105 protein-coding genes and 1 tRNA gene (2 of these 106 running past the window's edge) are annotated in these 112,477 nt (G+C 66.8%); 44 read left to right on the plus strand and 62 right to left on the minus strand.

Annotated features, from left to right (window positions below; all coding sequences use genetic code 11):
* The 3 genes from guaB to AC1RMY_RS16710 all read left to right on the plus strand — a co-directional run.
* Positions 1-228 carry the end of an IMP dehydrogenase gene (guaB, locus tag AC1RMY_RS16700; protein WP_492866357.1) on the plus strand. It extends 1,266 nt beyond the left edge of the window, so 228 of the gene's 1,494 nt are visible here — the last part of the coding sequence; its start codon lies off the left edge, out of view; it ends in the stop codon at positions 226-228.
* 197 nt (positions 229-425) lie between these two features.
* Positions 426-836: an MAPEG family protein gene (locus AC1RMY_RS16705; RefSeq protein ID WP_492866359.1), complete on the plus strand. Its 411-nt coding sequence runs from the start codon at positions 426-428 to the stop codon at positions 834-836.
* Between the two features lie 208 nt (positions 837-1,044).
* A complete protein-coding gene (locus AC1RMY_RS16710; protein ID WP_492866361.1) occupies positions 1,045-2,151 on the plus strand; it encodes a DUF2865 domain-containing protein in 1,107 nt (368 codons plus the stop codon).
* Between the two features lie 290 nt (positions 2,152-2,441).
* On the opposite strand, the gene AC1RMY_RS16715 is transcribed toward AC1RMY_RS16710, so the two are convergent.
* Positions 2,442-2,855, minus strand: coding sequence for a hypothetical protein (locus AC1RMY_RS16715; RefSeq protein ID WP_492866363.1), 414 nt, complete (start codon positions 2,853-2,855; stop codon positions 2,442-2,444).
* A 749-nt stretch (positions 2,856-3,604) separates the two neighbouring features.
* On the opposite strand from AC1RMY_RS16715, the gene AC1RMY_RS16720 reads away from it, so the two are divergent.
* The 4 genes from AC1RMY_RS16720 to AC1RMY_RS16735 all read left to right on the plus strand — a co-directional run bounded on the left by AC1RMY_RS16720 (position 3,605) and on the right by AC1RMY_RS16735 (position 9,601).
* On the plus strand, positions 3,605-4,618 hold the full coding sequence (locus AC1RMY_RS16720; RefSeq protein ID WP_492866364.1) for an extracellular solute-binding protein: 1,014 nt from the start codon (positions 3,605-3,607) through the stop codon (positions 4,616-4,618).
* Positions 4,615-6,294 (plus strand): ABC transporter permease, encoded by a 1,680-nt coding sequence (locus AC1RMY_RS16725; protein WP_492866366.1) that lies wholly within the window; start codon positions 4,615-4,617, stop codon positions 6,292-6,294. Before AC1RMY_RS16720 ends, AC1RMY_RS16725 begins: the two co-directional genes overlap by 4 nt.
* A gap of 237 nt (positions 6,295-6,531) precedes the next feature.
* Positions 6,532-8,286, plus strand: coding sequence for an AsmA family protein (locus AC1RMY_RS16730; RefSeq protein WP_492866368.1), 1,755 nt, complete (start codon positions 6,532-6,534; stop codon positions 8,284-8,286).
* 106 nt (positions 8,287-8,392) lie between these two features.
* Positions 8,393-9,601 (plus strand): E22 family MetX-like putative esterase, encoded by a 1,209-nt coding sequence (locus tag AC1RMY_RS16735; RefSeq protein WP_492866370.1) that lies wholly within the window; start codon positions 8,393-8,395, stop codon positions 9,599-9,601.
* Between the two features lie 13 nt (positions 9,602-9,614).
* Here AC1RMY_RS16735 and AC1RMY_RS16740 read toward each other — a convergent pair whose 3' ends face one another.
* Complete coding sequence (locus AC1RMY_RS16740) at positions 9,615-10,577, minus strand: GlxA family transcriptional regulator (RefSeq protein ID WP_492866371.1); 963 nt, start codon at positions 10,575-10,577, stop codon at positions 9,615-9,617.
* Positions 10,578-10,651: 74 nt separating this feature from the next.
* On the opposite strand from AC1RMY_RS16740, the gene AC1RMY_RS16745 reads away from it, so the two are divergent.
* The 3 genes from AC1RMY_RS16745 (at position 10,652) to AC1RMY_RS16755 (ending at position 13,380) form a co-directional block, all read left to right on the plus strand.
* Positions 10,652-11,317, plus strand: coding sequence for a DJ-1/PfpI family protein (locus AC1RMY_RS16745; protein WP_492866372.1), 666 nt, complete (start codon positions 10,652-10,654; stop codon positions 11,315-11,317).
* A 157-nt stretch (positions 11,318-11,474) separates the two neighbouring features.
* Positions 11,475-11,882, plus strand: a complete 408-nt coding sequence (locus AC1RMY_RS16750; protein ID WP_492866374.1) for a hypothetical protein — start codon at positions 11,475-11,477, stop codon at positions 11,880-11,882.
* A gap of 112 nt (positions 11,883-11,994) precedes the next feature.
* Entirely contained in the window at positions 11,995-13,380 is a 1,386-nt protein-coding gene (locus tag AC1RMY_RS16755; RefSeq protein ID WP_492866376.1) for a PepSY-associated TM helix domain-containing protein, read from the plus strand.
* A gap of 169 nt (positions 13,381-13,549) precedes the next feature.
* Here the strand turns inward: AC1RMY_RS16755 and AC1RMY_RS16760 are convergent, their stop codons facing one another.
* The gene (locus tag AC1RMY_RS16760; RefSeq protein ID WP_492866378.1) at positions 13,550-13,861 is read right to left on the minus strand and encodes a hypothetical protein; all 312 of its coding nucleotides are present in this window, start codon (positions 13,859-13,861) and stop codon (positions 13,550-13,552) included.
* 104 nt (positions 13,862-13,965) lie between these two features.
* Positions 13,966-14,598, minus strand: coding sequence for a MarC family protein (locus AC1RMY_RS16765; RefSeq protein ID WP_492866380.1), 633 nt, complete (start codon positions 14,596-14,598; stop codon positions 13,966-13,968).
* Positions 14,599-15,015: 417 nt separating this feature from the next.
* Between AC1RMY_RS16765 and gyrA the strand changes: the two genes are divergently transcribed.
* Positions 15,016-17,829 carry a DNA gyrase subunit A gene (gene gyrA, locus AC1RMY_RS16770; protein ID WP_492866382.1) on the plus strand — a complete coding sequence of 938 codons (2,814 nt, stop codon included), beginning with the start codon at positions 15,016-15,018 and terminating at the stop codon, positions 17,827-17,829.
* Positions 17,830-18,059: 230 nt separating this feature from the next.
* On the opposite strand, the gene AC1RMY_RS16775 is transcribed toward gyrA, so the two are convergent.
* The gene (locus tag AC1RMY_RS16775; protein WP_492866384.1) at positions 18,060-19,175 is read right to left on the minus strand and encodes a M20 family metallopeptidase; all 1,116 of its coding nucleotides are present in this window, start codon (positions 19,173-19,175) and stop codon (positions 18,060-18,062) included.
* Positions 19,176-19,365: 190 nt separating this feature from the next.
* Here AC1RMY_RS16775 and AC1RMY_RS16780 point away from each other — a divergent pair, with 190 nt between their 5' ends.
* Positions 19,366-19,851 (plus strand): VOC family protein, encoded by a 486-nt coding sequence (locus AC1RMY_RS16780; RefSeq protein ID WP_492866386.1) that lies wholly within the window; start codon positions 19,366-19,368, stop codon positions 19,849-19,851.
* Between the two features lie 157 nt (positions 19,852-20,008).
* Here AC1RMY_RS16780 and AC1RMY_RS16785 read toward each other — a convergent pair whose 3' ends face one another.
* The 4 genes from AC1RMY_RS16785 to AC1RMY_RS16800 form a co-directional block, all read right to left on the minus strand.
* Positions 20,009-21,595 carry an ABC transporter substrate-binding protein gene (locus AC1RMY_RS16785; RefSeq protein ID WP_492866388.1) on the minus strand — a complete coding sequence of 529 codons (1,587 nt, stop codon included), beginning with the start codon at positions 21,593-21,595 and terminating at the stop codon, positions 20,009-20,011.
* 365 nt (positions 21,596-21,960) lie between these two features.
* Positions 21,961-22,488 carry a single-stranded DNA-binding protein gene (gene ssb, locus AC1RMY_RS16790; RefSeq protein WP_492866390.1) on the minus strand — a complete coding sequence of 176 codons (528 nt, stop codon included), beginning with the start codon at positions 22,486-22,488 and terminating at the stop codon, positions 21,961-21,963.
* 172 nt (positions 22,489-22,660) lie between these two features.
* Positions 22,661-23,224: a DinB family protein gene (locus AC1RMY_RS16795; protein ID WP_492866392.1), complete on the minus strand. Its 564-nt coding sequence runs from the start codon at positions 23,222-23,224 to the stop codon at positions 22,661-22,663.
* Between the two features lie 83 nt (positions 23,225-23,307).
* Positions 23,308-24,537, minus strand: a complete 1,230-nt coding sequence (locus tag AC1RMY_RS16800) for an MFS transporter (RefSeq protein WP_492866393.1) — start codon at positions 24,535-24,537, stop codon at positions 23,308-23,310.
* Positions 24,538-24,773: 236 nt separating this feature from the next.
* On the opposite strand from AC1RMY_RS16800, the gene AC1RMY_RS16805 reads away from it, so the two are divergent.
* Together AC1RMY_RS16805 and AC1RMY_RS16810 are read left to right on the plus strand one after the other, a co-directional pair.
* On the plus strand, positions 24,774-25,952 hold the full coding sequence (locus AC1RMY_RS16805; protein WP_492866395.1) for a pyridoxal-phosphate-dependent aminotransferase family protein: 1,179 nt from the start codon (positions 24,774-24,776) through the stop codon (positions 25,950-25,952).
* A 1,510-nt stretch (positions 25,953-27,462) separates the two neighbouring features.
* The gene (locus tag AC1RMY_RS16810; protein ID WP_492866397.1) at positions 27,463-27,669 is read left to right on the plus strand and encodes a hypothetical protein; all 207 of its coding nucleotides are present in this window, start codon (positions 27,463-27,465) and stop codon (positions 27,667-27,669) included.
* A gap of 267 nt (positions 27,670-27,936) precedes the next feature.
* On the opposite strand, the gene AC1RMY_RS16815 is transcribed toward AC1RMY_RS16810, so the two are convergent.
* A complete protein-coding gene (locus AC1RMY_RS16815) occupies positions 27,937-30,639 on the minus strand; it encodes an autotransporter outer membrane beta-barrel domain-containing protein (RefSeq protein ID WP_492866399.1) in 2,703 nt (900 codons plus the stop codon).
* Between the two features lie 523 nt (positions 30,640-31,162).
* Between AC1RMY_RS16815 and uvrA the strand changes: the two genes are divergently transcribed.
* The 3 genes from uvrA (at position 31,163) to AC1RMY_RS16830 (ending at position 36,301) form a co-directional block, all read left to right on the plus strand.
* On the plus strand, positions 31,163-34,138 hold the full coding sequence (uvrA, locus tag AC1RMY_RS16820; protein WP_492866401.1) for an excinuclease ABC subunit UvrA: 2,976 nt from the start codon (positions 31,163-31,165) through the stop codon (positions 34,136-34,138).
* 151 nt (positions 34,139-34,289) lie between these two features.
* On the plus strand, positions 34,290-35,477 hold the full coding sequence (locus AC1RMY_RS16825; protein WP_492866403.1) for a DUF262 domain-containing protein: 1,188 nt from the start codon (positions 34,290-34,292) through the stop codon (positions 35,475-35,477).
* Between the two features lie 5 nt (positions 35,478-35,482).
* Positions 35,483-36,301: an MAE_28990/MAE_18760 family HEPN-like nuclease gene (locus tag AC1RMY_RS16830; RefSeq protein ID WP_492866405.1), complete on the plus strand. Its 819-nt coding sequence runs from the start codon at positions 35,483-35,485 to the stop codon at positions 36,299-36,301.
* Positions 36,302-36,614: 313 nt separating this feature from the next.
* Here AC1RMY_RS16830 and AC1RMY_RS16835 read toward each other — a convergent pair whose 3' ends face one another.
* Positions 36,615-36,950, minus strand: a complete 336-nt coding sequence (locus AC1RMY_RS16835) for an endonuclease domain-containing protein (protein ID WP_492866407.1) — start codon at positions 36,948-36,950, stop codon at positions 36,615-36,617.
* Between the two features lie 586 nt (positions 36,951-37,536).
* Here AC1RMY_RS16835 and AC1RMY_RS16840 point away from each other — a divergent pair.
* Together AC1RMY_RS16840 and AC1RMY_RS16845 are read left to right on the plus strand one after the other, a co-directional pair.
* Positions 37,537-37,863 (plus strand): hypothetical protein, encoded by a 327-nt coding sequence (locus tag AC1RMY_RS16840; RefSeq protein WP_492866409.1) that lies wholly within the window; start codon positions 37,537-37,539, stop codon positions 37,861-37,863.
* Between the two features lie 101 nt (positions 37,864-37,964).
* The gene (locus AC1RMY_RS16845; RefSeq protein ID WP_492866411.1) at positions 37,965-38,468 is read left to right on the plus strand and encodes an invasion associated locus B family protein; all 504 of its coding nucleotides are present in this window, start codon (positions 37,965-37,967) and stop codon (positions 38,466-38,468) included.
* A 67-nt stretch (positions 38,469-38,535) separates the two neighbouring features.
* On the opposite strand, the gene AC1RMY_RS16850 is transcribed toward AC1RMY_RS16845, so the two are convergent.
* Entirely contained in the window at positions 38,536-38,787 is a 252-nt protein-coding gene (locus tag AC1RMY_RS16850) for a GCG_CRPN prefix-to-repeats domain-containing protein (RefSeq protein WP_492866413.1), read from the minus strand.
* 449 nt (positions 38,788-39,236) lie between these two features.
* Between AC1RMY_RS16850 and AC1RMY_RS16855 the strand changes: the two genes are divergently transcribed.
* Together AC1RMY_RS16855 and trmFO are read left to right on the plus strand one after the other, a co-directional pair.
* A complete protein-coding gene (locus AC1RMY_RS16855) occupies positions 39,237-39,392 on the plus strand; it encodes a DUF1127 domain-containing protein (protein ID WP_082358930.1) in 156 nt (51 codons plus the stop codon).
* A gap of 164 nt (positions 39,393-39,556) precedes the next feature.
* Positions 39,557-40,972, plus strand: coding sequence for a methylenetetrahydrofolate--tRNA-(uracil(54)-C(5))-methyltransferase (FADH(2)-oxidizing) TrmFO (trmFO, locus tag AC1RMY_RS16860; protein ID WP_492866415.1), 1,416 nt, complete (start codon positions 39,557-39,559; stop codon positions 40,970-40,972).
* 89 nt (positions 40,973-41,061) lie between these two features.
* Here the strand turns inward: trmFO and AC1RMY_RS16865 are convergent, their stop codons facing one another.
* The 5 genes from AC1RMY_RS16865 to yajC all read right to left on the minus strand — a co-directional run bounded on the left by AC1RMY_RS16865 (position 41,062) and on the right by yajC (position 45,400).
* On the minus strand, positions 41,062-41,958 hold the full coding sequence (locus tag AC1RMY_RS16865; protein WP_492866417.1) for a phytoene/squalene synthase family protein: 897 nt from the start codon (positions 41,956-41,958) through the stop codon (positions 41,062-41,064).
* A gap of 114 nt (positions 41,959-42,072) precedes the next feature.
* A complete protein-coding gene (locus AC1RMY_RS16870; protein ID WP_492866419.1) occupies positions 42,073-42,450 on the minus strand; it encodes an Mth938-like domain-containing protein in 378 nt (125 codons plus the stop codon).
* A 25-nt stretch (positions 42,451-42,475) separates the two neighbouring features.
* Positions 42,476-43,429, minus strand: coding sequence for a protein translocase subunit SecF (gene secF, locus AC1RMY_RS16875; RefSeq protein WP_492866421.1), 954 nt, complete (start codon positions 43,427-43,429; stop codon positions 42,476-42,478).
* Between the two features lie 30 nt (positions 43,430-43,459).
* Positions 43,460-45,070 carry a protein translocase subunit SecD gene (secD, locus tag AC1RMY_RS16880; protein ID WP_492866423.1) on the minus strand — a complete coding sequence of 537 codons (1,611 nt, stop codon included), beginning with the start codon at positions 45,068-45,070 and terminating at the stop codon, positions 43,460-43,462.
* Between the two features lie 54 nt (positions 45,071-45,124).
* Complete coding sequence (gene yajC, locus AC1RMY_RS16885) at positions 45,125-45,400, minus strand: preprotein translocase subunit YajC (RefSeq protein WP_492866634.1); 276 nt, start codon at positions 45,398-45,400, stop codon at positions 45,125-45,127.
* A gap of 317 nt (positions 45,401-45,717) precedes the next feature.
* Here yajC and AC1RMY_RS16890 point away from each other — a divergent pair, with 317 nt between their 5' ends.
* On the plus strand, positions 45,718-46,605 hold the full coding sequence (locus AC1RMY_RS16890; RefSeq protein ID WP_492866425.1) for an ATP-binding protein: 888 nt from the start codon (positions 45,718-45,720) through the stop codon (positions 46,603-46,605).
* Positions 46,606-46,673: 68 nt separating this feature from the next.
* Here the strand turns inward: AC1RMY_RS16890 and AC1RMY_RS16895 are convergent, their stop codons facing one another.
* The 16 genes from AC1RMY_RS16895 to AC1RMY_RS16970 all read right to left on the minus strand — a co-directional run bounded on the left by AC1RMY_RS16895 (position 46,674) and on the right by AC1RMY_RS16970 (position 64,641).
* Positions 46,674-47,432, minus strand: coding sequence for a hypothetical protein (locus tag AC1RMY_RS16895; RefSeq protein ID WP_492866427.1), 759 nt, complete (start codon positions 47,430-47,432; stop codon positions 46,674-46,676).
* 236 nt (positions 47,433-47,668) lie between these two features.
* Positions 47,669-48,982 (minus strand): peptidoglycan DD-metalloendopeptidase family protein, encoded by a 1,314-nt coding sequence (locus AC1RMY_RS16900; RefSeq protein ID WP_492866429.1) that lies wholly within the window; start codon positions 48,980-48,982, stop codon positions 47,669-47,671.
* Positions 48,983-49,199: 217 nt separating this feature from the next.
* Positions 49,200-49,886 carry a protein-L-isoaspartate O-methyltransferase family protein gene (locus tag AC1RMY_RS16905; RefSeq protein ID WP_492866431.1) on the minus strand — a complete coding sequence of 229 codons (687 nt, stop codon included), beginning with the start codon at positions 49,884-49,886 and terminating at the stop codon, positions 49,200-49,202.
* Between the two features lie 143 nt (positions 49,887-50,029).
* The gene (gene surE, locus AC1RMY_RS16910) at positions 50,030-50,791 is read right to left on the minus strand and encodes a 5'/3'-nucleotidase SurE (RefSeq protein WP_492866433.1); all 762 of its coding nucleotides are present in this window, start codon (positions 50,789-50,791) and stop codon (positions 50,030-50,032) included.
* A gap of 219 nt (positions 50,792-51,010) precedes the next feature.
* Positions 51,011-52,420, minus strand: a complete 1,410-nt coding sequence (gene serS, locus AC1RMY_RS16915) for a serine--tRNA ligase (RefSeq protein WP_492866435.1) — start codon at positions 52,418-52,420, stop codon at positions 51,011-51,013.
* Positions 52,421-52,627: 207 nt separating this feature from the next.
* Positions 52,628-53,452: a twin-arginine translocase subunit TatC gene (gene tatC, locus AC1RMY_RS16920; protein WP_492866437.1), complete on the minus strand. Its 825-nt coding sequence runs from the start codon at positions 53,450-53,452 to the stop codon at positions 52,628-52,630.
* On the minus strand, positions 53,449-53,988 hold the full coding sequence (gene tatB / locus AC1RMY_RS16925) for a Sec-independent protein translocase protein TatB (RefSeq protein ID WP_492866439.1): 540 nt from the start codon (positions 53,986-53,988) through the stop codon (positions 53,449-53,451). Before tatB ends, tatC begins: the two co-directional genes overlap by 4 nt.
* A gap of 47 nt (positions 53,989-54,035) precedes the next feature.
* Positions 54,036-54,293 (minus strand): twin-arginine translocase TatA/TatE family subunit, encoded by a 258-nt coding sequence (locus AC1RMY_RS16930; RefSeq protein WP_492866441.1) that lies wholly within the window; start codon positions 54,291-54,293, stop codon positions 54,036-54,038.
* A 69-nt stretch (positions 54,294-54,362) separates the two neighbouring features.
* Entirely contained in the window at positions 54,363-55,409 is a 1,047-nt protein-coding gene (locus AC1RMY_RS16935) for an ABC transporter ATP-binding protein (RefSeq protein ID WP_492866636.1), read from the minus strand.
* Between the two features lie 247 nt (positions 55,410-55,656).
* Positions 55,657-56,358: an SMC-Scp complex subunit ScpB gene (gene scpB, locus AC1RMY_RS16940; RefSeq protein ID WP_492866638.1), complete on the minus strand. Its 702-nt coding sequence runs from the start codon at positions 56,356-56,358 to the stop codon at positions 55,657-55,659.
* A 2-nt stretch (positions 56,359-56,360) separates the two neighbouring features.
* A complete protein-coding gene (locus AC1RMY_RS16945) occupies positions 56,361-57,191 on the minus strand; it encodes a segregation and condensation protein A (RefSeq protein WP_492866443.1) in 831 nt (276 codons plus the stop codon).
* A 59-nt stretch (positions 57,192-57,250) separates the two neighbouring features.
* Positions 57,251-58,261 carry a beta-N-acetylhexosaminidase gene (gene nagZ / locus AC1RMY_RS16950; protein ID WP_492866445.1) on the minus strand — a complete coding sequence of 337 codons (1,011 nt, stop codon included), beginning with the start codon at positions 58,259-58,261 and terminating at the stop codon, positions 57,251-57,253.
* 197 nt (positions 58,262-58,458) lie between these two features.
* Positions 58,459-59,553 carry a TRAP transporter substrate-binding protein gene (locus tag AC1RMY_RS16955; protein WP_492866447.1) on the minus strand — a complete coding sequence of 365 codons (1,095 nt, stop codon included), beginning with the start codon at positions 59,551-59,553 and terminating at the stop codon, positions 58,459-58,461.
* A 242-nt stretch (positions 59,554-59,795) separates the two neighbouring features.
* Entirely contained in the window at positions 59,796-61,475 is a 1,680-nt protein-coding gene (locus AC1RMY_RS16960) for an SPOR domain-containing protein (RefSeq protein ID WP_492866449.1), read from the minus strand.
* A 98-nt stretch (positions 61,476-61,573) separates the two neighbouring features.
* Complete coding sequence (gene argS / locus AC1RMY_RS16965) at positions 61,574-63,337, minus strand: arginine--tRNA ligase (RefSeq protein ID WP_492866451.1); 1,764 nt, start codon at positions 63,335-63,337, stop codon at positions 61,574-61,576.
* Between the two features lie 56 nt (positions 63,338-63,393).
* Positions 63,394-64,641 carry a deoxyguanosinetriphosphate triphosphohydrolase gene (locus tag AC1RMY_RS16970; protein ID WP_492866453.1) on the minus strand — a complete coding sequence of 416 codons (1,248 nt, stop codon included), beginning with the start codon at positions 64,639-64,641 and terminating at the stop codon, positions 63,394-63,396.
* Between the two features lie 86 nt (positions 64,642-64,727).
* Here AC1RMY_RS16970 and AC1RMY_RS16975 point away from each other — a divergent pair, with 86 nt between their 5' ends.
* The gene (locus AC1RMY_RS16975) at positions 64,728-65,078 is read left to right on the plus strand and encodes a HesB/IscA family protein (RefSeq protein ID WP_492866455.1); all 351 of its coding nucleotides are present in this window, start codon (positions 64,728-64,730) and stop codon (positions 65,076-65,078) included.
* Between the two features lie 14 nt (positions 65,079-65,092).
* Here AC1RMY_RS16975 and AC1RMY_RS16980 read toward each other — a convergent pair whose 3' ends face one another.
* From AC1RMY_RS16980 to AC1RMY_RS16990, 3 genes are all read right to left on the minus strand, one after another.
* Complete coding sequence (locus AC1RMY_RS16980) at positions 65,093-65,572, minus strand: hypothetical protein (protein WP_492866457.1); 480 nt, start codon at positions 65,570-65,572, stop codon at positions 65,093-65,095.
* A 21-nt stretch (positions 65,573-65,593) separates the two neighbouring features.
* Complete coding sequence (locus AC1RMY_RS16985) at positions 65,594-66,205, minus strand: cold-shock protein (RefSeq protein WP_492866459.1); 612 nt, start codon at positions 66,203-66,205, stop codon at positions 65,594-65,596.
* Positions 66,206-66,451: 246 nt separating this feature from the next.
* Positions 66,452-66,928 carry a MarR family winged helix-turn-helix transcriptional regulator gene (locus tag AC1RMY_RS16990; protein ID WP_492866461.1) on the minus strand — a complete coding sequence of 159 codons (477 nt, stop codon included), beginning with the start codon at positions 66,926-66,928 and terminating at the stop codon, positions 66,452-66,454.
* A gap of 103 nt (positions 66,929-67,031) precedes the next feature.
* Here AC1RMY_RS16990 and AC1RMY_RS16995 point away from each other — a divergent pair, with 103 nt between their 5' ends.
* Positions 67,032-67,487: a hypothetical protein gene (locus tag AC1RMY_RS16995; RefSeq protein WP_492866463.1), complete on the plus strand. Its 456-nt coding sequence runs from the start codon at positions 67,032-67,034 to the stop codon at positions 67,485-67,487.
* Between the two features lie 39 nt (positions 67,488-67,526).
* Here AC1RMY_RS16995 and AC1RMY_RS17000 read toward each other — a convergent pair whose 3' ends face one another.
* Positions 67,527-68,282, minus strand: a complete 756-nt coding sequence (locus AC1RMY_RS17000) for an SIR2 family NAD-dependent protein deacylase (RefSeq protein WP_492866465.1) — start codon at positions 68,280-68,282, stop codon at positions 67,527-67,529.
* 300 nt (positions 68,283-68,582) lie between these two features.
* Here AC1RMY_RS17000 and AC1RMY_RS17005 point away from each other — a divergent pair, with 300 nt between their 5' ends.
* Positions 68,583-69,767, plus strand: coding sequence for an aminotransferase (locus AC1RMY_RS17005; protein WP_492866467.1), 1,185 nt, complete (start codon positions 68,583-68,585; stop codon positions 69,765-69,767).
* Between the two features lie 167 nt (positions 69,768-69,934).
* Here the strand turns inward: AC1RMY_RS17005 and AC1RMY_RS17010 are convergent, their stop codons facing one another.
* Entirely contained in the window at positions 69,935-70,327 is a 393-nt protein-coding gene (locus tag AC1RMY_RS17010; RefSeq protein ID WP_492866469.1) for a hypothetical protein, read from the minus strand.
* 182 nt (positions 70,328-70,509) lie between these two features.
* Here AC1RMY_RS17010 and AC1RMY_RS17015 point away from each other — a divergent pair, with 182 nt between their 5' ends.
* Positions 70,510-71,484, plus strand: coding sequence for a VOC family protein (locus AC1RMY_RS17015; RefSeq protein WP_492866471.1), 975 nt, complete (start codon positions 70,510-70,512; stop codon positions 71,482-71,484).
* A 211-nt stretch (positions 71,485-71,695) separates the two neighbouring features.
* Here AC1RMY_RS17015 and AC1RMY_RS17020 read toward each other — a convergent pair whose 3' ends face one another.
* The 3 genes from AC1RMY_RS17020 to AC1RMY_RS17030 form a co-directional block, all read right to left on the minus strand.
* The gene (locus tag AC1RMY_RS17020; protein ID WP_492866473.1) at positions 71,696-73,225 is read right to left on the minus strand and encodes a UxaA family hydrolase; all 1,530 of its coding nucleotides are present in this window, start codon (positions 73,223-73,225) and stop codon (positions 71,696-71,698) included.
* A gap of 166 nt (positions 73,226-73,391) precedes the next feature.
* The gene (locus AC1RMY_RS17025) at positions 73,392-73,802 is read right to left on the minus strand and encodes a hypothetical protein (RefSeq protein WP_492866475.1); all 411 of its coding nucleotides are present in this window, start codon (positions 73,800-73,802) and stop codon (positions 73,392-73,394) included.
* A gap of 105 nt (positions 73,803-73,907) precedes the next feature.
* Positions 73,908-74,822 (minus strand): LysR family transcriptional regulator, encoded by a 915-nt coding sequence (locus tag AC1RMY_RS17030; protein WP_492866477.1) that lies wholly within the window; start codon positions 74,820-74,822, stop codon positions 73,908-73,910.
* Between the two features lie 92 nt (positions 74,823-74,914).
* Here AC1RMY_RS17030 and AC1RMY_RS17035 point away from each other — a divergent pair, with 92 nt between their 5' ends.
* A complete protein-coding gene (locus tag AC1RMY_RS17035) occupies positions 74,915-75,796 on the plus strand; it encodes an aldo/keto reductase family oxidoreductase (RefSeq protein ID WP_492866479.1) in 882 nt (293 codons plus the stop codon).
* A 94-nt stretch (positions 75,797-75,890) separates the two neighbouring features.
* On the opposite strand, the gene AC1RMY_RS17040 is transcribed toward AC1RMY_RS17035, so the two are convergent.
* Positions 75,891-76,232, minus strand: coding sequence for a phasin family protein (locus AC1RMY_RS17040; protein WP_492866481.1), 342 nt, complete (start codon positions 76,230-76,232; stop codon positions 75,891-75,893).
* 337 nt (positions 76,233-76,569) lie between these two features.
* Between AC1RMY_RS17040 and AC1RMY_RS17045 the strand changes: the two genes are divergently transcribed.
* Complete coding sequence (locus tag AC1RMY_RS17045; protein WP_492866483.1) at positions 76,570-78,243, plus strand: SPOR domain-containing protein; 1,674 nt, start codon at positions 76,570-76,572, stop codon at positions 78,241-78,243.
* A 63-nt stretch (positions 78,244-78,306) separates the two neighbouring features.
* Here the strand turns inward: AC1RMY_RS17045 and AC1RMY_RS17050 are convergent, their stop codons facing one another.
* Positions 78,307-79,020: a DnaJ domain-containing protein gene (locus tag AC1RMY_RS17050; protein WP_492866485.1), complete on the minus strand. Its 714-nt coding sequence runs from the start codon at positions 79,018-79,020 to the stop codon at positions 78,307-78,309.
* The gene (locus AC1RMY_RS17055) at positions 79,017-79,766 is read right to left on the minus strand and encodes a VWA domain-containing protein (RefSeq protein WP_492866487.1); all 750 of its coding nucleotides are present in this window, start codon (positions 79,764-79,766) and stop codon (positions 79,017-79,019) included. Before AC1RMY_RS17055 ends, AC1RMY_RS17050 begins: the two co-directional genes overlap by 4 nt.
* 119 nt (positions 79,767-79,885) lie before the next feature.
* On the opposite strand from AC1RMY_RS17055, the gene panC reads away from it, so the two are divergent.
* Positions 79,886-80,734, plus strand: a complete 849-nt coding sequence (gene panC, locus AC1RMY_RS17060; RefSeq protein ID WP_492866489.1) for a pantoate--beta-alanine ligase — start codon at positions 79,886-79,888, stop codon at positions 80,732-80,734.
* A 149-nt stretch (positions 80,735-80,883) separates the two neighbouring features.
* Here panC and AC1RMY_RS17065 read toward each other — a convergent pair whose 3' ends face one another.
* On the minus strand, positions 80,884-81,321 hold the full coding sequence (locus tag AC1RMY_RS17065) for a DUF1489 family protein (RefSeq protein ID WP_492866491.1): 438 nt from the start codon (positions 81,319-81,321) through the stop codon (positions 80,884-80,886).
* A gap of 242 nt (positions 81,322-81,563) precedes the next feature.
* On the opposite strand from AC1RMY_RS17065, the gene AC1RMY_RS17070 reads away from it, so the two are divergent.
* The gene (locus AC1RMY_RS17070) at positions 81,564-82,331 is read left to right on the plus strand and encodes an SDR family NAD(P)-dependent oxidoreductase (RefSeq protein WP_492866493.1); all 768 of its coding nucleotides are present in this window, start codon (positions 81,564-81,566) and stop codon (positions 82,329-82,331) included.
* 208 nt (positions 82,332-82,539) lie between these two features.
* Here AC1RMY_RS17070 and AC1RMY_RS17075 read toward each other — a convergent pair whose 3' ends face one another.
* The 3 genes from AC1RMY_RS17075 to AC1RMY_RS17085 all read right to left on the minus strand — a co-directional run bounded on the left by AC1RMY_RS17075 (position 82,540) and on the right by AC1RMY_RS17085 (position 86,118).
* On the minus strand, positions 82,540-84,525 hold the full coding sequence (locus AC1RMY_RS17075; protein WP_492866495.1) for an acetyl/propionyl/methylcrotonyl-CoA carboxylase subunit alpha: 1,986 nt from the start codon (positions 84,523-84,525) through the stop codon (positions 82,540-82,542).
* Positions 84,526-84,555: 30 nt separating this feature from the next.
* The gene (locus AC1RMY_RS17080) at positions 84,556-85,215 is read right to left on the minus strand and encodes a cation efflux transmembrane domain-containing protein (protein ID WP_492866496.1); all 660 of its coding nucleotides are present in this window, start codon (positions 85,213-85,215) and stop codon (positions 84,556-84,558) included.
* A gap of 141 nt (positions 85,216-85,356) precedes the next feature.
* Positions 85,357-86,118: an SDR family oxidoreductase gene (locus AC1RMY_RS17085; RefSeq protein WP_492866498.1), complete on the minus strand. Its 762-nt coding sequence runs from the start codon at positions 86,116-86,118 to the stop codon at positions 85,357-85,359.
* A gap of 218 nt (positions 86,119-86,336) precedes the next feature.
* Here AC1RMY_RS17085 and AC1RMY_RS17090 point away from each other — a divergent pair, with 218 nt between their 5' ends.
* Both AC1RMY_RS17090 and AC1RMY_RS17095 read left to right on the plus strand, forming a co-directional pair.
* A complete protein-coding gene (locus AC1RMY_RS17090; protein ID WP_492866499.1) occupies positions 86,337-87,422 on the plus strand; it encodes a Kelch repeat-containing protein in 1,086 nt (361 codons plus the stop codon).
* Positions 87,423-87,644: 222 nt separating this feature from the next.
* Entirely contained in the window at positions 87,645-88,457 is an 813-nt protein-coding gene (locus AC1RMY_RS17095) for a nickel-binding protein (protein WP_492866501.1), read from the plus strand.
* 167 nt (positions 88,458-88,624) lie between these two features.
* On the opposite strand, the gene AC1RMY_RS17100 is transcribed toward AC1RMY_RS17095, so the two are convergent.
* Positions 88,625-90,232, minus strand: coding sequence for a carboxyl transferase domain-containing protein (locus tag AC1RMY_RS17100; protein WP_492866502.1), 1,608 nt, complete (start codon positions 90,230-90,232; stop codon positions 88,625-88,627).
* Between the two features lie 128 nt (positions 90,233-90,360).
* Positions 90,361-90,561 (minus strand): hypothetical protein, encoded by a 201-nt coding sequence (locus AC1RMY_RS17105; protein WP_492866504.1) that lies wholly within the window; start codon positions 90,559-90,561, stop codon positions 90,361-90,363.
* Positions 90,562-90,778: 217 nt separating this feature from the next.
* On the opposite strand from AC1RMY_RS17105, the gene AC1RMY_RS17110 reads away from it, so the two are divergent.
* Positions 90,779-91,360 carry a DUF2272 domain-containing protein gene (locus tag AC1RMY_RS17110; RefSeq protein ID WP_492866506.1) on the plus strand — a complete coding sequence of 194 codons (582 nt, stop codon included), beginning with the start codon at positions 90,779-90,781 and terminating at the stop codon, positions 91,358-91,360.
* Positions 91,361-91,385: 25 nt separating this feature from the next.
* Here AC1RMY_RS17110 and lipB read toward each other — a convergent pair whose 3' ends face one another.
* Positions 91,386-92,081 carry a lipoyl(octanoyl) transferase LipB gene (gene lipB / locus AC1RMY_RS17115; RefSeq protein ID WP_492866508.1) on the minus strand — a complete coding sequence of 232 codons (696 nt, stop codon included), beginning with the start codon at positions 92,079-92,081 and terminating at the stop codon, positions 91,386-91,388.
* 122 nt (positions 92,082-92,203) lie between these two features.
* Here lipB and AC1RMY_RS17120 point away from each other — a divergent pair, with 122 nt between their 5' ends.
* The 8 genes from AC1RMY_RS17120 to AC1RMY_RS17155 all read left to right on the plus strand — a co-directional run bounded on the left by AC1RMY_RS17120 (position 92,204) and on the right by AC1RMY_RS17155 (position 99,481).
* On the plus strand, positions 92,204-92,473 hold the full coding sequence (locus tag AC1RMY_RS17120; RefSeq protein ID WP_492866510.1) for a FliM/FliN family flagellar motor switch protein: 270 nt from the start codon (positions 92,204-92,206) through the stop codon (positions 92,471-92,473).
* A gap of 112 nt (positions 92,474-92,585) precedes the next feature.
* Positions 92,586-92,670 (plus strand) — tRNA-Leu (locus tag AC1RMY_RS17125).
* Positions 92,671-92,868: 198 nt separating this feature from the next.
* A complete protein-coding gene (gene mgtE / locus AC1RMY_RS17130) occupies positions 92,869-94,275 on the plus strand; it encodes a magnesium transporter (protein WP_492866512.1) in 1,407 nt (468 codons plus the stop codon).
* A gap of 96 nt (positions 94,276-94,371) precedes the next feature.
* Positions 94,372-95,298, plus strand: a complete 927-nt coding sequence (locus AC1RMY_RS17135) for a glycoside hydrolase family 25 protein (protein ID WP_492866514.1) — start codon at positions 94,372-94,374, stop codon at positions 95,296-95,298.
* Between the two features lie 145 nt (positions 95,299-95,443).
* Positions 95,444-96,367: a glycoside hydrolase family 25 protein gene (locus AC1RMY_RS17140; RefSeq protein WP_492866515.1), complete on the plus strand. Its 924-nt coding sequence runs from the start codon at positions 95,444-95,446 to the stop codon at positions 96,365-96,367.
* Positions 96,368-96,453: 86 nt separating this feature from the next.
* Positions 96,454-97,470 (plus strand): CorA family divalent cation transporter, encoded by a 1,017-nt coding sequence (locus tag AC1RMY_RS17145; RefSeq protein WP_492866517.1) that lies wholly within the window; start codon positions 96,454-96,456, stop codon positions 97,468-97,470.
* Between the two features lie 126 nt (positions 97,471-97,596).
* Positions 97,597-98,769: an isovaleryl-CoA dehydrogenase gene (locus tag AC1RMY_RS17150; RefSeq protein WP_492866519.1), complete on the plus strand. Its 1,173-nt coding sequence runs from the start codon at positions 97,597-97,599 to the stop codon at positions 98,767-98,769.
* A gap of 196 nt (positions 98,770-98,965) precedes the next feature.
* Entirely contained in the window at positions 98,966-99,481 is a 516-nt protein-coding gene (locus tag AC1RMY_RS17155; protein WP_492866521.1) for a gamma-glutamylcyclotransferase family protein, read from the plus strand.
* Between the two features lie 167 nt (positions 99,482-99,648).
* On the opposite strand, the gene AC1RMY_RS17160 is transcribed toward AC1RMY_RS17155, so the two are convergent.
* A complete protein-coding gene (locus AC1RMY_RS17160; protein ID WP_492866523.1) occupies positions 99,649-101,445 on the minus strand; it encodes an ABC transporter ATP-binding protein in 1,797 nt (598 codons plus the stop codon).
* 447 nt (positions 101,446-101,892) lie between these two features.
* Positions 101,893-102,066, minus strand: coding sequence for a hypothetical protein (locus AC1RMY_RS17165; RefSeq protein ID WP_492866525.1), 174 nt, complete (start codon positions 102,064-102,066; stop codon positions 101,893-101,895).
* A gap of 143 nt (positions 102,067-102,209) precedes the next feature.
* Here AC1RMY_RS17165 and AC1RMY_RS17170 point away from each other — a divergent pair, with 143 nt between their 5' ends.
* Both AC1RMY_RS17170 and AC1RMY_RS17175 read left to right on the plus strand, forming a co-directional pair.
* On the plus strand, positions 102,210-102,902 hold the full coding sequence (locus AC1RMY_RS17170) for a DUF599 domain-containing protein (RefSeq protein ID WP_492866527.1): 693 nt from the start codon (positions 102,210-102,212) through the stop codon (positions 102,900-102,902).
* Entirely contained in the window at positions 102,899-103,168 is a 270-nt protein-coding gene (locus tag AC1RMY_RS17175) for a DUF3253 domain-containing protein (RefSeq protein WP_492866529.1), read from the plus strand. Before AC1RMY_RS17170 ends, AC1RMY_RS17175 begins: the two co-directional genes overlap by 4 nt.
* Positions 103,169-103,178: 10 nt before the next feature.
* Here AC1RMY_RS17175 and AC1RMY_RS17180 read toward each other — a convergent pair whose 3' ends face one another.
* From AC1RMY_RS17180 to crcB, 9 genes are all read right to left on the minus strand, one after another.
* Positions 103,179-103,967, minus strand: coding sequence for a YdcF family protein (locus AC1RMY_RS17180; RefSeq protein ID WP_492866531.1), 789 nt, complete (start codon positions 103,965-103,967; stop codon positions 103,179-103,181).
* Between the two features lie 71 nt (positions 103,968-104,038).
* Positions 104,039-104,554 (minus strand): hypothetical protein, encoded by a 516-nt coding sequence (locus AC1RMY_RS17185; RefSeq protein ID WP_492866533.1) that lies wholly within the window; start codon positions 104,552-104,554, stop codon positions 104,039-104,041.
* Positions 104,555-104,598: 44 nt separating this feature from the next.
* Entirely contained in the window at positions 104,599-105,219 is a 621-nt protein-coding gene (locus AC1RMY_RS17190; RefSeq protein ID WP_492866535.1) for a glutathione S-transferase family protein, read from the minus strand.
* Positions 105,220-105,359: 140 nt separating this feature from the next.
* Entirely contained in the window at positions 105,360-107,360 is a 2,001-nt protein-coding gene (locus AC1RMY_RS17195; RefSeq protein ID WP_492866537.1) for an acetyl-CoA carboxylase biotin carboxylase subunit, read from the minus strand.
* A gap of 265 nt (positions 107,361-107,625) precedes the next feature.
* Positions 107,626-108,024, minus strand: a complete 399-nt coding sequence (locus tag AC1RMY_RS17200) for a hypothetical protein (RefSeq protein WP_492866539.1) — start codon at positions 108,022-108,024, stop codon at positions 107,626-107,628.
* 421 nt (positions 108,025-108,445) lie between these two features.
* The gene (locus AC1RMY_RS17205; RefSeq protein ID WP_492866541.1) at positions 108,446-109,135 is read right to left on the minus strand and encodes an HAD-IA family hydrolase; all 690 of its coding nucleotides are present in this window, start codon (positions 109,133-109,135) and stop codon (positions 108,446-108,448) included.
* Between the two features lie 79 nt (positions 109,136-109,214).
* Positions 109,215-109,709 (minus strand): hypothetical protein, encoded by a 495-nt coding sequence (locus tag AC1RMY_RS17210; RefSeq protein ID WP_492866543.1) that lies wholly within the window; start codon positions 109,707-109,709, stop codon positions 109,215-109,217.
* Between the two features lie 153 nt (positions 109,710-109,862).
* Positions 109,863-111,206 (minus strand): RluA family pseudouridine synthase, encoded by a 1,344-nt coding sequence (locus AC1RMY_RS17215; protein ID WP_492866545.1) that lies wholly within the window; start codon positions 111,204-111,206, stop codon positions 109,863-109,865.
* On the minus strand, positions 111,203-111,586 hold the full coding sequence (gene crcB, locus AC1RMY_RS17220; RefSeq protein WP_492866547.1) for a fluoride efflux transporter CrcB: 384 nt from the start codon (positions 111,584-111,586) through the stop codon (positions 111,203-111,205). Before crcB ends, AC1RMY_RS17215 begins: the two co-directional genes overlap by 4 nt.
* Positions 111,587-111,750: 164 nt before the next feature.
* Here crcB and AC1RMY_RS17225 point away from each other — a divergent pair, with 164 nt between their 5' ends.
* Positions 111,751-112,477 carry the 5' portion of a porin family protein gene (locus tag AC1RMY_RS17225; protein ID WP_492866549.1) on the plus strand. 557 nt of this gene lie beyond the right edge of the window, so only the first 727 of its 1,284 coding nucleotides appear in the window; the start codon lies at positions 111,751-111,753; its stop codon lies beyond the right edge, outside the window.

A 112,477-nucleotide genomic window follows, 5' to 3' on the forward strand; every position in this document is an offset into this window, starting at 1 on the left:
CCGGAAGGCATCGAGGGCCAGGTCGCCTATAAGGGCCCGGTTTCCGGCGTCCTGCACCAGCTCGCCGGCGGGCTTCGCGCCGCCATGGGCTATGTCGGCGGCAAGGATTTGAAGGACTACCAGGCCAAGGCGCGCTTCATCCGCATCACCAGCGCCGGCCTGCGCGAGAGCCATGTCCACGACGTGACCATCGTGCGCGAGAGCCCGAACTACCCGACCCGCTCCTGAAACGGGCTGTTCTGATCCTGCATCGACTTTTCCGAAAGCCGCAGTCCACTTTTCGGGTCGATGCCTTATCCACTGTCATCTTCGGCGGGGCGGGTCCATTCGGGCCCGCCCCGCTTGCATTTGACGGGCTTGTTGGCTTCGCTCCCGATCACGCAGCGCCGGCCTGACGCCACGCTGCGCGACGATCGGGGACGCTGATGTCGCTCAAGCTGGTTTATCCCTCGCTGGCCCTGGTCCTCTGGATCTTCATCGTCCTCGTCATCATGTTCCTGCGGCGCAAGACGGCCTTCGCTACCAAGCAGGTCAACATGGCCGATGTCGCGGTCTCGGCTGCAGCCTATCCCGAGCCCGCCAGGCTCGCGGCGGCGAATTTCTCGAACCAGTTCGAGACACCGCTGATCTTCTTCGCGCTGATCATGCTGGCGATGGAGGTCGGGGCGACCAATTACATCATGGCGGCCCTCGCCTGGGCCTATGTCGCGACCCGCGTCGTGCATACGCTGGTGCATGTCGGCTCCAACGACCTGCGGGTCCGCTCGACGGTCTTCGCCGTCGGCGTCGCCATCCTCTTCTGCATGTGGGCCGGCGTCGTTCTCGCCGTCATCTGAGCGGCAAGCCCCTGAGCGGCAAGCCCCGCGCAAGCTTTGCCATGCACCATGGCAGACTAGGACCGAAGCGGAACGGACGGCTTGGCGCGTTAAGCATTGCACCCTGTTTTGCCGGCTGCGGCCCGGGCCGGCGTTGAACCTTAACGGAAAGTAAACTACACCCTTCAAGCGGCGGACGGGTAAGCAGGCGTAGGGTGGAGTCGACGCGATGTTGCGTGTCCGTGAAGTTCCGGCGCGGGTTTCGGCCTGCGACGAAAAAGGTGTCGTCCCAAGCCTTTGCACCGAAATTCTGCCGCGTGCCGGCAAGCCGGCGCGCCTCGGCGCCATGGCGGCGCTGGGTCTGGCGCTCGGCGCCGGTGGCGCCGTCTTCACCGTCTCTCTGGTGCAGGCCGAGGACGATGCCGGCATCCGCGCCTTCCATCGCCAGGAATACGCCAACCGCCAGGCGCTCCAGCAGGGCAGCCAGCCCCGCGCCTCGGCCTATGCGCCCGCCCGTTCCGGCTGGCAGATCCCGCTGTTGCGGATGGAGCCCGATGGCCGGATCGCGCATCCGCCGGTCGAACTCAACCCCTTCCGGCAGCGCGCGGTGGCGGATGCTTCCAAGCGCCAGGCCAGGGATGCCGGCGCCAGGCGCACCACTCAGGCCCGGCTCGACACCGTCTCCGGCGCGGCCGATGTCCCGCGCACCATCTGCGTGCGCCTCTGCGACGGCTTCCACGCCCCGATCGGCCATCTCCGCGCCGCCTCCGACATGAAGGCGCATGAGGCGCTCTGCCAGGCGATGAACCCGGGCATCCCGGTGAAGGTGTTCCGCGTCGCTGCCGGCTCCGCCAATATCGGCGACGCCCAGGCCGCCGACGGCAAGCGCTACGATGCGCTGCCCATGGCCTGGAGCCATGAGACCACGAAGGACGCGGCGGCCTGCCGCCCCGCCATCGTGCAGGCGGGCGAGCGCCGGGTCTCGCTGCTGCGCGACTTCACGCTCCGTCCCGGCGACAGCGTCGTGCTCGACGGCAAGGTCAGGACCTTCGTCGGCGGCTCGAACTGGCCCTACAGCGCGCGCGACTTCCGCGATTTCCGCAGCGCCTCGGAACTGAGCAACGGCCAGCGCAAGCAGATCGACGAGCGTGTCGGCATCTCGCGAATGGAAGCGGAAGCTCGCGGCCTGCGCCGGCAGATGCGCCTGCGCGAGGCGAGCCTCCATGACGACGCCACCGCCAGCGATGCCGTCATCGGCCTGCGCGGCTCGCTCGATCCGGCGCGGCGCGGCTCGGTCCGGATGATTTCGCTCGTCACCGAAGAGACGCGGCGCTGATCGGAGGGGCGCGTTGCTCTCGGCAATATGCCTCTCCCCGGAAATCAAAGCCGGCTTCTCACCCTTCCCCACTCAGCCAAATCCCGGTCTCGATCGGCCGTGAGCGCGTCGTGGCACAGCTACGCGCCACCAATACTTGCGGCGGAAGACAGGCTTGATAATGGAGCCCGCACGGGCAGGGGCGTCGCCCCCAGATGCACTGCGCCCAATCGGACTGCTCGCCGAGTCTGGAAATCAGCCCGGCGACCAGTCCGAGAGCTGCACGGCTGAAGAGTGTCCAGAGCGCCGGCTTAGGCGGCAAGCTTGCCCGCTTTGCCCGCCTCGCCCACAACCTCCGTCGCGACGGCGGTTACGGTCTCCAGCTCCTTGCTCACGATCGTCGCTATTTGACCAAACTCGCTGGAATAGTCGCTCGTGACGCGCTCGCTGAACCTGCGGTGCGCCGCGACGGCCTCTGCGACTTCGCGGCATTGGCTGAGTTCGCTACACAATTCCGCCTGCGCCTTCATGCGCCGCCCGATGAAGCCGAACAGTTCGGAGCCCATAGTCAGGTTGGCTTCCAGCATGGCCTGGGGCACGGCGATGGCGGCCGCGAATTGCACCTGCATCGTCTTGGTGATGCCTTCCAACGAACCGAAGGCCATAGCGCTCTGGCCGTCCGCGCTGCCATTGCGATCCTGTTGCGGATTTCTCGATGTCGACATGTCTCGCCTCCTTTGACGGTGGCCCACCATACCCCCGAAGCAATCGGTATGACCGTGCGGTAACAACCAGATGACCGGCCCCTCGCGGCAAACTCCAACGCGATCGCAATCCCTGCGGTCTTTCTCATCCCACCCGCAGAAATCGGCGCCATCGCTGATACGCGTGTCCGGCGAAATCAACTCGACGAGCTTTTCGCTCTTGGAGCCTCGGTGCTTTTCCTGATCCCGATCAGACCGACATCTGCGCTTGACGTTCGTGACCTCCTCGCTTGCCCGCCATCCGGCCGCATCGACGCCTCATCGTTCGATCAGGCGGTCGCTGCTCCCGGATCCCGCTCGGCCTCTTGGTTCGTCAGCATAGCCCAGATGGCGAGGGCCATCTTGTTCGGCGATGTCATGCCAACCAGCATGAGGGGCTTTGGTTCGATCATGCGCTGTAGCCACGACTTCTTGCTCTTGTGGAGCGCAGTCGAGGGCGCCCCAGTGCTCTTGAAGTGATGGAGGTCGGCTCCTCGCCGGAGCGGCTTCCGGGCGAAGGCGCATGACGGCCCCGCCGACGGCGCCGTCATCGCATCCCCAGGAGCCATCATATAGACGGCACAATTAGAATTCTACCAACATAGGCCTACATTAGAATTGATTTAAGCTGCTGATCGAAAAGGGCTTTTCTGTTGACGCCCGCCCGGCCGGGTTCTACCGCTCCGCCCTGCAACGCGAAGAACCGGGCCTTGAACCCGAAGGAGCGAACCATGATCCACGCGACTCGCCTCTCCACTTTTGCGCTGGTCGCCAGCCTGCTCGCCACGCCCGCCCTGGCCCAGAGCGTCAATCTCTACACGACGCGCGAGCCCGCTCTGCTGAACCCCGTGCTCGAGGCCTTCACCAAGGACACCGGCATCAAGGTCAACGCCGTGTTCCTCAAGGACGGCCTGCAGGAGCGCATCAGGGCCGAGGGCGCCAACAGCCCCGCCGACGTGATGCTGGTGGTGGATGTCGGCGAGATCAACGCGGCGGTCGACGCGGGCATCACCCAGCCGATCAAGTCGGCGGTCGTCGACAAGACCGTCCCGGCGCAGCTCCGAGGGCCCGACGACAGCTGGGTCACGCTGACCAAGCGCGCCCGCATCGTCGTCGTCTCGAAGGACCGCGTGAGCCAGGACGCGATCACCTATGAGGACCTCGCCGACCCGAAGTGGAAGGGCAAGTTCTGCATCCGCGCCGGCCAGCACCCCTACAACAACGCCTTCTTCGCGGCTTATCTCGCCCGCAACGGGGCCGAGAAGACTGAAAGCTATCTCAAGGCGCTGAAGGCAAACGTCGCGCGCAAGCCCGGCGGCGGCGACCGCGACGTCGCCCGCGACATCCTCTCCGGCCAGTGCGACATCGCCATCATCAACACCTATTATATCGGGCTGATGAGCAAGGCGACGAATGAGCAGAAGGGCTGGTACGACGCGATCAAGCCGCTCAAGACGACCTTCGCCAATGGCGGCACGCATGTGAACGTCTCGGCAGCCGCGATCGCCAAGAACGCGCCGAACAGGGAGAACGCCGTCAAGCTGCTCGAATACATGCTCGGCGAGAAGGCGCAGACCCTCTATGCGGACGGCAACTTCGAGTTCCCGGTCAATCCCGACGTCAAGGAAAGCGCCGCCGTGAAGCTGCTCGGCGTCGTGACGCCGGACACCACCCCCCTCGGCGACGTCGCCAAGAACCGCAAGGCGGCCGCTGACCTCGTCGACAAGGTCGGCTTCGACAATTGAGCCTGAGCGCTCCCCTCGCCAACATCCGACGGTCGCCACTCGCGTGGCGGCCGTCGACGCGTTTCATCTGGGCATCGCTGCTCGGCGCGGGCCTCGTCGCCCTGCCGATCCTGTCTCTCACGCTGACCGCTCTGTCCTCGCAGGCGGCGTCGATCTGGCCGCATCTGGCGGCGAACGTCATTCCGGCCGCCCTCGCCGATACCGGCATGCTCCTCCTCGGCGTCGGCCTGCTCTGCGGCGTCATCGGCGTCGGCACCGCCTGGCTGGTGACGCAGTTCGACTTTCCAGGCCGGTCGACCCTCGAATGGCTGCTGGTGCTGCCTCTGGCGCTGCCGACCTACATCACGGCTTACGTCTATGTGGAGCTTCTCGGCTTCCAGGGACCGCTGCAGGGCGCGTTGCGGGCGGTGACCGGCTGGCGCTCGCTGCGCGACTACTGGTTTCCCGATCCGCGCAGCCTCGCCGGCGCTATCTGCATCATGACGATCGTGCTCTACCCTTACGTCTATCTCAGCGTGCGGGCACTCTTCAGCCTGCAGGCGGCGACGATCGTCGAGGCCGCGCGTACGCTGGGAGCTTCTCGCGCGCGTCTGTTCTGGCGCATCGGCCTGCCGATGGCCCGCCCCGCGCTCGCCGCCGGCATGACGCTGGCGTTGCTGGAGACACTCAACGACATCGGCGCCAGCGAATATCTCGGCGTGCGCTCGCTGACGCTGTCGATCTACACGACCTGGGTCAATCGCAGCTCGCTCGCAGGCGCCACCCAGATTGCCTGCGTCATGCTGCTGCTCGTGGTGATGCTGATCGTGATCGAGGGAAGGCTGCGCGGTCAGCGCCGCTTCGCCTTGCCGGTCCGGCAGCCGCGCGCGCTCAGCCGCGTCCCGCTGGCCGGTCGCCGCGCCGTCGCAGCCAGCCTCGCCTGCGGCCTGCCGGTCCTGCTCGGGGCCGTGCTGCCGGTCGGCTTCCTGGTGGCGGAAGTGCTCAGGCGCGACCTCTGGCAACAGGCCGATGCCGCCCTGCTGCGCAGCCTCGCCAACGCCATCGCCCTGTCGGGGCTCGCTGCCGGCATCGTCGTGGCCCTCGGCATCGGCATCGGGGCCGCCCGCCGCCAAGGGCGCGAGCCCTGGTTGCCGGCGCTCTCGCGCCTCGCCTCGCTGGGCTATGCGGTGCCGGGCACCGTGCTGGCGCTAGGGCTGCTCGTCCCGCTGGCCGGCTTCGACAATATCCTCGCCGGCGCAGCGGCGCGCTGGTTCGGCTTCAACCCCGGCCTGCTGCTGATGGGCTCCGGCGCAGCCCTCGTCCTCGCCTATGTCGTGCGCTTCCTGGCGATCGCCGTCTCCGGGGTCGAGAGCGGCCTGTCGCGGGTATCGCCCCGCATCGACGACGCCGCACGCACGCTGGGCGCCAGCGCCCCGGAGGTGCTGCGCAGGATGCATTGGCCGCTCGCCCGCCCGGCCATCGCCGCCGCCGCCCTGCTCGTCTTCGTCGATTGCCTGAAGGAGTTGCCCGCCACGCTGCTGCTGCGTCCGCTGAACGTCGACACGCTCGCCACCACCGTCTACGGCCACGCCTCGCGCGGCTCGTTCGAGGACGGCGCTCTGGCGGGACTCCTGATCGTGCTGGCGGGGCTCTATCCGGCCATCAGGCTGGCGCGCGCCGGTGGACGGCCGGGCTAGCCGGCTCGACAAATCGTGGGCATCGGCCTAAACCGGCAACGCTAAGGACATGATGCTGCAAGGTGGGCGCCGTATTTCGGGCTGCTTCATGTCCCCTCCTTGTTGGGTAAGCGGCGGGTATCCGCTCTGGACTGCATCGCGTCGCGATACCGTCCGGAGGCATTCGATCTCCGCGGGTCGGCGCAGGCCGGCCCGGCAGTCCGTGACGTCCTGAAGGTCCAGACACTCCGAAGGTTTATGACGCGACGCGCCTCGATTCTCGCCTACAGCCTCGTCCTCGTGCTCGGATTGCTCGGCCTGCAATCCTGGAGCATCGCGGTCGCGCGCGTGGAGAAGCGCGTCATCGCCGCCATCGAGGCGCGCACGGGGCTGGTGGTGAACGAGCTCGAACGCGCCGAGATCGCGCTGTTGCCGCTGCCGCGCATCAGCCTGTCCCAGGTCGCCTTCGCCCGGCGTGACGGCCAGGTCTCGGGCCGCGCCCTGCGCATCAAGGCGCGTGCGAGGCTCCTGCCCCTGTTCGCGGGGCGCATCGATTTCGACAGGGTCGATCTCGTCGCCCCGGAGATCGACGTTGCCGTCGCCACCGAAAGCAACGGCCTCTCCGACTGGCTCGCGGCGCCGCTCGACTCTCTCCAGGGCCTGCGCGGCCAGAGCCGCATCGTCATCACCGCCGGCTCGGTCTTCATGCGGGCGCAGGGCGCGATCCGGAGCATCCTGCGCGACGTCAACCTGATCCTCGACGAGCGCGAGGCGCAGGCTTCGCTCACCGTTGCAGGCTCCCTGAACTGGCGCGGCGTTCCAACCGAGGTCAACCTGCTCTGGCCGCTCGCCGGCGGACTTGGCCGGACGGCGCTCAGCGTCAACGCACCGCTCCTGAAGCTGCAGTTCGAGGGCACCAGAAGCAGTTCCCCGGAGCCCACCACAAACGGACAGTTGACCCTGAGCACGCCATCGCTGCCGGAACTGCTCGGCTGGTTCGGCGAAGCGCCGCGGCTGGCCTCCGCGATCGGCGCGCTCAGCCTCAGCGCCAACGCCCGGATCAGGCCGCACGACACCGCCTTGAGCAATGTCGTCGCAAGGCTCGACGGCGACCGGCTGGACGGCGCGCTGAACCTCGCCATGGCAGCCGGACGCCCGTCGGTATCGGGGACGCTGGCGGGCGCCGAGCTCGATCTCGGGCGCCTGATCGCGCGCCTGGACGCCGCCATGCCTGATGTCGCCGGCGCTTCCGCCTTGCCCTTCGACGCCTGGACGAGCGAGGACATCGACCTGCGGATATCCGCCGATGCCGTGCGGCTCAACGGCGCGAAACTGAACGATGTCGCCACCTATCTTCTGGTCAAGAAGGGACGCTTCGAGACCGGCATCCTACGCGGCAATGCCTATGGCGGCAGCGCCAAGGGCCGTTTCCTCGCCGTGACGACGCCGGGCGGCATCGACGTCAAGCTCGTCGCCGGGCTGGACAAGATCAATTTCGGCCAAGCCGGCGCCGACCTGCCCCAGCTCGCCCGTCTCAGCGGCACCGGCAATCTCCAGCTCAGCCTCGACGGACTCGGGCGCTCGATGCCGGAGGTTCTGGGCTCCCTCAGCGGCAAGGCGACACTCGCCTTGCGCCAGGGCGAGCTCGCCGGCTTCGCTTTCGGTGATCTGATGCGCAGGTCCGAGCGCAATCCAGGACTCGCGCTGCGCGACTGGCGTCAGGGCCGGACGGCGTTCGAGACCGTCAGCGCCAACGCCACCATCGCAAACGGCATCCTGACCCTGAGCGACACACAGATGGCGGGCGCCGGCTATCGGCTGACGCTGGTCGGCACCGCCTCGCTGCCGGAGCGCGAACTGGACATGGCCGCCCTGCTCCAGCCCGCGGCCGGCGCGCTGCGGCTGCCCTTCAGCCTCCGCGGCCCGATCGAGGCGCCGACGCTCGAACTCGAGGCGGAATCGATGCTGCGCCCGACGGGAGCGATCGGCGGCGTGCCGCTGCCCCTGCGCTGAACCCCGCTTTCCCGCTTCCTCTGCCCGCAGAAATCCGCTTGGATGCGCGCAAGGCCGCTTGACGGCCGTTCGGGGTCAGGAAACCGACAGAAGGGGGAACCAGCGCATGAAGCATTGGATCGCGGCCACGGCCGGCGTCGTGGGATGGATGGCGATGACGATGATCGAGGCGCAGCCTGCCGCTGCCCAAGGACTGCCGACCCAGGAGCTGATCGTCGAGAAGAAGGTCTTCACCCTGCCGAGCTACACGACGCAGGGCGGCCGCACGCTCAAGGACGTCAAGGTCGGCTGGGAGAGCTACGGCACGCTCAACGCCGACAAGTCCAACGCCGTGCTGATCTGCCACTTCTTCTCCGGCAATTCGCACGCCGCCGGCAAATACGCGGCCGCGGACGCCGCCCCCGGCTACTGGGACGCGATCATCGGGCCGGGCAAGGCGATCGATACGAACAAGTACTTCGTCCTGTCCTCGGACACGCTGGTGAATTTGAACACAGGCGATCCGAAGACCACCACGACCGGCCCGGCCTCGATCAATCCCGACACCGGCAAGCCCTACGCGCTCGACTTTCCGGTCGTGACTGTCGGAGACTTCGTCAATGTGCAGAAGGCACTGGTCGAAAGCCTCGGCATCAGCAGGCTGGCACTGGTCGCCGGCCCTTCGATGGGCTCGCTCCAGACGCTGGAATGGGCGGCGAGCCATCCGCAGATGGTGGCGAAGGCGATGCCGGTCATCGGCGCCGGCGAGGCCGATGCCCAGCTCATCGCCTGGCTCGACGTCTGGGCGGCGCCGATCCTGGTCGATCCGAACTGGAACAAGGGCGACTACTACGGCAAGACCCCGCCCCATGCCGGCCTCGCCAAGGCGCTGACGGCGGTGACGCTGCAGGCCAACCATCAGGACTGGGCCAACGCCACCTTCGGCCGCCGCCCGGCCAAGGAGGGCGAACCACCGGCCGCCGCCCTCGCCAACCGTTTCCAGGTCCAGAGCGTGCTCGACAATGCCGGCGAGGCCCGCGCCAAGGTCTCGGACGCCAACCACTTCCTCTACCTGGTCAAGGCGAACCAGCTCTTCGCCGCCGGCGGCACCTCGCTCGCCGACGCCGCGACGAAGATCAAGGCGCCGGTGCTGCTGATCACCCAGCCCAAGGACCTCGTCTTCACCGCCGACACCGTCGACCACACCGCCGAAACCCTGAGGAAAGGCGGTGTCGACGTGACGCATGCCTTCATCAAGGGCGCGCGCGGCCATCTCGACGGCGTCATCTCGATGAAGCAGGCGGAAGGAACGATCAGGACCTTCCTGGAGAAATAGCCGCCGGCCTCGCCTATCCGGCAAAACGCTCGCGATAAGCTTGCGGGCTCGCCCCGAGCCGGCGCAGGAAGGCGCGGCGCAACGTCTCCTCCGAGCCGAAGCCGCAGCGGCGGACTGTCTGGGCGACGGAGAGGCCCTGTTCGAGCAGACGGCGCGCCGTCTCGATCCTGATCTCCTCGACCGCCCGCGCCGGCGTGCGGCCCGTCGCCTGGCGGTAGTGCCGGGCGAAGCTGCGCAGGCTCATCCGGGCCTGCGCAGCCAGCGTTTCCAGCGACAGGTCGCCACGCAGGTTCTCGATGATCCAGCCATGCAGGCGGTCGAAGCGCTCGTCCTTCTGCTGCAGCGTCAGCGCCGCGCTGAACTGCGCCTGGCCGCCGGGGCGCTTGAGGAAGACGACGAGCTGGCGGGCGATGGCGAGCGCCGTATCGCGGCCGAGATCGGCCTCGACCAGCGCCAGCGACAGGTCGATCCCCGCGGTGACGCCGGCCGAACTCCAGACATCGCCGTCGCAGATGTAGATCCGGTCCGGCTCCAGCCGCACCGCCGGGAACATCGCCCGGAATTCGGCGCAGCGCCCCCAATGCGTCACGGCGCGCTTGCCGTCGAGCAGGCCGGCCGCAGCGAGCAGGAAGGCGCCGCTGCAGACCGAGGCGACGCGCTGCGCCGCCGCGGCGCGCTCGCGGATCCAGCCGACCAGCTCCGCATCGCCACAGGCAGCGTTGACGCCATAGCCCCCGGCGACGACCAGCGTGTGCAGCGGCGCAGCCCCGGGCGGCAGCGGGCATGTGACGAGTTCGAGACAGGCGCTGGTCATCACCCGTTCGCCGGCGGCGACGACGACCGGCTCGTAGGGCGACATACGGCCCGCGATCCCGGCGAGATCGTTGGCGGTGGCGAAGACCTGCAGCGGCCCGGCGACATCGAGAAGCTGGGCTTTCGGAAAGGCCAGGATTTCGATGCGACGCTGATTTGGCATGAAGCGAGGGGTCCCTGGCATTTCAGCCAGAGCTTTGCCCGTTAGGCTGGAAGCGTCAATCAGGAGTCCGCCCCATGTCCCTCAGCTTCGGCATCCTCGTCTTCCCGCAAGTCCAGCAGCTCGACCTGACCGGCCCCTACGAGGTCTTCGCCTCGGCTCGGGGCGCCGAGGTGCATCTGATCTGGAAGGACACCGCACCGGTCACCGCCGCGACCGGGCTGACGCTGAAGCCGACCACGACCTTCGCCGAATGTCCGCCGCTCGACGTGCTCTGCGTTCCGGGCGGCGCGGGGGTCAACGCGCTGCTCCAGGACGAGACCGTCCTTGCCTTCCTGCGCGAGCGGGCCGGGCAGGTGCGCTATCTCACCTCGGTCTGCACCGGCTCCCTGGTGCTCGGCATGGCCGGGCTGCTCGAGGGCAAGCGGGCGACCAGCCACTGGAACGCGCATGACTTCCTCGGCCCGCTCGGCGCGATCCCGACGCAAGGCCGCGTCGTCCGCGACGGCAACCTGATCACCGCCGGCGGCGTCACCTCCGGCATCGATTTCGGGCTGACGGTGATCGCCGAGCTGCTCGGCGAAGAGGAGGCGCAACTGATCCAGCTTTCGCTCGAATATGCGCCCGAACCGCCGTTCCGGGCCGGCACGCCGCAGGAGGCGCCGGACGCCATCCTGGCTGAGGCGCGGCAGCGCCTTGCCGGCTCGCGTGCGGCGCGCGAAAAGCTGCTGACGGCCCGGTAGCCGCAAGGCACGAGGTCGCCGACGACAGGCGGATCGGCGTCCGACTGGCCTTTGGCAAGCAGGCCTTCGCCTACGTCAAAGCGTACGAGCGCTGCGATAGTCCTGCGGATGGACAGCTCCCGCCCCCTTCGCTATCGACGAAGCGGGGGAGCGGTCCTTGAGCGCAGCCAAGTCCATCAGTGCAAGATCCTGCCGTGCAAGATACTGGGTCGCGGTCATCGCGGCCTATGTTCTCGTGCTTCAGGGTCTGTTCGGCGCGGTCCTGTCCGGTCAGAGCCTCGCGCCGGCCCTGCTCGACCGAGCCGCCCATCTGACGCTCTGTGCGCCGGGCGCGGAGAGCGTACCGCTGCCGGGCGATCCGTCACAGCAACATCTTCCCGCTTGCTGCCAGGCCGGCTGCAGCACGCTCGGCCTGGCCTATGCGCCGCCGCCTATCCGGGTCGTCTTGCTCAGCCCGCCGGTCCCGCTCGGCGCAGCCTACGCCTTCGACGCCCCCACGCCTGCCCGCCTGCCGGGCCACGACCGGCTCGCGAGCCGCCCACGCGGGCCGCCCTCCCTCGCCTGACGCCGTCGGCGGCTGCCGCAGCCGCCTGCCTTGCCGTGTCGAGCGCCATCGTCGCCAGAAGTGCGCATGGATTCGACCGGCTCTGTCCAGACCCGTCGATCGAGGATCATCCATGACCGCTCATGCGGATTTCGAGGCGCGCGCCCAAGCTGGCCGCGCCATCGGACTATCGTCCGAATTCAAGGCGTTCGTCGCCAGGCTTCACTTCTATGCCGGGCTGTTCGTCGGCCCATTTATCCTGGTCGCGGCGCTCACCGGCACGCTCTACGTGCTGACGCCGCAACTGGAAGCGCTACTCTACCGCGAGCAGTTGACCGCCACGAGCGTCGGCGAGCCCGCCGCACTCACGGCCCAGATCGCCGCCGCGCGGAGCCACATCGGGGAGAACCCTCGTCTCTTCGCCGTCCGGCCGGCGCCGGGCCCGGGCCAGACCACGCGCGTGATGTTCGCCCAGCCCGGCCTCGGCGATTCGGAAAGCCGCGCCATCTTCATCGACCCTGTCTCACTGGCGGTCAGGGGCGATCTCGTCGTCTACGGCACGAGCGGCATCCTGCCCTTCCGCACGACGCTCGACTACCTCCACCGCAATCTCCTGCTCGGCGAATTCGGCCGCAACTACAGCGAACTCGCCGCCTCCTGGCTCTGGGCGGTGGCGCTGGGCGGCGTGCTGCTCTGGTTCTGGCGCCGCCATCCGCAGGCGGCGCAGCGCGCCCGCGCCAACCCCGTGCTGCGGCTGCGGCGCTGGCACGGCCTGGTGGGCTTGAGCCTCTCGCTCGGCCTTGTCTTCGTTTCCATCACCGGCCTGACCTGGTCGAAATATGCCGGCGACCGGATCGACGCGTTGCGCGCCACGCTCGGCTGGGTCACACCCTCCGTCACGCTCAAGCTCGGCGCGGCGCCGGCGACGGGCGAACATGCCCATCATGGCGCTGCCGCCTCGGGCGTCCCTTCCGCACCGCCGGGCAGCCTTGCGCAGTTCGACGCCGTCCTCGCGGCGGCCCGGACGGCCGGCATCGACTCGCCCCATCTCGAGATCAGGCCGCCGCGCGCCGAGGGCCAGGCCTGGCTCGTCAGGGAATATGATCGCGGCTGGCCGACCCAGGTCGACACCATCGCGCTCGATCCCCGCGACCTCGCCGTGGTCAGCCGGGCCGATTTCGAGACCTTCCCGCTGATCGCCAAGCTGATCCGCTGGGGCATCGACCTGCATATGGGCATCCTGTTCGGCTGGCCGAACCAGCTCGCCATGGCCGGGCTCGGCATCGCCCTGATGGTGATGACCGCGCTGGGCTACCGGATCTGGTGGCGGCAGCGCCCGCCGGCCGGCGCCCTGCCGCGCACGCTCATGCAGGCCTGGCTGCGGCTTGGCTGGCCGGCACGGGCGGGCGCGTTGCTAGTCGCGGCCGCGCTCGGCTGGGCTCTGCCGCTCGTCGGCGCCAGCCTCGTGCTGTTCCTGTGCGCGGACATGCTGCGCTGGCGGCTGGCGCGGGCCGCCTGACCGGCAGCGACGCCTTCATGCCGGATGGTGCCAAGCCGTGCTGCCGTCATGGTCGGGCTCGTCTCGACCATGACGGAGAGGGCCCGCACCAACCGCAAGTCACCGCCGGCGGATCGGCGGCACTGCCTGAGATTTGCCCCGCCGACGCCGGTTATCGCGCGACGCGCGATCACTTGCGGAGCCGGAGCGCCCCGTGGATCCCGTCGCCGGTAAGGCTCAGTTCGGTCTTGTCGAACAGGCCGATGTAGCGGCGGCGATCGACCTCGAACACCACCATCCGGCCAGAAATGTTGCGGATGATCAGCGGGTCGCGCTGGAAGGCTCGCTCGGGATCGATATTGGCCTGCATGCGCTCCGTGTCGATGACGAAGACATGGCCGTCGCCCCGCCAGATGCCCTGCATGAGCCTGAGCACGGGATCGGCAACCGCCGCCCCCGCGCTGAACGCGACGATAAAGAAAGCGCACGCCACCCGGAACATGGCCGTACCTTACGTCAGATCAACGATGGGCGCCACGAGCTCCAATGCTGAGGTTGACCTTCCGCAGTGCGTCTGGAATGCAAGCCACGATCGGATCGGCTCACCTACCCCGCCCGCACAGAGGCCCACACGCCGTCGATCACGAACTGCACTGCCAGCGCCGCCAGGACGACGCCGAGCAGCCGCGTCAGCACGACATTGCCGGTGACGCCGAGCAGCCGCGCCATCGGCACCGCGAGCCAGAACACCACGAGGCAGGACAGGATCACCAGCCCGCAGATCAGCGCGAGCGCAGCGAGCCGCACGGGATCGCCCTCCGCCCGGCCCGCCAGCAGGATGATCGCCGTCAGCGCGCCCGGCCCCGCCATCAGCGGGATCGCCAGCGGGAAGGCCGCGACATTGCGGATATGGTCCTGCGTGATCGCGGTCTCGGCCGTCTGCGCCTTGCGCTCGTTGCGGCGCTCGAACACCATCTCGAAGGCGATCCAGAACAGCAGCAGCCCGCCCGCGATGCGGAAGGCCGGCAGCGAGACGCCGAGCGCCTTCAGCACGACGTCGCCGGCCACGCCGAAGAAGGCCAGGATGCCGAAGGCGATGATGCAGGCGCGGATCGCGACCTGCCGGCGCTCGCCCGCCGACATGCCCTGCGTCAGCGACAGGAAGATCGGCGCGAGCCCCGGCGGGTCGAGCGTGACGAGCAGGGTGACGAGCGCGGAGGTGACGAAATCGAGGTGCATGGACGCAGTTAAGACACGCCGCGCGCCGCACCGGAAGAGCAACGGCTTTGAGGCGCGGTCGCCCGCGCTCAGCCCTCATCCTGAGGAGCTGCGCAGCAGCGTCTCGCAGGATGCTCTAGGAGGCTCTGGAGCGAGCCGGAGCATCCTTCGAGACAGTCGCTAAAGTGACCTCCTCAGGATGAGGGCTGGAGAGTTGGCTAGCGCGCCAACGTGGCGGCTCAGCCCATTTTCGCCTATGGCGACGCTCAATCAAGGCGGGAATGTGGAGGGGATCGGAAGGCGTTTCCGAAATGACATCCAAGCAATTGATTTGATTGAGTTTATTTTCCACTAAAAAGCCAGCCGCGTCGCTGGCCTAAACCACTGGAATCGGGTAGCCAGAAGCCTGAAAACAAGCAGGAATCGGGACCCAATCCCTTGAGCGACGACACAGACGACAAGCGGCCGGACGAGCCGCATTTCGGCGGCGACATCAAGCCGATCGGCATCACCGACGAGATGAAGAAGAGCTATCTCGATTACGCCATGAGCGTGATCGTGAGCCGCGCTCTTCCCGACGTCCGCGACGGCCTGAAGCCCGTGCACCGGCGCATCCTGTTCTCGATGCACGAGAACAAGAACCTGCCCGACCGGCCCTACACCAAATGCGCCCGCATCGTCGGCGACACGATGGGTAAATACCATCCGCACGGCAATCTCGCGGTCTATGACGCGCTGGTGCGCATGGCGCAGGACTTCTCGCTTCGCCTGCCGCTGATCGACGGCCAGGGCAATTTCGGCTCGATGGACGGCGATTCACCCGCGGCCGATCGCTACACCGAGGCCCGGCTCGACAAGGCGGCGATGCCGCTGCTCGAGGATCTCGACCTCGACACGGTCAACTTCCAGCCGAACTATGACGGCAAGGAACTGGAGCCGACGGTCCTGCCGGCGCGCTACCCGAACCTGCTCGTCAACGGCGCCGGCGGCATCGCGGTCGGCATGGCCACCAACATCCCGCCGCACAATCTCGGCGAGGTCATCGACGCCTGCGTCGCGCTGATCGACAATCCTGAGATCACGATCGACGAGCTGATCGAGATCGTGCCCGGCCCGGACTTCCCGACCGGCGCCTCGATCATGGGCCGCAGCGGCATCCACGCCGCCTATCACACCGGCCGCGGCTCGGTGGTGATGCGCGCCAAGACGCATATCGAGGAAATGCGCAAGGAGCGCGAGGCGATCATCGTCACCGAGGTTCCATACCAGGTGAACAAGGCCTCGATGGTCGAGAAGATCGCCGACATGGTGCGCGAGAAGCGCATCGAGGGCATCTCGGACCTGCGCGACGAATCCAGCCGCGAGGGCGTGCGCGTCGTCATCGAGATCAAGCGCGACGCGCTGGCCGATGTCGTCTTGAATCAGCTCTACCGCTTCACGCAGCTGCAGACCTCCTTCGGCTGCAATTTCGTCGCGCTGAACGGCGGCCGCCCGGAAGTCCTGAACCTGCGCGACTTCATCGTCGCCTTCGTCGAATTCCGCGAGGAGGTCGTCTCCCGCCGGACCCGCTTCCTGCTGAACAAGGCCCGCGAGCGCGCCCATGTGCTCTGCGGCCTGGCGACGGCGGTGGCCAATATCGACGAGGTCATCCGCCTCATCCGCACCGCGCCGACTCCGTCGGCCGCGCATGAATCGCTGATGGCGCGCGACTGGCCGGCCGACGACATCGCCCCGCTGATCGCGCTGGTCGACGATCCGCGCCACCCGATCAACGCCGACGGCACCTATCGCCTCTCCGACGCGCAGGCCAAGGCGATCCTGGAACTCCGCCTCGCCCGCCTCACCGCTCTGGGCCGCGACGAGATCGGCGACGAGCTGCAGAAGCTCGCGACCGAGATCGCCGATTATCTCGACATCCTGCGTTCGCGCGCCCGCATCCAGGCGATCATCAAGGAAGAGCTGGCCGAGGTGAAGGCCGCCTTCGCCACGCCGCGCCGCACCGAGATCCAGGATTGGGGCTCCGACCTCGACGACGAGGACCTGATCGCGCGCGAGGACATGGTGGTGACCGTGTCTCATGCCGGCTACATCAAGCGCGTGCCGCTCTCGACCTATCGCGCCCAGAAGCGCGGCGGCAAGGGCCGCTCAGGCATGGCGACCAAGGACGAGGATTTCGTCTCGCGGCTCTTCGTCGCCAACACCCATACGCCCGTGCTGTTCTTCTCCTCGGAAGGACAGGTCTACAAGGAGAAGGTCTGGCGGCTGCCGCTGGCCGCGCCGAACGCCAAGGGCAAGGCGCTGGTCAACATGCTCCCGCTCGAAAAGGGCGAGCGCATCACCACGATCATGCCGCTGCCGGAGGACGAGGCGAGCTGGGAGACGCTCGACGTCATGTTCGCCACGGCGTCCGGCGGCGTCCGGCGCAACAAGCTGTCGGACTTCGTCAACGTCAACCGCGCCGGCAAGATCGCGATGAAGCTCGACGAGGGCGACCACATCGTCGACGTGCAGATCTGCACGGAGAACGACGACGTCCTGCTGACGACGGCGGACGGCCAGTGCATCCGCTTCGCCGTTCCGGAGGTGCGCGTCTTCAAGGGCCGCGACTCGACCGGCGTGCGCGGCATCAACCTGGCGAAGGGTGACGAGGTCATCTCACTGGCGATCCTGACGCATCTGGACGCCACGCCCGACGAGCGGGCCGCCTATCTCAAGCGTGCCGCCGCCAATCGCCGCGCCCTGACGGGCGAGGCCGAAGAAGGCGCGGAGACGGCAGCCCCCGTCGAGGCCGACAGCGAGGAGAGCGCAGGCGACGGCAATATCGAGCTCGGGCTGGAGAAATACACCGCCATGGGCGCTGCCGAGCAGTTCATCCTGACCGTCTCGGAAAAGGGTTACGGCAAGCGCACCTCGTCCTTCGAGTACCGGGTCACCGGACGCGGCGGCAAGGGCATCGTCGCGATGGTGGTCAACGAACGCAACGGCAAGCTCGTCGCCTCCTTCCCGGCGGTGGACAGCGACCAGCTCATGCTGGTCACCGATGGCGGACAGGTCATTCGCGTGCCGGTCGATGCCGGCCCGGGCAACCGCATCCGCATCGCCGGCCGCTCGACACAAGGCGTGACGGTCTTCAACACCGACGCCAGCGAGAAGGTCGTCTCGGTCGAGCGCATCGGCGACGAGGGTGACGGCGACGAGGGTGAAGCCGAGGCCGAGGCCGGCCCGGCGCCTGAGGAAAACGGCGGGGAGTGATCTCCTCGCCGGCGGCCCGCCACTTCCCCGTGAGCACGAGAACCACGACAGAGAACCCTCTCCCATAGGGGAGAGGGCAGGGTGAGGGGTCGGCCCCTCGACCAGCTATCCTGAAGATGGCCGCCGTCAGCTCACAGCCACGGTGTCCAGGGGGGGGCCTACACCTCACCCCTGCCCCTCTCCTTACAGGAGAGGGGTTCCCCGCGCGTTTCCGGATAAGCGAAACCGGCTCAAACCGTCTCCAGCAAGCCCTTGATCAGCGCCCGCCGCGGCGCGATCGAGGAGATCAGCGCGTATTCGCTCAGCGTATGCGCGCCGTCGCCGTCGATGCCGAGCCCGTCCAGGGTCGGCACGCCGAGCGCCGCTGTGAAGTTCCCGTCCGAGCCACCACCCGTCATCGGGCAATCCTGCAACTCGAAGCCGATGCCGGCTGCGACCTTGCGCGCCGTCTCGAACAGCGCCGCACCCGCCGCAGATTTCTCGTAAGGCGGGCGGTTCATGCCGCCGCTGATCCTGATCTTCACATCCGGGTCATGCGGCTTCAGGCCGAGGATGCGATCTTCCATCGCCAAGCCGTCGGCCGCGCTGGTGACGCGCAGGTCGACGCTGAACCAGGCATGCTGCGGGATGACGTTCGCCGCGGTGCCGCCGCCCATCAGGGCGACCGAGGTGGTGATGCCGCGCGCATAGTCGGTCATGCCCTCGACAGCGAGGATCTGGTGGGCCGCCTCGCGGATCGCGCTGCGTCCGTCCGCATGACGCGAGCCGGAATGTGCCGGCCGCCCTTCCAGCTTGACCTCGAAGCGCCCGACGCCCTTGCGCGCTGTCACGATCTTACCGCCCTCGCGGGCCGGCTCCGTGACGAGAACGGCGGCGGAAGCCCGGCCGATCTCCTCGATCAGGCCGCGCGTCGTCGGCGAGCCGATCTCCTCATCCGGCGTGAACAGGAAGACCATTGGCCGCTTCGCCGTCCCGGCGCGGGCGACGTCCTTGAACGCTTGCAGTGCGAGCCAGGCACCGCCCTTCATGTCGTAGACGCCCGGGCCGTAGAGCCGGTCGCCTTCGACCCGCACGGTCAGGTCGCGGGCGCTCGTCCCGACCGGGTGGACTGTGTCAAGATGCGACATGACCGCAACCGCCGGCTCGCCATTGTCGAGGCCGGCCCGCAGGATCAGGCTGTCGCCGAGGCCGTCGCGCCCGGCGATGCGCTCGACCGCGATCGGCAGGCCTTCGACCTCGCTCGCGACGAGGTCCATCATGCCGTTGACGCCGGGCACGTGGCTGGTGGGGCTTTCCAGCGCGAGCCAGACGGACAGGGCGGAAACGTTGGGATCGATGCTGCTCATGATGGCCGGACCATCGCCGGGAAGCGCGGCGCGAACAAGGATGCCGGCTGGCAGGGGCGCCCTGCCCTGATGGCATGGCGCAGCGAGGCGCCCCTGCCCCGGCTTGACAAGCGATCCCTGATACTAAACCATTAGGTTAATCAATGAACGACAGCGGCTCGATCCGGGATCGAACGCCAGGGAGAACGCCATGGCCAGGCTGCAGAAGATCACCCCGTTCCTGTGGTTCGACAAGCAGGCGGAGGAGGCCGCAGAGTTCTACGTCTCGGTCTTCAGGAACAGCCGCAAGGGCGCGATCATGCGCAATCCGGGCGATGTGTCGGGCCTGGCCGCGGGAGACGCGCTGACCGTCTCCTTCACGCTCGAAGGCGTGGATTTCACCGCCATGAACGGCGGGCCGGGCCACGACTTCACGGACGCCGTTTCCTTCGTCGTGCTTTGCGACACGCAGGACGAGGTCGACCATTATTGGGACAGGCTCACCGCCGATGGCGGCAAGCCGATCGCCTGCGGCTGGCTGAAGGACAAATTCGGCGTATCCTGGCAGATCACGCCGGGCCGCCTGATCGAATTGCTGACGCATTCCGACACCGCGACGGCGAGCCGCGTCATGCAGGCGATGATGCAGATGATCAAGCTCGACATCGCCGCGCTGGAACGCGCAGCGGCGGGGTGAGCAAGCGCCTGGATATCCCCCCTCTCCGTCATTCCGGACAAGCGGCGTCAGCGGCGCCGATCCGGAATCCATCGTGGAGTGCGTTGCCCTCCGATGGATTCCGGGCCTCCGCTTCGCTGCGTCCGGAATGACGGCACGGGTTGATCAGGCGCCCGCCTCAAACCCGCCTGACGTTCCAGAAGGTCGGGAAGCTCGGCAGTACTCCCGTCAGCGTCTTGCGATAGGCCGTCGGCTGGAAATACTGGCCGAGCGGCGCATAGGGCACGTCCTCGAAGACTTGGCGTTGGATGTCGGCCGCGATGCGCTGCTGGGCGGCGAGATCGGGCGCCTCGATCCAGGCGTCGCGCAGCGCCTCGATCTTCGGCGCCACCGGCCAGCCCGGCCAGGCATTGGCGCCATTGCCGCGCAGCGAGAGATGGCCGACGGGGTCGAACATGTCGAGCCCATTCCAGCCGGTGAAGAAGCAGTTCCAGCCGCCCTGCGACGGCGGCTCCTTCTTGGCGCGCCGCGCGACCACCGTGCCCCAATCCATGCTCTGATAGTCGACATTCATGCCGATGCGCTTCAGCATCTCGCCGGCGACCTCGCATTCGGCCTTGAGATTGGCGAGATCGGTGACGCCGAGCAGCACGACCTTCTCGCCGTTGTAGCCGGCCGCCGCCAGAGCCTGCTTGACGCGCCCGACATCGCGCGGGCTGTTCAGCACCTCCATGCCGGCATCGCTCGCCATCGGCGTGCCCGGCGGGAAGACGCCGACGCCGGTGCGCCAGAGGGTCTTGTCGGGCCCGCCGACCGCTTCCATGAATTCGGCCTGGTCGATCGCCAGCAGCATGGCGCGGCGGATCGCCGGATTGTCGAAGGGCGGATGCAGATGGTTCATCCGCATGATGGCCACCGCGCCCGTCGTCTCCTTGACGGCGACCTCGATCGCCGGATTGCGCGCCAGCACCGGCACCAAATCCGGCAAGGGCTGCTCGACCCAGTCGATCTCGCCGCTCTGCAGCGCAGCGGCCGCGGTCGAAGGGTCGGGCAGCGTGTGCCATTCGACCCGGTCGAAATGGACGAGCTTGGGCCCCGCGGTGCGGCCCGGCTGGCCGTCGCTGCGCGGAACATAGCCCGCGAATTTCTCGTAGATGGCGCGGCTGCCGGATTGGCGTTCGGCCGCGACGAAGCGGAACGGCCCGCTGCCGACGACCTCGGTGACCTGGGTGAAGGCGTCGGTCGCTGCCAGGCGCTCGGGCATGATCACCGGCATGAAGGCCGTCATCTTGGCGAGCGCATCGGGCAGCAGCGGGAAGGGCTTCTTCAGGCGAAAACGCAGCGTCCTGTCGTCGACGGCTGAAAGCTCGTCGGTCAGCGCGAACAAGGTCTGGCCGAAGGAATCGCGCTTGCCCCAGCGCGTCAGGCTGGCGACACAGTCGCGCGCCAGGACGGGCGCGCCGTCATGGAATTTCAGCCCCTCGCGCAGCTTGATCGTCCAGGCCTTGCCGTCGGCATCGGCGACCGCGCCCTCCGCCATCTGCGGCTGCGCCTTGTAGGCCGCGTCCTGCCCGAACAGCGTGTCGTAGACCATGAAGGCGTGGTTGCGCGTGACCGTCGCCGTCGTCCAGATCGGATCGACGACCGCGAGATCGGCCTGCGGTACGAACTTCAAGACCTTCGCGTCGGCCGCCTCCGCGAGCCGCGGGGCCGAAAGCGTCAGCGCCGCCGCGCCGCCCGCCAGAAATCCGCGCCGTGTCGTCATCTTGGCCTCCCTGTGACCGGAGGCCTTGGCTGAGGCAGGCCCCACAATGACGCAGGGTATCGCAAGCCGTGTGCCAGCCCAAACCGTCTGGGAACCCGGTTCACACATGCGAACCGCGCCGCACCGGTGAAGCCGGCACGACGCCGTACAACTTTACGGGCGGCCCATGAGGGCACTTCGCGCGACCGCGCCGAAGGCGCAGCTCCCTTCCGACAACTGCGCGGGTCATCCCGGACGCAGCGAAGCGGAGATCCGGGATCCATGCCTGAAGCCCGATCGGAAGCGTTCCGGAGTGGATCCCGGGGCAAGCCCGGGATGGCCGCGCGGGTTCCGCGCAAAAACCAGCAGAACCTGCTGTACAGGCGCTAGAACGGGATGTCGTCGTCGAGATGGCTCGAGGACGAGCGCCCGCCCCCGCCACCCGCCATCGCCGGCTGGCGCGAGCCGCCGCCCTGCGGGCCGGAGCGTCCAAAGGAGGAACCCGAGGAGCGGTCCTCCATCATGCCGCCGCCCTCGCCATATTCGTCCGAGCCGCCCTGCCCGCGGCTGTCGAGGATGGTCAGCTCGCCGCGGAAGCGCTGTAGCACGATTTCGGTCGTGTACTTCTCGACGCCCGACTGGTCCTGCCATTTGCGGGTCTGGAGCTGGCCCTCGATGTAAACCTTCGAGCCCTTCTTCAGATACTGCTCGGCGACCTTGGCGAGGTTCTCGTTGAAGATCACGACCGAGTGCCACTCGGTGCGCTCCTTCTTCTCGCCCGACTGCTTGTCGCGCCAGGTTTCGGAGGTCGCGATGCGCAGATTTACGACCGGCTCGCCCGAGCCGAGCCGCCGGACCTCGGGATCGCGACCGAGATTGCCGACCAGAATGACCTTGTTGACGCTACCAGCCATGAGAGGCTCCATTTCCTGCGCACATCGAAACCGGCTTTCCGACCGGAGCCGGACCCTACCGGCCTGTAGGCGCACTATCAATGATGTTCTCGTTTTGTTCAAGAGCATTCGGGGCGTTGTCCCCGGAATTCGTCTCGGCACGCCGGAGTCGGCTCCCGCGCCGGTCGCAGGCTCAGGGCCGGTCTTCATCCTCGCCCCAGATCGTGGCTTCCGTCAGGCCGAGCGCCGCGAACTCCTCGGCTCTCAGCGGCGCCTCGCCGGCGGAGAAAAACTCGTCGAGCTGCGGCGGCGCGACCGGCGTCCCGCTGAGCATGGCGTGCGCCTGGCCGCGATGATGCACCTGATGCTGGAACAGGTGCAGCAGCAAGCGGTCGAGCCGCTCGCGCTGCACCCTCACCCGCCGATGCACCTCGACGATGCGCTCGAGATCCCCCGCCTCGACGACCGCGATCAGGCGCCGGTCCACCTGCTCCTGCGCGGCCTTGAGGGCTGGCAACGTAGAGCAGGGCTCCTGGTCGGCCCAGGCCGCCGGCCCGAGCGTGCCGCCTTCCATGGCGTCGACATAGAAATGGTCGATGATCAGGATGTGGTTGAGCGTCGCGCGCAGGCTCGGGAAGAAGCCAGTGCGCGGCGCGATGAAATCCTCCTGCGACAGCCCGGCGCAGGCGCTCAGCAACCGGTGATTGGCCCAGAGATTATTATAGGCCATCGCCCGGAAGGGGCGCAGTTCATCCATCGCCGTCACCTCCTCGACGCGCGCATGGTATCACGGCCGGGCGGGACGGATCGCGGCAGGAGCGGCGCTGCGCTCGCTATCGTCTACCCGTGCCGCTCCTCGCTGATCTTCGGCAGGAACCAGGCGAGCAGCCCGATCGCCGGCAAGAATGAGCAGATGCTGTAGACCGCCCCGATGCCAATCCGGTCGGCGAGTTCGCCCAGCATCGCCGCCGCGACGCCGCCGAGCCCGAAGGAGAGCCCATAGAACAGCCCGCCGACCAGCCCGATCCGGCCGGGCATCAGCTCCATCGCGTAGATCAGGATCGCGGCGAAGGCGCTCGACATGATCAGGTTGATCACGATCGTCAGCACGCCGGTCCAGAACAGGTCGGCGAAGGGCAGCGCGAGCGTGAAGGGCAGCGCGCCGAGGATCGAGAACCAGATGATCTTGTTGCGGCCGATCCGGTCGCCGAGCATGCCGCCGAACAATGCGCCTGCCGCCGACGAGGCCAGGAACAGGAACAGCATCACCTGCGAGAGCTGCACCGAGACGCCGAACTTGCCGATCAGGTAGAAGGTGTAGAACGAGCTGAAGCTCTGCGAATAGGCATTCTTCGAGAACAGCAGGATCACCAGGATCGTCACGGCGAAGCCGACGGCAGCGGCCGAACGCGCCGGAACCGCCGCGGCGGCCACGCCCGTCTTCGCCGCGGGAGCCGAGGCGTGCAGCCGCTGCAGCTCGGCGAAGCGCCCGGCGGTCCACATCATCACCATCATCGCGACCAGCGCCGCGGCCGAGAACCAGGCGAGGCTCTGCTGTCCGCGCGGCACGATGATGAAGGCGGCGAGCAGCGGCCCGAGCGCCCCGCCGGTCTGGCCGCCAACCTGGAAGATGCCCTGCGCCAGCCCGTGCCGGCCGCCTGAGGCAGCTCGCGCCATGCGCGTCGCTTCCGGGTGAAAGATCGAGGAGCCGAGCCCGACGCAGCCAGCCGAGAGCAGCAGCAGCGGATAGCTGCCGGCATAGGCCAGCCCGATCAGGCCGGCCAGCGTGAAGCCCATGCCCGCCACCATCGAATAGGGCATCGGGTTCTTGTCGGTATAGGCGCCGACCAGCGGCTGGAACAGCGAGGCGGTGATCTGGAAGGTCAGCGTGATCAGCCCGATCTGCCCGAAATCCAGCCCATAGGCCGTCTTGATGATCGGATAGATCGCCGGGATCAGCGACTGCATCATGTCGTTGAGGAGGTGCGTGGCGCTGAGCGCGATCAGGACCGGCATCGCGGCGCTGCGGGCAAGGGGGGTGGAGGAGCTGGCGGCTGTGCTGATCGTCATGTCCGGCGCTTCGTCTGGCTTCTTGCTTGGCTGGCAAACGGATTGGACCCGGACGAAGCGCGACGCCAGCCGAAATCATGCAGGGACGTCATGCATTGGCGAAAGGCATGCACTTCTCAAAGAATTGTCATGGCCGGAAGGCGCCCGAACCCTTGCCTGCCGGCCCGCTCTGTCGCTAAGGCCTCGGATCAGCCCCGCCGGCTATGACCGAGCGGTCCAACGAGGATTCCTGTTCCATGAGCTTCGCCAACGGCCGGCCGATCCTGGCCATGCCAGGGCCGACCAATATTCCCGACCGCGTGCTGCAGGCGATGATGCGCCCGGCCGAGGAGCTCAGCGCGCCATCGATCGTCGGGCTGACCGAGTCGATCCTGGCCGATCTCAAGCGCATCTTCCGCACGGAAGGCGAGACCTTCGTCTACGCCGCCAACGGCCATGGCGGCTGGGAGGCCGCGCTGAGCAATGTCCTGTCCCGCGGCGACAAGGTCCTCGTACTGGCGAGCGGGCGCTTCGCCATCGGCTGGGGCGAGATGGCCCGCTTCATGGGCGCCGACACCGAGGTCCTGGCCGGAAGCTGGCGCGCCGCCGTCGATCCGGCCGCGGTCGAGGCGCGCTTGCGTGCCGATACGACCCATTCGATCAAGGCCGTGATGGTCGTGCAGGTCGACACCGCCTCGGGCGTGGTCAACGACATCCCCGCGATCCGCCGCGCGATCGATGCCGCCGGCCACCCTGCCCTGTTCATGGTCGACGGCGTCGCCTCGGTCGGCTGCATGCCTTTCGAGATGGATGCGTGGGGCATCGACGTCGCCATGTCCGCCTCGCAGAAGGGGCTGATGTCCTCGCCCGGTCTCGCCGTCGTCGCGGCCAATCCGAGGGCGCTGGCTGCCCACACCCACGCCAATATGCGCACCGGCTACTGGGACTGGTCCGGCCGGATGAACACGCTGGCCTATATGAAGCATTGCGGCACGGCGCCCGAGCATCTGCTCTTCGGCCTGCGCGCCGCCTTCGACATGATCTTCGAGGAGGGCCTGGAGGCGGTCTGGCAGCGCCATGCCGGGCTCGCCCGCGCGACCCACGCCGCCGTCGAGACCTGGTCGACCGGGCAGGCGCTGCAATTCAGCGTGCCGGAGCCGGAGCAGCGCTCGCCTTCGGTCACGACGATCCTGGTCGAGGGCTTCGAGACCGCGACGATCACCGATTTCGCCCGCGACGTCTGCGGCGTCTCGCTCGGCCTCGGCATCGGCGATTATACCGGCAAGGCCTTCCGCATCGCCCATATGGGCCATTTCAGCGCAGCGACCCTGCTGGCGACGCTGGGCTCGGTCGAGATGGCGCTTCAGGCCAAGAGCATTCCGCATGGCGCGGGCGGCGTCGCGGCGGCGATCGCCTGCCTGAGCGAGGCGGTTTGAGTTCGGAAAGCACGCTTCTGCAGCGAAACATGCCTTCATTCCGGAGCAGTCCAAAGGTCCGAGCCCGAAAGCCATCAACACAGGCCGTGACGGGAAGGCCCGCCCTCTCCAGAGATTCAGGGATGGATTGTCGTGTTGATGGGTTCCGGGCTCATGCTTCGCACGCCCAGGAGTGTCGGCACGATCCCATTGCCGTGAATGCTCACGAGGCTGGGTCGGTGTGCGCCTCGCCATCCTATCGAGCAAAATCGCTAGCAGTGCGCCCGCGCATTTACGCGGCCCAGTCGAGCTCCGGTAACGGGCGCCCGACAACGGCCATGCACTGATCTGTCCAGCCGGTTACGGCAAGCTCGACAGCTGACCCACCATCGCAATGAAGGAGCACTTTGTCAGAGAACTCGCTTGGATCGATCCGCGCCACATCGAGGATCAAGTACCCGACCCAAAGATGGTCCGGATGACTGCCAAACTCGTATTTGACAGGCAATCTCCGACCACTGCGTAGAATTATTGAGCCAATGCCGACAAGCATGGCGTTTCTTTCCTGATGGCAACGTAGAAGGGCTCTGGCCGTCTGAAAACTCTATTGCGCGACAGCCAACGGACGTCCTCTCCGGCGCGGCAATCGACGTTTCGGCCGGGATATGAGTTGGCCGAGGCTTGTGACGAACACGACATGACGTTCGGAGTGGGTGACGACATGCGCAGCGAACGCGCGGCCATTGTCCAAGGCAATTCGGATGGGCTCGAGGAAGCAGCTCCAATCGACCGATCGAATTTGGCCTATGAGAATGCCGCGACATCCGTTGGTAGATTCAGAACGTAGAAGGGAATATCCGATCGGAATGTCTGTACCGTCGCGCAGAATTAACCTGCCGTGGCCAGATTTCATGATGATCTCAATTTTGATTGCCGGCCGAAAACCGCTCGGACGGGAGGGCAGCACGCAAAAGTAGCGTCGCATAAGGCGCCCTATTCGCACGAATAGCAAGGAGCGTATGCGTCAGACCTGGCGGACAAATCATCGACCCAGGCTGCAACACCCTGCCAAGTGTCGTTCGCCGATCAAAGAATCCAATGGACAGTCGCCGATATAAGGCGCGTACTCCAAACCTTGCCGACACCCCTATCTGGGCGGTTAGCTCCCTCCGTTTTCGCGTTTCGCGCGTATGGTCGGCTTTAGAATGAGCCCCGAACCTAAAGCGTACACGGCCGCCATCCCATGTTACGAACGCGACGGTTTCGCAAAGCTCGCAGCGCTGGCTGACGACCGTGGAGAGGGCTTAGCCGATTACGACACCTGGCACGCGAATGCGTCGGCTGTAGCCGAACGGTGCTTGGCCGAGGGAAATGCCCTCACATTCATCTGGATCGACCCGGAAGATGCCTTGGCGTGGCTGTTCCAACATCAGCTACCCAACAACTTTCGTACGAGGCTTCGATATGTCGAGATGCTTGCATTTGGTGCAGTTGGCCATACCCGCTTCAATAGGTACCTCGGATGGTGACCATGCGCTTTTCCAACCAGCTGAACCAAGACAAGACGACTCTCGAGAGAGCCTACGAGTTGGCGCGCTCAGGGGGCTGCGAGGACGTCCGGGAGATACGGAAGCGGCTTCACGGCGAGGGATATGATTGCAATCAGCTGACGGGCCGCCTGCTGATCAAACAGCTCGGCGAGCTGGCGAAAAGCGCCTGCCGAGCCGAGGCGGTCTGAGCGGAAGGCAGACTTCTTCGACGGGATACGGCCTCGATCCGGGACTTCGGCAGTGAAGGGCCCGGAATGACAGGGCGGTTGCTTCGATCGCCTCAAACCTCAATGCCTCGTCAGCACGCTCCTCGCCATCCGGTCGAGCAGGATCGCAAGCAGCACGATCGTCAACCCACCAACGAAACGGCGCCGGCACCCTGGCGCTGTGCCTGAAGCGCCTTGAGCGTCCGCTTCCGCCCCTTTAGCGGACGACCGGACCGACCGCTTTGCGGTTCAGAACCTGACCGCCAGCACGCCCTTGAAGGCGTGGTCCTGCGCGTCTTGGGCGAGCTGGCCGGTATAGGACAGGCCGAGTGAGGCGGTTTGGCTGATGGCGACATCGAGCCCGGCCTCGACGAGCGCCGCATCGCCGGCGATCGGCAGGCCCGCGACCGTGAAGGCGCTGGAGCCGGCGAAGGCGAGCGTCGCCTTCGGATCGACATCGCCGAAGGCATGGCGCCAGGCCAGCCCGCCGCGCAGCGTCAGATCCATGCCCTGCCACGCCAGGCTGGTCGAGGCGCGCAGGCCCAGCGTCGAATAGCCGATGCCGGTATCGTCACCGCGGCCGGTCAATGCCGTCGCGCTGCCAGTCTCGGTGAAGCCGTCAGTGTGAAGATTGACGTAGGCCAAGCCGGCGAAGGGTTCGAGCGCGACGCGGCCGAGGTCGATCCGGTAGCCGAGTTCGCCGAAGATCTGGGCCGTGCCGGCGTCGTAGTCGGCGCGCGGGTTGCTGCCGAGGAAAGCAGAGGTCACGGCGCGGCGGGTCTCAAGGTCGTGCCAGGTATAGCTCGCGCCGGTGCGCAGGCTCAGCGCACCCCACTGGCCGCCGCCATAGAGGCCGAGATGATAATTGTCACTCTCGCCCGAGGAGCTCCGGCTGTTCACGTCGAACTCGCTGCGGCTGTAGCCGGTGATGATGCCGAAGCGCAGGTTATCGAAGACGGCCGCATCGGCGCCGAGCAGAAGGCCGCCGGTGGAGCGCGTCAGCTTGCTGGCGTTGCCGTCGCTGCCCGTCCTGCCCCATGAGCCATAGCCCTGGCCCCAGACCGCGAAGCGGTCGGTTCGCGGCGTTGGCATTGGCCCCTTCACGCTCGGGGCAAGGTCGGCCGTGAAGCCATAGTTCAGGGTCGCCATCGGCGCGGCACCGACACTGCCGAAGGCGGAGCGCAGCCGGTCATTGACGGCGGCGCGTAAGAGCCAGCTCTCGTCGATCAGCGCCGTCCTGGCCGAGGCGTGGAATTCACCCGAAAGCTGATTCAGCGCCCCCCGGGCCGCATCGATGCTCGCCTGATTGAGCACGCCGCTCTGAACCGGATTGCTGGTGGGCAGGCTGTCCACGCCCTTGCCGGTTTCCGTCTCGTTCGGCGTGGTGCCGATGCTGCCCGCGGTCCTGGTCTGGATCACCGTCAGATAGGCATTGGTCGCGTCATAGGCGTCGCGCAGATTGAGGAATGGCGTCAGGACCTGGTCGCCGAGGCCATAGCTCCCGGTCAGCCCGGTCGAGGTCAGGATGGTGAAGCGCTGGCCGGCGACGTAGGGCGCGCCCGTGTAGTTGATCACGGAAAGCCCGGCGCCGCTCGCCAGCGTGGCCGTGCCGTTCACCCGGATGAGGTCGGAGGTCGTCGTCGCGGGGTCCAGCTCGACCTGATAGATGGTTCCCGCCGCCTGCACATAGGCGCCGTTGATGGTGAGCGTGCCGATCGAGTTGCCGGGCGCGATCCGGCTTCCGGTCAGGAGCGTGGTCGCCCCCACCGTGCCGCTGCCGCCGAGCGTCGCACCGGACTGGACCGTCACTGCCGAGCCCGACAGCGAGCCGTTCACCACCAGCGTGCCCTGCGCGACGGTGGTCGAGCCGGAGAAATCGCCGCTGCCGGTGATCGTCCAGGTGCTCGAGCCCGTCTTCTCGAGCTTGTCGAAATCGCGGTATTGCGAGCTGCTGCCGATGCCGCCGTCGAGCGACCAGTTGTCGCTGCCGCCGAGGCGCAGCGTGTCGTCGCTGCCGGCCTGGTTGGCGATGACATTGCCTCCGATCACCGAGCCGGCCTGCAGCTCCAAGGTGAGCGAAGCGGTCGTCGGCGTGATGCCGGATGTCCAGCCGATCGCTTCGGTCGCCCCCGCGCCGGCGCGGATCGTGCCGCTATTGACGATCTCGATCGCGAGCGTCGCGGAATTGCTCATGATCGCGGCCGCTCCGCTGGCGCCTTCGATCGTGCCGGTATTGACGATCTGCCCGGCGCCATTGCGCAGGAACACGCCCGCGCCCGAGCTCAGGGCGCCACTGCCATTGCCCGCGCCGGAGCCGCCACGGATCGTCCCGTGATTGGTCAAGGTGGCGAGAGTGCCGGGCCCCCCGAGGTCGATGCCGACGCCGCCGCCGAAGCCGCCGGTGTTGTCGCCGCCCTGGATGGTGCCGTAATTGGTCAATGACGAACCGCGCCTGACCTGGGCGCCCGTGCCGCCGCCGGAGCCCGCGGCGCTGCTCGTTCCGCCCGCAATCGTCCCGTAATTGGTGAAGGTGGTCAGCCCCGCCAGGCTGAGGCCAGTACCGCCGCTATTTCCCGTGCTGGTCCCGCCCGTGATCGTGCCGTTATTGGTGATCGTGCTCGCGGTCACCGCGCTGGTCTGGTTGAACCCCGTGCCGCCGACGCCCGCATTATCGGCGCCGCGGAAATCGCCTGAAAGGGTCAGCAGGTTGCCGTTGGTGTGCAGGACGCCGAAGCTGACCAAGCCGCCGGTGATGGTGAAGCCCTGCGTATCGAGCGTGATCGGCTTGGTGGGGGTCGGCAACTGGCCGGAGATCGCGAAGCTCTGGGTCACGATGATCGTCGCGCTCGCATCCGCGCCCGCATTCGCGGCGTTGACGGCGTTGACCAGCTCCGCCGCGCTGCTGACATAGTAGGTTGCGGCTATCGCCGGCGCCGACAACACGCTGACCATGGCGAGCGCAGCGCAGGATGAGCCTGCAAGAAGCCTCGCTTTTCTGGTATATCTTATGGCCTCAATGCCCCAACCTGCGTGTGCTGTCATCGGGGTTTCTCCTCGGAGAAGCAGGCCAGTCTGAGTGGTTGATTGTGCGGGATTCGCCTGGCCGTCTCAAGGGCCGATTCGCAGTAGAGCCAACGAAACGTTACGGAAGGATGTAACGTTGCGGAATGATATATTACAGTCTTGTGACAGTCGCAGCTTGCCATGGCGAGAGCGGCGCAGCTGACGCCCGCCAGCAGCTCGCAGACCATGGCCGGCGCACACAAGCCGAGACCGAGCGCCAGCATGCCCGCCTCGTTCGCACTCCGGCCCCGTCGGCGCCCTCGCCGCTCCTGCCATCCCCTGTCAGCACGCGCGGCACGAAGGCCTCATGATCGCGACGCTGCGTGGTAGTCATGGCTGCCGCGAAGGCTCTGGGCTGGTATGGTCCGGCTTTTGCCCTATCTGTACCGCTTCACCACAACCGGACCGCCCCATGGCTCGCAAGCCCTCAAGCGTCGCTAAGACCTCGCTCGCCGATCAGGCCGCCTCGCTGGAGGCGATGTTCGACGAGGCCCGCAAGACGGATTCGCGCGTCATTTCCGTGCGCGGCGCGCGCGAGCACAATCTCAAGAACGTCGATCTCGCCATCCCGCGCGACAAGCTGGTGGTGTTCACGGGCCTTTCGGGCTCGGGCAAGTCCTCGCTGGCCTTCGACACGATCTATGCCGAGGGCCAGCGCCGCTATGTCGAGAGCCTCTCGGCCTATGCCCGCCAGTTCCTCGAGATGATGCAGAAGCCCGATGTCGACCAGATCGACGGGCTCTCGCCGGCGATCTCGATCGAGCAGAAGACGACCTCGAAGAACCCGCGCTCGACCGTCGGCACCGTCACCGAGATCCACGACTATATGCGCCTGCTCTGGGCGCGCGCCGGCATCCCCTATTCGCCCGCGACCGGCTTGCCGATCGAGAGCCAGACCGTGCAGCAGATGGTCGACCGGCTCACCGAGTTGCCCGAGAAGACACGCGGCTATTTGCTCGCGCCGGTCGTGCGCGGCCGCAAGGGCGAGTTCCGCAAGGAGATGGCCGACTGGCTCAAGCGCGGCTTCCAGCGCGTCAAGGTCAATGGCGAGTTCGTCGAGATTCCGGACGCCCCGACGCTCGACAAGAAGTTCAAGCATGACATCGACGTCGTCGTCGATCGCATTGTGATCAGGCCCGATCTCGGCGCCCGCCTGTCGGACTCGCTGGAGCAGGCGCTGGAGCTGACCGACGGCATCGCCGTCTTCGAATATGCCGACGAGAAGCAGGAGAACGGCGAGGCCAGGCGCATCACCTTCTCCTCGAAATTCGCCTGCCCGGTCTCAGGCTTCACCATCCCCGAGATCGAGCCCCGGCTGTTCTCGTTCAACAACCCCTTCGGCGCCTGCCCGGCCTGCGACGGCCTCGGCCACGAGATGCGGATCGACCCGGACATGATCGTGCCGGACGGCTCGCTGACGCTGAAGAAGGGCGCGATCGCCCCCTGGGCCAAGTCGACCTCGCCCTATTACGGCCAGACGCTGGAATCGCTGGCGAAGCATTTCGGCTTCTCGATGACCAAGCCCTGGTCCGAACTGCCCGAGACGGCGCGCAAGGCGATCCTGTTCGGTACGGGCACGGAAGCTGTCCGCATGGCCTACAATGACGGCCTGCGCGCCTATGAGGTGCGGAAGCCCTTCGAGGGCGTCATCACCAATATGGAGCGGCGCTGGAAGGAGACGGAGTCGGACTGGGCCCGCGAGGAGATCGGCCGCTTCATGTCCGAGACGCCCTGCGCCGCCTGCTCGGGCTATCGCCTCAAGCCCGAGGCGCTGGCGGTGAAGATCGACGGCCGCCATATCGGCGAGATCTCCCGGCTCTCGGTCAAGGACGCGCTGGAATGGGTCTCCGCCCTGCCCGCCCGCCTGTCGAAGAAGCAGAACGAGATCGCCCCGCGCATCCTCAAGGAGATCCGCGACCGGCTGACCTTCCTGCTCGATGTCGGCCTCGAATACCTGACGCTGGCCCGCGCCTCCGGCACTTTGTCCGGCGGCGAGAGCCAGCGCATCCGGCTAGCCAGCCAGATCGGCTCCGGCCTCACCGGCGTGCTCTATGTGCTGGACGAGCCCTCGATCGGCCTGCACCAGCGCGACAATGAGCGCCTGCTCGGCACGCTTCGACGCCTGCGCGACCTCGGCAACACCGTCATCGTCGTCGAGCATGACGAGGACGCGATCCTCACCGCCGACTATGTCGTCGATGTCGGCCCCGGCGCCGGCATCCATGGCGGCGAGATCGTCGCCCAGGGCACGCCGCAGCAGATCCTCGACAACCCGGCTTCGCTGACCGGCAAATACCTCACCGGCGAGCTGTCGGTCGCGGTGCCCTCGAAGCGCCGCAAGGCGCAGAAGGGCCGCTCGCTCAAGATCGTCGGCGCACGCGGCAACAACCTCAAATCCGTCGATGTCGAGATCCCCTTGGGGATGTTCACCTGCATCACCGGCGTCTCCGGCGGCGGCAAGTCGACCCTCGTCATCGACACGCTCTACAAGGCCGTCGCCCGCAAGCTCAACGGCTCGATCGAGCACCCTGCCCCGCATGACCGTGTCGAGGGCATGGAGCTGCTCGACAAGGTCATCGACATCGACCAGTCGCCGATCGGCCGCACGCCGCGCTCGAACCCGGCGACCTATACCGGCGCCTTCACGCCGATCCGCGAATGGTTCGCCGGCCTGCCCGAGGCCAAGGCGCGCGGCTATGGCCCGGGCCGCTTCAGCTTCAACGTCAAGGGCGGCCGCTGCGAGGCCTGCCAGGGCGACGGTTTGCTCAAGATCGAGATGCACTTCCTGCCGGATGTCTACGTCACCTGCGACGTCTGCAAGGGCAAGCGCTACGACCGCGAGACTCTTGAAGTGAAATACCGCGACAAGTCGATCGCCGACGTGCTCGACATGTCCGTCGAGGAGGCCAAGATCCTGTTCAAGGCCGTGCCCTCGATCCGCGACAAGATGGAGACGCTGCATCGCGTCGGGCTCGACTACGTCAAGGTCGGCCAGCAGGCGACGACGCTGTCGGGCGGCGAGGCCCAGCGCGTCAAGCTCTCCAAGGAGCTCTCCAAGCGCGCCACCGGCCGCACCCTCTACATCCTCGACGAGCCGACCACCGGCCTGCATTTCCACGACGTCGCCAAGCTGATGGAGGTGCTGCACGAGCTGGTCGACCAGGGCAATTCGGTGGTGGTGATCGAGCACAATCTCGAGGTGGTGAAGACCGCCGACTGGGTGATCGACATGGGCCCCGAAGGCGGCGACGGCGGCGGCGAGGTGGTGGCGCAGGGCACGCCGGAGGACATCGTGCGCATCGGCAAGGGGCATACCGCACGGTTCCTCAAGGAGGTGCTGGAGCGGCGGCCGATCAAGAAGGGGAAGGTGCAGCAGGCGGCGGAGTAGCGCATAGGCGCGATTTCGAATGCGGAGAAGCGGCCAGAGATAATCTCCGCGACTTTCCGCTAGTGCCTCGACATAATGCACACCTTGATTCATAAAGGAAGCTGAGCACAATCGCGCCAATCGAAGATTAAAATCGTCTAGCGGGCAGAAAATGAATAGTCGAAAAAATTTCACTACTGACGATGTAGAATCTTGGTTTGCGGAAGAAGAAAATAGCGACCCCGGGGACGCTCTTCAAAACATTATCGATCCGGCTGAAAAATATGCAAAAAGCCAACTGAGAGTCGTTAGAGAAACCAAGGATTATCAACTTGATTATCTTCAGCACGCTCTCAGACCTGACAAAGAACTTATTGATACGGATCCCGGCTACCAAAGGCGTCTTCGCTGGAGCACAAAAAAGAGATCCCTACTAATTGAGTCCCTTCTTCTCAATATACCGATTCCGTCTGTTTTTCTTTTTGAGACAGACTACAATCGCTATGAGGTAATAGATGGCCGTCAAAGACTCGAAACAATTAATGCATTTTTGTCAAATAATTTTTCGCTTGTCGGACTTGAATATTGGCCAGAATTAAATAGGAAGAGATTCAATGACTTACCTATGGTCCTGCAACGAGGACTACTGCGGCGCAGCATTTCAGCTGTGGTCCTGCTAGCTGAAACAAAGGCCATTGACGACGATGGACTTGATGTTCGTCGAGCTCTTTTCGATCGCCTAAACACCGGCGGTATACGGCTAAATCCGCAGGAATTGCGGAATGCGCTGTACCCTGGCCCATTGAACGCACTCCTTATCAGGCTTGCCAGAACCGATGCATTTACGAAGGTTTGGGATATTCCCGCCTTCAAACCAAATGAAGACGCGGAGCCGTCCGAAGCCCTTTTGAAGAATCCCCTTTACGCGTCTCTAGCAGATGCCGAATTGGTGCTTCGCTTCTTCGCACTGAGAGACGCAGTTCAAAATCATAGAACAGGATCTCTACGTCGTATCCTAGATCGGTTCATGCGAACATACAGCCAGCTAGACAATTCTACTCTTCAAGAGATGGAATTCGAATTTGTTTCCTTGCTGACACGCCTCTCTGATGTGTTTGATGGCCAGCCGTTCAGGCTCCCAAAAACGAAACGCGCCAGTAGGCCGCTGTACGACGCAATGATGATCGCGCTCAGCCTGAATCCAGATTTAGATATTGAGGGTGACCGAGAAAGCATAAAGTCCAAGCTGGAAGGTTACCTTCTGAATCGAGATACTTATGAAATCCTTATTGGCCGCGGGAACACGATGGAATCCGTTCGTGATCGCGTGCGAGCTGCAACAGATATTCTGACGGTATAATTGCGATGCCGCACGCCTTGGATACCGTTTTAGGTGACTTCAGAAGTGACGTAGAAAGAGTAGAAAACCTCCTTACGCTCACTAAAACTTTCCGTGATTTTGGCGCTAGCTCTGCGCCCATAACGGAAGGTAGTGAAACGGCGTGGAGAGAAGCTCAGAGCCTTCACGTTGAATCGAAAGCTCGCCGAACTGATTTGCCAATCCTGTCCGGCTCTCTCTTACTATACCTCGCTGGACGATTTGAGTTTTGTGTCAGACAAATTGTTCAAGCAGTAGCCGACGACATTGCCAGCAAGACAGATAAATATCAAAATTTGCCAACCCAAATCCAAAGATCTTTGAAACAAAAAACTTTGGAAATTGCGCAGAATCCTAAGAAGTATGGCCATGATGAAATAACTTCTGAGGCATTATTAGATCAACTTGTAATAAATATTAAAAACAATAGCCAATCTGTAACGATAAATTCGACCGTTTTATCGATCACTGAATCGAATATGCGGCCATCCGTTCTAGCAGATCTGCTCAAAACAGTCGGGTTGTCTGATTTCTGGAAAGAAATTGGCAAGCAAGCTAATGTTAAATTTGCACTAGACAAGGGAAGCGATCAAGAAACATCGGCGGAAGCGCAAGCTATTTTGAATAATATCATGGAAGAAAGGAATCAGATTGCTCATCCGACCTCCACAACAACGTTCCCGGACGCCGATCAAGTTCTGAAGTTCGCAGAGTTTTTGAAGACACTATCGGCCAACGCGGTCGATATAGCCAAAGTATATCTATCAAATTATGCGAGGGAGCGAAATGGAGGCGGCGCGGATTGATGCTCGTATACTCTGAGCGCAACGCCGCCACTCGGCGGGCCCTCATCCGGCGCTCCGCGCCACCTTCTCCCATCCGGGAGAAGGAAAGAGGCGTCGCGGTTCCCTCGCCTCCCGCGAGATTTCGGGACACCGCCCTCGCAGGATCAAGCGCGGGGAACCCCTCTCCCGGATGGGAGAGGGGCAGGGGTGAGGGACCGCCGCTGATTACTGAGGCGAAACGGCGCCGCTTGAGCCCTCTATTGCAACGGCAGGCCCTCATCCGGCGCTCCGCGCCACCTTCTCCCATCCGGGAGAAGGGAAGAGGCGTCGCGCTCTATGCCAAAGCTTGACGGATCGCTGCCACGACCGCATCGCGGTCATCCAGCACCTGCGCATTGCTGAAGCGCAGCACCGTGAAACCGAACCGCTCGATCTCCTCTGTCCGCACGGCGTCGTATTCCCGCTCGTGAGCATGCTGCCGGCCATCGATCTCGACGATCAGCCTGCGATCGACGCAGAGAAAGTCGACCGTATAGGCCAGCAGCGGCACCTGCCTGCGGAACCTGAGGCCATCGAGACGTCGATTGCGCAGCAGTTCCCAGACAATGTCCTCGGGCGCGGTGGCCTGTCGGCGAAGGCGTCGGGCGAAGCTGCGCTGCTCGGTGGTCATGGGTGAGGATGCTGCAACGACTTTGCGTCACCGTGCAATGGCGGGCCCTCACCCCTGCCCCTCTCCCATCCGGGAGAGGGGTTCCCCGCGCCCTTGTGAATACTTATCCCCGCCCCTCGCGCCTCCCCTATCCTGCCCTCGCCCATCACCCGAACGGGGCGGCCATCCGGAGGCAAGCTGGAAGCTGGGTGAAGGGTCGGCGCCTGCGGCTGGCCTTGCTCGCCAGACTCGGGAGGCTTCGGGGCACCGCCCTGGGGGTACTACGGCCCCTGTGCGAGGAGCTCGCTGGAACGGTCGGCGGCGACAACGCCGGTGCCGGGTTCGACGCGACAAGGCGATGAGCCGAACTGGCGTCACATGAGCCCAAGGGTGCCGTCGGCCAACGACCCGATAAGCGCGGCCCGGAGTCCGAAATCGCCGAAGGCGGAGCGCCACGGGGCGTGCGACGGGTGGCTCAATCCCGCCGCGCCGCGTCCTGGCTCAACGGATGCGGATCTCTCTCGCGCCTCGCGGCGCTCCGCCAGCCCCTACCCATCCCCGCCGCGCGCCAGCGTGGGCGGATATCCCTACGCGCAGAGGAACCGCCATGGCCAAGCCTGACAAATCGCCCTTCCCAGCCGAACACATGGCCGAGTTCCATCGCATCCAGGCGCTGCGGCCCGTCATCCTGCACCGCGTCGGCGATCTGCTAGAGGTCTGGCGCGGCTGCGAGAACGCGGCTTGCGTCCGGGCGCGGAGCTGCCGGCGCAGCGACGGCACCTGCCTCGCCGCCTTCATGCAGGCCATGCCGGACCAGGAGCGTCGGCTGTTCCGCTATGCGCTGGAGAACCGCCGCGACGGGCTCGACCCCGACGCCGCGATCGAACGGGCGCAGGCGCGCATTGAAGACGAGATCCTGCGCTTCGGGGAATGAGCCGCGGGCCGGCTGCGCCCCGGCGTCGCAGAGGCGCGTCATGGTCACGCCGCGTTAACCCTTTCTTTCCACCCTGCCCGCTTCGGACGAAAGGAGACGACATGATCCATCTCGCGCCCCGCGCCGCCTGCGCCCTGCTCGCTTTGCTGGCCACGACGCCCGCGCTCGCGGCACCGGCGACGCCGCTCGGCAGTTTCGGCAGCTGGAACGCGGCCGCCTATGGCGCCGGCGCGGACCGCCGCTGCTACATTCTGGCGACGCCCGCCACCGCCGAACCTTCGACGCTGCGCCATGGCGACGTGCATTTCTTCGTGCAGTCGAGCGCCGGCAAGCCCGGCACGGAATCGAGCCTGCAGGCCGGCTACGACTTCGCCAGCGGCTCGGAGATCACGCTGACGATCGGCGATGAGAGCTTTCGCATGGTGAAGCAGGGCAGCAATGCCTGGCTGCGCCGGATCGAGCGCGAGCCGGAGCTGCTCGCGGCGATGCGCGCCGGGCGCGAGATGGAGCTGGAGGCGCGCTCGGCCCGCGGCAACCAGACCAGCTACACCTTCTCGCTCGACGGCGTCACCGCCGCCTCGAAGCTGCTCGCAAGCTGCGACTGAGGCATCGGCCCAAAAAGTGGCATCCGGTTTTTGGAAAGAGCCGATGCCAGACCAAAGCGCGCCAGCCTCAGCGGCCGTTGCCGCGGCAGCGGCCGCCGGGGCCGACATGGTAGCCGCGCGGGCAGGCATGGGCGGACGGATTCGCCCAGTTGCGCAGGCAGCCGCCATTGGGCCCGCGATGAAAGCCGCGCCCGCAGCCGCCGGCGGCCTGTTCGACGAGGTCCGGCACGGTGCCGGCCGGCATGAGCGGCATGGCAGAGGCCGGCGCGGCAAAGGCGGCGCCGGCAAGCAGCATGGCGGCGACAAGGATCGTCTTCATGATTGGCATCCCCCCTGGGGCGCCGTGCCGGGACGCTCCCGACGCCAAGCGCCCGCGACGCATAACCTTACGTTAACGCCATTCGGATGTCTCCCGCTGCGCCGGGTTGCGCACCGTTTCGACACCATTCCAGGCCTTGGCGGCGCCGATGGCCGCCTGGGCACGCCAAAAAGCCCAACAGAAGGGCAACCCAGCTTCGCTTCTCGCAGCTGCGAGATGATTTGCCCAATCACAAGGCAGATTTCAGGCGAATCTTACCGATCCGTTAACCGCTCAGCGCGGGTGATCGGGCGAAAATGAAGGATTTGAGAATTGTTCATGCGTCAATCGCATAACGGAACTGACAAATGGCCTCTGTTTGGGCAAGGCTGGCTCACTTATATGCAGCGCACAACGAATTCATCGCTGTGGGCACCGACCCGCTCCGGAAACCTAATAGGACCACTACCATGTTCGTCACCATGATCGCCGCCAAGATCCGCTCTTACCTGCGCTATCGCGAGACCGTTCGCGAGCTCTCCCGCCTGACCGACCGCGAGCTCGACGATCTCGGCCTGTCGCGCTCGGAGATCGCCTTCGTCGCGCGCACCCACGCCGCCGTCTGAAGGCGTCGCGGCCCCGCAGGCGGGGCCCGGCCACAAGTAGTATCTCCTGGACTCGCGATCCCCTCCCTCGCGAAGACCGGTTGTAGAGCGAATGCCCGCCCCCCGGCGGGCATTTTGCGTTTCAGGCCCCGCTTTCCCTTGACGTGCCCGGCCGCTGCGGACACATGCCGGGCATGGAACCCATTCACATCATCGGCGGCGGGCTCGCCGGCTCCGAAGCCGCCTGGCAGATCGCCCGGGCCGGCGTCCCCGTCGTGCTTCACGAGATGCGCCCCGTGCGTGGCACCGACGCGCACAGGACCGAGGACCTCGCCGAACTCGTCTGCTCGAACTCCTTCCGCTCGGACGATTCGCTCGGCAACGCCGTCGGCCAGCTCCATTGGGAGATGCGCCGGCTCGATTCGCTGATCATGGCCAAGGGCGACGCGCATCAGGTCCCGGCCGGCGGCGCGCTGGCGGTCGACCGTGACGGCTTCTCGCAGGCCGTCACCACCGCGCTCGAAGCCCATCCCCTGGTCACGATCGACCGCGCCGAGATCGCGGGCCTGCCGCCGGCGGACTGGACCAACGTCATCATCGCGACCGGCCCTCTCACCTCACCAGCGCTGGCGCAGGGCATCCAGTCGCTGACATCAGAGGATTCGCTCGCCTTCTTCGACGCCATCGCCCCAATCGTGCATTTCGACTCGATCGACTTGGGAGTGGCCTGGTTCCAGTCGCGCTACGACAAGGCAGGCCCGGGCGGCACCGGCGCCGACTACATCAACTGTCCGCTCGACCGCGACCAGTACGAGGCCTTCATCGACGCGCTGCTCGCCGCCGAGAAGACCGAGTTCAAGGAATGGGAGGGCACGCCCTATTTCGACGGCTGCCTCCCGATCGAGGTCATGGCCGAGCGCGGCCGCGAGACCCTGCGCTGGGGGCCGATGAAGCCGGTCGGCCTGACCAACAAGCACAACCCGACCGTGAAGGCCTATGCCGTGGTCCAGCTCCGGCAGGATAATGCGCTCGGCACCCTGTTCAACATGACGGGCTTCCAGACCAAGCTGAAATATGGCGAGCAGGCCGCGATCTTCCGGATGATCCCCGGCCTGCAGAATGCCGAATTCGCCCGCCTCGGCGGCATCCACCGCAACACTTATCTCAACTCGCCGAAGCTGCTCGACGGGCGCCTGCGGCTCAAAGCCGATCCGCGCCTGCGCTTCGCCGGTCAGATCACCGGCTGCGAGGGCTATGTCGAGAGCGCCGCGACCGGCCTGCTGGCCGGCCGCATGGCCGCCGCAGAGCGCCTCGGCCGCGAACTCGATCTGCCGCCGGCGACCACCGCGCTGGGCGCGCTCGTCAACCACATCACCGGCGGCCACATCGTCACCATCGACGAGGGGCCGCGATCTTTCCAGCCGATGAACATCAATTTCGGCCTGTTCCCGCATATCGAGGGCCAGGCCACGCATGGTCCCGACGGCAAGAAGCTGAAGGGCCCGGCCAAGAGCGTCGCGCGCAAACATGCGCTGACGGCGCGCGCCAAGGCGGACATGGAGGCTTGGGCCGGTGGTGCGAAGGTGCAAGCCGCCGAATAGGAACCACGTCATGCTCGGGCTCGACCCGAGCATCTCCAGTAAGGGATTCTCGGGTCTGCGCTACGCTCCGCCCGAGAATGACGGATCCGTCACCCCGCCCGGCGCGCCGCCCGCCAGATCACCCATTGCCGCCGCCAGGACGGCAGTGTGATGATCGTGCGGTAGGGATCGTAGCCGCCGCGTTCCATCCGCTTGAGATAAGGCTCGACCAGCGCCGCCGGCAGGAAAGCGGGCATGACCGCACTCGGTATCGTGCTGCGCAGGTCATGCAGCTTCTTGAGATGCGAACGCGCGATCTCGCGCAGTTCCTTCAGCGAATAGAGTACGCCCGGCCCGCCGCGGCCGCGCACGATGTCGTCGCGGGTGACGCCGTTGCGCGAGAGGATGTCGGCCGGCAGATAGACCTGCCCCTCGGCCGCATGCCAGGGGAAGGCGCGCATCAACCCGGTCAGCGCATAGGCGACGCCGGCATAGCCGGCCGCCGCCGCCCCGCCCGGATCGCGGCCATTGGCGAGGATGATCGAAGCCAGCCGGATCAGCGCGCTCGAGGTCTCGCCGGCATAGCCTTCAAGGTCGCGAAGCGATGGCATCGGATCGTCATAGAGATCGAAGACCCGCGCCTCGATCAGCCCGGTCAGCGGCGCGATCGGCAGACGGTAACGCGCGATCGTGTCGAGCAACGCAGCGGCCACCGGATGCGCCTGCACCTCGCCGCCCGCCTCGCCTTCGAGCAGGTCGCGCCACCATTGCAGCCGAACCTCGCCCGGCAGCGGCTCGCTGACCAGGGCCCGCACGCGGGCGATCTCATGGCTGAAGGCATAGAGCGCGAACAGGGCCGGCCGCTGCGATTCAGGCGCGTAAAGGCATGCAATGTAGCGATCGTGGTCGACCTCGCGCACCAGCGTCGCGCAATGCTCGTAGGCCTGCGGCAGGGCCGATGGCGTGGTTTCGCTGCGACGGTCGGTGTCGGTTGCCTGCGGCATCATCCTGCCTCGATCCGGAGCCTTTAGCTCGGCCCCGATCGCCCCAGTGTAGGACGAGCCGGCGGCCGATGGCTACGCCTGTCGCACATGGCGGGAGCGACTTCGTTGCTGCAGACGCTAATCCACCGCGATCAGAGCAGCCGCGACGCGGCGCTCCTCCGCCACCAGCACGTTGTAGGTCCGGGCCGCGGCCCCCGTCGCCATGCCCTCGACCGTGATGCCGCTCGCCTTGAGCAGTTCGCGCCATTCATGCGGGATGAAGGCGATGTCGGCGCCGGTGCCGATCAGCAGGAAATCGATCCCCTCTGCCTCGTCCAGCACCGGCTGAAAGGCCTCCGGCGTGATCTCGGCAAAGCGCGTCACCGGCCAGATTCGGATGCCGGCGGGCGTCGCCAGCAGCGAGCCGCGATGGCTCATCCCGGCGAATCGGAAGCCGCCCGCGCCGAAGGCGTCGAACGGGTGCCGGCCGGGCACGAAACCGTCGAAGCGGGTCATGCCGCGGCCCTTATGTTGCGCCGGATCAGGAGACCTTGGCCTTGCCGGCGACAGCTGCCCGCTCCTGCGCCTCTTCGCGCTGGGCGGTGCTGCGAACGTCCATATAGAGCAGCACCGGCGTCGAGATGAACATCGCCGAATAGGTGCAGACCACGACGCCGAACAGCATCACCAGCGCGAAGCCCTCGATCGCCGAGCCGCCGAACAGCACGAGCGCGATGAGCGCGAGCACGGTCGTGGTCGAGGTGATCGCGGTACGCGACAGGGTCGAGTTCACCGAGAGGTCGAGCAGGTCGGCGACCGGCATGGTCTTGTAGCGCCGCAGCAATTCGCGCGTGCGGTCGAACACCACGACCGTCTCGTTCAGCGAATAGCCGACGATGGTCAGGATCGCCGCGATCGAGGTCAGGTTGAATTCGAGCTGCGTGATCAGGAAGAAGCCCATCGTCAGCACGATGTCGTGCAGCGTGCCGAGGATCGCGCCGATGGCGAGCGGCATCTCGAAGCGGAACCAGAGATAGATCAGCACGCCGACGATCGCGAGCACGACGCCGAGCGTGCCGGCCTGGACCAGCTCGCCGGACACGCGCGGGCCGACGGTCTCGACCCGGCGGAAATCGAAGGTCTGCGAGAATGCCTCGCGCGCCTTGACCACGACCTGCTGCTGGGCGGCCTCGCCGCCGGGCTGCAGGGCGAAGCGCATCGAGACGTCGCCGGCCTGCCCGAACTCCTGCACCTCGGCCTCGCCGAAACCGAGCCCGTTCGCGGTCTGGCGGATCTGGGCGATCTCGGTCTTGCCGGACTTCGCCTGCATCTCGATCAGCGTACCGCCGCGGAAGTCGATGCCGAAATTCAAGCCCACGGTCAGGAAAAGCGCGATCACCAGCAGCGAATAGGCGGCCGAGAACGGGTAGCTGAAACGCCGGAAGCGGACGATCTTGAACGTCGTATTGTCGGGAACGATGCGAACCAGACGCATGCGCTGATCTCCTTGAGCAGTTGGCTTGCGTCAGAACGGAAGGGTCTTGGGGCGGGCCCAGCGATACCACAGCGCAATCAGCATCCGCGTCAGCGTGACCGCCGTGATGACGGTGGTCAGGATGCCCAGGATGAAGACGACGGCGAAGCCCCGCACCGGGCCGGAGCCGAGTGAGAACAGCGCCACCGCCGCGATCAGCATGGTGACGTTGGAGTCGATGATCGTGGCGAAGGCGCGCTGGAAGCCCGCCTCCAGCGCCGAGACGAGGCTTCGGCCCTGATGCGCTTCCTCACGCATGCGCTCATAGATCAGCACGTTGGAGTCCACCGCCGTGCCGATCGTCAGCACGATGCCGGCGATGCCCGGCAGCGTCATCGTCGCCCCCAGCACCGACATCAGCCCGAAGATCAGGCAGACATGGACGAGCAGCGCGATCGAGGCGATCAAACCGAACACGCCATAGGTCGCGATCATGTAGAGGATCACGAGGATGGTCGCGATCAGCGTCGCCATCTTGCCGGCGTGGATCGAGTCGGCGCCGAGGCCGGGGCCGACGGTGCGCTCCTCGACGATCGTCATCTTGGCCGGCAGCGCGCCGGCGCGCAGCAGGATGGCGAGGTTGTTGACCGATTCAACGGTGAAATTGCCGGAGATCTGGCCGGAGCCGCCGGTGATCGGCGACTGGATGACCGGCGACGAGATCACCTTGTTGTCGAGCACGATGGCGAGCGGCCGGCCGAGATTTTCCGTCGTCGCCTGGCCGAAGCGCTGGGCGCCGCGGATGTTGAAGCGGAAGTTCACGATCGGCTGCGAAGTCCGCGAATCGAAGGCAGGCTGCGCATCGACGAGATCTTCGCCCTCGACGATGACGCGCCGCTCAACCGGCACCAGCGAGCCGCCGGAGTCCTGCGAAGGCAGCATGTCGACATCGCCGGCCTGGCTGTCGGCGACCATGCGGAACTGGAGCTTCGCGGTCTGGCCGAGGATGTCCTTCAGGCGCTGCGGGTCCTGCAGGCCCGGCACCTGCACCAGGATGCGGTCGAGGCCCTGGCGCTGGATGTTCGGCTCGGTCGTGCCGAGCGCGTCGACGCGCCGGCGCAGAACCTCCATCGCCTGCTCGACGGCGCGGCGCACGCGCTCATTGGCGCCGGCCTCGGTCACCGAGAGCTGGATCAGCCCGTCCGGTTGCTCGACGATGTCGATCGTCTGGTTGCCCGACGGCCCGAAGGCGCCGAGCGTACCGACCGGCTGGGCCAGTTCGCGCAGCTTCGGCAGGAGCTTCGCGCGATCGGCCGCCTCGGGCACGCGCACGCTCACCCCGCGCGCCGTCATGCCGATGCCGCCCTGGAAACCGATGCGCTCGTCACGCAGGATGCGGCGGACGTCGTCGCGCAATTGCGTCACCTGGCTGCGCACCAGATCGGCGCGGTCGATCTCGAGCAGCACATGCGAGCCACCCTGCAGGTCGAGCCCGAGCACGACCGCATGGATGGGCAGCAGGATGCGCGGAATCCAGGACGGAGCGCCCTGCTCGATCGCCTTGCGCGTCTCGGGCGAGAACAGGTTCGGCAGCGCGAAGCCGCAGCCGAAGAGCAGCACGAGCAGGACGACGATGACCTTGCGGGTCTGGAAACGGAGCATCTGCGTGAACAGCCTTGTTGTCGCGGGCCGGCCCCTGGCGGGGCCGGCGAGTCCTTAGCTCTTGACCGGCTCGCCCTTGGCCCGGACGTCGGTAATCATGCCCTTGATCAGGCGAACGCGGACGCCCTCGGCGATCTCGACCTCGATCTCAGCGTCATCCACTACCTTGGAGACCTTGCCGACGATGCCGCCCGAGGTGATCACGGTATCGCCACGCCGCACGTTCTTGAGCAGCTCCTGATGCGCCTTCACCCGCTTCTGCTGCGGACGGATGATCAGGAACCACATGATCACGAAGATCAGCACGAAGGGCACCAGCGACATCAGCATGTCGGTGGAGCCACCGGCGCCGGCGGCTTGGGCGAAAGCAGGGGTGATCACGAAAGGGCTCCTTCATCGCGGCGGCGCGGGGCGCCACCGGCCGCGGGGCGCGGCAATTTTCGTCGCAGGCTCAAAAAGCGCGCGGACTATAGCCAGCGACGCCGGTAAATCAATCGGATGCGCCCGCTCGCGCGGACGCGTCCCTCACCTATGGGCTTGCCGCTGTTCGCGCAATGGCCTTGCGCTTTGCCGCGGCACGCAGTTTAGGTTCCATCGGCCGTACCGCCCGTTACGGTTGCTGCGGATCACTCGTTCGAAGGCCTGACATGACCTCCGCTATCAAAGCCGACACCGACCAGACGCTCGCCACGCTGCTGCGCATCGCCGATGCGCTGGAGCGGATTGCACCGCCCGCCCGCAAGCCCGCCGACCTGACGCTCGCCGACGCCTTCGTCTGGCACCCGGCCGGCTCGGAGCTTGCGCCGGTCGCGCGCGTCAACCGCGTCGCGCTCTCGCTGCTGCGCGGGGTCGACCGCGTCCGCGACACGCTGGCCGAGAACACCGAGCGCTTCGCGCGCGGCCTGCCGGCCAACAATGTGCTGCTCTGGGGCGCGCGCGGCATGGGCAAGTCCTCCCTGGTCAAGTCCATCCACGCCGACACCAACCAGCGCCTGAAGGGCGATGCGCTGCCGCTCAAGCTGATCGAGATCCACCGCGAGGACATCGAGAGCCTGCCCGTCCTGATGGCGCTGCTCCGCCCCGACGCGCACCGCGCCATCGTCTTCTGCGACGACCTCTCCTTCGACGGCGGCGACACCTCCTACAAGTCGCTGAAGGCGGCGCTCGACGGCGGCGTCGAGGGGCGGCCGGACAATGTCGTCTTCTACGCCACTTCGAACCGCCGCCACCTGCTGCCGCGCGATATGATGGAGAACGAGCGCTCAACCTCGATCAATCCCGGCGAGGCGATCGAGGAGAAGGTCTCGCTGTCGGACCGCTTCGGCCTCTGGCTCGGCTTCCACAAATGCAGCCAGGACGAGTATCTCGAAATGATCGACGGCTATGTCGGCCATTTCGGGCTGAAGATCGACAGCGAAGCGCTTCGCCACGAGGCCCTGGAATGGGCGACGACGCGCGGCTCGCGCTCAGGCCGCACCGCCTGGCAGTACATTCAGGATCTGGCCGGACGGCTGGGCACGCGCCTCGAAGGCTAGGACCGGAACGTGTCGTCATGCCGGACTCGCACCATGAGCCCGGCAACGCCGAGCTCCGCGGCGGCCGCTCAGAGCTTGCGCAGGGCCTCGGACAGGCGGTTCTGATCCACGCCTCGCCCGTCCCGGAAGTTGAGCCGCCCGCCCGGACCAAAATAGGGCTTGAGCACCGAGACGCCGAAAAAGCAGGGCGCCGCCTTGCCGGAGCAGTTGACCGCGCGACCATGCGTTACGGCCACCTTGACGGGCGTCGCCAGCCCGGGAACCGATACCGAAATGTCGGCGACATTGTCGTCCTTCACCCCGCCGACGGAGAGCGCCGCCCTGTCGGCCCGCACGATGCTTCTGACAATGACGTAGTATTTGCCGCGCTGCCTCGCGACCTCCCTGACATACCAGCGCCCCAGCATGTCCTCGCCCGCGGCGGAGCCGGCAGTATAGGCTTCGCCCAACGCGGTGTAGATCTTGGCGTAGTCGTCGCGGATGGCGTTCTCGGCGACGAAGCTCACCTTGGTGCCGACTGCGGCAGCGACTTCGCTCTTCACCAGCTCGGACGGGAAGGTTCCGGTCAGCGCGATGCCGTCGATGCGCGTCGACGTCAGCGTCGTCGGCACTTGGCTACCAGCGTTCCGCTGCAGCTGGATGTCGTCGGACAAGCGCGTCAGCGTCGCCGCGTTCTGGTCGTAGAGATAGAGCGTTCCAGGGTTGAACAGCCCGGCATTGCGGTAGCCGAGCCCGGCACTCCGCGAAAAGCTCAGATCGGCGCCGAAATCACTATGGTGGCAACCGGCACAAAGTGCCGCCAGCGCCAGCCCGAACAATACCCGCATATGCAGCCCCCCAAAGACACATGCAACCTATGCATGTAATTTAGGAAACTGACAAGCATTGCTTGTGAGCCCTGGCTCAGGCCAGCAAAATGGCGGGGCGGCCTTTCCTGGGACCGCCCCGCCTTGTTCCGACCGGTGGGGTCTCGCGGAGACCGGTCGAAGGGTGAACTCAGGAGCATCGGCCCGAAAAGTGGGACGCGGTTTTCGGAAAAGCCGATGCGAAATAAGCGTCTGGATCAGTTGTTCAGATAGGGCGTCGGATCGACGGGCGAGGAGCCCTTGCGCAGTTCGAAGTGGAGTTGCGGCGAGGAGACGTTGCCGGTCTGGCCCGAATTGGCGACGACCTGGCCGCGCTTCACCGTGTCGCCACGCTTCACCTTGAGCTCGCCGTTATGGGCATAGGCCGAGACGTAGCCGTTTGGGTGGCGGATCAGGACGAGGTTGCCATAGCCCTTCAGCTCGCTGCCGGCATAGGCCACGGTGCCCCCCTCCGCCGCTTTCACCGGGGTCCCCTCCGGCACGGCGATGTTGATGCCCTCGTTGCCGCCCCGGCCGCTGAAGCCGGCAATGACGCGGCCGCGAGCCGGCCAGCGGAAATCGGCCTTCTCGCCGGCGTCTTCCTGCTTCGGCAGGCTCGCGGTGGTGGCGGGCTCCGGCTCGGCCTTCGGGATCGCAGTCGCCTTGGGCTCGACGGCAGGCGCGCTGGCGACGACGACCGGTTTGACCTTCTCGGGCGCCGGCTTGGCAGCAGCAAGGGCGGCAGGCTTCTCGGCAACCGGCTTGGCAGCGGCAACGGGCTTCGTGGCGACGGGAGCAGCCGCCGTCGGAGCCGACGCCTTGGCAGCAGCCTTCGCCTTCGCCTCGGCTGCGAAACGGGCCCGCGATTCGCGCATCGCCAGCGCATCGGCCTCAGCCTTCGCCTTGGCTTCGGCGGCAGCGGCCGCCTTCGATTGGGCGGCGGCAGCCTTCGCATCAGCGGCGGCGCGAGCGTCCGCCTGTGCCTTTGCACGCGCATCCTGAACCGGAGCGACCGGACGAACCGGCGCGACCGAAGCTGCCGGCGCTGGACCGGTGACGAAGCGCGACGCATCGGAACGTGTTTCGGGCTGGGCCTGGGCCATTTGCTGACGCGGAGCCGGCGCCGCACCCGCTGAAGCGTTGTAGACGGGAATCGTAAGGCGCGAGCCCGGCGCGACATTCGGGCTGGACAGCCCGTTGGCCGAGATCAGCGCCGCGCGCGGCACCCCGTAGCGGGACGAGATCATGTCGAGCGTCTCGCCCTGGGCGACGACGATCGGAGTGCCGCCCTGGGCGCTCCAACCCGTGGCGTTGCCGGCAACGGGCTGCGGCGCGGCGCTGCGGAGCGCGACGGCAGATTGCGGCGGAGGCAGCGGCTGCGAACGCACCGTGGCCATGGCCGGCGCCGGCGTCGAATAGACCGGCGTGTTGGCCGAGCGACCGATCGACCCGGTGGTGGCCGGATCGCGCGCCGGGGCCGGAGCCTGGGCTGTCTTGAAGGGATTCGCGAAGGGGGTTTCCGTGAACCGCATCGTCTCGGACGAGCAAGCACTGACGCCGAGGGCGAGCAGGCAGGCCGTCGACGCACGGAGGACGATACGAAACTGAACCGATCCGGCTTGGCTACGCATGGATGGGGCACTCGCGAACAACGCAACTCGATGACGGGCATTAAAGCCCCGTTCAGGTTACGAAAGCGTTTCGCGCCGGGTCATCGCGTTTGCTTTTTCGCAGGCGGCAGCGAACTGCCTACAGCGCTCGCGCCAACCCCGGCACCAGCGGCGGCAGGCGCACGGCCGGGCCCATCGCATGATCGAAGCCGCCATCCGCCAGCCGCGTAACCACGACGCGGCGGGCCGCACCCTCGACCCGCAGCGCCCCGACCAACCGCCCTCCCTGCGCCAGCCGCATCAGCAGCGATTCGGGGATGGCATGGGTCACGCCGTTGACGAGAATGCGGTCGAAGCGCCCGAGCGTCCGGTCGGGCTGGAAGCCGTCGGCATGGCGCAGTTCGACGGAAGCGCCATAGCCGCTGCCCGCGACGCGCTCATGCGCCGCCAGCGCCAGCGTGCGGTAGCGTTCGAGCGAAACCACCTCCGCCCCCATCGCCGCCATCAATGCGGCGACATAGCCCGAGCCGGTGCCGACCTCGAGCACACGGGCGGAAGCCTGTAGGTCGAGCGCGGTAAGAAGGGCTGCGACCGTGTGCGGCGCCGTCATCGTCTGGCCGCAGGGCAGCGGCACCGAGACGTCCTGCCGGGCGAGATCGGCGAAACGCGCCGGCGCGAAGCGCTCCCGCGCGACCCGTTCCATGGCGCGCAGCACGGCGAGGTCGCGCACGCCTTGCGCCCTGAGCGACAGCAGGAAGGCAACGGTGCGTTCGCCCTCGCTCGCCGGCGTCTCCTCGCCTATCCCGCCGCCCTCGCCCTCGGTCATGGTTCAGTTGGCGACAATCGGAGAGAGGGACCAGCCGTCATGCTCGGCCTTGTGCCGAGCATCCACGTCTTGAACACCGCCTTCGCCCAGCGAAAACGTGGATGGTCGGGACAGGCCCGACCATGACGCGGACCGGCCTTCGATCACGCGAACACCCGCGCGAAGCGGGTCAGAGTCGGCTCATGCGTCAGGTCGAGTTCGAGGGGCGTCACCGAGATCTTCTTCTCGGCCAGCGCGCGCAGGTCGGTGCCGTTGGCCGGCTCAGTCTTGCCGCGCGCGAAGGCAATCCAGAAATACGGGTTGCCGCGGCCGTCCTGGCGCGGCTGCAACTGCAGCAGTTCCTGATCACGCCGGCCCTGCACGGTCACCGCGATGCCCTCGACCTCGCCGGGTGCGACGTTCGGGAAGTTCAGGTTGAACAGCACGTCGGAGGGAATGCCCTCCGCCAGCAGCCGGCGGATGATTCCGGGCGCATGCTGCTCGGCGCAATCCCAGCGGATGTTCTCGCGCCCGCCCGGCCCATAGGCCTGGCTGACGGCGATCGAGGGAATGCCGAGCAGCGTGCCCTCCATGGCGGCCGCGATCGTGCCCGAATAGGTCACGTCCTCGGCGACGTTCTGGCCGCGATTGACGCCGGAGAGCACGAGGTCGGGCCGGTTCTCGATCATGATCGAGCGCGCCGCCATGATGACGCAGTCGGTCGGCGTGCCGGTCACGGCGAAGCGTTTCTCCGAAATCTGGCGCAGCCGCAGCGGGTTCGACAGCGACAGCGAATGCGCGACGCCCGACTGGTCGGTCTCGGGCGCCACGACCCAGACGTCGTCCGAGAGCTGCCCCGCGATCCGCTCCAGCACGGCGAGCCCCTCGGCGTGGATGCCGTCGTCATTGGTGACCAGGATGCGCATGGATCAGGCTTTCAGTTAGGCGACGGCAGTGAGCGAAGACCGCGGGGAACCCCTCTCCTGTAAGGAGAGGGGCAGGGGTGAGGTGTCGGCCGTTTGACGCTGTGGCCGTGAGCCAACGGCGGCCCCCTCGCAGGTGACTGGTCGAGGGGCCATCCCCTCACCCTGCCCTCTCCCTATGGGAGAGGGTTCCGCGCGCCTTATTTTCCGAACGAGGCGCACTTACGCCTTCTCGATGCGCGTCACGCCGCGCATATAGGGCACCAGCACGTCGGGCACCGTGATCGAGCCATCGGCGTTCTGGTAGTTCTCCATCACCGCGATCAGCGCCCGGCCGACCGCCGTGCCCGAGCCGTTCAGCGTGTGGACGAAGAACGGCCCCTTGCCGTCCTTGGTCCTGTAGCGGGCGTTCATCCGCCGCGCCTGGAAATCGCCGCAGACCGAGCAGGACGAAATCTCGCGATAGGTCCTCTGGCCGGGCAGCCAGACCTCGATGTCGTAGGTCTTCTGCGAGGCGAAGCCCATATCGCCGGTGCACAAGGTCATCACGCGATAGTGCAGGTCGAGCTTCTTCAGCACGGCCTCGGCGCAAGCGAGCATGCGCTCATGCTCCTCGCGCGACTTCTCCGGCGTCGTGATCGAGACCAGCTCGACCTTTTCGAACTGGTGCTGCCGCAGCATGCCGCGCGTATCGCGCCCGGCCGAGCCGGCCTCGGCCCGGAAGCAGGGCGTGAGCGCGGTGTAGCGGCGCGGAAGCTCCTCCTCGGATAGGATCGATTCGCGCACGAGGTTGGTGAGCGGGACTTCGGCGGTGGGGATGAGCCAAAGGCGATCAAGATCGATCTGTGAAAGCAGATACTTATCTAAATCTTGCCCTCCTGCCGCCGCGCGCATCGCTGCTTCGCCCAGCGCAAACAGCCCCTTCAACTTCGGAGCACTGCGGCTCGTCGCGAACTGGTCATCCTCGAACTTCGGCAGTTGCGCGGTGCCGAACATGACCTCGTCGCGCACCATCAGCGGCGGCATCACCTCGGTATAGCCATGCTCCTCCGTATGCGTATCGAGCATGAACTGCCCGATCGCGCGGCTCAGGCGCGCGATCTGCCGCTCCAGCACGACGAAGCGCGAGCCCGACAGCTTCGCCGCCGTCTCGAAATCCATCTGGCCGAGCGCTTCGCCGAGCTCGAAATGCTCCTTGGGCTGGTTGACGCCGACGAGGCGCTTGCCCGTCTCCTCCGGCCTCACGCCATGGACCGACTTCACGACATTGCCATGCTCGTCCGCGCCTTCCGGCACATCGTCGTTCGGCTTGTTCGGGATCGCGGCGAGCTGTTCGTCCAGCGCGTCCTTGGCCGCCTTCTCCTCGGCTTCGAGCGCCGGTTGCAACTCCTTCAGGCTCGCGACCTCGGCCTTGAGCTTCTCGGCGAGCGCGACGTCCTTGGCGCCCATCGCCTTGCCGATTTCCTTGGAGAGGGCGTTGCGGCGCTCCTGCGAGCTTTGAGCCTTGGCGATGGCCGTGCGGCGGGCATCATCCAGCGCGAGCAGCGAGGCCGACAGCGGCTCGAGCCCCCGCCGCTTCAAGCCGGTGTCGAACGCCTCGGCGTTCTCGCGAATCCATTTGATGTCATACATCGTCGTCAGGCCACGCCATCACGTTCGGGAACAGCGTGATGCTCTAGACCGGGATGAGTGTCTAGGGAACAGGGAAGGTGTCGGAACGAGCCCTCCCCGTCATGGTCGGGCTTGTCCCGACCATCCACGTCTTCGCTGGGCGGGACCTGAGTTCAAGACGTGGATGCTCGGCACAAGGCCGAGCATGACGCGGATGGACAGTGAAACTTACTCGCTCGCCGCGTCCGCAGCGTCGTCCGCCGCCTGCTTGGCCGCGCGCTGCTTCTCGACATAGCGCACCGAGAACACCGAGAGCTCGTAGAGCAGCAGCATCGGCACGGCGAGCATGAGTTGCGAGATCACGTCCGGCGGGGTCAGCACGGCGGCGACCACGAAGACGAAGACGATCGCGTAGCGCCGCTTTTCCTTCAGGAAGGTCGAATCGATGATGCCCGCCTGCCCGAGCAGGGTCAGGATCACCGGCAGCTGGAAGGAGATACCAAAGGCGAAGATCAGCGTCATGATCAGCGAGAGATACTCGCTGACCTTCGGCAGCAGCGCGATGCCCGCCTGCCCGTCGCTCGCCGCCTGCTGCATGCCGATGGAGAACTTCATCAGCACCGGCATGGCGAAGAAGAACACCATCGCCGCACCGGCGACGAAGAAGATCGGCGTCGCCGCGAGATAGGGCGCAAAGGCCTGACGCTCGTTCTTGTAGAGCCCCGGCGCTACGAATTTGTAGATCTGCGTCGCGATCACCGGAAAGGCGAAGAAGCCCGCTCCGAAGGCCGCGATCTTGATCTGGGTGAAGAGATATTCCAGCGGCGCCGTGTAGATGAGCTGGACGTTGGCGCCCGGCCCCGCCGCCCAGACATAGGGCTGCACGAGGATGTTGTAGATCTGCGTCGCGAAGGCAAAGCAGATGAAGAACATCACCAGGAAGGCGATCAGCGACTTGATCAGCCGCGAGCGCAATTCGATGAGATGGTCGATCAGCGGTGCGCGGGAGGCCTCGATCTCGTCTTCGCCCTCGCGCGGATTGGCGACGCTCATGCAGCGCTCCCTTCGCCCGGCTCGGCCGCGGCGGTCTTGCGCTTGCGCGGCGCCTTGGCGGGCGCGGGTTCGGCCGTGGCTTCAGCCGCCGTCTCCACGGGTGCGGCCTTGCGGCGGCGCTTCGGCTTCTCCTCCTCGGCGACCGCAGGCGCGGCCTCGGCGGGAGCGACCTCTGCCGGCGTGATCTCGACCGGCGGCAACGGATCGGGCGCGGGGAGCGCGGCGAGCTTGGCCTCGGCTTCCTTGATCGCCGCATCGTCGAGCCCGGTCGAGGCGGGCATCTCGATCGGCTTGAAATCAGTGTTCAGCGAACTGGACACGGAGCCGCCGACATCCTCGACCTGCTTCTTCAGGTCATGGAGCTCGGCCTCGCGCATCGCGTCGTTGAACTGCCCCTGGAACTCGGCAGCCATGCGGCGGATCTTGCCGATAGCCTGGCCGGCCGTGCGCATCGCCTTCGGCAGGTCCTTGGGGCCGATCACGACGAGCGCGACCGCCCCGATCAGCATGAATTCGCTCCAGGCGATGTCGAACATCGACGGCTCGTCCTCTCAGCCTCCCGCACGTGGCGGGCGGCTCGGCCTCAGGCCTTGGTCTCGGCCTTGGCCGCAGCGGGATTGGTCGCAGCCGGGTTGGTTGCCTGCGCGTCGATGATCTTCGGATCGGCCGGGGTCGCGGCGCTCGGCGGCGGCGGGGGCGTCTCGTCCTCTGCCATGCCCTTCTTGAACGACTTGATGCCCTTGGCCACGTCGCCCATCAGTTCGGAAACCTTGCCGCGTCCGAACAGCAGCATCACGATGACGCCGACGACGATCCAGTGCCAGATGCTCACGCCACCCATGGCGGACTCCCCTTCAAATTAATGTGCGACCGGGGAAATCCGGCCCCGGCCGGTCGCTTGTGGCGGAACCTATGTGTCCCCCGCAGGGAACACAAGAACTTCATCGGACGGAATGTCGAGGCCGACATCCTCGCCCTCGGCGATCGCGCCCGCCAGCGTGGCTCGGACGGACAAGAGCCGCTCGAAGCCATCGACCGCGATCTGCAGATGGTCGACCTCGCCGAGGAAGCGCCGCGTCACGACTCTTCCGGGCAGGCAGAAGCCCTTGGGCACGATCCGCACCGCATGGGGCCGGATGCAGGCCACTGCCTCGGCTCCCTCGACCAGTCCCTTCGCCGGAAAGCGCCCGAACGGCGTATCGACGGCACCGCGCGAGACACGTCCGGCGACCTCGGTAAAATCGCAGAAAAATCGGGCGGCAAAGAGACTGCCGGGCTTGCGGTAGAGCTCCTCGCCAGTGCCGATCTGGACGATCTCGCCCGCTCGCATCAGCACGATCCGGTCGGCGATGCGCATCGCATCCTCGGGATCATGCGTGACGATGATCGAGGTCGCACCGGTTTCCTGCAGCAGGGCCGCCGTCTCGTCGCGAACGACGTCGCGCAGGCGCCGGTCGAGATTCGAGAAGGGCTCGTCCATCAGGAGCACGCCGGGGCGCGGGGCGACGGCGCGCGCCAGCGCGACCCGCTGCTGTTCGCCGCCCGAGAGCATGTGCGGATAGGAATCCGCGAGATCGGCCAGGCCGACGCGGGCAATGGCCCGCAGCGCGGTCGCATCGATGGATGCTTCGCTCTCGCCGCGCACGCCGAGGCCGAAGCGGACATTCTCGCGCACGGTGAGATGGGGAAACAGCGCATAGTCCTGGAAGACCAGGCCGACCCCGCGCTGCTCCGGCTCGACGAAGCGGTCGGGCGACGAGACGTCCCGGCCCTCCAGCAGCACGCGACCCGCGCTCGGCCGCTCGACCCCGGCAGCCAGCCGCAGCAGCGTCGTCTTGCCGCAGCCCGACTGGCCGAGCAGGGCGACGATCTCGCCAGGCGCGATCGACAGCGAGACATCGTTCAGCGCCGTGACGTCGCCGAAACGCTGGGTCACGGAATCGAAGCCGAGCGCCATCGGGATGGCGGCCCCCGCCGTGCCGCGCCGTCCCCAGCTCAGCCAGCGCGATTTGGTGTCGTTGACGGCCAAAAGATACTCCGAACTTCCAAAATCACGCGCGTCATTCCGGACAAGCCGCGTCAGCGGCGCCGCTCCGGAATCCGTCCTAGAGCAAAGTCCGGCAAGGATCGGGCTCTACGATGGATTCTGGGTCTCCGCCGCGCTGCGCCCGGAATGACGGCGCGGGTGGACCAAACGACCCGCCCTACCCGCCCGCCCCATGCGGCCCGCCATCGCTCTCGTCAAGCGGCGTGAACAGATCGCCGAGCGGGTCCTCGTCGGCGCGCAGGTCCGGATCGTCGTCGGGCACGGGCACGGTCAGGTCGCGCGTCAGCCGTCCCTCGATGAAGCCGGAGCCCTTCAATTCCTCGAGGCCCGGCAAATCGTCGATGCGGTCGAGGCCGAAATGATCGAGGAAGCCCGGCGTCGTGCCGAAAGTCACCGGCCGCCCCGGCGAGCGGCGTCGGCCGCGCAGGCGCACCCAGCCGGCCTCCAGCAGGATGTCGAGCGTGCCCTTGGCGGTGGCGACGCCGCGGATCTCCTCGATCTCGGCCCGCGTCACCGGCTGGTGATAGGCGATGATCGCCAGCACTTCGAGCGCGGCCCGCGACAATTTGCGTGGCGGTTCGGCTTCCGCCGCCAGCAGATAGCTCAAGTCGGGCGCCGTCCGGAAGGCGAAGCCGCCGGCGACCTGGCGCAGATTCACCCCACGCGGCTCGTAGAGTTCGGTCAGCCGCACCAGAACCTGCCCGATGTCGATGCCGGATGGCACCGAGCGCGCCAGTTCCTCGGCCTGAAGAGGGACGGCGGAGGCAAAGAGCAGCGCCTCGACCACGCGCGTCGCCTGCGCGAAGGCTTCCGCGCCGCCGTCTTCCCCGTCATCCTCGAAGGGCTCCACCATCGCCATCGTCATGGCGCATCCCGGTTGACCAGCGGCAGGGCCGGCGGACGCGCTGAGCGGCGGCGCAGATAGAGCGGTGCGAAGGCCTCGTCCTGCCGGAGGTCGAGCACGCCTTCCTTGACCATCTCCAGCATGGCCGAAAGCGCCGACGCCCGCACCGTCGCCGCCATCTCACGCGCGGGGAGGCCGTGCGACGACATGTAGCGGGTGAGATAAGGGTCGATCTGCGTCCAGTCGCCAGCTTCGCCGACCAGCCGCTGCAACGCCTCGCGCGCCTCGACCAGCGACCAGACGACGCGCTGCCCGACCGAGATATGCCCCTGCACGCGCTTCATCCGCTGCTGGGCATAGGCCGAGAGGAGGTCGTAGAGTTCCGCCTCCCACACCGGCCGGGCGCCCGCGACGATCGCCTCAGGCGCGCCGCGCGCGAACACGTCCTGCCCCAGCCGCTCGCGCGAGGCGAGCTTGCGGGCCGCCGCGCGGATCGCCTCCAATCGGCGCAGCCGCAGCGCCAGCGCGGTCGCGAGGTCGGCCGCGCTCGGTTCCTCGCCCTTGGGCGGCTCCGGCAGCAAAAGCCTCGATTTGAGATAGGCCAGCCAGGCCGCCATCACCAGATAATCGGCCGCCAGCTCAAGCCTGAGCGCCCGCGCCTGCTCGACGAAGACGAGATACTGCTCGGCCAGCGCCAGGATCGAGATGCGTTGCAGGTCGACCTTCTGCCTCCGGGCGAGGTCGAGCAAGAGGTCGAGCGGCCCCTCATAGCCGTCGACATCGACAAGCAGGGCCGGCTCGTCGTCGCGACGCGGGCCATCATCCTCGAATGGCAGTTGCGCCGCCATGGCTGGCCGCCCCTTTCTCGCTCACGCGAAAGACGCGTGACCACCGCAGGTTCGACGGTTCAAGCGTTCAAGGCAAGCGCACTCGCTACCTGCGCACGCGCGCTGTCCACATCGAGCGGCTCGGGCTCGTGCCGGATGCGCGCCAGCGCCATCGCGGCGCGGCGCGCGCGGTCGCCCTTCATCTCCGGCACGGCACCGGCGATCGCGACCATCTCCTCCATGATGCCGTGGCAATGCAGCACCACGTCGACGCCCGCCCGGATCGCGGCGCGCGCCTTCTGCGCGAAGCTGCCGGACAGAGCCTTCATCGAGATGTCGTCGGTCATGATCAGCCCGTCATAGCCGAGCTCGCCGCGCATGATCTCGCGCACCACCTCGCGCGAGACGGTCGCCGGGTGCCGCGGATCGAGCGCGGTGAAGACGACATGCGCCGTCATCGCCAGCGGCATGTCGGCGAGGTGCCGGAAGGGCCGGAAATCATGCGCCCGGAGTTCATCCAGCGGGGCATCGACAACGGGCAGGTCGTGATGGCTGTCGGCGCGCGCCCGGCCATGACCGGGCATGTGCTTGACCACCGGCAGGACGCCGCCGGCCAGCAGCCCCTCGGCCGCCGCCCGCCCGAGCCGCGCCACCATCTCCGGCTCATGGGCATAGGCGCGGTCGCCGATTACGTCATGGCTGCCGGCGACGGGCACGTCGAGAACCGGCAGGCAATCGACATCGATGCCGACGCTTTTCAGATCGTGCGCCATAAGACGGGCCGAAAGCCTGACGATCTCGCGCTGCATCACCGGATCGTTGATCGCGAGGAAGGCGCGCGCCGGCGGGTATTTCGGCCAGTTCGGCGGCGCCATGCGCTGGACCCGGCCGCCCTCCTGGTCGATCAGGACCGGCGCGTGCCAACCGACGGTCTCGCGCATCTCGGCGGTCAGGGCCGCGACCTGCGCCGGATCCTGCGTATTGCGCCGGAACAGGATGAAGCCCCAGGGCCGCGCATCCCTGAAGAAGGCGCGCTCGTCAGGGGTCAGGCTCGTGCCGAGGCAACCGGCGATGAAGGCGCGTGAGGTCATGGTGATGGGGTAGGAAGGCTGAAAGGCCGGGTCAACCCTCGCCGTCATCCCGGCCATAGCGAAGCGGAGCGCCGGGATCCATCGGAGGGCTCCAGAGCTCTACGATGGATCCCGGAGCGGCGCGGCTTCGCCGCTGGTCCGGGATGACGGCCGCAGGTGTTGGAGCGGCCATCATCGACCATCCGGCTTCATCGCCCTCAGCGCATCTGCTGCGCCATCTGGGCGTTGAACGCGTCGAAGGGCAGCTCGGCGACGCGGAACCAGAGGTTTTCCTTCTTCCAGTACGGCAGGAAGGAATCGTAGAACGTCTTGAACTCGGCGTTCTTGGCGGCGAGTTCGCCATACATCGCGAAGGCCTCCTTGAACGCCGCCAGCATCACCTCCTGCGGGAAGGGGCGCAGTTCGGCGCCGGTGCCCGCGAGACGGATCAGCGCGTCGGGATTGCCGTGATCGTATTTGGCGACGCAGAGCGCGTTCGCCTCTGCGCAGGCGGCCTCGACGATCGCCTTGTAGGCGGCCGGCAGCCCGTTCCACTTCTCGAGGTTCACCAGGAAGGAGACGTTGGCGTTACCTTCCCAGAAGCCGGGATAATAGTAGTACTTCGCAACCTTCTGGAAGCCGAGCTTCTCGTCATCGAGTGGGCCGGAGAACTCGACCGCGTCGAGCGTGCCGCGCTCCAGCGCAGGGTAGATGTCGCCGCCGGCGATCTGCTGCGGCACGACGCCGAGCTTGGACATGATCTGCCCGCCCATGCCGGCGATGCGCATCTTCAGGCCCTTCAGATCATCCAGCGACTTGATCTCCTTGCGGAACCAGCCGCCCATCTGCGCGCCGGTATTGCCCGACGGGATCGTGTAGAGGCCCTGCTTCTTCATGAAAGCGCGGCACAGCTCGAGCCCGCCGCCGGCATAGAGCCAGGCGTTCTGCTGGCGGGTGTTGAAGCCGAAGGGCAGCGAGGTCTCGAAGGCGAAGGCCGGGTCCTTGCCGATATAGAAGCTCGACAGGGTGTGGCTGCACTCGACCGTGCCGTTCTGCACGGCGTCGAGCGCCTGCAGGCCGGGCACGATCTCGCCGGGCGCGAAGACCTGGATCTGGAAATTGCCGTCGGTCGCCTCGGCGACGCGCTTGGCGACCTGCGTCGAAAGCCCGAACAGCGTGTCGAGGCTCTTGGGGTAGCTCGACGTCAGCCGCCAGGCGATCTTGGGCTGCGACTGGGCGATGGCGGGAGCGGCGATCGCGGCGCTGCCGGCGGCACCGGCGGCGGCTGTCTTCACGAATTTGCGGCGGTCCATGGTATCCTCCAGGGTGTTCTTATGGTCTTCGGTCGCCGTGCCCCGCGGGTTTTCGAAATGTCCTGCGAGCTTTGTAAGGCGACACTGCCGCGCGCCTCATCGCACGAAACCGAAAGCCGGACCACTGGCCAAACCGCCAAGGCGGGTTGCGCCGGACGCGAACGAAAAAACCGGCGGCGCAAGGCGCCACCGGTTCGAAATCTTCCCTGACGATCAGAGCGTGATCGTCAGTTCTTGTCCAATCAGTTCTTGGCGATGAAGCACTGGCCGCCCGCGGCCTGGAGAGCGGTACACATCGTCGTGGCGTCGTCGCGGGAATAGGGGCCGACACGCAGCCGGTACACCGTCTTGCCGCCGGCGAGTTCGGTCTTGCGCACGATTGGCGCCTGGCCGCCGAGTTGGCCCGGATATTTGCGCTGGAGCGCGGCGAAGGTCGCACGCGCCTCCGACTCGCTGCCGGGGGCACCGAGCTGGACCACGAAATCGCCGGTTCCGCTGCGGATCGCGGCCGTGGCTGGCGTCGGGGCCGGTACGGCGGGAGCCTGCGCCGCAGGCGGAACGCTGGCGACCCGCATCGGCGCCGAAGGCGTCGTCGCCGCGGCGCGCTCCTGCACCTTGGCGGCTTCGGGAGCCTTGGGAGCTTCCTGAGTCGGCGTCGTCGCCGGGCGGGGCCGTGGCTGGGCGGTGGCGGTCGTCGTCACCGGATCGGCGGGAGCGATCGCGCCCGGCCTGACCGGTGGCGCCGAACCCGTGGCCATCGGAAGGTTGCCGTTGGTATAGCTCGTGGGGCTGTTGGCGGCGGGCGCGGGCGTCCCATCGGGCCGGATCGAGACCGTGCGGACCCGGCGCGGTTCGCCCAGGCCCGGAACCGGCGGCACCGGCGTCAGCGCCGGCTCGACCGGCGCCGGATCGCGCGCGATCACGGCAGGAGCCTGGGTCAGCGCATTCGCGGCTGGCGTCGTGGCCGTACCGGTGCTCGGCCCCGGCAGCACGACGCGCGCCGGCAGCGAACGCGCCGCCTGCTGCACGTCGACCGGCTGCTCCTCACGGCTGACGACCTTGGTCTGCCCTGCGGGCGTTTCGCCCGGGCGCTCATAGATCTGCTTGTTCTGGTTCGGAATCTCGGCGCCGCCTGGATTGGCGGGCTGGACCTTCGTCGGCCCGGTATCGGCGGCGATGGTCGGCGGCTGACCGTCCGAACGGATCGTCGTGCCGCGCAGCGACATCGCGACGCCGACACCGGCGACGCCGACCACGATCAGCGCAGCGGCCGCATAGAGGCCTTTGCGCGAACGGCGCGGCTCGAGATCGGGCATCTCGTCATCGGCCGGCAGCGCGGCATGAACCGGCTGCGCGTCATGATGCTGCTGCTCGTAATAGGGATAGGGCTCGCGCGCCTCGTCGAGATCGCGCGGCGCCGGGGCGACGCCGTGTCCGGCGGCGGCGCGCTGATAGGCCTTCGGCTCGGGCAGGTCGAAGCTCTCGTCCTGAACTGGAAAACGCGGCTCGGCGCGCGCCGGCGCAGCAGTGGCGGCAACAGGAGCCGGCGGAACGGGGGCCGGACGGCCTCCATCCGTGCGCCGCAGCAGCGCCTCGAACTCGTCGAGCGCGCCGCGCAGCTCGGCCGGGGGCGGCGACTGCTCGACAGCCGCCTGCAGCTCCTGGACGGGATTGAACGACGGCTCCTGCCGCGGCTGCACCTGGCTTTGGGCCTGCCATGGCGCCTGCACTCGCTGAGGCGCCGCGGCCTGGCCGCGATGCCCGAAGATGTCCTTCAGCGGATCGCCCTGATCGACGATGCGCGTCAGCTCGGCCAGCGGATCGACGGGCTGGCCGGCCTTCGGCGCCTGCCCCGCGCTGCGAAGCTGGCGCTCGAGATCTTCGAGATCGAGCGCGAAACGGTTTCTAGCTGGCTCACTCATGGCATGATCCATCCCAGCGCAGGCCGACAGCACGCATGGGATGCCCAAAGCGTTTTGCGGTCAACCTGACCTTGTGCGCACCGAGGGCCAAGCGGCCGTCAGCGCATCTCTTCCGGCGCCGCAACTCCGGCGACAGCCAGACCGGAAGCAAGGACGCTGCGCACCGCGTGCACAAACGCCAACCTCGCCAAGGTCGACTCTCGATCAGTTTGATTAACGAACCGTAATTGCGGCGAGTCTTTGCCCTTGTTCCACAAGGAGTGGAAAGCGCTCGCCAGCTCATGCACAAAAAAGGCCACGCGATGTGGCTCGTGCGCGGCCGCCGCGCCTTCGATGATTCGCGGATAGGCCGCGATCAACTTGACGATACCGACTTCCGCCTCGTCGGTCAGGCGGGCGAGGTCCGCCTGCGCCAGCGCCGCCGGGGCGAGGTCGAGATCCGGAAAGGCCTCGCGCGCCTGCCGGAAGATCGAGGCGCAGCGCGCATGCGCATACTGGACGTAGAAGACCGGATTGTCCTTGGATTGCTCGACCACCTTGGCAAGATCGAAGTCCAAGGTCGCGTCGTTCTTGCGGAAGATCATCATGAAGCGGACCGCATCGCGGCCGACTTCGTCGATGACTTCGCGCAAGGTGACGAAATCGCCCGAGCGCTTCGACATCTTCACCGGCTCGCCATTGCGCAGCAGCTTGACGAGCTGGCAGAGCTTGACGTCGAGCTCGCCCTCCCCATGCGTCACCGCCTTCACCGCCGCCTGCATGCGCTTGACATAGCCGCCATGGTCGGCGCCCCAGACGTCGATCATCTGGGGATAACCGCGCGTGAACTTCGAGCGGTGATAGGCGATGTCGTTGGCGAAATAAGTGTAGCTGCCGTCCGACTTCAGCAGCGGCCGGTCGACATCGTCGCCGAAGCGGGTGGCGCGGAAGAGCGTCTGCTCGCGATCCTCCCAATCCTCGTCCTTCTGTCCCTTGGGCGGAGGCAGCCGGCCCTCGTAGATCAGGTCGCGGGCGCGCAGATCCTCGATCGTCTCCTTGACCGCATCCTTGTTGCCGTCGACCTTCTGCAGCGAACGCTCGGAGAAGAATACGTCGTGGACGACGCCGAGAGCGGCGAGATCGTCGCGGATCATCGCCATCATGCCGTCGATGGCGGCGGCGCGCACCAGCGGCAGCCACTCCGATTCGGGCTTGCCGAGCAGCGCATCGCCATGGGCCTTGGCCAGGGTCTCGCCGACAGAGACGAGATAGTCGCCCGGATAGAGCCCCTCGGGGATGGTGATCGTCTCGCCCAGCGCCTCGCGATAACGCAGGAAGGCGGAGCGCGCGAGCACATCGACCTGCGCGCCGGCGTCGTTGATGTAGTATTCGCGCGTCACGGCATGGCCGGCGAAGGCGAGGATGTTGGCGAGCGAATCGCCGAACACCGCGCCGCGGCCATGGCCGACATGCATCGGCCCGGTCGGATTGGCCGAGACATACTCGACATTGACCTTCGGCTCGGGCTTGAGCTGGCCGCGCCCATAGTCGAGACCGCGCTCGACCGCATCCTTCAGGATCGCGGTGAAAACGGCCGGCTGCAGCGTCAGGTTGATGAAGCCCGGCCCCGCGATCTCGCACCGGACAATCTCGGCATCCTTCGTGAGCTCTTCGACCAGCAGCACCGCCAGCGCGCGCGGATTGGTGCCGGCCTCCTTGGCGAGCACCATCGCGGCATTGGTCGCGAGATCGCCATGGGCCGGATCCTTGGTCGGCTCGACCACGACACGCCCGAGATCGAGCCCGGCAGGCAGGGCGCCTCGCTCGGCCAGAGCCGAAAGCGCGGCGGCAACACGGGCGGAATAGGTCTCGAACAGGTTCATGGCGGCCAATATCTGCTGCGAACGGGCAAGCTATGCGGATTTGGGAACGCCCGGCCCTATCGCAGCGAGGGGGTCGCGTCAAACAGGCGGCGGTGCTCGTCGAGCGCGTACCAGTCGGTCATCCCAGCGATATAGTCGGCGATCCGCCGAGCTCGGCGATGCGCATCGAGCGCCTCGCAGCCCGAAGCCCAGTCGGCCGGCATCAAAGCCGGATCGGCGCTGAAGCGGCAGAACAGGTCGCGCACCACCTGGGCCGCATCGGCGCGGATCGGCGCGATCCGGGCATGGCGATACATGTTGGGATAGAGGAAGGCCTTGATCTCGCGGTCGGCGGTCTCGATCGCCGCCGGGAAGGCGATCACGGGCGCCCCCGCCCGCCTGATCGCATCGGCATCGGCCGGCGCCAGCTTCGCCAGCCGCGCCTGCGACTCGGTGATCACGCCTTCGACGAAGCGCGTGATCACCCGCCGCACCAACTCGTTGGTGGTGCGGGCCATCTCGAGCCCGGGATGCAGCACCTCGATCTCGTGGAGGAGTTCGGCGAGGAAAGGCACCGCCCCGAGCTCGGCATGGCCGAACAGCCCGGCCCGCAAGCCGTCATCGATGTCATGGGCGTTATAGGCGATGTCGTCGGCGAGCGCCGCGGCCTGCGCCTCGGCCGAGGCGTAGGAATCCAGCCAGAGGTCCTGCTTCGCCTGGTATTCGACGATCGCGGCGGGAATGCCCGTCGCCGCATAACGCTCGGTCGGCGCCCCGTCCGCCAGCAGCAACGGGCCGTTGTGCTTGACCAGCCCCTCCAGCGTTTCCCAGGTCAGGTTGAGCCCGTCGAAACCGGCATAGCGCCGCTCCAGCCGGGTCACGATCCGCAGCGTCTGGGCGTTGTGGTCGAAACCGCCGAACGCCGCCATGCATTCCGCCAGCGCATCCTCGCCGGTGTGGCCGAAGGGCGTGTGGCCGAGGTCATGCGCTAGCGCCAGCGCCTCGGCCAGGTCCTCGTCGAGCCCGAGCGCCCGCGCCAAGGCGCGCGCGATCTGCGCGACCTCGATCGTATGCGTCAACCGCGTGCGGAAATGGTCGCCCTCATGCGAGACGAAGACCTGGGTCTTGTGCTTGAGGCGGCGGAAGGCGGTCGAATGGATGATGCGGTCGCGGTCGCGCTGGAACGGATTGCGCGTCGGCGAGGCCGGCTCGGCGATCAGCCGGCCCCGGCTGGTCGCGCTGCGGCAGGCATAGGGAGCGCGCCAGCGATCCCCGGGCTCGAAATCGGGCCCGGCCGCGAAAGGAAAGCTCTGTGGATGCGGCATGGCAGACCCGTCGCCGCCTCCGGCTTGTAGAGGCGCTGCGGCGCAATTACCTTTGCAGGCAACGAAGGTGCAAGGAGCATCTGCTGATGACGACCGATATGCAGGTCAATCCGCGCGGCATCGCCGTCACGGACAAGGCCGCGACCCGCATTCTTTCCGTGATGGAAAAGGAGCCGCCGGGCTCGATGTTGCGCGTCAGCGTCGCCGGTGGCGGCTGCTCGGGCTTCCAGTACATCTTCGACGTCGACCGCGAGAAAGCCCCCGGCGACCTTGTGATCGAGCGCGACGGCGCGACCGTCCTGATCGACGAGACCTCGCTCGACCTGCTCGAAGGCTGCACGATCGACTTCGTCGACGACCTCGTCGGGCAATCGTTCAGGATCACCAACCCGAACGCCACGAGTTCCTGCGGCTGCGGGACGTCGTTTGCGTTGTAGCGATAGGTGACCAGCTACTTTGGCAGAATCGGCAATAGCCGTCGAAGTTCCGCGCTAGGAAGGCTTGGCCTCACTGGAGGCGAGTCTATGCCGAGGCGTTGCTCACACCCAACGACAGAGTCGCGGTACTCTGACCAGGTGCGGTCTGCCCATTGGGCCTTATGAGCGGGCGAATTCTCTTCAGACTTATTGAGCTCAGGCGAAATGATCGATGCGTGAAACAGCACGGTAACAGATAGCTGCGTGTACGCCTTCCAGCATGCACTTATGGAACGCAACCGTTGCGCGGCATCGTCGTCGGCAACGTCCGCCATTATTTCGTTGTGAATGTCGAGCAATTCGCGGCTTGATCGCGATGCAAATGCCCCAATCGCCATTCGCTCAAGCGAGATTAGTTTGCGATAGAGCGGATCGGAATTCGGGGTTTGCGCAGCCGCAATCCCAATGAAGATAGAAATAAAAGCAAGGCCAAGGAAAACACGGGCAAGCATCATCGATCCTGCCCTTTCTTGAACTCAGTGCGAACTCGCCACCCCGCCCTGCTCCAGGCGGATCTCGGCCGCCATCAGGCCCTTGGGGCCGGGTCCGTACCGCACCAGCACCGTCTGGCCCGGAACGAGCTCGACCAGCCCGTAGCGCCGCATCGTCTCCATATGGACGAAGATGTCGGGGGCGCTCTCGCCGGCCGAGACGAAGCCGAAGCCGCGCAGGCGGTTGAACCACTTCACCGTCATGCGCTCGAGCCCGCTCGTCGGCGTGACCTGGACGTTCGTACGCGCCAGCGGCATCTCGGCGGGATGGCGCGCCGCGCTGGTGTCGATCGACAGCACGCGGATGGCCTGGCGGCCGCGCGGCTTCTCCACCGCTTCAAGGACGATGTGAGCGCCTTCGGCGATGGCGTTGAAACCGTCGCGCTTCAGGATGGTGACATGGACGAGGACGTCGGCACCGCCATCCTCGGGCACGACGAAGCCGTAGCCCTTGCTGACGTCGAACCATTTGACATGGCCGCTGAGCTCGACGCTGGCCTCATGGCCGAGTTCCGGTCCGTCGAGCCGCATCACGCGGTTGAGTGACTGGATCGGTCCCATCGGTCGCCGCCCGCTCTCACCGAACTCGTCGGACATTTGCCACCCACCCCCGCCCGAAATGGCTTGATTCGCGGTCTCAGGATAACATCGCTGGGGAGTCGCGATACAGCCGGCTTTGCGTCATCCACATCCTCGCAGGCGGAAATGCTGCAGCCATCGCTTTTCGTCGGCGGGCATGGCAGCGCGGACACACCGGCCGCTGGAGGATGCGATGCGTCCTCTTCCGGCGCTGGCGCCGTGCACTGCCGCAGGTGAATTGAGGCGGCCGTCGCCCTGCAGCGATCAGCTCTGCTCCTTGGCATTCTCATCGCCCTCGAGCCGCCTTCGCAGCGTCACCAGGACACGATGAGCCGTGTCGATGTCCTCGACAGCGAGCCCGTCCGCGAGCGCGTTCACTCTGGGATCGTACAGGCGAATGGCGGCCTCAAACGTCCGCAGCCCCTTGTCAGTAAGAACAACGAGCTGCGCGCGCCGGTGATGCGGATTGGGCTCGAAGGTGACCAGCCCCTCCTCCTGCAGATCATTGACGATGCGCTGGACGTTCTGGCGGTTGGCGCCGAGATCGCGCGCCAACCACGCAACCGGCTGCGGCCGATCCGCTGCGACAATGGTGCCCAGGATCTGCCAGCGTGCGCTCGTCAATCCCAACGGAGCGACGAGCCGGTCGCCCCAGGTCAATGTCAGGTTGTTGGCCCTGAACAGGGCGAGGATGAGCTGGGTCAGAGCGGCCCCGCCCGCAGTTCGCTGCGCGTCATTCATTTGAAATCAAAATGCCGTATTGACATCATTATGTCAAACCTCTATTTGCCCCTCGCATCACACCAAAATGACATCATAATGTCATTCTGAAGGGCAGAACGCCATGACCAAGATCATCCATCCGGTAACGGGCGCGCTGGCGTTCCTCACGATCACAGCATTCTGGTTCTCGACTGCGCTCAGCGAACTGTTCGCCTCACAGGCGACCGTCGTCGCCGTCAAAACGACCATTCCCTGGGGCTTTCTCATACTGATCCCCGCGATAGCGGCGGCGGGAGGATCGGGATTTGCGCGGGCCACGGGGCGGCGAGCCGGGCTGATCGGCGCAAAGATCAAGCGTATGCCGCTGATCGCCGCAAACGGCATTCTGGTTCTTATCCCCGCCGCGCTGTTCCTTGCCAGTAAGGCCCGGGTCGCGGAGTTCGATACCGTCTTCTACGCGGTGCAGGCGCTTGAGCTCGTCGCGGGAGCGGCGAACATCACGCTGCTCGGCCTCAACATGCGCGACGGATTGCGAATGACAGGCCGGCTCCGCCGCCAATCTGCGCCATCACTCTAGCAGTGCGCGACGAAGGACGGCTCGGACCGAGTCCTTCCCCTACCCCGCCAGCCGCCCCAGCACCGCGCCGATCTCGGCCCGCACCACGAGATCGGCAATCTCGTCCAGCTCCGTCGGCTCGCGATTGACGATGACCAGTTCGGCGCCCTGCTTCTTGGCGATGATCGGCAGCGTCGCGGCGGGATAGACCACCAGCGACGAGCCGACGACCAGGAAAAGCTCGCTCTCCAGGGCCAGTTGCTGCGCGAAGCTCATCTTCTCCTGCGGCATCGCCTGACCGAAGGAGATCGTCGCCGATTTCACCGGGCCGGCACACATCACGCAGGCCGGCGGCTCGCCCGTTGCCTCGAACACGGTGCGGATCGCCGCGAGTTCATGGCGCCAGCCGCAGGCGAGGCAGGTCGCATAGGTGCCGTTGCCATGGAGTTCGATCACCTGGTCCTCGGGTACGCCCGAGGCCTGGTGCAAACCGTCGATGTTCTGGGTGATGATGGCAGGCGAGCGGCCCTGCTCGACCAGCCGCGCCAGCGCGCGGTGGCCGCGATTGGGGGCCGCGCCGGCATAATGGTCGTCCATCGCGAATTTCCGGCGCCAGACCTCGATCCGCGCCTCGCGGCTCTTCACGAAGGCCTCGAACGGGATCGGCTTGTTGACCATCCAGGGCGAGCCCGGCGAGCGGAAATCAGGCACGCCGGATTCCGTCGAAATGCCGGCGCCGGTGAAGGCGAGGATGGAAGCCGCGCGGTCGAGCATCTCGTGCAGCGCGTCGATCGCGTCGTTCGTCTCGTCCTGCATGCGCGCTCCGCTCCTGCGACCTTCGAACCGATATAGGAAGCAGGAGCGGGAGCGGCACCCGTTGCCTTGAGGTTTTCGCGCCTTCATCCCAAGGGGGCAGACGCACACCGCCTCACCATGAAACGCGTGTCATCCCGGACGCAGCGAAGCGGAGATCCGGGATCCATGCCGGAGCACTTACCGGAGAGGTTGCGGAATGGACCCCGGGTCTCCCTTCGGTCACCCGGGATCCGCGGGCGAACCAATCGGTCGCTGCTACCCGATTGACGCCGGCGCTGCCGCGTCCCAAAGCTGCGGACCATGCTCGCCACGACGCCCGCCGCCCTCAATCCCGACCTCCTCGACACCGGAACCCCGCCGATCCCGCAGGCTCAGGGCTGGGCACGCGCCTATGACGGGCGCTCGGGACCGCTGGTCGACCTGTCGCAGGCGGTGCCGGGCTCCCCGCCCCCGGCCGAATTGCTGGAGCGGCTTGCGGCAGCGGCCCGTTCGCCCGACGCAACGCGCTACGGCGCGATCACCGGCGACACGGCTCTGCGCGAGGCCTATGCGGCCGAGATCAGCCAAGTCTATGGCGCGGGCTTCAGGCCGGCGGAGGTAGCGATCACCTCCGGCTGCAACCAGGCCTTCGTCATGACGATAATGGCGGTGGCCAAGGCCGGCCAGAGCGTGCTGCTGCCGGCGCCCTGGTACTTCAATCACGAGATGACGTTGCGCATGCTCGGCATCGAGGCGCGAGCCCTGCCCTGCGACCCCACTGCGGGCTTCGTTCCCGATGTCGCCACCGCCGAGGCCCTGATCGATGCCGGCACCCGCGCCATCGTGCTGGTGACGCCCAACAACCCGACAGGCGCGATCTATCCGCCCGCCACCATCGCGGCGTTTGCCGAACTCTGCGCCCGGCGCGGACTGTGGCTGGTGCTGGACGAGACCTATCGCGATTTCCTGCCCGCGGGCATTGCCGCACCGCATGAAGTCTTCGCCGCAACAAGCTGGCAGGATTCGGTGATCGGCCTCTACAGCTTCTCGAAAGCCTATGCCGTTCCGGGCTGGCGCCTGGGCGCGATCACGGCCGGCGAGGCCGTCATGGCCGAGATCGCCAAGGTGCTCGACTGCGTCCAGATCAGCCCGGTGCGCGCCGGCCAGGCCGCGATCACCTGGGGCATCGAGGGCATCCGCCCCTGGCGCGAGGCCAACCGCGCCGAGATCAACGCCCGCGCCGCGCTCTTCCGCGCGGCGATGGCACCGCATAATGGCTGGCAGGTGCTCGCGGCCGGCGCCTATTTCGCCTATGTCGCGCATCCCTTTGCCGGCGTGCCCGCAGCCGATGTGGTGCGCAGCCTCGTGCAGGAACGCGGCGTGCTGGCCCTGCCCGGCCCCTATTTCGGCCCCGGGCAGGAGCAGCATCTGCGCATCGCGATCGCCAATGTCGCGGCCGACCGGATCGGCGAACTGAGTGATCGGCTACGCGGGTTTTCGGTTTGAACGTCGACGCATTCCGCTCGAAAAACCGCCGTCCTTCCGGGCGCAGCGAAGCGAAGTCCCGGAATCCATCGTAGGGCAAGGCGGTGCCTTACGATGGATTCCGGAGCGGCGCCGCTTCGCGGCTTGTCCGGAATGACGGCATTGTTTCCGTGGAAGACCTGTAGCGATCAGCGCAGCAACGCCGCGTAGCGGTCCCGATATGCCCAGACCAAAAGCCCGCCGAGCACGACGAGGATCACCGCCACGGGAAGGCCCTGCGGATTGAGCACCAGATGGAACAGCACGATCGCCGCCATGACTGGCGTGATCAGGGCGAGCCCCAGTGCCGGTGCGATATTGGTCAGCAGGCTGAGTGCTCCGACCAGGTTGACGCTCTTCAGCAGCGGCCAGAAGAAGCCGGAATTCTGCAGCGCGACCTCGAAGGCGACGCCGCGCTCGCTTGTCGGCGGATGGATCAGATGGCTGCCGGTCGCCAGCCACCAGAAGCCGTCGACGGCGGAAACGAGGAAAAGCAGCCCGAGCAGCACGCGCGGGACGGTGACGAGAAAGATGGTCTTCATGATGGCCCCAGCCAATGGACGAAAACGCCGGCGCGCCTGATGACGTCGCCGGTCCGCTTCTTGGTCGCGACAAGGGCCCAGCCGGTTCACCGGGTTGTCACGCACGCGCTTGTGAGATGCGCCGCGCCCGATTTCATGGCCTTCAGGACGGACCCGCAAGCGCTTGTCGAGCCCGTCGCCAGATGCACTCCTCCCTCACCCGCCGCACGCTGCTGCAACTCGCCGGAGCCTCCTCGCTCGCCGCAGCCGTGACGGGCGCCGTCCGGGCCGAGGGCGGCCCCGTCGCAGCCCCGCCGGCCGGGCCGGGCTTTGCCAACACCACCCCGCTGCGTATCGGCCAGGCCGCGTTGCGCGTGCGCGACATCGAGCGCATCAGCGCCTTCTACCGCGATGTCCTCGGACTCTCGGTGCTGGCGCGCGGCGACGCTGGCGTGACGCTCGGCACCGCCGACGGTGCCCTGCTGATGCTGGAGGCGCGTCCCGCCGCCTCCCTGGAACCACCGACGCAGGCCGGCCTGTTCCACACCGCCTTCCTGATGCCGACACGCAAGGACCTCGCGCGCTGGCTCGTGCATGTCGCCCGAAACCGGACGCCGCTGACGGGATTCGCCGACCACAGCGTCAGCGAGGCGGTCTATCTCAACGATCCCGAAGGCAACGGCATCGAGGTCTATTCCGACCGCCCGGCCGAACGCTGGCAATGGGACGCGGGCCGCGTCGTCATGGGGACGCATCGCCTCGACGTCGACGACATCCTCTCCCTGACCGACACCCGCGCCAGCGACTACGCCAGGGCGCCGGACGGCCTGCGCATCGGCCATGTCCATCTGCGTGTCGGCGATGTCGAGGCCGGGGATCGCTTCTACCGCGACCTGCTCGGCCTCGAACCGACCTCGCGCCGGGACTCCGCGAGCTTCCTCTCGTCAGGCCGCTATCATCACCATCTCGCGTTCAACACCTGGAACAGCGCCGGTGCAGGGATGCGCGACGCCGCCAGCACCGGGCTCGCTTGGTTCTCGCTGGTGACGGGACAGGGCGAACTTCTGGCGAAGACGCATGAGCGGCTCGCCGGCGCCGGTCAGGCGCCGCGACCGATCTCCGGCGGGTTCGAGAGCAGCGATCCCTGGGGCACGGGCGTGCGGCTGCTGCAGGGCTGAGCCAGCTCCCGACGGGCAGATGAATGAGACATTTGCTCGATGCCCCATTACCTCAGGATTGCCCGTGGAGCCAGAACGTCATCCCGGGCTTGCCCCGGGATCCATCGGAGGCCTCCGGAGCTTTACGATGGATTCCGGAGCGGCGCGGCTTAGCCGCTTGTCCGGAATGACGAAGGATGCCGATGGAGTACAGCCCCCGCCGACCGCAGCCTCACATCGTCGCGCCGATCTGCCAGGGCACGAACTCGGCGTCGCCATAGCCCATTTCCTCGGACTTGGAGTGCTCGCCCGAGGCGATGCGCAGGAGATAATCGAAGATCTCCTTGCCTTTCTCTTCCAGCGTCACGCCGTCGAGGACGTCGCCGCAATTGATGTCCATGTCGTCGGTCTGCTTCAGATACATCGGTGTGTTGGTGGCCAGCTTGACCGAAGGCGTCGGCTTGCAGCCATAGGCCGAGCCGCGCCCCGTGGTGAAGGCGAGGATATTGGCCCCGCCCGCCACCTGCCCCGTCGCCGAAACCGGGTCGTAGCCCGGCGTATCCATGTAGACGAAGCCCTTGGACGTCACCGGCTCGGCATAATGGTAGACTGCGGCCAGCGTCTTGGTGCCACCCTTGGCCGCCGCGCCGAGCGACTTCTCCAGGATGGTCGTGAGCCCGCCCGCCTTATTGCCGGGCGAGGGGTTGTTGTTCATGTCCATCCGGGCGCGGGCCGTATAATCCTCCCACCACTTGATGATGCCGACGAGCTTCTCGCCGACCTCGCGGGTCGCGGCGCGCCGCGTCAGCAGATGCTCGGCGCCGTAGATCTCCGGCGTCTCGGAGAGGATCGCGGTGCCGCCATGCTCGACGAGGAGGTCGGCGGCCTTGCCCAGCGCCGGATTGGCGGTGATGCCGGAATAACCGTCCGAGCCGCCGCATTGCAGCGCCAGCATCAGTTCGGACGCCGGCACCGTCTCGCGCGTCGCGCGGTTGGCGATCGGCAGCATGACCTTGAGCGCCTCGATCCCGGCCGCGACCGCCTTCTTGGTGCCGCCGGTCTCCTGGATCGTCAGCGTGCGGAAGACGTCGCTTTCCTCGACGCCATAGGCGTCCTTCATGCGCTTGATCTGGAAGCCCTCGCAGCCCAGCCCGACGACGAGCACGGCGGCCATATTCGGGTTGCAGGCATAGCCCCAGGTCGTGCGCTTCAAGACCTCGAAGCTCTCGCCATTGTAGTCGATGCCGCAGCCGGTGCCGTGGGTCAGCGCAATGACGCCGTCCACGTTCGGATAATCGGCGAGCAGGCCGGAGCGCTTGACCTCCTCGGCCATGAAGCGCGCGGCGGAGGCCGAGCAATTCACCGAGGTCAGGATGCCGACATAGTTGCGCGTGCCGGCCTTGCCATTGGCGCGGCGGAAGCCCTGGAACGTCGCCTGCTGTTCGACAGGCAGGACGAATTCGGGCTTCGCCTCGGCGCAGAAGGCATAGTCGCGCTCGAAGGAATGGAAGCCGGTATTGTGCTCATGCACCCACTCGCCGGGCGGAATGTCGACCGTGGCGAAGCCGATGATCTGGCCGAACTTGCGGATCGGCTCAGCCTTCGCGATCGGAGCCAGCGCCAGCTTGTGCCCGCGCGGAATGCGCTGCAGCGCCGTGACGCCGGCAGCGGTCACGCCGACATCGATCGGATCGACGGCGACCGCGACATTGTCGGCAGCGTTGAGCTTGAGGGTACGCGGCGGGATCGCTTTGTCGAGCATCGGAAGGACCACTGGCTTGCAGGCCGCGGCCGACCGCGGCGACGCGCCAAGACATGCGCCTCCTCGCGACAGTTTTCAATCGTTTGAAGAAGATGATGATTGCGCGGAGCAGCGCGAGCGAGCCCAACGCCCGCGATCCCGGGCGGAAACCGGCAGCAAGCCGACCTTATCGGCTCGCAGTCATCATCTCCAGCTCCGGGAACGGCGCCGAGGCAGTGCAGTAGCCCGGCCGCACGCGGGCCGTCAGAATCGAGCCGCTGCGATAGACCGTCACGAACGCGCTCTTGGGCTGCGGAATTCCGGCCACGATCATCGTCGCCGAAACGCAGTGTTCCGCACCATCGCTACCAAACAGCATCGATCCAGCACTACGCCCCGGCGAAAGTCCAGCATCGGCAAAACGGGGCCTGCCGATGACGCTCCACCCGCCGAAATGGGGGGCGCCGGCGACGTTCAACGCGATCATGCGGCGAATATCGGCCTCGCTCGCGGACGCACCGACGACAAGGCCCGAACGGCTCGACGCCGTACAAGCGCCGAGCGCCAGCGCCAGGGCTGGAACGATCAATATCCTCATTGGCAGAATCTCCGGCACGCGATCGCGTAAGCGCCGCAGCAAATGCACCTCCAGGCGCTAACGAAGGCATATCGGAACGGGGCACCGCCGGGGAACGCGGCAAATTCAGCGCGCTACCGTTAGCGGCGACTTGATGAAATCGATGAAGGCCCGCAGCGGAGCCGGGACAAGGCGGCGGCCCGGATAATACAGGAACGGCCCGCTGAATTGCGGCCACCAGGATTCGAGCACCGGCTCGAGCAGCCCGGCATCGAGATGCGGACGCAGCCAGCCCTCGAAGAGATTGATGATGCCGCTGCCGGCGATCGCGGCCTCGACGGCAAGATCGATCGCGCCTCCCGCGCTGACGATGAGCGGGCCGGCAGGATCGACCCGCACGGTCTCGCCATCCCGCTCGAACTCCCATGGCGTCGTCAATGCCCCGCTCGCGAACCTTCCGAGCAGGCAGGCATGACCGAGCAGGTCGCGGGGATGAGCCGGCCGGCCCGCGCGATCGAGATAGGAGGGAGCCGCCGCAGCGGCGAAGCGCTGGATGCGAGGGCCGATCGGCACCGCGATCATGTCCTGTTCCAGACGCTCGTCATAGCGGATGCCGGCATCGCAGCCCGCGGCGAGCACATCGACGAAGCTCTCCTCGGCGACGACCTCCAGCCGGATCTCCGGATAGGCGGCAAGGAATGGCGGTACGATCGCGGGCAGGACGAGCCGCGACGCACTGACCGGCACATTGAGGCGCAACGTTCCCGCCGGCCTGTCGCGAAAGCTGTTCACGACGTCCAGCGCCGCTTCCATTTCGGTCAGCGCCGGCCCGAGTCGATCGAGCAGACGCTGGCCCGCCTCGGTCACTGCCACGCTGCGTGTGGTGCGGTTGAGCAGCCTGACACCAAGTTGCGCCTCGAGCCGGCGGACGGCTTCGCTCAATCCCGACGCGCTGACGCCGCCGGCCCTCGCGCCATCGCGAAAGCCCCTGGCGCGGGCCACCGCCACGAAGGCGTTGAGATCGCCGAGATCGACTTTCATTGTTCGCAATACCGCACAAGCCGTACGGATTATGTCCGATTTTCGCTCGCCACGGCAAGACCTAGCTCTGGCTCTTTCAGAGGAGACCACCCATGTCGATCATCGAAAAATCCGGCACATTCGTCCTCGGCGACCGCCCGGTGAAGCGCCTCGGCTACGGCGCCATGCAACTCGCCGGCCCCGGCGTCTTCGGCCCGCCCAAGGATCGGGAGGCCGCGCTCGCCGTGCTGCGCGAGGCCGTGGCAAGTGGCGTGAACCACATCGACACGTCGGACTTCTATGGCCCCCACGTCACCAACCAGATCATCCGCGAAGCCCTGCATCCCTATCGCGACGATCTCGTGATCGTCACGAAGGTCGGCGCCCGGCGCGGCGAGGATGCATCCTGGCTGCCCGCCTTTTCACGCGAAGAACTGACGCAGGCGGTCCACGACAACCTCCGCAATCTCGCTCTCGATGTTTTGGACGTCGTCAATCTGCGCGCCATGTTCGACGTCCACGGCCCGGCGGAAGGATCGCTGGAGGCGCCGCTCGCCACGCTGGCCGAACTGCGGGGCAAGGGCCTCATCCGCCATATCGGGCTGAGCAACGTCACGCCAACGCAGATCGCCGATGCTCGCAGAATGGTCCCGATCGTCTGCGTCCAGAACCAGTACAATCTGGCACACCGGGCCGACGACGCGCTGATCGACGGTCTCGCCCGTGACGGCCTCGCCTATGTGCCGTTCTTCCCGCTCGGCGGCTTCAACCCGCTGCAATCCTCTGTTCTGTCCGACGTCGCCCGGCGGCTCAGCGCCACGCCGATGCAGGTCGCGCTCGCCTGGCTGCTTCGCAGGGCGCCCAACCTCCTCCTGATCCCGGGAACTTCATCCGTCGCGCATCTGCGGGACAATCTCGCCGCTGCCGACCTCGCCCTGACGGACGATGCGTTGGCAGCCCTGGAGGGCATCGCGGCACCGGCGCGCCACGGCTGAAGCGCGGTACACCGCAACGAAAAAGCCCGGCCTCACGGCCGGGCTTCATATCGTGTCAGCGAGCCTGCGCCGCCGTCGGCGGCGTGGCGTCAGCTCACTTGGCGGCCGGAGCGACCTTGGCGACGATGCCTTCGAACGGCTTGTAGGCGTCCTTGGCCAGCGAGGTGTAGAGCTCGCCCATCTTGGTCGCCTGAGCGACGGCGCCCTCGAAGGCGGTCTTGATGTAGTCGGCTTGGATCTCGAGCGCCTTGTCGAGGGTCTTGACGGCGGCGAGCTTCTCGAGCGTCGCGGTACCGGCCTCGAACGACTTCTTGGCATAGTCGGTCGCCTCGACGGCGATGGTCTGGACGCTCTTGGAGGTGGCGCCGAAAGCCTTCAGGGCGGCATCGACGTTCTCTTTGGAGGCCTTCTGGATCGTCTCGAACTGCTGGATCATGTTTCTTCCCTCGGCACGCATGCCGCCTCTTGCTGACGAGCCTGATGGCCCGGGTTCTCGCCCCAAGGTCAGATGAAAAGCGATCACCACCGGGACTGCCCTCATATTGTGCACCGCAACATGAATGTCAAGGACATGCTGCGATGCATCAGATTTGAATTATCTGGTCCGCACATCGCGGCCGAGATCGTTAGCCTTTTAACGGCTCCGTAACCGCATCGTCCTAACCTCCCTAACTGTGTCCCATATGCCACGTCGCCAGACGCGGGCTTGGGATCGGGACGTGAGTTCTGGTTGAGGCGGGTTCATGGTTTTCAGTTGCGTTGGGTCCCGGCGCGTGCGTTTTCGCGCGCTCGTCGGAATGATCGGCATCGTCGCGGTTGCGGTCGCAGCCGCCGCGTCTCCCGCCGAAGCGGCGCGCAAGAAGCGGCGCCATGTCGGCGGCGGTTACGCCCCGCCCTATGCCGCGATGGTCGTGGACGTGAAGTCCGGCCGCACCCTGCATGCCGTCAACGAGGATGCCCCGCGCATCCCCGCCTCGATCACCAAGGTCATGACGCTCTACCTGCTGTTCGAGCAGCTCGAGCGCGGCAAGTTCAACATGAATTCCGAGCTGACGGTCTCCGCCTACGCAGCGCGTCAGGCCCCGTCGAAGATCGGCTTCGCGCCGGGCGAGACGATCGAGGTCCGCGACGCCATCCTGGCGCTCATCACCAAATCGGCCAATGACGTCGCCGTCGCCATCGCCGAGAACGTCGCCGGCTCCGAGGACGAGTTCGCCCGCATGATGACCGCTCGGGCGCGCTCGCTCGGCATGCGCAGCTCGACCTTCTACAATCCCCACGGCCTGCCCCACAGCCCGCCGAACATCACCACCGCGCGGGATCTGACCATCCTCGCCCGCGCCATCCAGGAGCGCTTCCCGCGCTACTACCCGATGTTCTCGACGCGGGTGTTCAACTATGCCGGCGGCGCCTACCGCAACCACAACAAGCTGCTCGGCCGGATCGAGGGCGTGGACGGCATCAAGACCGGCTACACCAATCTCTCCGGCTTCAACCTGATGACCTCGGCCAAGGCCGATGGCCGTCATGTCGTCTCGGTCGTGCTCGGCGGGCGCTCCGGCGCCTCCCGCGACAAGATCATGGCCGACCTCGTCGTCGCCAACCTGCCCAAGGCCGCCACCTCGGGCCGCGCCTCGACCATGGTCGCCGAAGCGCCCGAGCCGGAAGAGCGGCCGCAGGAGCGCGTTCATGAGCGCCAGCGCCCGGCCGCACCGGTCGTGACCGCCGCGGCTGCCGAGCCCGCGCCGCTGCCGGTGCCGCGTCCGCGCATCGAGGCCGAGACCCCGCTCCCGGCCGCCGCCCGCGCCTATGCGCCGGTCGCGACCACGACGCCGATCGCCCCGCCGCGCCCGCTGAGCGCCAGCGCCCAGCAGCTCCAGATCTCCGGCATGCGCCCCGTCGCCGCGACGACCACCCCCTCGGCCATGCGCTGGTCGATCGGCGCTCCCGCAGCCGACGGCAAGATCATGCGTCCGCCGGCCAATGTCGACGTCACCTCCTCGATCGCCAGGGTCGCCGAGCCCGAGGAGAAGGCCGTCGTCAAGGTCGCCGAGCACAAGCCCGCCCCGGCTCCCGCCGCCGCTCCGATCCCTGCCCCTGCCGAAAAGGTGCGCGACGCCGGCACGACGACGATCGCGAAACTCGTCGAGAAGGCTCCCGAGCCGGTCAAGGCCAGCGAAAGCCGCCCGGCCGCCGCCGCCGGCAAATGGATCATCCAGCTGGGCGCGACGGACGATGAGGCCAAGGCCAAGGACATCCTGGCCCGTGCCCGCTCCAAGGCGGCCGGCCCGCTCGCCGACGCCTCGGGCTTCACGGAGAAGGTCGAGAAGGGCGGCTCGACGCTGTTCCGCGCCCGCTTCGCCGGCTTCGAGGACCCCAAGGACGCCCAGAACGCCTGCGCCAAGCTCAAGCGCGACGGCTTCGCCTGCTTCGCCACCCGCGGCTGACGGACAAGGACAAGGAACGCCGACATGACGTCTCAGACCTCCTCCCTGTTCCCGGCCGGCACCTCACTTCAGAAGGACGTCCTTGGCCTGGTTGACGCGAGCGGCAAGGCCGCTGGTGCCCCCGGCGTCCGGGTGGATGCGCTTCATCAGGGCGCGATGGGCCTCGCGGATCGCCTCCTCGCCCGCCCCCGGCTGAAGCCCCAGGATCTCGTAGGCCTCCTGATGCGTCATCGCGCCCGTGCCCGGCGCGCGGCCCTGCCCCGCGTCGCGGTGACGATCAGCGTCTTCACGCCAGCCGGGCGACCGGCGGTCGAGATATGCCTCTAGCAGCCGGGTCCCTTCCGGATCCTGCGCCAGGCATTCGCGCATCAGCACGCCGATCTCGGCGAGCGACAGATCGTCGAGATTGCGTCCGGCGAAGCTGCCGCCGCTGACCGTTCCGGTCATCGCGCCGCTGTCATGGTCGAGTTCCATCGAAAGCAGCGCGGACGTCACCTTGGACCGCGCGCCCGGCGTCGCCCCGGCATCCTGCCCCCAGGGAAAGCGGATGCCGCCCGGCCCCGTCGCGCTCCATCCCAGGAGCCATGCGCCGATACCGCCCATGAACAGCGCCATGTCCATGCGACCGCGCATCATCAGCAGCCCGGCGACCCCGAGCGACAGCACGCCACCGCCACTCTTCACCACCCTGGCCAGAATCTTGGGATTGGCTCCGGCGAAGAGCTTCGACACCCACCAGAACAGCAGCACGGCTAGGATGCCGTAGAGCAGCGTCACCGACGGCCTCCATCCATCGCACCGAGCAGCCCGCGCACGGCGGGGCTCGTGCCGGCGAGTTTCAGCATCGCCTCGCGCCCCCCGGCGGCATAGGCCGCGGCGCCCCGCAACAGCTCGAGCAGCGAATGCGGCGCATTGACGTCGAAACGCGCATGCGCCCCGCCGGTCAGCCGCGCGATCGATGCGAAGGCAGCGCTCGCGGCTGGATCGTCGCCCTCCTGGAACAGGAAGCCGCGGATACCGCGCAGGCCGAGTTCGCCGGCGAGCGCGGCCAGCGTGTCGGCGCTCTCCTCCATCGCATCCCCGACGAGCACGAAGGCGCGGATCGGCACGGAGCGCGCTTCGTCGCGGACATGTTTCAGAACTCGCGCGATCTGGGTCTGGCCGCCCTGGCATGCGATTCCCGCCATCAGCCCGTTCAGGCGACGCGGCTCGCCGACCCAGCCCGAGGCCCGGCATTCGCCCAGGCCACGGAAATAGACGAGCTGCACGGCAAGCCCGCCGCTGGTCGCAGCCACCTCGAACATCCGCCCCTGCAGCGAACAAGCGAGATCCCAGGTTGGCTGGCGGCTCATCGTCGCGTCGAGCGCGAAGACGAGGCGGCCGGCCCGCCCCGTCGCCAGCGGCGCGAGTTGCTTGGCCGCGCCGAGGAAGCGGTCGATCTCGCCCGGCGCCGAGCGGCTGGTTGAGACGCCCGCGCGTGCTGCCTTGCCGATGGCCCTGTCGGTCTTGTCAGTCATCAGCATGATATTGGCGGTTCTGCGAGCATTTGCTACCCGTCAGCCGTGAGGATGCGCCCCGCTTCACAGCACTCTTCGGCAGGAGCGCCGGCGAGGCGACGGGCACACGAGAGAAGGTGACGCCCATGACCGGGATCGCGGTGTTCGAGACGGTGGCCGCGATGCGCGGCGCGGTGGCTGGCTGGCACGCAGCCGGCGAGAAGGTCGGCCTCGTGCCGACGATGGGCGCGCTGCATGAGGGCCATATCGCGCTCGTGAAGGAGGCGCAGCGCCATGCCCGGCGCGTGATCACCACGATCTTCGTCAACCCGACGCAGTTCGCCCCACATGAGGATTTCAAGAAATACCCCCGCACTTTCGACGACGACTGCGCCAGGCTGGTCGAGGCTGGCGCGGACGCGGTCTTCTTTCCCTCGGTCGAGGAGATGTACCCGGCGGGCTTCGCGACCCGCGTCCTGCTGCTCGGGCCGGCGGCCGTCGGCCTCGACGACCGCTTCCGTCCGACGCACTTCGAAGGCGTGGCGACCATTTGCTGCAAGCTCTTCACGCAGAGCCGCGCCGATCTCGCCGTCTTCGGCGAGAAGGACTATCAGCAGATGAAGGTGGTGACGCGCATGGTCGCCGATCTCGATCTCGGCATCGAGATCGTGCCGCTGCCGACCATCAGAGAGCCCGACGGCCTCGCCATGTCCTCGCGCAACCGCTACCTCTCGCCCGGGCATCGCGCGCTCGCGCCGCTGCTGCACCAGGTCATGCAGGCGCTCGCTGTCCGCATCCGCAACGAGGACCCGCTCTTCCAGGCCGTGAGCGAGGCGCAGACCGAGATCATCACCGCCGGCTTCGAACTCGACTACCTGGAAGCGCGCCATGCCCAGACGCTGGCGCCGGTGACCTCGCTGGCCGATGGCCCCATCCGCCTGCTGGTCGCGGCGCGTATCGGCGGCACGCGTCTGATCGACAATATCGCGGTGTGAGGCAGATGCTTGATACCACCCTGGCCGTCATTCCGGACAAGCCGCGAAGCGGCGACGCTCCGGAATCCATCGTAGAGTTCGGTGCCCTCCGATAGATTCCGGGTCTGCGCCGCACTTGCCCGGAATGACGCGGCGGTTGGAAGACCGAGCTATAGCAGCCCCAACCCCGCCAGTTCCCGCCGCAGCGCCTCCGGCATCTCGCCGAGATCGCCACTGCGGCCGTCGATGTCGCGCGGCGCGTCCTGGGCCTGCAGATAGCGCCAGCCCTGGAAGGGCCGAAACGGCCGCGGCTCGACCGGCACGACCACCGGCTCCATCACGAGATGACAGCGGCCGATGCCCTCGCCATCGGTGAAGGGGCGGATATCGGTCAGGCGCTGGCGCGCTGAAATCTGGCCCTTTATCACCCAGTAGAGCGAGCCGCCGTCGAGGATCTCCTCGATCTTCTTCGGCACCATCCGAGTGGTGTGCGTCTGCTCCTCCGGCCGCCCCAGCCGGCGCTCGAGCGCCATCCGCTCATCGATCCATTCCTCGAGATCGCTGATCGATTCCGCGCCGACGCAAAGCTTGAGCAGGTGAAGAGGCATGGCGGGCAACCTAATGCCGAGAGGGCAGCCCCACCAGCGCCTGCGGCGTTTCTCCACAGTTGCGCTGGGCGGGAAACAACCGCCGTCGTCATCCCGGACGCAGCGAAGCGGAGCTCCGGGATCCATCGTAGGGGACTGCACTCTACGATGGATCCCGGATCGGTGCGGCTTTGCCGCTTGTCCGGGATGACGGTCGCGGCACGATGGCTTAGTTCAAGGGCAACGAACGGGAGATTCACTCCATGCGCGGACTTGCAGGCAAGGCCATCCTCGTTACCGGCTCCTCGAACGGCATCGGCCTAGCAATGGCGACGCGCCTCGTCGCGGAGGGCGCGAAGGTCCTGATCCATGGCCGCGACCCCGCCGAGGTCGACGGCGCCTGCCGCGAACTCGGCGCCGCCACGCAAGGCGCGACCGGCGACCTCGCCGATCCCGCCACGGCCCAGGCCATCGTCGATGCGACCGTGCAGGCCTTCGGGCGCATCGACGGCCTGGTCAACAATGCCGGCATCTATCCGCGCGGCGTCATCGGTGAGACCACCGCGGAATTCTTCGACCACATGTTCGCCGTGAACACCCGCGCCCCGCTGCTCTGCGCCGAGGCCGCGATCCGCGCCTTCCGCAAGCAGGCATCCGGCGGTTCAATCGTCACCGTCGGCTCGCTCAACGCCTGGTGCGGCTTACGTAACCTCACCGTCTATTCCATGTCGAAGGGCGCGCTGATGACGATGACGCGCAACCTCGCCGACGCGCTCGGTCCCGAGTTGATCCGCGTCAACCAGCTCAATGTCGGCTGGACCTTCACCGCCAACGAGGACGTGACGCAGCAGCGCGAGGGGCGCAAGCCTGGGTGGCAGAACGAGGTCCCGCTCCGGCAGGCGCCGAGCGGCAAGATCATGCAGCCCGACGAGATCGCCGCCCACGCCGCCTTCTGGCTCTCGGAGGAAAGCGGCCCGGTCTCGGGGCAGGTCTACGAGGTCGAGCAGTTCCCGGTGATCGGGCGGCTGTGAAGTGCGGCCATTCCCTTCTGCCCTCACCGGAGAACGGAAGATTTGCGCCCTCCCCGTCATGCTCGGGCTTGTCCCGAGCATCCACGCCGTGATCACCGAACTCGCCAAAGGGAGACGTGGATGCTCGGGACAAGCCCGACCATGACGCAAGGGCCGAAACCTTAATCGCCCTGGGAAGAAGCGCCCACAACCGACTCCACCGCTTCGATTATTCCCCCAGCACCACCACCTTCGCACCTTCCGCGACCTGCACCCCCGGCGCGCCCGCGACCTCGCTGACGATGCCGTCGCGCGGGGCGGTCAGCACATGCTCCATCTTCATCGCCTCGACGATGGCCAGCCTCTGACCCTTCACCACGGCGTCCCCGGCCGAAACGAAGAGCGCGATCAGCTTGCCGTGCATCGGCGCCTTGACGATGCCGCCGGAGCCGGCCGCGGCATCGAGATCGACGCCGAAGGGATCGAACAGCGACACGGATGTCTGCCGGCCGCGATGCAGCGCGAACCGGATGCCGGCCTCGCCCTGAGCCAGCGCGATCTCGTGCTCGCCCTCGTCGATCTCATGGCCGGGCAGGCTGACGCGCCCGCCTGCCTCATGCCATTCGATCCGCGCCTCGACACGCTCCCCATCGACCGAAAGCGGCAGCCCCAGCGGCGGGCGCGGCATCAGGGAGAAAGCGTCGGCGTCGAACCAGGGCGAGCGATGCTCGCCATCGACGCGCTCGGTCGCGAGCATCAGCCCGGCGAGCTGGCGCTCTTCCTCGAGCTGCAGCGCCGCCGCCGCGACCGCCGCCGCGTCGAGCGGCTGCGGCTCGGCTCCGAGCGCCTCGATGTTGCGCTCGATGAAGCCGGTGTCGAAGGGGCCTTCGCGGAAGCCCTTGGCTTCGGTAAGCGCCTTCAGGAAGGCGAGATTGGTGCGCGGCCCGGCGACCACCGTCTCCGCCAGCGCCGCGCCGAGGCGGTCCAGCGCCTCAGTCCGCGTCGCGCCATGGGCGATCACCTTGGCGATCATCGGATCGTAGAACGGCGTCACGGTATCGCCGGCCTCGACGCCGGTATCGATGCGGATGCCCTCGCCCTCGGGGAACTGCAGCGCCCAGAGCTTGCCGGTCGAGGGCAGGAAACCCTTCTCCGGATCCTCGGCATAAAGCCTGGCCTCGACGGCATGACCGGTCGCGGTGACATCCGCCTGCGTAAAGCCCAGCGGCTCGCCGGCCGCGACCTTCAATTGCAGCTCGACCAGATCGAGTCCGGTGATCGCCTCCGTCACCGGATGCTCGACCTGCAGCCGCGTGTTCATCTCCATGAAGTAGAAGCGGTCGCTTTTGAGCCCCTCGCGCCCGTCGGCGATGAACTCGACCGTGCCCGCGCCGACATAGCCGACCGCCTTCGCGGCCTCGGTCGCGGCCTTGCCCATCGCGGCGCGGACCTCCGGCGTCATGCCCGGTGCCGGCGCTTCCTCGATCACCTTCTGGTGGCGGCGCTGTAGCGAGCAGTCGCGCTCGTAGAGATGCACGACATTGCCGTGGCTGTCGCCGAAGACCTGGATTTCGACATGGCGCGGCGAGAGCACATATTTCTCGACCAGCACGCGCGCATCGCCGAAGGCGTTCTGGCCCTCGCGCTGGGCACTTGTCAGCGCATCCGCGAAATCCTCGGCGCGGTCGACCTTCTTCATGCCCTTGCCGCCGCCGCCCGCGACCGCCTTGATCAGCACGGGATAGCCGATGCGCTCGGCCTCACGGCCAAGGAATTCGACGCCCTGCTCGGCCCCGTGATAGCCCGGCACCACCGGCACATTCGCCTTTTCGACCAAGCCCTTGGCGGCATCCTTCAAGCCCATCGCGCGGATCGCCGAGGCGGGGGGGCCGACGAAGACAATCCCGGCCGACGCGCAAGCCTCGGCGAAGTCGGCGTTCTCGGAGAGGAAGCCATAGCCCGGATGGATGCAGGCGGCGCCGGCCTCCTTCGCCACGGCGAGGATCTTGTCGGCGTCGAGATAGCTTTCGCGTGCCGGGGCGGGGCCGATCAGATAGGCCTCGTCCGCCATCTGCACGAACAGCGCGTCCGCATCGGCCTCGGAATAGACCGCGATGGTGCGCAGGCCCAGCCGGCTGGCGGTGCGGATGACGCGGCAGGCGATCTCGCCGCGATTGGCGATCAGGATGGAGGGCAGTTTCTCGACGATCGACATGGGTGGCTTTCCTTGGAAGGCGTGCCGCCTTTATAGCCCGGCCACCTGCCCTGTCGCGGCCTTGTTCTGCACAGGCGGATCGGCAGGCTTCCCGCGCAGCGAGCGCCAGATCGCCCATGTCGCCTGGAAGCAGAGGCAGGCGACGAAGACGTCGAAGAGATATTCCGGCCAGCGCACCGGCGCGACGCGCGCGGCAAGCCCGAGCAGGGCGAAGCCGGTCGTCGAGATCACGTCGTTGCGCGAGGAGAGCCAGGTCGCCTTGATGACGGGATTGTCCTCGGCTCTGAAGCGCCAGAGCACGCCGACGATCACGATCGCGATGACCACCGCGCTGCCGGCCGAGAAGCCCAGCGCCCAGACCTCGATCGGCCGCGGCGCGATGATCTTGGCGGCGAGATCGTAGAGCGTGTGCAGCCCCGCCACGGCCATGACCGCACCGATCGCCATCGCCGCCAGCCGCTCGGCCCGGTCGTCGCGTCCGAAGACCAGCGCCGCGATGCCGTAGAGCGCGACGTCATAGACCCAGTCGACGCCGTCCTTGAACAATTGCGCATTCCCGACTGCCAGCGCCCAGACGACGACGCCGATCGCGAAGACGAGGATGCCGAGCGCGATGCCCCAGATGGTGAGGGTGTAGGCGCGGGCGACGGACGCGCTTACGCCAACGCCGCCGTCCCCTGACTCAAGCATCGATCATCCCCACGCCGTCATCCCGGACAAGCCGCGAAGCGGCGCCGATCCGGGATCCATGCCGGAACATAGCCGATCCAGCTTCAGGCATGGATCCCGGGTCTGCGCTTCGCTCCGCCCGGGATGACAAGCAGGTCGGTTTCACCCCCGGCCAACAAACGGCGCGTTCGTCGCCATCACCGTGACGAACAGCACGTTCGCCTCCGGCGGCAGGCTCGCCATGTGCAGCACCGTCGTCGCGACGTTGTCGACATCCATCACCGCCTCGACCTTGATCGAACCGTCCGCCTGCGGCACGCCGGTCGTCATCTTGCGGGCCATTTCGGTCAGCGCATTGCCGATATCGACCTGGCCGACCGCGATGCCGTATTTGCGCCCGTCCAGCGAGGCGGTCTTGGTCAGGCCGGTGATGGCGTGCTTGGTCGCGGTATAGGCCACCGAGTTCGGCCGCGGCGCATGGGCCGAGATCGAGCCGTTGTTGATGATGCGCCCGCCCTGCGGCTGCTGGTCCCGCATCGCCTTGAAGGCCTCCTGCGTGCACATGAACGGCCCGGTCAGGTTGGTGTCGACGACCTTCTGCCAATCCTCCAGCGAGAGGTCCTCCAGCATGATGCCGCCCGGCGCATTGACTCCGGCATTGTTGAACAGCACGTCGACCCGGCCGAAGGCTTCCTTCGTCTTGGCGAAGAGGTTCGCGACCGAGGCCTTGTCGGTGACGTCGGTGGAGACGGCGAGCGCCTGCGCGGCCGGCACGCCCGACAGCGCGATCGTCTCCTCCAGCGCGTCCGCGCGGCGCCCTGCCAGCACGGTGCGGTAGCCGTCCTTCAGGAAGGCGAGCGCCACGGCCCGCCCGACGCCCGATCCGGCTCCGGTGATGATGGCGACCTTGTTGTGCGCAGGCATGGCGTATCCTCGGGGTTTCTTGTCGGTTCAACCGTTTCAATCGGCGGGTCACGACCATAGCAGCGCGCCGCGCCCACGGAACAGGCTTTCGTGCAGCCACTCCCCGATTTCCCCGCGCTGCCGCCGCGCGCGGCCCAGGCCGGGTCCGTGATCTGCCAGATCCGTGATTTGCCAAGCCGCCGCGCGCCCATAGTCTCGGCCGCAAAGGGAGGAAGGACATGACCGAGCTCACCCGCCGCAGCGTGCTCGCCACCGCGGGCGCCGCCCTCGCCGCGCCCGCTCTCGCCCAGCAGCCCGGCCACGAGCACCATGGCGGCCACTACGAGCGCCTGAACCAGCCCGGCCGCATCCCCAAGCCCGAACTCGCGGCGAGCCAGAACGTCTTCGATTCACCCGCCCCGAAGGCGGCCAATCCCGGCCGCTGGAGCGCAAAGGCGCTCTTGCCCATGCCGCGCTCGGAGATGGCCTGGGCGACCGCCTATGAGGACCGCATGCACATCGTCGGCGGCTATGCCGAGCAGCGCGTCGACCGGCCCTATCACCATGTCTACGATCCGAAGGCGGACCGCTGGACCGATGCCGCCCCGCTGCCGCTCGGCGCCAACCATGTCGGCGTCGCCTTTCTCGACGGCAGGCTCTGCGCCATCGGCGGCTTCACCGAGCAGAACCGCAAGCCGCATCCGCGCTGCTTCACCTGGGACCCGAAGGCGGATCGCTGGAGCGAGATCGCCGCCCTGCCCCGCCCGGTCGGCTCGGCCGCCGTGGTCAGCCTGAACAGCGTGCTGCATGTCATCGGCGGCGCGATCGGCGAGACCACCGAGACCAAGCGCTCGGTCGACTGGCACCTCGTCTACGATCCGAAGACCGACAGATGGGGCGAGCGCACGCCGATGCCGACCGCGCGCGACCACACCGGCACGCTGCCGATCGGCAACCTGATCCATGTCATCGGCGGCCGCGTCGACTCATTCCACACCAACTCGAACCTGCACCACGCCTATGATCCGGCGACCGACAAATGGGCGCCGCGCAACCCGCTGCCGACCGCCCGCTCCGGCCATGGCGCGGTGCTCTATCGCGGCAAGGTCTTCGTCATGGGCGGCGAAGGCACCAACCGCGTCTTCGGCCAGATGGAAGCCTATGACCCCGCCAGCGACGGCTGGGAGCAATACGCCCCGATGCTGACGCCTCGTCACGGGCTGGGCGCGGCACTGGTCGGCGACGCCATCCATGTCGCCGGCGGCGGCCCGATCATGGGCGGCGGCGTGCAGAGCGCCGTGCATGAGGCGTTTGCGTTGGGGTAGTGGGCGGCACTCCGCCTCCCCTCCGGAACCACCGCGTCATCCCGGACAAGCCGCGCAGCGGCGCCGATCCGGGATCCATCGGAAGGCGCTGAGCCGACAATCGAGAACGGCCTGATCATTGTCAGCCGACAAAGAGCACGAGCTTACGAATCAGATTTCGTGTATTGACGGTGCGGGGGCTCAATTCTCGCCTTTGGCCGGAGTGTCGAGACGGAGAGAAAGATGCCCATTTTTCTTGATCGGCATGACCTGAAAGGTCTCACCGCAGCCGATATCGCCGAGGCCCATCGCCAGGACTTGGAGGTGCAGGAGCGTTACGGCGTACGGTTTCTGACTTATTGGTTCGACGAATCGAGGGGCACAGGCTTTTGCCTCATAGACGCGCCTGACATCCACGCGGCAATGCGGGTGCATGACGAGGCCCACGGAGATGTGGCCAAAGATGTCATCGAGGTCGATATTTCCGCAGTCGAAGCCTTTCTCGGTCGCGTCTCGGATCCGGCTCCAAAAGGCGACAGCCCTCATGCAACGTTCGATCCGGCCCTTCGCACGGTCATGTTCACCGACATCGTCGACTCGACCGGCATGACCGCGAGGTTAGGCGATCTCAGGGCAGTTGAGATGACCAGAGCCCATGATTCCCTGGTACGCCGCGCCCTCAACGACAAGGGGGGACGCGAGGTCAAGCACACCGGGGATGGGATCATGGCCTCCTTCCATGAAGTCGCTGCAGCGGTGGGTTGTGCCCGAGCAATTCAGCAGTCCTTTGACGCCTTCAACCTCGCGAGCAAGGAGAAGCTGCGGGTGCGGATCGGGTTGGATGCAGGCGAACCTGTTGCAGACAGCAACGACCTGTTCGGAACGACAGTTCAGAAGGCGGCCCGCCTGTGCCACGCGGCGGAGCCCGACACCATCGTCGTGTCGGAAGCCGTATCAGAGTTGGTGTTGAACCAGTTCCCGCTCGTTTATCTCGGCCATAAGGCCTTGAAGGGCTTCGCGAATCCCGTAGCGGCGTTCGCGGTAAACTGGCGCTGAGGCGGGCAGGTCTCAAACTGCCAAGCCGTATAAGCGCGGCCCGAAATTGTAAAATCGCCGGAGCATGCAGCCAAATGTTCGCAGGCTGCTTAGACTTGCCTGCTTGGCGCCACGGCGCGCGCGACGTGCGCGGCCCTTCTCCCCCACAGGGGGAGAAGGGGAGCGCCTCACATCCTGAACACGCCGAACTTCGTCTCCGGCACCTCGGCGTTGAGGCAGGCCGAGAAGGCCAGCGCCAGCACGCGGCGCGTCTCGGAGGGCAGGATGATGCCGTCGTCCCAGAGCCGGGCGGTGGCGTAGTAGGGCGAGCCCTCCTGCTCGTAGCGCTCGCGGATCGGCGCCTTGAAGGCCTCTTCCTCCTCGCCCGACCAGCTCTTGCCGTCCGCCTCGATATTGTCGCGGCGGACGGTGGCGAGCACGCTCGACGCCTGCTCGCCGCCCATCACCGAGATGCGGGAGTTCGGCCAGGTGAACAGGAAGCGCGGTGAATAGGCCCGCCCGCACATGCCGTAATTGCCGGCGCCGAAGGAGCCGCCGACGAGCACGGTGATCTTCGGCACGCGGGCCGAGGCGACGGCGGTGACGAGCTTCGCCCCGTCCTTGGCGATGCCGCGGGTCTCGAAATCGCGCCCGACCATGAAGCCGGTGATGTTCTGCAGGAACAGCAGCGGGATGCGGCGCTGGCAGCAGAGTTCGATGAAATGCGCGCCCTTCAGCGCGCTTTCGGAAAACAGGATGCCGTTATTGGCGATGACGCCGACGGGAATGCCGTGGATGCGGGCAAAGCCCGTGATCAGCGTCGTGCCGTAGAGCTTCTTGAACTCGTCGAACTCGGAGCCGTCGACCAGCCGGGCGATGACCTCGCGGATGTCGTACTGCTTCTTCAGGTCGGTCGGCACGACCGCCTCGAGTTCGGCCGGGTCGTAGAGCGGTTCGACGGCCTCGGCGATGTCTATGTCCGGCCGCTTGACGCTGTTGAGATTGGCGGCGATGCGGCGCGCGATCGCCAGCGCATGGGTGTCGTCGCCGGCATAGTGGTCGGCGACGCCGGAAAGCCGCGCATGGACGTCGGCGCCGCCGAGATCCTCGGCCGAGACGACCTCGCCGGTCGCGGCCTTCACCAGCGGCGGGCCGCCGAGGAAGATCGTGCCCTGCTTCCTGACGATCACCGTCTCGTCCGACATCGCCGGCACATAGGCGCCGCCGGCCGTGCAGGAGCCCATCACGACGGCGATCTGCGGGATGCCTTCCGCGGAGAGCGTCGCCTGGTTGTAGAAAATCCGGCCGAAATGCTCGCGATCGGGGAAGACCTCGGTCTGGTGCGGCAGGTTCGCGCCGCCGGAATCGACGAGATAGACGCAAGGCAGGCGGTTCTCGCGCGCGATCTCCTGCGCCCGCAGATGCTTCTTCACCGTCATCGGGTAATAGGTGCCGCCCTTGATGGTGGCGTCGTTGCAGACGACCATCACCTCGCGCCCGGCGACGCGGCCGATGCCCGCGATCATGCCGGCGCCATGGACGTCGCCCTCATACATGCCGAAAGCGGCGAGCGAGCCGATCTCGAGGAATGCCGAGCCCGGATCGAGCAGGCGCAGCACGCGCTCGCGCGGCAGCAATTTGCCGCGCGCCGTGTGGCGCTCGCGCGATTTCGCGTTGCCGCCGAGCGCCGCGGCCGCACGCCGCTCCTGCAATTCCGAACGCAACTCGGCCCAGGCCGCGGCGTTGGCACGCGTCTCGGCCGAATTCAGATCGACCTTGCTCTCGATGATCGGCACGGCGCGCTCCCAGGCGGTGTTTTCTTCACCGGGTTATGGCGCGCCGCGCGGCAAACGCCAACCGGCGCGGATGCTCAGAGCCGAGAGCGGAAATCCCCCATGCCGTCGCCGCGTGTTACAGCCGCGCGCTATTCCTGCACCTTGCTGACCGAGCCGGTCACGGTCGGTCCGGCCACCGCCCCGATCGCGCCGCCGGCGACCGCACCGATCGGTCCGAGCACGATCGCCCCTGCCCCCGCCCCGGCCGCCGCACCGGCGATCCGCGTCTCGGTGTTGGTGCAGGCCGCAAGACACGCCGTGATCACGGCCGCGAGCATGAATTTCGTCATGTCGTCCCTTTCCTCTCCGTCTGTCCGGACGGGAGGATGGGCGAGCTTGGTCAACGAGAGGTAAACCGGCCGATCACGGTGCCATGGCTCCATGCTCGCGCCTATCCGGCCCCCAACGCATCGCAATCTATGAGATTGACATACAAGAACATCAACCTATAGTTGCAATTGCGCCGTGGCGTGCAGAGGCGCCTGCCGCGCGGCATAGGGGACTGCCATGGGAATGTTCAGCAGCAAGCTGGTCGCGAAGACCGAAGCGGAATTCGCTGCCTTCGGGGGGATGGCCGAGCACGTTTCGCCGCTGAAGGAACGCATCGGCGTCTATTGGGATTTCCTCAAGCGCCCGGACCTCGACGGCAGCGACCATGAGGTGCCGTGGTCGGCGGCTTTCGTGTCCTACATGGTCAACCTGGCCGGCGCGAACACGACCTTCCCCTACAGCACACAGCATTCGGTCTATTTCTACCGGACGATCAACGACAAAGCGATCAAGAAGCCGTCCGCCTTCTGGGGCTATCGCGTCTCGGATGTAACGATCGAACCTGGCGACATCGTCGGCATGAACCGCGCCGGCAAGCCACCGATCGATTATGACTGGGCGATGACTCACGCGGACTACTTCAGCCACGCTGACATCGTCGTTGCGGTCGACAAGAAATCAATCGACACGATCGGCGGCAATGTCGGCACCGCACCGGGCGAAATCGATCGGAAGGCGTTCACTTTCTCGGGCGGGAAACTCTTGAACAAGTCGAAGACGCAGGAGGTCTTCGTGGTGATCAAGAACTTCCTGCCCTAGGATGGACCGTGCCCATGTGCCGACGTCAAATCGTCGGCCCGAAGATGTTCTCGAACTCGGCGCGCAGCACTGAATCGACATCCGCCATCGTCAGCGGCAGGCCGAGATCGACCAGCGAGGTGACGCCGTGGTCGCTGACGCCGCAGGGCACGATGCCGTCGAAATGCGACAGCTCCGGCTCGACATTGAGCGAGATGCCGTGGAACGAGACCCAGCGCCTGACGCGGATGCCGATCGCGGCGATCTTGTCCTCGGCGCCTTCCGCCTTCTCCGGCCGGCGGACCCAGACGCCGACGCGGTCCTCGCGGCGCTCGCCGCGGATGTTGAAGCCGTCCAGCGTCGCGATGAGCCAGGATTCGAGCGCCGCCACGAAACGCCGGAGGTCGGGCTGGCGCCGCTTCAGGTCGAGCATGACATAGGCCACGCGCTGGCCCGGCCCGTGATAGGTGAACTGCCCGCCCCGCCCGCTGCGATGCACCGGGAAGCGCTCCGGCGCGATCAGGTCCTCATCCTTCGCCGAGGTACCGGCCGTATAGAGCGGCGGGTGCTCGACCAGCCAGACCCGCTCGCGCGCGAGCCCGTCGGCGATCAGCCCGGCGCGCATTTCCATCTCGGCGACGGCGTCGTCATAGCCGACGAGCCCATCGGCCACGACCCATTCGACCGGCGCCGAGCCGGGCTCGGCAAGGAAAGTTTCGGCAAGCGCCTCGCGCGTCTTCACTGCGCATTAACCCTGTTGCGCCCAACCTCGGGATCGAAGCGGCGGTCAGCCTCATGCCCCCTGACGGGGAATCAGGCAAGTTTCGTTGGTGGAATTCTGAAGTAGGGTTTCGGAGGCAGGACTTGAAGGCCGATCTCGATATCGTACCCGTCGAACTGACGGTCGTTCTCGGCTCCGCCCGGATGCCGATCTACAAGCTGCTGCGCATGGGCCGCGGCGCGATCATCGAGCTCAACGCCAGCGAGACCGACGAAGTCCAGATTCTCGCCAACAACCACCCCTTCGCCAAGGGAATCGTCGTCGTCAACGGCTCGAAGATCGCCGTCGAGATCACCCAGATGCTGAAACGCCCGACGGTCTACACGCTCCAGAGCGTCGCCGCGGCGGCCTGATCGCCTTTTCCTGCGCAAGTCCTCTGCAAGGCCCTTGTGGCGACGGATTCGATTTGCTAGACCCGCGCCGCTCCGGAGTTCTCCGCCATCGCGCAGGGACCTTCGAGACGCCGCGGTCATGGCGGAATTGGTAGACGCACTACCTTGAGGTGGTAGCGGGGAGACCCGTGGAGGTTCGAGTCCTCTTGACCGCACCAGATTGAGGGCACCAGCCCGGCGAACGGCGATCCGCAAGGATCGCCGTTCGCGTTTCTGGCGCCTCCAGTTTCTCAGCACACCGGTTTGCGCCGCTAAAGCGTCTTGCCGCGTTGCAACAGTGGCAGGCCGCTGACACAAGGGCTGCTGGCACCTCGCCGAATCCACCTCCTTCGAATCGCGTATCGCGGAGCGGGCCGATGACGGACACGCACAAAGCTCCCGAAGACACGCTCGAGCGCCCGATCCGCGACGAGGAGGGGGCGATCGACGCCGGCCTGGTCGAACAGGTCTCGCAGGCACTGCTGCTCTCCGACCTGACGACGCTGCGCGACATCGTCGCCGACATGCACGAGGCCGATCTCGGCGCCCTGCTCGAAGCGCTCGACCCGGAGGAGCGGCCAAAGCTGATCTCGCTGCTGGGCAGTGACTTCGACTTCACGGCGCTGACCGAAGTTGACGATGCGATCCGAGAGGAAATTCTGGAGGAGCTTTCGCCCGAGACGGTGGCCGAGGGCGTGCGAGACCTCGACACCGACGACGCCGTCTACATCCTCGAGGACCTCGACGAGGCCGACAAGCAGGAGGTGCTCGACAAGCTCCCTCCCGCCGAGCGCATCGTCCTGCAGCAGGGCCTCGATTATCCCGAGGACAGCGCCGGCCGGCGCATGCAGAGCGAGGTCGTCGCCGTGCCGGCGTTCTGGACGGTCGGCCAGACCATCGACTATCTGCGCGAGGCGGCCGACATGCCGGAGCGCTTCTTCGAGATCTTCGTCGCCGACCCCGCGCATCATTTCGTCGGAACCGTCCGGCTCGACCGGCTGCTGCGCACCAGGCGCCCGGTCCCCGTCGCGGAACTCGTCGACGAAGACAGCCGCGCCGTGAAGGCGAAGGACGACATCGAGGATGTCGCCCGGCTGTTCCAGCGCTACAATCTCATCGCCGCCCCGGTCATCGACGATGCCGGCCGGCTCGTCGGCGTGATCACCATCGACGACATCGTCGACGTGATCGAGGAAGCGGCCGATGATGACGTCAAGCAGCTCGGCGGCGTGCATGCCGACGAAGAATTGTCGGATTCGGTGCGCGAGGTCGCGCTCGGACGCTTCCGCTGGCGCTTCATCAGCCTCGTCGCCGCCTTCGTCAGCGCCTCCGTGATGGCGATGTTCGAGGCGCAGCTCTCGAAGCTCGTCGCGCTCGCCGTGCTCGCCCCGATCGTCGCGAGCCAGGGCGGCAACGCCGCAACGCAGACGATGACGGTCGCCGTGCGCGCGCTCGGCACCGGCGACCTCGGCAGCTGGAACATGGGCCGCTTCTTCCGCCGCGAGATGATCGTCGGCCTGCTGAACGGCGTCGCCTTCGCGGCGATCACGGGAATCGTCGCCGCGATCTGGTTCGCCAACATCAAGCTCGGCATGGTGATCAGCCTGGCGATGGTGATCACCCTCATCGTTGCCGCGCTGGCCGGCGTCGCGGTGCCGCTGGCGCTCGACAAGGCCGGCATCGACCCGGCGATCTCATCGGGAACCTTCGTCACCACGATCACGGACGTGATCGGCTTCTTCTCCTTCCTCGGCATCGCGACGCTGCTGCTGCGGCTGAGCTGAGGGCCGGCCACCGGGCTGACGGCGCGGGGAAAGCGGGTAACGTAAACCCCGCGTCAAGCTTTCTCCTCAATCTTGCGGCAGATGAACCCCCGCCGCATGCAAACCTCATCCTTGGCCCCCCTTGCGCTCGCCGTCGCGATCGCCGCTCTCGGCGGCTGCGTGGCCATGGAAGGGCATTACCCGGCCAAGGGCGATGCGCGCCCTCACCCCGGCGTCGCCGAGGCGCATCGCTATCCGATCCACGGCATCGACATCTCGCGCTGGCAGGGCGAGATCGACTGGACCGCCGTGAAGGGCGCCGGAACCCGCTTCGTCTACATGAAGGCGACCGAGGGCGGCGACCATGTCGACCCCGCCTTCCTGCGCAACTGGGAGGGCGCGCGCCGCGCCGGCATCCCGCGCGGCGCCTATCATTTCGTCTACTGGTGCCGCCCGGCCCATGAGCAGGCGGTCTGGTTCAAGCAGCACATCCCTAACGATCCCGACGCGCTGCCGCCGGTGCTCGACGTCGAATGGAATGGGCATTCGCGCAGTTGCCCGCAGAAGATCGACCGTGGGCTGGCGCTGGAAAAAATCCAGCTCATGTTGACCGAGCTCGAGCAGCTCACCGGGAAGAAGCCGGTGATCTACACCGACATCACCTTCCACAAGGATGTGCTCGAGGGCCAGTTCAACAACTATCCCTACTGGATCCGCTCGACCGCCGCCCTGCCCGAGACGCGCTACGCCAACCGCCCCTGGGCCTTCTGGCAGTTCACCACGACCGGCCGCATCCCCGGCATCAAAGGCGATGTCGACCGCAACGCCTTCTTCGGCAATGACGGCGAGTTCACCGGCTGGCGCACGGGCGAGTTCGACATCGGCACACGCCGCTGGGACAAGCAGAAGGGCGTGCCGCCGCAGCCGAGCCCCGGCCCGGATCGCCCCGCCGCGCCCGCCGTCGCGCGGATTCCAGGCAGCGTCGCCCCTGTCTCGGCTTCCGCCTTCCAGCCTGCCGGCGGCGAAGTCGCCGAGGCCGACTGAACCGCTGTCCGCCAGCGCACTCGGCCTGCCCACCCCCGTGCGGTTAACCAAGGCTGAAACAAGCGCGCGGCATTTTTCCGAAACCTAACCGGCTCTTAACCACGACCTCCGCATCACGGAAGGCGACGCGGATGAGGAGATGCCGGTGCGAGCGCGGATTATGGAGCGGGCGATACTTCACGCCCTTGGCCTCGGCGGCCTGCTGATCGCCCTGGCCGGTCCGGCCGCTGCGCTCTACCCCAAGAAGAGCGACTCCTCCCCCCATCACGGCGTCCGCGACGCCCGCCGCCAGGCGATCCAGGGTATCGACGTCTCGCGCTGGCAGGGCGAAATCGACTGGGCGAAGGTCAAGGATGCGGGCACGCGCTTCGCCTTCATCAAGGCGACGGAAGGCGGCGACCATCTCGATCCGAACTTCCGCCAGAACTGGGCCGGCGCGAAGAAGCACGGCGTCGCGCGCGGCGCCTATCACTTCGTCTGGTGGTGCCGCCCGGCAAAGGACCAGGTGCGCTGGATGAAGCGCCACATCCCGCGCGATCCCGATGCGCTGCCGCCGGTGCTCGACGTCGAATGGCAGAATGATTCCCAATGCACCCGCAAGGTCTCGCGCGAGGATGCGCTGGAGAAGATGCGGATCATGCTCGCGGCGCTGCACGAGCACACCGGCAAGAAGCCGATCATCTACACCGACATCAATTTCCACGAGGACATCCTCGAGGGCGCCTTCAATGACTATCCCTACTGGCTGCGCTCGACCGCAGCCCCGCTGCGCCATCGCTACAATCGCGAGAAGTGGGAGTTCTGGCAGTTCACCACGACCGGCCGGGTGCCCGGCATCACCGGCGACGTCGACCGCAACGCCTTCTTCGGCAGCGAGCGCGAGTTCGCCGCCTGGCGCGAGGGCCGCTTCGACATCGGCGCGCGCAAATGGCGCGGCGGCGAGCCGAGGGTGCAGGTCGCGGGCCCGCGGACGCTGCCGACGCCTCCCGCCCGCCTTGCAAACAGCAGCAGCGACGGGCCTCGGCCGCCGGGGCGTGTCCCCTCCCGCACGGTGCAGGCCAACGATTGAGGCGCCGGGAACCAGCGGTGTCATAAAACCTTCACGCAGCGCGCGCAGGGCTCGCGGCCGTCCTTGTCCCGACCGGTCGCCAGCGCATGACTCAAGCCTTTGCCATCCGGGCCGACGAGCAGTCGAAGACCGGCATCGTCTGGGCCTATCGCTTTGGCGCCGACGGGCAGCCCAGCCTCATCCCGCGTGACGAGATCCCCGTCCTGCCGCCGCAACAGGGCTTCGTCTGGCTGCATCTCGACCTCGTCCACAACCGCGCCAAGAGCTGGATCGGCGAACAGTCCCGGCTCCTGTCTCCCACGGCGGAAGAGGTATTTCTCTCGACGGACTCGCATCAGCGGCTCGATCACTCCGCCGGGCTGGTCTGGGGCGTCTCACATGACCTGATCCGGGACGTCGATCGCAACTCCGGCGAGGTGGGCGCGCTCTACTGGATCGTGGGCGAGCGCTTCGTCATCACCGGCCGGCGCGAGGCGATGCGCTCGACGCGGCTCGTCGCCGAGACGCTGGACCGGGGCGAAGCCGTCGCCAGCACCGCCGATCTCTTTGAACTCCTGGTCGAGTTCATCATCGACGACGTAACCGACGCGGTCGTGCAGCTGATGGACCTGACTGACAGCGTCGAGGATCTCGTCCTGTCCGACAGCTTCGAGGACGCGCCGAGCCAGATCGGCGCGATCAGGCGAACGGCTGTGCGCCTGCATCGGCAACTCGCGGGGCTGCATCTGCTCTTTCGCCGCTTCGCCGACAGCAACTCCGGACGTGGCGCGCCCGACGCGATGCGGGCTTGCACAAGCCGCCTGCTGCAAAGGATCGAGGGCCCGCATGCCGACGTCCAGTCGGTGCAGGACCGCGCCCGGCTGCTGCAGGACGAGATGGCGGCCCGCACCGCCAACCAGACCAATCGCCAGCTCTATGCGCTGTCCATCCTGACCGCGCTGTTCATGCCCGCGACCTTCATCACCGGTCTCTTCGGCATCAATGTGAAGGGCCTGCCCTGGATGGAGCATGATCTCGGCGCCTTCTTCGTCGCCCTCGCCTGCGTCTGCGCGGCGCTTCTGACGCTGGTGATGCTCAGACGCCGGGGCGTGATCGGCAAATAAGCGTCACCGTCACCCCATACCCGCCAACCCGGCTTCCGCGCTCCCGCGCACTGACTTCGCGCCGTTCCGCGCTATAACCCGGGCAAACGCCGCGCCCCGCCGCGCCGGCACATCGGGAGGTCCACCATGCTCGCCAACGCACCCCGCCCCTTCAATTTCGACCTCGGCGAGACCGCCGACGCGATCCGCGACACGGTCCACGCCTTTGCACGGGAGAAGATCGCGCCGCGCGCCGAGGAGATCGACAAGACCAACCAGTTCCCGCGCGATCTCTGGCCGCAGATGGGCGCGCTGGGCCTGCACGGCATCACGGTGAAGGAGGAGGATGGCGGCGCGGGGCTCGGCTATCTCGAGCATGTCGTGGCCATCGAGGAGGTCTCCAGAGCCTCCGCCTCGGTCGGCCTGTCCTACGGCGCCCATTCCAATCTCTGCATCAACCAGATCGCCCGCAACGGCAGCGCCGCCCAGAAGGCAAAATACCTGCCCAAGCTGATCTCGGGCGAGCATGTCGGCTCTCTCGCCATGTCCGAACCCGGCGCCGGCTCCGACGTAGTCTCGATGAAGACCCGGGCCGAGAAGAAGGGCGACCGCTACGTCATCACCGGCAACAAGATGTGGATCACCAACGGGCCGATCGCCGAGACGCTGGTGGTCTACGCAAAGACCGACCCGGCCGCCGGCTCGAAGGGCATCACCGCCTTCCTGATCGAGAAGGGCATGAAGGGCTTCTCCACCGCCCAGAAGCTCGACAAGCTCGGCATGCGCGGCTCCGACACCTGCGAACTCGTCTTCGAGGAGTGCGAGGTCCCGGAGGAGAACGTGCTGGGTGCGGTCGGGCGCGGCGTCAACGTGCTGATGTCGGGGCTCGACTATGAGCGCGTCGTGCTCTCGGCCGGTCCGCTCGGCATCATGCAGGCCGCGATGGACGTGGTCATGCCCTATGTCCATGAGCGCAAGCAGTTCGGCCAGTCGATCGGCCAGTTCCAGCTCGTCCAGGGCAAGCTCGCCGACATGTATGTGATGATGAACGCCTGCAAGGCCTATGTGTATGCCGTCGCCAAGGCCTGCGACCGCGGCGAGACCACCCGGGAGGATGCCGCCGGCGCGATCCTGATCTCGGCCGAGAAGGCGACGCAGATCGCCCTCGACGCGATCCAGCTCCTCGGCGGCAACGGCTACATCAACGACTACCCGACAGGTCGCCTGCTGCGCGACGCCAAGCTCTACGAGATCGGCGCGGGAACGAGCGAGATCAGGCGGATGCTGATCGGGCGGGAATTGTTCGAGAAGACGAAGTAGACGGATGGATCCGACGCCCTTTTCCCTTCTCCCGGATGGGAGAAGGTGGCCCGGAGGGCCGGATGAGGGCCTGCCGTCCCCGCGTGAATTGCAACGGCTCCGTCGCGTCTGAGCAATCAGCGGCGGTCCCTCACCCCTGCCCCTCTCCCATTCGGGAGAGGGGTTCTTCCAGCGCCTTTCTGACGAAGCGATCGCCATGCCCCTCTACTTCGCCTACGGCCTCAACATGGACCCCGCCGGGATGGCGCAGCGCTGCCCGAACTCGCGCGCGCTCGGCCTGGCCCGCCTGCCGCGCCACCGCTTCATCGTTACCCGCGACGGCTATGCCTCGGTGATCCGCGACCCGCGCGAGGAGGTCCATGGCGTGCTCTGGGACTGTTCGCTCGGCGATATCCGCACGCTCGACAAGTTCGAGGAGCTGGCCAGCGGGCTCTACGTCAAGATCAGCCAGCCGGTGATCGTGACCGGCGGTGCCAAACGCGCGCTGGTCTATATCGGCCGCTCCGGCGAGGTGGGCAGGCCGAAGCCGGGCTATATGGAGACGGTCATCGCCAGCGCAAAACACTGGTCCCTGCCAGAGAGTTATGTAGCCGGCTTGAATCGTTTTCTGAACAAGTCGAATCTTGATGTGAAGTCGCTGAATCAGGGTGCCGGCGACCTGCCGCCAGGTCCGGTCAAAGGCGTCAGGCCGAGAGCGCTCGCGCCGAAGTGAGCCGGCTTCTTCCTTCTCCCGGATGGGAGAAGGTGGCGCGGAGCGCCGGATGAGGGCCTGCCGTTGCATCTTGAAGCGCAACGGGTCCGTCGCGCCCGTAGCAACCAACGGCAATCCCTCACCCCTGCCCCTCTCCCATCCGGGAGAGGGGTTCCCCGCGCGCTTTCCTACAACGCCAGTCCCTTGGCCAGCTCGCTGACCTGCTTCTCGAACAGCGCCCGATAGGCGCCGTTCTCGCGCTGGAGCAGCGCCTCGTGCGGCCCCTCTTCCACCACCCGCCCCCGGTCGAAGACCAGGATGCGGTCCATGGCCCGCACCGTCGAGAGCCGGTGCGCGATGACGATGGTGGTGCGGCCTTCCATCAGCCGCTCCATCGCCTCCTGGATCAGCGCTTCCGATTCCGAATCGAGACTCGAGGTCGCCTCGTCCAGGATCAGGATCGGTGCGTCGGCCAGGAAGGCGCGCGCGATCGCGACGCGCTGGCGCTCGCCGCCCGACAGCTTGACGCCGCGCTCGCCGACCAGCGTGGCGTAGCCCTTCGGCAGACGCATGATGAACTCGTGCGCGTTGGCGAGCCGCGCCGCCTGCTCGATCTGGGCGAGCGAGGCGCCGGGCCGGCCATAGGCGATGTTCTCCGCCAGCGAGCGGTGGAACAGCACCGGCTCCTGCTGCACGATCGCGATCTGCTGGCGTAAGGACGCCTGCGTCACCGCCGAGATGTCCTGCCCATCGATCGCGATGCGCCCCGAGGTGACGTCGTAGAGCCGCTGCACCAGCTTGACGAAGGTCGTCTTGCCGGAGCCGGAGCGCCCGACGAGCCCCACCTTCTCGCCGGCACGGACCGTCAGCGAGAAGTCGCGATAGAGCGGCTCGGCATGCCCGCCATAATGGAAGGTCACATCCTCGAAGGCGATCTCGCCGGCCGTTACCGCCATGGCGGTGGCGCCCTTGCAATCCGACACGCCATAGGGCTGGTCATGCATCGCGACCAACTCCTCCATGTCGTTCACCGAACGCTGGAGGTTGTGCACATGCTGCCCGACATCGCGCAGATAGCCATGCACCACCGCATAGCTCGTCAGCACGAAGGCGACATCGCCTGGTGTCGCCCGCCCATTGGCCCAGAGCCAGATCACCAGCCCGATGACGGCAGCTCGCAAGCCCAGCAGCACGATTTGCTGTGCCGTGCCCGAAGTCGTCCCGCGCACCCAGGTACGCCGCGTCCGCAGCGACCATTTCGCCAGCACGCCGGCGGTGCGGGCATCCTCGCGGAGTTCCGCGCCATAAGCCTTCACCACCGGATTGCAGGAGATCGCATCGGCCAGCGCCCCGCCGAGGCGGGTATCCCAGCTATTGGCGAGCCGGGCCGCCGGCGCGACATAGTTCAGCGACAGCGCGACGGTGACGCCGACATAGATCAGCGCGCCGGCCAGCACGACGAGCCCCATCGCCGGCCAATGCCAGGCGAGCAGCACCGTCGAGCCGATCAGCACGACGACTGACGGCAGCAGCGCGATCAGGATCGTGTCGGTCAGCAGGTCGAGCGCCCACATGCCACGCGTGATCTTGCGCACGGTCGAGCCGGCGAAGTTGTTGGCGTGCCAGTCGGTCGAGAAGCGCTGCAGCCGCGCGAAGGCTTCGCTGGCCGTGTCGCCCATCGTGCGCAGCGTCATGCCGGTGATGCCGATGAAGCCGAGATGGCGGAAGGCCACGCCGCAGGCGCCGAGCGCCAGCATCGCGGCGAGCGACCAGAGCGCGGCATCGAGGGCGGATGCGCCCTCGCCTGCCACCGCATCGACGAGACGGCCGGCATAGACGGGCATGAACAGGTCGGCGACGGTCGCCGCCATCATCGCGCCGCCAACGAGGCCGACGGATCCAGGCTGGCGGACCCAGTGACGGAAAGTGAAGCCGAGAACGGCCCGGAAAGGTTCGGGCCGCCCGGTGCGATCGGGACGGGACATGTGTGACTTCGGCCCGCAGGGGAGCCGACTCCGGAGCAGGCTGGAGACGGCGACGCGCGCCGGTCTTCAGCGAAGGACGAAAGAACGATGGAGAAAGCTCTGGCACCGCCTCAGGCGGGCCACGGGCGCGTCCGACCTAGCGGCGGGACATTCGCGGCACGCAGAAATTGCGCGGCGAGGCGAATTTGCGCGGGGAGCTGAACTTGATGATGAATTCCATTCAGCCCTCCCTGTCTTGTGTGAGCGATGGGGTCAGAATGCCGCAGGATCAGCGCGCTGGCAAGCCGGCGGGGCGCGACGGGGCCGGTATGAGGTTTCGCGGCAACAGAAGCGTGCGCGCCGTCATTCCGGATGGAGCGCAGCGGAACTCCGGAATCCATTGTGGAGCGCCTACCCTCTGAAGCGGCTTGTCCGGAATGACGTCGAGAGAATGAGCGCTTGCGGCCCTTACCAGAGCAGCGCCAGCAGCCTGATCGCGATGACCAGCAGGAAGCCTGCGATGATCGTTCCGAGAACCTGCTGACGCTTGGCCCTGTCGGGGAATTGCCGTGCGAGAAGCCGGCCCAGAGGCTTGCGGAACAGGAAGGCGACGACGGCCAGGACGATCAGGATATGGGACAAGGCGGCAGCTCGAACCGTTCCGGGCGCGGTCGATGCACCGCTTTCATGAGCGACACCCTTGTCGGCTCAGGCGAAGCAGGTCAATCCGGATCAAGCCTTGGCAACCACCCATGGAAGACGCAAGCTGCCGGCAGGGGATGGGCATGATCGGATTCGAAACCCTCGACATCATCGGCGCGGCGTTCTTCGCGGCCTCGTGGATCGGCTACCATTTCGCCGTCGAACTGGGCCCGCACGCCGGCAAGAGCCTGAACATGCGGATGAACCTGCGCCGCGCCCGCTGGATCCGCGAATCGATGAGCCGGGACAACCGCATCGTCGACACGCAGATCATGAACGGCCTGCAGAACGGCACCGCCTTCTTCGCCTCGACCTCGCTGATCGCCATCGGCGGCACACTGACGCTGCTGCAATCGACCGACCGCGTCGTCGCGCTGTTCTCCGACCTGCCCTTCGGCACCGCGCCGACCCGCGCCGCCTGGGAGCTCAAGGTCATCGGGCTCGCGCTGATCTTCGGCTACGCCTTCTTCAAGTTCGCCTGGAGCTACCGTCTGTTCAACTACTGCGTCATCCTGCTCGGCTCCCTGCCCCCGGCCAAGAACCACGACCCTAAGGACGCCGAGCGCGCCGTCCATGAGGCGACCGAGATGAACATCGCCGGCGGGCGCCACTTCAACCGCGGCCAGCGCGCCTTCTTTTTTGCACTCGCCTATATGGGCTGGTTCCTTGGACCGACGACCTTCATCCTGTTCACCGGCGCCGTTCTGGTCGCGATGTACCGGCGGCAATTCGCCTCCGACGCCGCCCGCGTCTTCCGCTATCCCGGTGCAATGTGAGCATCCCCGACGACAGTGATTTCGAGGCCACGATCCTGAAGCTCGCGGGCGAACGCGGCGACGACCGCACGATCGGCCCGACCGATGTTGCGCGGGCCCTTGGCGGCGACCATCCCGATGGCTGGGGGCCGCTGATGCAGCCGATCCGCCGCGTCGCGGTCCGGCTGATGCAGGAGGGCCGGATTGTCATCACCCGCAAGGGGCGGCCCGTCGATCCCAACGATTTCCGCGGCGTTTACCGGCTGAGGCTGCCGAAAAGCGAATAGTCGCGGCCCGTCACGGCCCAGGGAACAGACTGTCGGTATAGCCTGCCAGCCAATAGGCCAGCAGCCCGACCCATTCCTTGAAGGCATCGTCCGCGATGGTGAGGCCGCGCGGCGCCCGCATGTAGGGCCGGATGAAATCCTCCGGCTCGCCGTCTGAGAGATAGTCGACGGGAAACGCTTCGACCGCAAAGCCGGCCTTTCGGAAAACCCCCATCGAGCGCGGCATGTGCCAGGCCGAGGTCACCAGCAGCCAGCGCTCGCCGGGCTTGGGATCGACCAGCCGGCGCGTGAAGACGGCGTTCTCCAGCGTGTTGCGAGACTTGTCCTCGAACAGCAGCCGTTCCGGAGGCAGGCCGAGCCCGAGGAACATCAACCGCGCCCCATCCGCTTCGGTATCGGTCACCGGCGACACGAGATTGGCGGCGCCGCCGGTAAAGACCACCTTCGCCTGCGGATGCAGCCGCGCGAGCTCGACGGCCTTCGTCATGCGCGCCCCGGCCGAAAGCAGCACCACGTCGTTCCGCGCGACACCGATGGGACCACCGAGCACGATGATCCCGGTGACCGGCCCCTTCGCCGCGTCCTGCTGCGGGAAGCGATCCTCCAGCGGGCGCAGCACAATGCGCGGCAGCGGGCTGAAGGCCATCAGCACCAGCGCCAGCAATGCCGCAGCACCGAGCCAACGAGCCGGGCGGGCAAAGCGCGTGAAGGACAGCAGCGCCGCGAAAGCGGCCAGCAGGATCGCCAGGTTCACCGGCGACATCACGAACCAGACCAGCTTGGACAGGGCAAAGAACATGGGCTGTTTCCGGAGCGCAGGGTTCAGCCGCTTCTAGCCCGGGAAAGCTGACAGCTCGCTAACAGCCTGGCCTAGCGGATGATCTGCGGCGGCTGCGACGGTCGGCGCGCCGGCACCTGCGGCGTCGCCGTGCGTTCGAGTTCGAGCGCGCGCGTGGCGACCTCGCGCAGTTCGCAGCCGGCCTGCCGGCCGAGTTGCCAGCCCTCGCGCTGGGTCGCGCCATAGAAGGCGCATTTCTGCGCGATGAACCCCTCCCAGGCCAGATGCAGCGCCGCGAGCCGGCTGCGCTGCCCGGCATCGAGCGAGCGCCCGCTCTGCTGCATCGCCAGCATCAGCCGCTCGCGCCAGACCGCCTCCTCGCGCCGGGCGCAACCGACCTCGGCGGCGCGACGGTCGGCGCTGGCCGCGCTGACGCAGGCCACCGCGATGGCGCCGATGCAGGAGGGAGCGGCGGTGCGATTGTCGCGCAGGCAGGCGGCGACCTGCGCCCGGTCGGCAGCGAGCGTCGTGCTGCCCTGCGCCCAGGACGGCGTCGCGCCCAGGACCAGAAGCAGGAGAGTGAGGCGGAACGGATGCATGGCCGCCATCTTGCCTCCACGCGCTCCCGGATCAAGACGCGCCCCGATCACCGTCAGGTGACCGGCAGGGCCAGCGCAGGCTTGGCTGCCGGGCGGGCAAAGAGCGTCTCATACCAGCGCCGCACATGCGGCCGCTCGGTCTTCTCCACCGGCATGTTCAGCCAGCGATGCGCGCCGCAGCCCGCCGTGATGTCGGCCATACCGAAGCGCTCGCCGGCAAGAAAGCTGCGCGTCGAGAGGTGATTGTCGAGGATCTCCATCAGCCGCTCGGCCTTGGCGGCGCTGGCCGCGATCTTCTCCGGATCCATGTACTCGGGCACTTTGCGCACCACGCCCCAGAGCACCGGCGCCAGCGCCGGCTGCAGCTCCGACTGCATCCAGTCCATCCAGCGGTCGGCATCGGCGCGCAGGGCCGGATCCTCCTCCCAGATCCAGCCCGATCCATAGCGCGCCGCGAGATAGCGCACGATGCTGTTGGATTCCCAGATGCAGACCTCGCCATCCTCCAGCACCGGAATCTGGGCATTCGGATTCTTGGAGAGGAAGACCGGCTCGCGCAGCCCCCCGAACGAACCGCCGCAATCGATGCGCTCGAAGCTCTGGCCGACCTCGCCCGCCGCCCAGACCGCCTTCTGGACATTGATGGAGCTGATCCGCCCCCAGATCGTCAGCATGCAAATCTCCGCAATCCCGTCATGCTCGCCCTTGTGGCGAGCATCCACGTCTTGAACACTGCACTCGATCAGCGACGACGTGGATGGTCGGGACAAGCCCGACCATGACGAACCCGCGAGCGGTCGTCTGCGCGCCCACGTCAGGCGAATTCCATGATCACGGCATCGACGGCGAGCGAATCGCCCTCCTTCGCCAGGATCTTGGCGATGGTCGCATCCTTCTCGGCGCGCAGCACGTTTTCCATCTTCATCGCCTCGACCATGCAGAGCGCCTCGCCAGCCTTGACCTCCTGGCCGAGCTTGACCGAGATCGCCTTGACCACGCCGGGCATCGGACAGAGCAGGAACTTGCCCGTGTCGGCCGCGACCTTCTCCGGCATCAGTGCGGCAAGCTCCGCCTCGCGCGGCGTGTGGACATGGGCGTTGGCATAAGCCCCGGCATGCCCGAGCGCGACGCCGTTCAGGATCGAGCGCACCTGTGCCGCGATCGCGACGCCGTCGAGCGTGCCGCGCCAGACCGGCTCGCCCGGGCGCCAGTCGCTGACGACCGACAGGCTGCGGGAACCGAAGCCGATCACCACCGCCTCGCCCTGCTCGCTCACCTCGCCCTCGAAGCGCTCCCCGCCGAGGACGACGATGCGCGTGCGCTCGAAGGAAACCTTGCGCCAGCCTTCCATCTGCGCCGAGACATGGCGCTTGCGCTGGTTGAGCTTATGGTCGCAGGCGATCGCGAGCGCAGCCATCCGCAGCGCGACCTCGCCTTCCGGCGCCGGCAGCGAGAACCCTTCCGGGAATTCCTCGGCGATGAAGCCGGTCGAGAGATTCCCCGAGATCCAGCGCGGATGATGCATCAGCGCCGAGACGAAGGGGATGTTGTGGCGGATGCCGTCGATGGCGAAGGCATCGAGCGCGCGCGCCTGCGCCTCGATCGCGGCCACACGCGTCGGCGCATGCGTCACGAGCTTGGCGATCATCGGGTCGTAATAGATCGAGATCTCGCCGCCCTCATACACGCCGGTGTCATTGCGCACCGTGGCCTCGCCATCCGGCCCTTCCGCCGGCGGGCGATAGGTCACGAGCCGGCCGGTCGAGGGCAGGAAGCTGCGCGTCGGATCCTCGGCATAGACGCGGCTCTCCACCGCCCAGCCGTTCAGCTTCACATCGGCCTGCGACAGCGCGAGCTTCTCGCCATAGGCGACGCGGATCATCTGCTCGACCAGATCGATGCCGGTGACCATCTCGGTCACCGGATGCTCGACCTGAAGACGCGTGTTCATCTCGAGGAAATAAAACGACTTGTCCTGTCCGGCGACGAACTCGACCGTTCCGGCGGAATCATAATTCACGGCCTTGGCCAGCGCGACGGCCTGCTCGCCCATCTTGCGGCGCGTCGCCTCGTCGAGCAGCGGCGACGGCGCCTCCTCGACGACCTTCTGGTTGCGGCGCTGGATCGAGCACTCGCGCTCGCCGAGATAGATGACGTTGCCATGCTTGTCGCCGAGCACCTGGATCTCGATATGGCGCGGATCGACGATGAACTTCTCGACGAAGACGCGGTCGTCGCCGAAGGACGACGCGGCCTCCGACTTCGCTCGCGCGAACCCCTCCGCCACCTCGTCCGCCGAGTAAGCGATGCGCATGCCCTTGCCGCCACCGCCGGCGGAGGCCTTGATCATCACGGGATAGCCGATCTCGTCGGCGATCTTCACCGCATGGTCGGGGCTCTCGATCACGCCGAGATGGCCGGGCACCGTCGAGACCTTCGCTGCAGCGGCCGCCTTCTTCGACTCGATCTTGTCGCCCATCGCGGCGATCGCGCCCGGATTGGGGCCAATGAAGACGATGCCGTTGTCCTTCAGTGCCTGGGCGAAGGCCTCGCGCTCGGAGAGGAAGCCATAGCCCGGATGCACGGCCTGCGCGCCCGTCGCCTTGCAGGCCTCGATGATCTTCTCGATCACCAGATAGGATTGGGCGGCGGCGGGCGGGCCGATATGCATGGCCTCATCGGCCATCTCGACATGCAGGGCGTCCCGATCCGCGTCCGAATAGACCGCGACGGTCTTGATGCCCATGCGCCGCGCCGTCTTGATGACCCGGCAGGCGATCTCGCCGCGGTTCGCGATCAGGATCTTCGAGAACATGCGTGGCGCCTCCCCGGCCGTCGATAAGCCTTGAAGCATGTCGTCGTCCGAAAACCGGTTCCCGCTTTTCGGCGGCATGCTCTGAAGCTCAGTTAGAGCATGTCGGACGAAACCGGCTACCGGTTTTTCGCACAGCCCCAATGGCGAAACCCGGATCGGCGCGCCAGGCTGACGCATCAATCCGGGTTCGGGTGTATGGGACGCCGCGCGCGGCGTCCACCGATGCGAAAGTCGAGATGGCGGGGCGCGCCCGCGCCCAGAGCCGTCAGCTCGCCAGCAGCACGCGCTCGGGGCTGAAGCGCATCGGCGCGGCGGTGCCCTTGTCGAGCGCAAAGCCGATCAGCAGCTCGTCGCAGCGCTCCGCCTCGCGCACGATCTCGAAGGCGATGCGGCGCGCGGTCCGCGTGGGCCCCTCGCCGGCCGAGAGCGTCGTCACCAGCCAATGCGCCTTGTCGCGATCGATGACGCCCGTCGGCCGGTTTTGCCAGACGGCGAAATCGACGACGAGCTGGACCAGATATTCGCCGAACGCCTCGCAGCGTTCCGGCACGGCCCGGTCGAGCGCGATCAGCACATCGACCGCATCGCGCGTCAGAACGGCATCATCCAGAATATCGCGCTGAAGAAACTTGACGTCTTCATGATCGATGACGAGACGATCCATCACACGATCGACGAATTCACGAAGCTCATGACCAATCATTGTTCGACCCCTGTCCGACTTTGTTTTGTGCCGGTACGTTCCCGCTGTGGGGACACCATGGATCGACGCTCGCCATCAGGTGGTTAACGTGCAAATCTGAACGCGTGTTCAGGTTAAACGGCCCTGATCGGACGTGGTTGCGAGGATGTTACTGGTAAGGCAGCCGGCTGGCCCGGACCGTGCTGTGTTCTCTCGGAACCGCATCGTCATCCCGGGCTTGCCCCGGGATCCATCGCAGGGCTCCGGAACGCTGCGATGGATCCCGGATCTCCGCGGAGTTTATCCTTGGGCCGATCGAAGATCGGACCCGAGGGCTGCGTCCGGGATGACGGCGTGGTTCCGTGGAAAAGGCCGCTCCAAGCCCCGGCGATGACGCCCGCCCTCAGGCCGGCTCGCCGATTGCAGACTGGTCCAACAGCCCCAGCACGCCCGGCAGATCGACGCAGTTGTCGAGCACATGGCGGGCGCCCAGCGCGACAAGGCTCGCGGCAGGCTGGAAACCCCAGGACACTGCGACAGGGACGACGCCGGCCGCGACGGCCATCTCGATGTCGAAGGAACTGTCGCCCACCATCGCGGTCCGCTCCGGCGCAGCCCCGGTCTCGGCCATCGCCCGCAGGATCATGCCGGGATGAGGTTTCGACGGCGCGTCATCCGCGCTCTGGACGGTGGCGAACAGGTCCTGCCAGCCATGCCGCTCGATGATGTATTCGGCCCCGCGACGGGACTTGCCGGTCGCGACGCCGAGCTTGAGCCCCGGATGCGCGGCCAGCGCCGCCAGCGTTTCCGGCACACCGGGAAAGAGCGGCTCGTCGAACGACGCATCGCTCTGCGCCTGCCGCCGCATCGCGCCGAACACCTCCCTGTAGGTGTCGGTCAGCGCCTCGTCCGGCTCGGCGAGCCCCGCCAGCCGCATCAACGCAATGTTGAGGGTGAGCCCGACGACACCCAGCCCGGCCTCGCGACCTGGATGCACGAGGCCATGCCGCGCGAAGGTCTCGACCTGTGCACCGAGCAGGATCGCCTCGGAGTTGATCAGCGTGCCGTCGAGATCGAAGATGATGAGGTCCATGACGGCGGCTTAACCCGGATCGCCATGGCGATCCAATGCCTGTCGGTCATGGCCCCCTCTCATCAATCTTCCGCATCCGTCAGGAACGCGCCTCGCGGGCGCAAGCGTCGACGGCCTTGCGCAGATCCTCGCCGTCGAGCCCCTTGCCGCGCGCCTCCTTGCGGCATTCGGCACGCTGGGCGAGATCGGGCCGCTTGGCGTTGAAGCAGGCGACAAGCGCGGCGGTGCGCGTCGAGCCCGAAAGCCCGCGCCCGTCGACCTCTTCCTTGCAGGCCGCCCGCGTCGCCACCGCCGTCGGCTTGCCGTCCCGGGTTACGCCGTCGCGGGCATAGAGTTGCACGCCTGGGAACTTCGCCTGGATGCAGTCGCGCATCGCGGCCCTGAGATCGTCGCCGGAGAGCGCGACATGCTCGGCCAGGCAGTCCTGGCGGGCCTTGGCTCGCTCGGCGCGCGGCACCGGCTCGTCGGATGTCGCTGAGGCGCCACGCGTGGCGGGCGTAGCCTGGCTCTGGGCGAAGGCTGGAACGGCAGCCGTCAGAACGAGGCCGACGAGCAGGGAGGCGAAACGGATCATCGGAGCACCTGCGTTGGAATGATGGGAACAAAATTAGAACACAATCCAATTTGTTCCGCAATCGTTCTCTTGCGTCATTCTCGGGCGGAGCAAAGCGCAAACCCAAGAATCTCTTGCAGGAGATGCACGGGTCGGGCCCGAGCATGACGATCATCACGCATCCGGCGCGTCGACGATCGGGTCGTAGCGCTCGTCCTCGAAGCCGAGCAGGTTCCAGGACTGGCGCATATGCGGCGGCAGCGGCGCGCTGACGTCGATCGTGCCCTTGCCGCGCGGATGCGGCAGCACGATGCGCCGCGCCAGCAGATGCAGCTTGTTCTGGATGCCGCCGGGCAGCTCCCAGTTCTGGATGTTGAAGTATTTGGGATCCCCCACGATCGGATGGCCGATATGGGCGGCATGCGCGCGCAACTGGTGGGTCCGCCCCGTGACCGGCTTCAGCGAGAGCCAGGCGAGCTTCTGCGCCGCGGTCTCGACGATCGCGTAATAGGTCACGGCATGCATCGCGCCGTCCTCGCCATGCTTGGCGACCGCCATGCGCTGGTCGCCGTCATAGGCTTCCTCGCGGGCGAGATAGGTCGAGATCCGGCCCTGCTTGACGCGCGGCACGCCTGCCACCAGCGCCCAGTAGACCTTGCGGGCCGAGCGCGAGCGGAAGGTCTTGGCCAGCGTCGCCGCGGCGAAACGCGACTTGGCGATGACGAGGCAACCGGCCGTGTCCTTGTCGAGCCGGTGCACGAGGCGCGGCTTCTGCCCGCTCTTGTCGGTCAGCGCCTCCAGCATCTGGTCAACATGGCGCGTCGTGCCGGAACCGCCCTGCACGGCGAGCCCGGCCGGCTTGTTCAGGACGATGACGTCATCGTCTTCATAGAGCGTGATCGAGCGCAGGAACTCGACCGTATCGGTATCGGCCTTGAGCGAGCGCGGGCGCTGCTCCTGCGGCTCGAGCTTGAGCGGCGGGATGCGGACCGTCTGGCCCTCTTCGAGCCGGTCCTTGGCATCGACGCGCTTGCCGTTGACGCGCAACTCGCCCTTCCGGACGATACGCTGGATATGGCTGAAGGAAAGCTGCGGGAAACGGTTTTCGAGGAAGCGGTCGATCCGCATCTCGTGCTCGTCCGCGCTGACCACGAGCTGCTGCACGCCGGTGGCGAGCACCTGAGCGGTCTCGGCCTTCACCTCGGCGCGCGTCGGCGCCTCCGTCACCGGAGGCTTGCGCGGTGCTGCGGGCTTGCCGGGCGCTGCAGGCTTGCGAAGCCCGGCAGCACGCGGCGCGGGGTGGTGCGGAGGCGGGTTGCGCGTCGGCCCGGTGCGCACCTCGCCATCCTCGCGGCCCGGCCGTGGTCTGGCCGAAGCGCGCGCAGGGCGGCGCGCATCATGGCTCGGGCGCTTGTCCTTGGCTGCGCCGGCTGGCGGCCGGCCGCCCTGTCGCGACCCTGCCCCGGTTCGCTTACCGTCCGTTCCCTTGCCGCCCGCTCCCTTGCCACCGGTTTTCATGACAGGCTCCGGACGAGTGTGAGGCCGGCGCACAGGGCTGCCAGCGAGAGGATGACGGAGCCGAAGACGTAAGCCGCGGCGAGCCCGGCCTCGCCCCGTTCCCAAAGCATGATGGCATCGAGCGAAAAGGCGGAGAAGGTGGTGAAGCCGCCGAGAATGCCGGTGGCCAGGAAGAGCCTGGCATGCTGCGACCAGTTGCCTTGCGTCTTGAAAGCGAGCCAGCCGGCGATCAGCCCCATTAGGCCTGAGCCGACGATATTGATGAGCATCGTGCCGACGGGAAAGCCGGTGCCGAACCAGCGCGGCGAGACGAGATTGACGCCATGCCGCAGCATGCCGCCAATGCCGGCGCCCAGGAAAACGAGAACAGTGGAGGTCATCGCTCTGCAATAGCCAGCGCATCGCGCGCGCACAAACGAATTCGGGCCCTTGTCGGGCCGCGATCGAACTGAAAGGTGTAAGGTAAGAGTCGCGGCCCAGCGGCCGAGGGGGACGACCGAGGGACATGCAGGAGGCCGCCGAAGGAGCGATGAGGGGGCGAAGCGTGCTGCGCGCGCTCCTGCTCGCCCTCGGCGTCGCGCCGGCCAGTTTCGTCGCCGCCGAGGCCGCCTCGCCGCGCCCGCTCCCGGCCAAGGCCCCGCAATTCGCCCGCAGCTGCCTCATCAAGCCGCCGGACATCGCGCCCCTCTGGCCATCGGGCGACGCCAGCGCATCGACCGATGCGAAGGGCGACGAGGACGCGTCGGACGACGAGAACGGGGACGATGGCGATGACGACGAGGACGACGACGAGGACGACGTTCCGGGCTTGATCCTGCCGGGCTCAGCGACCTGTCTCGCGATCTCGGGCACGATCACCGCCGGTCTCCAGTTCGACAGCTACCGCATTCCCAAGGCCGGCGCCGCCGTGCCGCGGCCGGCCTTCTCCTGGCCGACCACCGCCTCCCTGCGGATCGCGACCTCGCACGACCTTGCTTCCGGCCTGCGTGTCGGCACGGCCTTCGAGATGTCGGTGTCTCCCGCCACGACTGGCCAGCCCGACACCGTGACGATTGATGAGGCGACGGTCAGCGTCGGCACCATGACCTTTGGCTTGACGACCTCGTATTTCAGCTTCTGGACCGGCGACGAGTTTGCCTTCAGCGCCCGCCTCCCGGATCGCAATGCCGGCCTGATCGCCTGGGAGCGCGATCTCACCGACCGCTGGAACCTGGCGCTCTCGCTCGAGGACCCAACGCTGGGGACGACCGCCTCGGTTCCGGTGATCAATG

The organism is Allobosea sp. GW822-FHT03F07, from assembly GCF_058801345.1.

Bases quoted from the DNA above. Each gene is read 5' to 3' on its own strand.
- AC1RMY_RS16740 (WP_492866371.1), bottom strand. From the start codon at position 10,577: ATGCCAAATCAGCGTCGCATCGAAATCCTGGCCTTTCCGAAAGCCCAG.
- AC1RMY_RS16990 (WP_492866461.1), bottom strand. From the start codon at position 66,928: ATGAATGACGCGCAGCGAACTGCGGGCGGGGCCGCTCTGACCCAGCTC.
- AC1RMY_RS16970 (WP_492866453.1), bottom strand. From the start codon at position 64,641: ATGCCGCATCCACAGAGCTTTCCTTTCGCGGCCGGGCCCGATTTCGAG.
- AC1RMY_RS16865 (WP_492866417.1), bottom strand. From the start codon at position 41,958: ATGATGCCGCAGGCAACCGACACCGACCGTCGCAGCGAAACCACGCCA.
- AC1RMY_RS17150 (WP_492866519.1), top strand. From the start codon at position 97,597: ATGCTCGCCAACGCACCCCGCCCCTTCAATTTCGACCTCGGCGAGACC.
- ssb (WP_492866390.1), bottom strand. From the start codon at position 22,488: ATGGCTGGTAGCGTCAACAAGGTCATTCTGGTCGGCAATCTCGGTCGC.
- AC1RMY_RS16805 (WP_492866395.1), top strand. From the start codon at position 24,774: ATGAGCTTCGCCAACGGCCGGCCGATCCTGGCCATGCCAGGGCCGACC.
- AC1RMY_RS16810 (WP_492866397.1), top strand. From the start codon at position 27,463: ATGCGCTTTTCCAACCAGCTGAACCAAGACAAGACGACTCTCGAGAGA.
- argS (WP_492866451.1), bottom strand. From the start codon at position 63,337: ATGAACCTGTTCGAGACCTATTCCGCCCGTGTTGCCGCCGCGCTTTCG.
- AC1RMY_RS16715 (WP_492866363.1), bottom strand. From the start codon at position 2,855: ATGTCGACATCGAGAAATCCGCAACAGGATCGCAATGGCAGCGCGGAC.
- AC1RMY_RS16835 (WP_492866407.1), bottom strand. From the start codon at position 36,950: ATGACCACCGAGCAGCGCAGCTTCGCCCGACGCCTTCGCCGACAGGCC.
- AC1RMY_RS16730 (WP_492866368.1), top strand. From the start codon at position 6,532: ATGACGCGACGCGCCTCGATTCTCGCCTACAGCCTCGTCCTCGTGCTC.
- AC1RMY_RS16755 (WP_492866376.1), top strand. From the start codon at position 11,995: ATGACCGCTCATGCGGATTTCGAGGCGCGCGCCCAAGCTGGCCGCGCC.
- AC1RMY_RS16900 (WP_492866429.1), bottom strand. From the start codon at position 48,982: ATGCGGTTCACGGAAACCCCCTTCGCGAATCCCTTCAAGACAGCCCAG.
- AC1RMY_RS17040 (WP_492866481.1), bottom strand. From the start codon at position 76,232: ATGATCCAGCAGTTCGAGACGATCCAGAAGGCCTCCAAAGAGAACGTC.
- AC1RMY_RS17030 (WP_492866477.1), bottom strand. From the start codon at position 74,822: ATGAAAGTCGATCTCGGCGATCTCAACGCCTTCGTGGCGGTGGCCCGC.
- AC1RMY_RS17215 (WP_492866545.1), bottom strand. From the start codon at position 111,206: ATGAAAACCGGTGGCAAGGGAGCGGGCGGCAAGGGAACGGACGGTAAG.
- AC1RMY_RS16815 (WP_492866399.1), bottom strand. From the start codon at position 30,639: ATGGTCAGCGTGTTGTCGGCGCCGGCGATAGCCGCAACCTACTATGTC.
- trmFO (WP_492866415.1), top strand. From the start codon at position 39,557: ATGCCGGGCATGGAACCCATTCACATCATCGGCGGCGGGCTCGCCGGC.
- AC1RMY_RS17085 (WP_492866498.1), bottom strand. From the start codon at position 86,118: ATGCCTGCGCACAACAAGGTCGCCATCATCACCGGAGCCGGATCGGGC.
- tatC (WP_492866437.1), bottom strand. From the start codon at position 53,452: ATGAGCGTCGCCAATCCGCGCGAGGGCGAAGACGAGATCGAGGCCTCC.
- AC1RMY_RS17210 (WP_492866543.1), bottom strand. From the start codon at position 109,709: ATGATCCGTTTCGCCTCCCTGCTCGTCGGCCTCGTTCTGACGGCTGCC.
- AC1RMY_RS17160 (WP_492866523.1), bottom strand. From the start codon at position 101,445: ATGTCCCGTCCCGATCGCACCGGGCGGCCCGAACCTTTCCGGGCCGTT.
- AC1RMY_RS16995 (WP_492866463.1), top strand. From the start codon at position 67,032: ATGACCAAGATCATCCATCCGGTAACGGGCGCGCTGGCGTTCCTCACG.
- panC (WP_492866489.1), top strand. From the start codon at position 79,886: ATGACCGGGATCGCGGTGTTCGAGACGGTGGCCGCGATGCGCGGCGCG.
- AC1RMY_RS16905 (WP_492866431.1), bottom strand. From the start codon at position 49,886: ATGACCGAGGGCGAGGGCGGCGGGATAGGCGAGGAGACGCCGGCGAGC.
- AC1RMY_RS17055 (WP_492866487.1), bottom strand. From the start codon at position 79,766: ATGCTGATGACTGACAAGACCGACAGGGCCATCGGCAAGGCAGCACGC.
- AC1RMY_RS16945 (WP_492866443.1), bottom strand. From the start codon at position 57,191: ATGGCGGCGCAACTGCCATTCGAGGATGATGGCCCGCGTCGCGACGAC.
- AC1RMY_RS16745 (WP_492866372.1), top strand. From the start codon at position 10,652: ATGTCCCTCAGCTTCGGCATCCTCGTCTTCCCGCAAGTCCAGCAGCTC.
- crcB (WP_492866547.1), bottom strand. From the start codon at position 111,586: ATGACCTCCACTGTTCTCGTTTTCCTGGGCGCCGGCATTGGCGGCATG.
- AC1RMY_RS16735 (WP_492866370.1), top strand. From the start codon at position 8,393: ATGAAGCATTGGATCGCGGCCACGGCCGGCGTCGTGGGATGGATGGCG.
- surE (WP_492866433.1), bottom strand. From the start codon at position 50,791: ATGCGCATCCTGGTCACCAATGACGACGGCATCCACGCCGAGGGGCTC.
- AC1RMY_RS16795 (WP_492866392.1), bottom strand. From the start codon at position 23,224: ATGGATGAACTGCGCCCCTTCCGGGCGATGGCCTATAATAATCTCTGG.
- AC1RMY_RS16765 (WP_492866380.1), bottom strand. From the start codon at position 14,598: ATGCACCTCGATTTCGTCACCTCCGCGCTCGTCACCCTGCTCGTCACG.
- AC1RMY_RS17020 (WP_492866473.1), bottom strand. From the start codon at position 73,225: ATGCTCGACAAAGCGATCCCGCCGCGTACCCTCAAGCTCAACGCTGCC.
- AC1RMY_RS17200 (WP_492866539.1), bottom strand. From the start codon at position 108,024: ATGGATCGTCTCGTCATCGATCATGAAGACGTCAAGTTTCTTCAGCGC.
- AC1RMY_RS17000 (WP_492866465.1), bottom strand. From the start codon at position 68,282: ATGCAGGACGAGACGAACGACGCGATCGACGCGCTGCACGAGATGCTC.
- AC1RMY_RS16975 (WP_492866455.1), top strand. From the start codon at position 64,728: ATGACGACCGATATGCAGGTCAATCCGCGCGGCATCGCCGTCACGGAC.
- AC1RMY_RS16985 (WP_492866459.1), bottom strand. From the start codon at position 66,205: ATGTCCGACGAGTTCGGTGAGAGCGGGCGGCGACCGATGGGACCGATC.
- AC1RMY_RS17065 (WP_492866491.1), bottom strand. From the start codon at position 81,321: ATGCCTCTTCACCTGCTCAAGCTTTGCGTCGGCGCGGAATCGATCAGC.
- AC1RMY_RS17180 (WP_492866531.1), bottom strand. From the start codon at position 103,967: ATGTTCTTTGCCCTGTCCAAGCTGGTCTGGTTCGTGATGTCGCCGGTG.
- secD (WP_492866423.1), bottom strand. From the start codon at position 45,070: ATGCTCCGTTTCCAGACCCGCAAGGTCATCGTCGTCCTGCTCGTGCTG.
- AC1RMY_RS17025 (WP_492866475.1), bottom strand. From the start codon at position 73,802: ATGAGGATATTGATCGTTCCAGCCCTGGCGCTGGCGCTCGGCGCTTGT.
- AC1RMY_RS16845 (WP_492866411.1), top strand. From the start codon at position 37,965: ATGATCCATCTCGCGCCCCGCGCCGCCTGCGCCCTGCTCGCTTTGCTG.
- serS (WP_492866435.1), bottom strand. From the start codon at position 52,420: ATGTATGACATCAAATGGATTCGCGAGAACGCCGAGGCGTTCGACACC.
- AC1RMY_RS17005 (WP_492866467.1), top strand. From the start codon at position 68,583: ATGCTCGCCACGACGCCCGCCGCCCTCAATCCCGACCTCCTCGACACC.
- AC1RMY_RS16895 (WP_492866427.1), bottom strand. From the start codon at position 47,432: ATGCGGGTATTGTTCGGGCTGGCGCTGGCGGCACTTTGTGCCGGTTGC.
- AC1RMY_RS17145 (WP_492866517.1), top strand. From the start codon at position 96,454: ATGACTCAAGCCTTTGCCATCCGGGCCGACGAGCAGTCGAAGACCGGC.
- scpB (WP_492866638.1), bottom strand. From the start codon at position 56,358: ATGGCGATGGTGGAGCCCTTCGAGGATGACGGGGAAGACGGCGGCGCG.
- AC1RMY_RS17205 (WP_492866541.1), bottom strand. From the start codon at position 109,135: ATGGACCTCATCATCTTCGATCTCGACGGCACGCTGATCAACTCCGAG.
- AC1RMY_RS16720 (WP_492866364.1), top strand. From the start codon at position 3,605: ATGATCCACGCGACTCGCCTCTCCACTTTTGCGCTGGTCGCCAGCCTG.
- AC1RMY_RS17110 (WP_492866506.1), top strand. From the start codon at position 90,779: ATGGGAATGTTCAGCAGCAAGCTGGTCGCGAAGACCGAAGCGGAATTC.
- AC1RMY_RS17035 (WP_492866479.1), top strand. From the start codon at position 74,915: ATGTCGATCATCGAAAAATCCGGCACATTCGTCCTCGGCGACCGCCCG.
- AC1RMY_RS17070 (WP_492866493.1), top strand. From the start codon at position 81,564: ATGCGCGGACTTGCAGGCAAGGCCATCCTCGTTACCGGCTCCTCGAAC.
- AC1RMY_RS17105 (WP_492866504.1), bottom strand. From the start codon at position 90,561: ATGACGAAATTCATGCTCGCGGCCGTGATCACGGCGTGTCTTGCGGCC.
- AC1RMY_RS16980 (WP_492866457.1), bottom strand. From the start codon at position 65,572: ATGATGCTTGCCCGTGTTTTCCTTGGCCTTGCTTTTATTTCTATCTTC.
- AC1RMY_RS16780 (WP_492866386.1), top strand. From the start codon at position 19,366: ATGGCCAGGCTGCAGAAGATCACCCCGTTCCTGTGGTTCGACAAGCAG.
- AC1RMY_RS17135 (WP_492866514.1), top strand. From the start codon at position 94,372: ATGCAAACCTCATCCTTGGCCCCCCTTGCGCTCGCCGTCGCGATCGCC.
- AC1RMY_RS17155 (WP_492866521.1), top strand. From the start codon at position 98,966: ATGCCCCTCTACTTCGCCTACGGCCTCAACATGGACCCCGCCGGGATG.
- AC1RMY_RS17080 (WP_492866496.1), bottom strand. From the start codon at position 85,215: ATGCTTGAGTCAGGGGACGGCGGCGTTGGCGTAAGCGCGTCCGTCGCC.
- AC1RMY_RS16855 (WP_082358930.1), top strand. From the start codon at position 39,237: ATGTTCGTCACCATGATCGCCGCCAAGATCCGCTCTTACCTGCGCTAT.
- mgtE (WP_492866512.1), top strand. From the start codon at position 92,869: ATGACGGACACGCACAAAGCTCCCGAAGACACGCTCGAGCGCCCGATC.
- AC1RMY_RS16850 (WP_492866413.1), bottom strand. From the start codon at position 38,787: ATGAAGACGATCCTTGTCGCCGCCATGCTGCTTGCCGGCGCCGCCTTT.
- AC1RMY_RS17185 (WP_492866533.1), bottom strand. From the start codon at position 104,554: ATGGCGGCCATGCATCCGTTCCGCCTCACTCTCCTGCTTCTGGTCCTG.
- tatB (WP_492866439.1), bottom strand. From the start codon at position 53,988: ATGTTCGACATCGCCTGGAGCGAATTCATGCTGATCGGGGCGGTCGCG.
- AC1RMY_RS17195 (WP_492866537.1), bottom strand. From the start codon at position 107,360: ATGTTCTCGAAGATCCTGATCGCGAACCGCGGCGAGATCGCCTGCCGG.
- AC1RMY_RS16870 (WP_492866419.1), bottom strand. From the start codon at position 42,450: ATGACCCGCTTCGACGGTTTCGTGCCCGGCCGGCACCCGTTCGACGCC.
- AC1RMY_RS17090 (WP_492866499.1), top strand. From the start codon at position 86,337: ATGACCGAGCTCACCCGCCGCAGCGTGCTCGCCACCGCGGGCGCCGCC.
- AC1RMY_RS16705 (WP_492866359.1), top strand. From the start codon at position 426: ATGTCGCTCAAGCTGGTTTATCCCTCGCTGGCCCTGGTCCTCTGGATC.
- AC1RMY_RS16825 (WP_492866403.1), top strand. From the start codon at position 34,290: ATGAATAGTCGAAAAAATTTCACTACTGACGATGTAGAATCTTGGTTT.
- AC1RMY_RS16760 (WP_492866378.1), bottom strand. From the start codon at position 13,861: ATGTTCCGGGTGGCGTGCGCTTTCTTTATCGTCGCGTTCAGCGCGGGG.
- AC1RMY_RS17010 (WP_492866469.1), bottom strand. From the start codon at position 70,327: ATGAAGACCATCTTTCTCGTCACCGTCCCGCGCGTGCTGCTCGGGCTG.
- AC1RMY_RS16955 (WP_492866447.1), bottom strand. From the start codon at position 59,553: ATGGACCGCCGCAAATTCGTGAAGACAGCCGCCGCCGGTGCCGCCGGC.
- secF (WP_492866421.1), bottom strand. From the start codon at position 43,429: ATGCGTCTGGTTCGCATCGTTCCCGACAATACGACGTTCAAGATCGTC.
- AC1RMY_RS16930 (WP_492866441.1), bottom strand. From the start codon at position 54,293: ATGGGTGGCGTGAGCATCTGGCACTGGATCGTCGTCGGCGTCATCGTG.
- AC1RMY_RS17170 (WP_492866527.1), top strand. From the start codon at position 102,210: ATGATCGGATTCGAAACCCTCGACATCATCGGCGCGGCGTTCTTCGCG.
- AC1RMY_RS16775 (WP_492866384.1), bottom strand. From the start codon at position 19,175: ATGAGCAGCATCGATCCCAACGTTTCCGCCCTGTCCGTCTGGCTCGCG.
- AC1RMY_RS16960 (WP_492866449.1), bottom strand. From the start codon at position 61,475: ATGAGTGAGCCAGCTAGAAACCGTTTCGCGCTCGATCTCGAAGATCTC.
- AC1RMY_RS16935 (WP_492866636.1), bottom strand. From the start codon at position 55,409: ATGGCGCTCGGCTTCGATTCCGTGACCCAGCGTTTCGGCGACGTCACG.
- AC1RMY_RS16830 (WP_492866405.1), top strand. From the start codon at position 35,483: ATGCCGCACGCCTTGGATACCGTTTTAGGTGACTTCAGAAGTGACGTA.
- AC1RMY_RS16710 (WP_492866361.1), top strand. From the start codon at position 1,045: ATGTTGCGTGTCCGTGAAGTTCCGGCGCGGGTTTCGGCCTGCGACGAA.
- AC1RMY_RS16800 (WP_492866393.1), bottom strand. From the start codon at position 24,537: ATGACGATCAGCACAGCCGCCAGCTCCTCCACCCCCCTTGCCCGCAGC.
- AC1RMY_RS17015 (WP_492866471.1), top strand. From the start codon at position 70,510: ATGCACTCCTCCCTCACCCGCCGCACGCTGCTGCAACTCGCCGGAGCC.
- AC1RMY_RS16890 (WP_492866425.1), top strand. From the start codon at position 45,718: ATGACCTCCGCTATCAAAGCCGACACCGACCAGACGCTCGCCACGCTG.
- uvrA (WP_492866401.1), top strand. From the start codon at position 31,163: ATGGCTCGCAAGCCCTCAAGCGTCGCTAAGACCTCGCTCGCCGATCAG.
- AC1RMY_RS16840 (WP_492866409.1), top strand. From the start codon at position 37,537: ATGGCCAAGCCTGACAAATCGCCCTTCCCAGCCGAACACATGGCCGAG.
- AC1RMY_RS16785 (WP_492866388.1), bottom strand. From the start codon at position 21,595: ATGACGACACGGCGCGGATTTCTGGCGGGCGGCGCGGCGGCGCTGACG.
- yajC (WP_492866634.1), bottom strand. From the start codon at position 45,400: ATGCTGATGTCGCTGGTGCCCTTCGTGCTGATCTTCGTGATCATGTGG.
- AC1RMY_RS17190 (WP_492866535.1), bottom strand. From the start codon at position 105,219: ATGCTGACGATCTGGGGGCGGATCAGCTCCATCAATGTCCAGAAGGCG.
- AC1RMY_RS17075 (WP_492866495.1), bottom strand. From the start codon at position 84,525: ATGTCGATCGTCGAGAAACTGCCCTCCATCCTGATCGCCAATCGCGGC.
- AC1RMY_RS17095 (WP_492866501.1), top strand. From the start codon at position 87,645: ATGCCCATTTTTCTTGATCGGCATGACCTGAAAGGTCTCACCGCAGCC.
- nagZ (WP_492866445.1), bottom strand. From the start codon at position 58,261: ATGACCTCACGCGCCTTCATCGCCGGTTGCCTCGGCACGAGCCTGACC.